At 43.5% G+C, this 91,729-nt stretch carries 93 protein-coding genes, 1 other RNA gene and 1 pseudogene; 58 read left to right on the top strand and 37 right to left on the bottom strand.

From position 1 onward, the window contains the following. The first annotated feature begins 153 nt into the window (after nucleotides 1-153). On the top strand, nucleotides 154-462 hold the full coding sequence (locus ACTD55_RS14720; RefSeq protein WP_438865093.1) for a hypothetical protein: 309 nt from the start codon (nucleotides 154-156) through the stop codon (nucleotides 460-462). Between the two features lie 487 nt (nucleotides 463-949). On the opposite strand, the gene ssrA is transcribed toward ACTD55_RS14720, so the two are convergent. From ssrA to ACTD55_RS14705, 3 genes are all read right to left on the bottom strand, one after another. Beyond that, nucleotides 950-1,312: a transfer-messenger RNA gene (ssrA, locus tag ACTD55_RS14715) on the bottom strand. Between the two features lie 172 nt (nucleotides 1,313-1,484). Continuing rightward, a complete protein-coding gene (gene smpB, locus ACTD55_RS14710; RefSeq protein WP_438865092.1) occupies nucleotides 1,485-1,961 on the bottom strand; it encodes an SsrA-binding protein SmpB in 477 nt (158 codons plus the stop codon). Between the two features lie 142 nt (nucleotides 1,962-2,103). Continuing rightward, the gene (locus ACTD55_RS14705) at nucleotides 2,104-2,340 is read right to left on the bottom strand and encodes a fasciclin domain-containing protein (protein ID WP_438865098.1); all 237 of its coding nucleotides are present in this window, start codon (nucleotides 2,338-2,340) and stop codon (nucleotides 2,104-2,106) included. A gap of 292 nt (nucleotides 2,341-2,632) precedes the next feature. Between ACTD55_RS14705 and ACTD55_RS14700 the strand changes: the two genes are divergently transcribed. Both ACTD55_RS14700 and ACTD55_RS14695 read left to right on the top strand, forming a co-directional pair. Continuing rightward, nucleotides 2,633-3,067, top strand: coding sequence for a type II toxin-antitoxin system RatA family toxin (locus ACTD55_RS14700; protein WP_438865091.1), 435 nt, complete (start codon nucleotides 2,633-2,635; stop codon nucleotides 3,065-3,067). Further along, entirely contained in the window at nucleotides 3,060-3,407 is a 348-nt protein-coding gene (locus ACTD55_RS14695) for an RnfH family protein (RefSeq protein ID WP_438865090.1), read from the top strand. The genes ACTD55_RS14700 and ACTD55_RS14695 overlap by 8 nt, the downstream gene beginning before the upstream one ends. A gap of 57 nt (nucleotides 3,408-3,464) precedes the next feature. Here the strand turns inward: ACTD55_RS14695 and ACTD55_RS14690 are convergent, their stop codons facing one another. The 3 genes from ACTD55_RS14690 to nadK form a co-directional block, all read right to left on the bottom strand. Then, entirely contained in the window at nucleotides 3,465-3,818 is a 354-nt protein-coding gene (locus tag ACTD55_RS14690) for an outer membrane protein assembly factor BamE (RefSeq protein WP_438865089.1), read from the bottom strand. A gap of 87 nt (nucleotides 3,819-3,905) precedes the next feature. Continuing rightward, on the bottom strand, nucleotides 3,906-5,579 hold the full coding sequence (recN, locus tag ACTD55_RS14685) for a DNA repair protein RecN (RefSeq protein WP_438865088.1): 1,674 nt from the start codon (nucleotides 5,577-5,579) through the stop codon (nucleotides 3,906-3,908). Nucleotides 5,580-5,672: 93 nt separating this feature from the next. Next, nucleotides 5,673-6,551, bottom strand: coding sequence for an NAD(+) kinase (gene nadK, locus ACTD55_RS14680; protein ID WP_438865087.1), 879 nt, complete (start codon nucleotides 6,549-6,551; stop codon nucleotides 5,673-5,675). A 210-nt stretch (nucleotides 6,552-6,761) separates the two neighbouring features. Between nadK and grpE the strand changes: the two genes are divergently transcribed. From grpE to ACTD55_RS14660, 4 genes are all read left to right on the top strand, one after another. Then, entirely contained in the window at nucleotides 6,762-7,385 is a 624-nt protein-coding gene (gene grpE / locus ACTD55_RS14675; protein WP_438865086.1) for a nucleotide exchange factor GrpE, read from the top strand. Between the two features lie 105 nt (nucleotides 7,386-7,490). Further along, nucleotides 7,491-9,422 carry a molecular chaperone DnaK gene (gene dnaK, locus ACTD55_RS14670; RefSeq protein WP_438865085.1) on the top strand — a complete coding sequence of 644 codons (1,932 nt, stop codon included), beginning with the start codon at nucleotides 7,491-7,493 and terminating at the stop codon, nucleotides 9,420-9,422. An 83-nt stretch (nucleotides 9,423-9,505) separates the two neighbouring features. Then, entirely contained in the window at nucleotides 9,506-10,636 is a 1,131-nt protein-coding gene (gene dnaJ, locus ACTD55_RS14665; RefSeq protein ID WP_438865084.1) for a molecular chaperone DnaJ, read from the top strand. Nucleotides 10,637-10,938: 302 nt separating this feature from the next. After that, nucleotides 10,939-11,619, top strand: a complete 681-nt coding sequence (locus ACTD55_RS14660) for a PEP-CTERM sorting domain-containing protein (RefSeq protein ID WP_438865083.1) — start codon at nucleotides 10,939-10,941, stop codon at nucleotides 11,617-11,619. Nucleotides 11,620-11,728: 109 nt separating this feature from the next. On the opposite strand, the pseudogene ACTD55_RS14655 reads toward ACTD55_RS14660, so the two are convergent. The 3 genes and pseudogenes from ACTD55_RS14655 to ACTD55_RS14645 all read right to left on the bottom strand — a co-directional run. Continuing rightward, nucleotides 11,729-12,253: pseudogene (locus ACTD55_RS14655) on the bottom strand (peroxiredoxin); the annotation flags it as partial. A gap of 84 nt (nucleotides 12,254-12,337) precedes the next feature. Next, nucleotides 12,338-12,979, bottom strand: coding sequence for a ChrR family anti-sigma-E factor (locus tag ACTD55_RS14650; RefSeq protein WP_438865082.1), 642 nt, complete (start codon nucleotides 12,977-12,979; stop codon nucleotides 12,338-12,340). Continuing rightward, complete coding sequence (locus tag ACTD55_RS14645; RefSeq protein WP_438865081.1) at nucleotides 12,946-13,542, bottom strand: sigma-70 family RNA polymerase sigma factor; 597 nt, start codon at nucleotides 13,540-13,542, stop codon at nucleotides 12,946-12,948. The genes ACTD55_RS14650 and ACTD55_RS14645 overlap by 34 nt, the downstream gene beginning before the upstream one ends. 191 nt (nucleotides 13,543-13,733) lie before the next feature. Between ACTD55_RS14645 and ACTD55_RS14640 the strand changes: the two genes are divergently transcribed. The 9 genes from ACTD55_RS14640 to ACTD55_RS14600 all read left to right on the top strand — a co-directional run bounded on the left by ACTD55_RS14640 (nucleotide 13,734) and on the right by ACTD55_RS14600 (nucleotide 22,196). Beyond that, on the top strand, nucleotides 13,734-14,699 hold the full coding sequence (locus ACTD55_RS14640) for a YbgA family protein (RefSeq protein WP_438865080.1): 966 nt from the start codon (nucleotides 13,734-13,736) through the stop codon (nucleotides 14,697-14,699). A 28-nt stretch (nucleotides 14,700-14,727) separates the two neighbouring features. Then, nucleotides 14,728-16,173 (top strand): deoxyribodipyrimidine photo-lyase, encoded by a 1,446-nt coding sequence (gene phrB, locus ACTD55_RS14635; protein WP_438865079.1) that lies wholly within the window; start codon nucleotides 14,728-14,730, stop codon nucleotides 16,171-16,173. Continuing rightward, nucleotides 16,163-16,612, top strand: coding sequence for a nuclear transport factor 2 family protein (locus ACTD55_RS14630; RefSeq protein ID WP_438865078.1), 450 nt, complete (start codon nucleotides 16,163-16,165; stop codon nucleotides 16,610-16,612). The genes phrB and ACTD55_RS14630 overlap by 11 nt, the downstream gene beginning before the upstream one ends. Before the next feature lie 13 nt (nucleotides 16,613-16,625). After that, nucleotides 16,626-17,417 (top strand): SDR family NAD(P)-dependent oxidoreductase, encoded by a 792-nt coding sequence (locus ACTD55_RS14625; protein ID WP_438865077.1) that lies wholly within the window; start codon nucleotides 16,626-16,628, stop codon nucleotides 17,415-17,417. Nucleotides 17,418-17,422: 5 nt separating this feature from the next. Further along, nucleotides 17,423-18,694, top strand: coding sequence for an NAD(P)/FAD-dependent oxidoreductase (locus tag ACTD55_RS14620; protein ID WP_438865076.1), 1,272 nt, complete (start codon nucleotides 17,423-17,425; stop codon nucleotides 18,692-18,694). Next, nucleotides 18,691-19,524: a DUF1365 domain-containing protein gene (locus tag ACTD55_RS14615; protein ID WP_438865075.1), complete on the top strand. Its 834-nt coding sequence runs from the start codon at nucleotides 18,691-18,693 to the stop codon at nucleotides 19,522-19,524. Before ACTD55_RS14620 ends, ACTD55_RS14615 begins: the two co-directional genes overlap by 4 nt. A 101-nt stretch (nucleotides 19,525-19,625) precedes the next feature. Beyond that, nucleotides 19,626-20,888, top strand: a complete 1,263-nt coding sequence (locus tag ACTD55_RS14610; protein ID WP_438865074.1) for a class I SAM-dependent methyltransferase — start codon at nucleotides 19,626-19,628, stop codon at nucleotides 20,886-20,888. Then, the gene (locus ACTD55_RS14605; RefSeq protein ID WP_438865073.1) at nucleotides 20,888-21,460 is read left to right on the top strand and encodes a DUF2878 domain-containing protein; all 573 of its coding nucleotides are present in this window, start codon (nucleotides 20,888-20,890) and stop codon (nucleotides 21,458-21,460) included. The genes ACTD55_RS14610 and ACTD55_RS14605 overlap by 1 nt, the downstream gene beginning before the upstream one ends. Nucleotides 21,461-21,500: 40 nt before the next feature. Further along, nucleotides 21,501-22,196 carry a hypothetical protein gene (locus ACTD55_RS14600; protein ID WP_438865072.1) on the top strand — a complete coding sequence of 232 codons (696 nt, stop codon included), beginning with the start codon at nucleotides 21,501-21,503 and terminating at the stop codon, nucleotides 22,194-22,196. Nucleotides 22,197-22,212: 16 nt separating this feature from the next. On the opposite strand, the gene ACTD55_RS14595 is transcribed toward ACTD55_RS14600, so the two are convergent. Next, nucleotides 22,213-23,589, bottom strand: a complete 1,377-nt coding sequence (locus ACTD55_RS14595) for a class II fumarate hydratase (RefSeq protein WP_438865071.1) — start codon at nucleotides 23,587-23,589, stop codon at nucleotides 22,213-22,215. A 99-nt stretch (nucleotides 23,590-23,688) separates the two neighbouring features. Here ACTD55_RS14595 and acnA point away from each other — a divergent pair, with 99 nt between their 5' ends. Continuing rightward, nucleotides 23,689-26,430 carry an aconitate hydratase AcnA gene (gene acnA / locus ACTD55_RS14590; protein ID WP_438865070.1) on the top strand — a complete coding sequence of 914 codons (2,742 nt, stop codon included), beginning with the start codon at nucleotides 23,689-23,691 and terminating at the stop codon, nucleotides 26,428-26,430. A gap of 49 nt (nucleotides 26,431-26,479) precedes the next feature. On the opposite strand, the gene ACTD55_RS14585 is transcribed toward acnA, so the two are convergent. Both ACTD55_RS14585 and yciH read right to left on the bottom strand, forming a co-directional pair. Next, entirely contained in the window at nucleotides 26,480-27,283 is an 804-nt protein-coding gene (locus tag ACTD55_RS14585) for a response regulator (protein WP_438865069.1), read from the bottom strand. Nucleotides 27,284-27,305: 22 nt separating this feature from the next. Beyond that, complete coding sequence (gene yciH / locus ACTD55_RS14580) at nucleotides 27,306-27,632, bottom strand: stress response translation initiation inhibitor YciH (protein WP_438865068.1); 327 nt, start codon at nucleotides 27,630-27,632, stop codon at nucleotides 27,306-27,308. Nucleotides 27,633-27,822: 190 nt separating this feature from the next. Here yciH and ACTD55_RS14575 point away from each other — a divergent pair, with 190 nt between their 5' ends. The 11 genes from ACTD55_RS14575 (at nucleotide 27,823) to ruvB (ending at nucleotide 37,919) form a co-directional block, all read left to right on the top strand. Then, nucleotides 27,823-28,266 carry a GNAT family N-acetyltransferase gene (locus ACTD55_RS14575; protein ID WP_438865097.1) on the top strand — a complete coding sequence of 148 codons (444 nt, stop codon included), beginning with the start codon at nucleotides 27,823-27,825 and terminating at the stop codon, nucleotides 28,264-28,266. 17 nt (nucleotides 28,267-28,283) lie between these two features. Further along, the gene (locus tag ACTD55_RS14570; protein ID WP_438865067.1) at nucleotides 28,284-29,051 is read left to right on the top strand and encodes a S1/P1 nuclease; all 768 of its coding nucleotides are present in this window, start codon (nucleotides 28,284-28,286) and stop codon (nucleotides 29,049-29,051) included. A 54-nt stretch (nucleotides 29,052-29,105) separates the two neighbouring features. Further along, nucleotides 29,106-29,552, top strand: a complete 447-nt coding sequence (locus ACTD55_RS14565; protein ID WP_438865066.1) for a TerB family tellurite resistance protein — start codon at nucleotides 29,106-29,108, stop codon at nucleotides 29,550-29,552. A gap of 311 nt (nucleotides 29,553-29,863) precedes the next feature. Continuing rightward, complete coding sequence (locus tag ACTD55_RS14560) at nucleotides 29,864-30,154, top strand: hypothetical protein (protein WP_438865065.1); 291 nt, start codon at nucleotides 29,864-29,866, stop codon at nucleotides 30,152-30,154. Nucleotides 30,155-30,323: 169 nt separating this feature from the next. Continuing rightward, nucleotides 30,324-31,730: a sensor histidine kinase gene (locus ACTD55_RS14555; protein ID WP_438865064.1), complete on the top strand. Its 1,407-nt coding sequence runs from the start codon at nucleotides 30,324-30,326 to the stop codon at nucleotides 31,728-31,730. Then, nucleotides 31,727-32,296: a hypothetical protein gene (locus ACTD55_RS14550; protein WP_438865063.1), complete on the top strand. Its 570-nt coding sequence runs from the start codon at nucleotides 31,727-31,729 to the stop codon at nucleotides 32,294-32,296. Before ACTD55_RS14555 ends, ACTD55_RS14550 begins: the two co-directional genes overlap by 4 nt. Next, nucleotides 32,289-33,632 (top strand): sigma 54-interacting transcriptional regulator, encoded by a 1,344-nt coding sequence (locus ACTD55_RS14545; RefSeq protein WP_438865062.1) that lies wholly within the window; start codon nucleotides 32,289-32,291, stop codon nucleotides 33,630-33,632. The genes ACTD55_RS14550 and ACTD55_RS14545 overlap by 8 nt, the downstream gene beginning before the upstream one ends. Before the next feature lie 174 nt (nucleotides 33,633-33,806). After that, nucleotides 33,807-35,582, top strand: a complete 1,776-nt coding sequence (gene aspS / locus ACTD55_RS14540; RefSeq protein WP_438865061.1) for an aspartate--tRNA ligase — start codon at nucleotides 33,807-33,809, stop codon at nucleotides 35,580-35,582. A gap of 34 nt (nucleotides 35,583-35,616) precedes the next feature. After that, the gene (gene ruvC, locus ACTD55_RS14535) at nucleotides 35,617-36,141 is read left to right on the top strand and encodes a crossover junction endodeoxyribonuclease RuvC (protein ID WP_438865060.1); all 525 of its coding nucleotides are present in this window, start codon (nucleotides 35,617-35,619) and stop codon (nucleotides 36,139-36,141) included. Nucleotides 36,142-36,284: 143 nt separating this feature from the next. Further along, nucleotides 36,285-36,905, top strand: coding sequence for a Holliday junction branch migration protein RuvA (ruvA, locus tag ACTD55_RS14530; protein ID WP_438865059.1), 621 nt, complete (start codon nucleotides 36,285-36,287; stop codon nucleotides 36,903-36,905). Beyond that, complete coding sequence (gene ruvB, locus ACTD55_RS14525) at nucleotides 36,906-37,919, top strand: Holliday junction branch migration DNA helicase RuvB (protein WP_438865058.1); 1,014 nt, start codon at nucleotides 36,906-36,908, stop codon at nucleotides 37,917-37,919. It begins immediately after the preceding gene. A gap of 48 nt (nucleotides 37,920-37,967) precedes the next feature. Here ruvB and ACTD55_RS14520 read toward each other — a convergent pair whose 3' ends face one another. Next, nucleotides 37,968-38,930 carry a glutathione S-transferase family protein gene (locus ACTD55_RS14520; protein WP_438865057.1) on the bottom strand — a complete coding sequence of 321 codons (963 nt, stop codon included), beginning with the start codon at nucleotides 38,928-38,930 and terminating at the stop codon, nucleotides 37,968-37,970. A 178-nt stretch (nucleotides 38,931-39,108) separates the two neighbouring features. On the opposite strand from ACTD55_RS14520, the gene ACTD55_RS14515 reads away from it, so the two are divergent. Continuing rightward, on the top strand, nucleotides 39,109-39,750 hold the full coding sequence (locus tag ACTD55_RS14515) for a rhomboid family intramembrane serine protease (RefSeq protein WP_438865056.1): 642 nt from the start codon (nucleotides 39,109-39,111) through the stop codon (nucleotides 39,748-39,750). 67 nt (nucleotides 39,751-39,817) lie between these two features. On the opposite strand, the gene ACTD55_RS14510 is transcribed toward ACTD55_RS14515, so the two are convergent. The 3 genes from ACTD55_RS14510 to ACTD55_RS14500 form a co-directional block, all read right to left on the bottom strand. Next, nucleotides 39,818-40,189, bottom strand: coding sequence for a hypothetical protein (locus ACTD55_RS14510; protein WP_438865055.1), 372 nt, complete (start codon nucleotides 40,187-40,189; stop codon nucleotides 39,818-39,820). A 303-nt stretch (nucleotides 40,190-40,492) separates the two neighbouring features. Next, nucleotides 40,493-42,013: a DUF3413 domain-containing protein gene (locus tag ACTD55_RS14505; protein ID WP_438865054.1), complete on the bottom strand. Its 1,521-nt coding sequence runs from the start codon at nucleotides 42,011-42,013 to the stop codon at nucleotides 40,493-40,495. A gap of 25 nt (nucleotides 42,014-42,038) precedes the next feature. Next, complete coding sequence (locus ACTD55_RS14500; RefSeq protein ID WP_438865053.1) at nucleotides 42,039-42,260, bottom strand: DUF1414 domain-containing protein; 222 nt, start codon at nucleotides 42,258-42,260, stop codon at nucleotides 42,039-42,041. 130 nt (nucleotides 42,261-42,390) lie between these two features. On the opposite strand from ACTD55_RS14500, the gene yejK reads away from it, so the two are divergent. The 7 genes from yejK to feoB all read left to right on the top strand — a co-directional run bounded on the left by yejK (nucleotide 42,391) and on the right by feoB (nucleotide 48,852). Next, nucleotides 42,391-43,392, top strand: a complete 1,002-nt coding sequence (gene yejK, locus ACTD55_RS14495) for a nucleoid-associated protein YejK (RefSeq protein WP_438865052.1) — start codon at nucleotides 42,391-42,393, stop codon at nucleotides 43,390-43,392. A gap of 20 nt (nucleotides 43,393-43,412) precedes the next feature. Beyond that, complete coding sequence (locus ACTD55_RS14490; protein WP_438865051.1) at nucleotides 43,413-44,288, top strand: 6-pyruvoyl trahydropterin synthase family protein; 876 nt, start codon at nucleotides 43,413-43,415, stop codon at nucleotides 44,286-44,288. After that, the gene (locus ACTD55_RS14485; protein WP_438865050.1) at nucleotides 44,281-45,075 is read left to right on the top strand and encodes a M23 family metallopeptidase; all 795 of its coding nucleotides are present in this window, start codon (nucleotides 44,281-44,283) and stop codon (nucleotides 45,073-45,075) included. Before ACTD55_RS14490 ends, ACTD55_RS14485 begins: the two co-directional genes overlap by 8 nt. 83 nt (nucleotides 45,076-45,158) lie before the next feature. After that, nucleotides 45,159-45,611, top strand: a complete 453-nt coding sequence (locus ACTD55_RS14480; RefSeq protein WP_438865049.1) for a GNAT family N-acetyltransferase — start codon at nucleotides 45,159-45,161, stop codon at nucleotides 45,609-45,611. Between the two features lie 124 nt (nucleotides 45,612-45,735). Beyond that, nucleotides 45,736-46,587, top strand: coding sequence for an AraC family transcriptional regulator (locus ACTD55_RS14475; protein ID WP_438865048.1), 852 nt, complete (start codon nucleotides 45,736-45,738; stop codon nucleotides 46,585-46,587). 160 nt (nucleotides 46,588-46,747) lie between these two features. Further along, a complete protein-coding gene (locus tag ACTD55_RS14470; protein ID WP_438865047.1) occupies nucleotides 46,748-46,981 on the top strand; it encodes a FeoA family protein in 234 nt (77 codons plus the stop codon). A 56-nt stretch (nucleotides 46,982-47,037) separates the two neighbouring features. Further along, a complete protein-coding gene (gene feoB / locus ACTD55_RS14465) occupies nucleotides 47,038-48,852 on the top strand; it encodes a ferrous iron transporter B (RefSeq protein WP_438865046.1) in 1,815 nt (604 codons plus the stop codon). A gap of 82 nt (nucleotides 48,853-48,934) precedes the next feature. On the opposite strand, the gene ACTD55_RS14460 is transcribed toward feoB, so the two are convergent. Further along, nucleotides 48,935-50,731, bottom strand: a complete 1,797-nt coding sequence (locus tag ACTD55_RS14460; protein ID WP_438865045.1) for a M61 family metallopeptidase — start codon at nucleotides 50,729-50,731, stop codon at nucleotides 48,935-48,937. 194 nt (nucleotides 50,732-50,925) lie between these two features. Between ACTD55_RS14460 and ACTD55_RS14455 the strand changes: the two genes are divergently transcribed. The 7 genes from ACTD55_RS14455 to ACTD55_RS14425 all read left to right on the top strand — a co-directional run bounded on the left by ACTD55_RS14455 (nucleotide 50,926) and on the right by ACTD55_RS14425 (nucleotide 57,076). Then, the gene (locus ACTD55_RS14455; RefSeq protein ID WP_438865044.1) at nucleotides 50,926-51,609 is read left to right on the top strand and encodes a flagellar brake domain-containing protein; all 684 of its coding nucleotides are present in this window, start codon (nucleotides 50,926-50,928) and stop codon (nucleotides 51,607-51,609) included. An 80-nt stretch (nucleotides 51,610-51,689) separates the two neighbouring features. Continuing rightward, nucleotides 51,690-52,151, top strand: a complete 462-nt coding sequence (locus tag ACTD55_RS14450) for a DUF962 domain-containing protein (RefSeq protein WP_438865043.1) — start codon at nucleotides 51,690-51,692, stop codon at nucleotides 52,149-52,151. A 379-nt stretch (nucleotides 52,152-52,530) separates the two neighbouring features. After that, nucleotides 52,531-53,616, top strand: a complete 1,086-nt coding sequence (locus ACTD55_RS14445; protein ID WP_438865042.1) for a sensor histidine kinase — start codon at nucleotides 52,531-52,533, stop codon at nucleotides 53,614-53,616. After that, the gene (locus tag ACTD55_RS14440) at nucleotides 53,600-54,424 is read left to right on the top strand and encodes a LytR/AlgR family response regulator transcription factor (RefSeq protein ID WP_438865041.1); all 825 of its coding nucleotides are present in this window, start codon (nucleotides 53,600-53,602) and stop codon (nucleotides 54,422-54,424) included. The genes ACTD55_RS14445 and ACTD55_RS14440 overlap by 17 nt, the downstream gene beginning before the upstream one ends. A gap of 64 nt (nucleotides 54,425-54,488) precedes the next feature. After that, nucleotides 54,489-55,964: an N-acyl-D-amino-acid deacylase family protein gene (locus ACTD55_RS14435; RefSeq protein WP_438865040.1), complete on the top strand. Its 1,476-nt coding sequence runs from the start codon at nucleotides 54,489-54,491 to the stop codon at nucleotides 55,962-55,964. A 9-nt stretch (nucleotides 55,965-55,973) separates the two neighbouring features. After that, on the top strand, nucleotides 55,974-56,663 hold the full coding sequence (locus ACTD55_RS14430; RefSeq protein WP_438865039.1) for a M15 family metallopeptidase: 690 nt from the start codon (nucleotides 55,974-55,976) through the stop codon (nucleotides 56,661-56,663). Nucleotides 56,664-56,677: 14 nt separating this feature from the next. Next, nucleotides 56,678-57,076 (top strand): ACT domain-containing protein, encoded by a 399-nt coding sequence (locus tag ACTD55_RS14425; RefSeq protein ID WP_438865038.1) that lies wholly within the window; start codon nucleotides 56,678-56,680, stop codon nucleotides 57,074-57,076. 3 nt (nucleotides 57,077-57,079) lie between these two features. On the opposite strand, the gene ACTD55_RS14420 is transcribed toward ACTD55_RS14425, so the two are convergent. After that, the gene (locus ACTD55_RS14420; RefSeq protein WP_438865037.1) at nucleotides 57,080-57,418 is read right to left on the bottom strand and encodes a PBPRA1643 family SWIM/SEC-C metal-binding motif protein; all 339 of its coding nucleotides are present in this window, start codon (nucleotides 57,416-57,418) and stop codon (nucleotides 57,080-57,082) included. Nucleotides 57,419-57,595: 177 nt separating this feature from the next. Next, entirely contained in the window at nucleotides 57,596-58,600 is a 1,005-nt protein-coding gene (locus ACTD55_RS14415) for an ATP-dependent 6-phosphofructokinase (protein ID WP_438865036.1), read from the bottom strand. A gap of 242 nt (nucleotides 58,601-58,842) precedes the next feature. Between ACTD55_RS14415 and ACTD55_RS14410 the strand changes: the two genes are divergently transcribed. The 3 genes from ACTD55_RS14410 (at nucleotide 58,843) to ACTD55_RS14400 (ending at nucleotide 61,113) form a co-directional block, all read left to right on the top strand. Next, nucleotides 58,843-59,691 (top strand): DUF6279 family lipoprotein, encoded by an 849-nt coding sequence (locus tag ACTD55_RS14410; protein ID WP_438865035.1) that lies wholly within the window; start codon nucleotides 58,843-58,845, stop codon nucleotides 59,689-59,691. A 69-nt stretch (nucleotides 59,692-59,760) separates the two neighbouring features. After that, nucleotides 59,761-60,696 carry a DMT family transporter gene (locus tag ACTD55_RS14405; protein WP_438865034.1) on the top strand — a complete coding sequence of 312 codons (936 nt, stop codon included), beginning with the start codon at nucleotides 59,761-59,763 and terminating at the stop codon, nucleotides 60,694-60,696. Nucleotides 60,697-60,699: 3 nt separating this feature from the next. Further along, the gene (locus ACTD55_RS14400) at nucleotides 60,700-61,113 is read left to right on the top strand and encodes a hypothetical protein (protein WP_438865033.1); all 414 of its coding nucleotides are present in this window, start codon (nucleotides 60,700-60,702) and stop codon (nucleotides 61,111-61,113) included. On the opposite strand, the gene ACTD55_RS14395 is transcribed toward ACTD55_RS14400, so the two are convergent. Further along, nucleotides 61,076-62,254, bottom strand: a complete 1,179-nt coding sequence (locus ACTD55_RS14395; protein ID WP_438865032.1) for a PQQ-dependent sugar dehydrogenase — start codon at nucleotides 62,252-62,254, stop codon at nucleotides 61,076-61,078. The two genes, ACTD55_RS14400 and ACTD55_RS14395, sit on opposite strands and share 38 nt — an antisense overlap. A gap of 123 nt (nucleotides 62,255-62,377) precedes the next feature. On the opposite strand from ACTD55_RS14395, the gene ACTD55_RS14390 reads away from it, so the two are divergent. After that, nucleotides 62,378-62,890: a hypothetical protein gene (locus ACTD55_RS14390; RefSeq protein WP_438865031.1), complete on the top strand. Its 513-nt coding sequence runs from the start codon at nucleotides 62,378-62,380 to the stop codon at nucleotides 62,888-62,890. On the opposite strand, the gene pyk is transcribed toward ACTD55_RS14390, so the two are convergent. Next, complete coding sequence (gene pyk, locus ACTD55_RS14385) at nucleotides 62,887-64,320, bottom strand: pyruvate kinase (protein WP_438865096.1); 1,434 nt, start codon at nucleotides 64,318-64,320, stop codon at nucleotides 62,887-62,889. The two genes, ACTD55_RS14390 and pyk, sit on opposite strands and share 4 nt — an antisense overlap. A 274-nt stretch (nucleotides 64,321-64,594) precedes the next feature. Then, complete coding sequence (locus tag ACTD55_RS14380) at nucleotides 64,595-65,437, bottom strand: MurR/RpiR family transcriptional regulator (protein WP_438865030.1); 843 nt, start codon at nucleotides 65,435-65,437, stop codon at nucleotides 64,595-64,597. 238 nt (nucleotides 65,438-65,675) lie between these two features. Between ACTD55_RS14380 and zwf the strand changes: the two genes are divergently transcribed. The 7 genes from zwf (at nucleotide 65,676) to ACTD55_RS14345 (ending at nucleotide 73,748) form a co-directional block, all read left to right on the top strand. After that, nucleotides 65,676-67,166 (top strand): glucose-6-phosphate dehydrogenase, encoded by a 1,491-nt coding sequence (zwf, locus tag ACTD55_RS14375; protein ID WP_438865029.1) that lies wholly within the window; start codon nucleotides 65,676-65,678, stop codon nucleotides 67,164-67,166. After that, the gene (gene pgl / locus ACTD55_RS14370) at nucleotides 67,163-67,849 is read left to right on the top strand and encodes a 6-phosphogluconolactonase (protein WP_438865028.1); all 687 of its coding nucleotides are present in this window, start codon (nucleotides 67,163-67,165) and stop codon (nucleotides 67,847-67,849) included. Before zwf ends, pgl begins: the two co-directional genes overlap by 4 nt. A gap of 8 nt (nucleotides 67,850-67,857) precedes the next feature. Next, nucleotides 67,858-69,687, top strand: coding sequence for a phosphogluconate dehydratase (gene edd / locus ACTD55_RS14365; protein ID WP_438865027.1), 1,830 nt, complete (start codon nucleotides 67,858-67,860; stop codon nucleotides 69,685-69,687). After that, nucleotides 69,684-70,646, top strand: a complete 963-nt coding sequence (locus ACTD55_RS14360) for a glucokinase (protein WP_438865026.1) — start codon at nucleotides 69,684-69,686, stop codon at nucleotides 70,644-70,646. Before edd ends, ACTD55_RS14360 begins: the two co-directional genes overlap by 4 nt. Continuing rightward, nucleotides 70,643-71,299, top strand: coding sequence for a bifunctional 4-hydroxy-2-oxoglutarate aldolase/2-dehydro-3-deoxy-phosphogluconate aldolase (locus ACTD55_RS14355; RefSeq protein WP_438865025.1), 657 nt, complete (start codon nucleotides 70,643-70,645; stop codon nucleotides 71,297-71,299). The genes ACTD55_RS14360 and ACTD55_RS14355 overlap by 4 nt, the downstream gene beginning before the upstream one ends. Before the next feature lie 191 nt (nucleotides 71,300-71,490). After that, a complete protein-coding gene (gene nlpI / locus ACTD55_RS14350; RefSeq protein WP_438865095.1) occupies nucleotides 71,491-72,396 on the top strand; it encodes a lipoprotein NlpI in 906 nt (301 codons plus the stop codon). A gap of 26 nt (nucleotides 72,397-72,422) precedes the next feature. Continuing rightward, nucleotides 72,423-73,748 (top strand): sel1 repeat family protein, encoded by a 1,326-nt coding sequence (locus tag ACTD55_RS14345; RefSeq protein ID WP_438865024.1) that lies wholly within the window; start codon nucleotides 72,423-72,425, stop codon nucleotides 73,746-73,748. On the opposite strand, the gene ACTD55_RS14340 is transcribed toward ACTD55_RS14345, so the two are convergent. The 15 genes from ACTD55_RS14340 to leuS all read right to left on the bottom strand — a co-directional run bounded on the left by ACTD55_RS14340 (nucleotide 73,731) and on the right by leuS (nucleotide 88,141). After that, nucleotides 73,731-74,219 carry a SprT family zinc-dependent metalloprotease gene (locus tag ACTD55_RS14340; RefSeq protein WP_438865023.1) on the bottom strand — a complete coding sequence of 163 codons (489 nt, stop codon included), beginning with the start codon at nucleotides 74,217-74,219 and terminating at the stop codon, nucleotides 73,731-73,733. The two genes, ACTD55_RS14345 and ACTD55_RS14340, sit on opposite strands and share 18 nt — an antisense overlap. A 15-nt stretch (nucleotides 74,220-74,234) precedes the next feature. Next, the gene (lipA, locus tag ACTD55_RS14335; protein ID WP_438865022.1) at nucleotides 74,235-75,197 is read right to left on the bottom strand and encodes a lipoyl synthase; all 963 of its coding nucleotides are present in this window, start codon (nucleotides 75,195-75,197) and stop codon (nucleotides 74,235-74,237) included. Then, a complete protein-coding gene (gene lipB, locus ACTD55_RS14330; protein ID WP_438865094.1) occupies nucleotides 75,190-75,774 on the bottom strand; it encodes a lipoyl(octanoyl) transferase LipB in 585 nt (194 codons plus the stop codon). The genes lipA and lipB overlap by 8 nt, the downstream gene beginning before the upstream one ends. A 91-nt stretch (nucleotides 75,775-75,865) precedes the next feature. Continuing rightward, nucleotides 75,866-76,129, bottom strand: coding sequence for a DUF493 family protein YbeD (gene ybeD, locus ACTD55_RS14325; protein ID WP_438865021.1), 264 nt, complete (start codon nucleotides 76,127-76,129; stop codon nucleotides 75,866-75,868). A 209-nt stretch (nucleotides 76,130-76,338) separates the two neighbouring features. Then, nucleotides 76,339-77,508, bottom strand: coding sequence for a serine hydrolase (locus tag ACTD55_RS14320; RefSeq protein WP_438865020.1), 1,170 nt, complete (start codon nucleotides 77,506-77,508; stop codon nucleotides 76,339-76,341). Between the two features lie 142 nt (nucleotides 77,509-77,650). Further along, entirely contained in the window at nucleotides 77,651-78,460 is an 810-nt protein-coding gene (locus tag ACTD55_RS14315; protein WP_438865019.1) for a septal ring lytic transglycosylase RlpA family protein, read from the bottom strand. Next, nucleotides 78,457-79,458: a lytic murein transglycosylase B gene (gene mltB, locus ACTD55_RS14310; protein ID WP_438865018.1), complete on the bottom strand. Its 1,002-nt coding sequence runs from the start codon at nucleotides 79,456-79,458 to the stop codon at nucleotides 78,457-78,459. Before mltB ends, ACTD55_RS14315 begins: the two co-directional genes overlap by 4 nt. Before the next feature lie 19 nt (nucleotides 79,459-79,477). After that, on the bottom strand, nucleotides 79,478-80,596 hold the full coding sequence (gene rodA / locus ACTD55_RS14305; RefSeq protein ID WP_438865017.1) for a rod shape-determining protein RodA: 1,119 nt from the start codon (nucleotides 80,594-80,596) through the stop codon (nucleotides 79,478-79,480). Then, complete coding sequence (gene mrdA / locus ACTD55_RS14300; protein WP_438865016.1) at nucleotides 80,568-82,463, bottom strand: penicillin-binding protein 2; 1,896 nt, start codon at nucleotides 82,461-82,463, stop codon at nucleotides 80,568-80,570. Before mrdA ends, rodA begins: the two co-directional genes overlap by 29 nt. A 10-nt stretch (nucleotides 82,464-82,473) precedes the next feature. After that, entirely contained in the window at nucleotides 82,474-82,944 is a 471-nt protein-coding gene (gene rlmH, locus ACTD55_RS14295; protein WP_438865015.1) for a 23S rRNA (pseudouridine(1915)-N(3))-methyltransferase RlmH, read from the bottom strand. A 23-nt stretch (nucleotides 82,945-82,967) separates the two neighbouring features. Beyond that, nucleotides 82,968-83,285, bottom strand: a complete 318-nt coding sequence (gene rsfS / locus ACTD55_RS14290; protein WP_438865014.1) for a ribosome silencing factor — start codon at nucleotides 83,283-83,285, stop codon at nucleotides 82,968-82,970. A 63-nt stretch (nucleotides 83,286-83,348) separates the two neighbouring features. After that, nucleotides 83,349-83,984: a nicotinate-nucleotide adenylyltransferase gene (nadD, locus tag ACTD55_RS14285; RefSeq protein ID WP_438865013.1), complete on the bottom strand. Its 636-nt coding sequence runs from the start codon at nucleotides 83,982-83,984 to the stop codon at nucleotides 83,349-83,351. 36 nt (nucleotides 83,985-84,020) lie between these two features. Continuing rightward, entirely contained in the window at nucleotides 84,021-85,052 is a 1,032-nt protein-coding gene (holA, locus tag ACTD55_RS14280) for a DNA polymerase III subunit delta (protein ID WP_438865012.1), read from the bottom strand. Continuing rightward, nucleotides 85,052-85,555, bottom strand: a complete 504-nt coding sequence (locus ACTD55_RS14275; protein ID WP_438865011.1) for an LPS-assembly lipoprotein LptE — start codon at nucleotides 85,553-85,555, stop codon at nucleotides 85,052-85,054. The genes holA and ACTD55_RS14275 overlap by 1 nt, the downstream gene beginning before the upstream one ends. Beyond that, nucleotides 85,556-88,141: a leucine--tRNA ligase gene (gene leuS / locus ACTD55_RS14270; RefSeq protein WP_438865010.1), complete on the bottom strand. Its 2,586-nt coding sequence runs from the start codon at nucleotides 88,139-88,141 to the stop codon at nucleotides 85,556-85,558. It abuts the gene before it with no gap. Between the two features lie 517 nt (nucleotides 88,142-88,658). Between leuS and ACTD55_RS14265 the strand changes: the two genes are divergently transcribed. The 4 genes from ACTD55_RS14265 to ACTD55_RS14250 all read left to right on the top strand — a co-directional run bounded on the left by ACTD55_RS14265 (nucleotide 88,659) and on the right by ACTD55_RS14250 (nucleotide 91,445). Further along, nucleotides 88,659-89,246, top strand: a complete 588-nt coding sequence (locus tag ACTD55_RS14265) for a PEP-CTERM sorting domain-containing protein (protein ID WP_438865009.1) — start codon at nucleotides 88,659-88,661, stop codon at nucleotides 89,244-89,246. A 303-nt stretch (nucleotides 89,247-89,549) separates the two neighbouring features. Continuing rightward, the gene (locus ACTD55_RS14260) at nucleotides 89,550-89,747 is read left to right on the top strand and encodes a transposase (RefSeq protein ID WP_438865008.1); all 198 of its coding nucleotides are present in this window, start codon (nucleotides 89,550-89,552) and stop codon (nucleotides 89,745-89,747) included. 108 nt (nucleotides 89,748-89,855) lie between these two features. Continuing rightward, complete coding sequence (locus tag ACTD55_RS14255; protein ID WP_438865007.1) at nucleotides 89,856-90,191, top strand: transposase; 336 nt, start codon at nucleotides 89,856-89,858, stop codon at nucleotides 90,189-90,191. Nucleotides 90,192-90,482: 291 nt separating this feature from the next. After that, complete coding sequence (locus tag ACTD55_RS14250) at nucleotides 90,483-91,445, top strand: hypothetical protein (RefSeq protein WP_438865006.1); 963 nt, start codon at nucleotides 90,483-90,485, stop codon at nucleotides 91,443-91,445. Nucleotides 91,446-91,729 lie beyond the last annotated feature (284 nt).

Below are 91,729 nucleotides of genomic sequence, written 5' to 3'. Positions count from 1 at the left end.
AATTATTGTCATTTTTGTAATACATATCTCACTGTCAGATCTGACAGTTTTAATGCGTGTCTTTTCGGTTAAATATTATCAAGGAATTTTTATAAAGTATAAAAATATCTGATTTATCAGGTTCTTAATTGATATTATAACAAAGGGAAGGTCATGTTTTTAATAGTCTTAGTATTACTCATTCTTGCCGGAATTGGTGCTGCGATAGCATCAGGTAAAGGTCGAAATCCGTGGGGCTGGTTTGCGTTATGTTTTTTATTTTTTTTACCGGCTTTTATCGTCTTGTTATTTTTGCCTAACATCAAAAAACAAGAGTTAGAAAACTCTAAACAATGTCCGGAGTGTGCTGAAAGGGTTCTAAAAGAAGCCATGACTTGTAAGCATTGTTCTTACAAATTTTCTGGGAATGAAAAAATCGCCAGTTCAGCGGATAAATCAGTTAATGAGTCATTAGGGATTTAGGGATGAAAATAATAACAATATTATGCGCAGTTATTTGGTCGTTAGCGGCACTTCATTTAGGATATAGTACTTTTCAAAGTTACACTGCCTATGGGTTTGATGAGAATATGGCACCCAGTTTGTTATACCTGATAACAAATATCCTTACTGCCGTATTTTTTTATGTTTTATGGAGTAAACAAAAGTAATAAAAAGGGTCAGATCCAAATTAAATAAAAAGCAAATTGCAGGTTAATGTGATTGGCGGGATTATCCTCAAGGCCGTCCATGGTCTTGACCCTTCGGGCGCCTGCGGCGGTACACCATAATTTGTTTGGAACAAATTAGAACAGCTTTAGCTGGCCTGCGAAGCAGGTGAGTTACAGGGATGTAACGAATAAAATGTTCCTGACATTTTGTGAACCCGAGGGGGTTCATTCACTCACCAGGCCGCCAGCTCCACCAAATAATAAAGGCCCGCCTAAACTACAGGCGAGCCTTTATTATTTGGTGGAGCTGGCGGGATTTGAACCCGCGTCCGTTATACCTACATCCTCAGTACTACATGCTTAGTCTAGTCTTTTAATTGACTACGTTGAACTCCGACAGACAGGATTTCAGGTAGCTAGCTCGATTAAGTTTAACGCTTCAACTCCGAGCGAAGTATCCACGCGATCCTGCGAGTATGACCTTCCGAACCTCTGCCAGCAGGCAAGACAAGAGTGGAAGGACTCCAAACCGGTTATTAAGCGGCTAGAGCGAAGTTATCGTCGTTTGCGATTACTTTAAAGTGCAGTTTTTTTACGAGGCCAACTGCTTCCTCGGCATGCACCTTGGGTTTCGTGTACCCCGTCGAATCCTAATCAGCCCCGATTAGTCTTGTTGGAATATTGAATCTCAAGTCGCTATAGCCTGTTTATTTTTCACATCGATGAAAGATAAACAAGCTGCAAGTATTCTAACATAGTGACAGCGTGTTAAGCGTCATGTTTTTATTATTATTTATTTGCTCGCTTGTTTATTGAACAAAAATAATAATGTGGTTAAGCGCTATGTTTCATCATGCGTTCTTTATCGCGCGCCCAATCCCGATCTTTGATGGAATCGCGTTTGTCGTGTTCATGCTTACCTTTGGCCAGATAAATTTCGACTTTCACCCAGCACTTTTTCCAGTACATGGCGGTGGCCACAATTGACATCCCTTGACGGTCACGGCTGCCCATTAATTTGTCCAGCTCACGATGCTTGAGCAACAATTTTTTAGGACGATCGGGATCGCACACCACATGTGAAGATGCCTGATTTAAAGGCTGTATCTGACAGTCCTGCAAATAGGCTTCACCTTTGGTAAATACTACATAAGCATCGGTCAGGTTTACCTTACCGGCGCGAATACTTTTAACTTCCCAGCCCTGCAATTCAACGCCTGCTTCAAACTTATCCGACAGAATATAGTTATGGCGCGCTTTTTTATTCAGAGCGATGGTATTACTGGTTGATTTGGCTTTTTTCTTGTTCATGGACGCGCATTATACTGATTGGATTGCTTTTGTCTTTAGTTGTTTGCGGTGTGGCAGGGGATAATGACAAGAAGTGTCCAAAATTAAAAAAGCTTAAGACCGCCATTGCGACAGTCTTAAGCAAAGCACTAATGGGAAAGTGCTATTCAAGGGATTCGGTGATGACCGTATCAATGAGATGAATGACACCGTTGGTGGTGTAAATGTCTTTGCTGATGATATTTGAACCTTGTATTTGCAGTGAAACTTGGTCCTGGCTCACTTTCCACCACTTATTATTAACACCGTGACCATTCATATCTCCAGCGACGTTATCGCCGGAATAAAAATACAGCGGGCGTCCCTGATAAGCGGCTTGAAGGTCACCGTCTTCTCGCATTGCTGTCACTATTTTCAAACTTGGTAAAATTGACTAACGCGACAGTTACATCTAACACATGCTTGGAGCACCAAACAAAGTAAACTGAGTAAAAAAATATGAACGTGTTTTCTCATTTCCTTATCCTCAAGTTGTATAGTTTTTGAACGTTTGCAACCAGATATACGTAGTGTTTTTTTTATTGGATCTCTTTGTGATTAAAAAAAATTCAATAATTTGTTCACATAAGGACGAATAAATCTCAGCGTGTTAATATGTTTTACAGTTAAATCAATGGGTATCAGGAGCTTATATGCCCCAAGTGGTTCGCAGTGCGCTGGTGCATCACAGTGCAGAGGCGATGTATCAATTAGTCAATGATGTTAAGCACTATCCAGAATTTTTACCGGGATGTGCCGAAACCAAAATAATCAGTGAATCGGAGCAGCAAATGCGGGCATCGGTGCTAATTGCCAAAAGCGGCATTAGTCAATGGTTTACGACTGATAATACGCTAGAAGCGGGTAAGTCCATCGACATGCAATTGGTCGATGGCCCTTTTAGTCAGTTGACTGGTGGATGGACTTTTACTGCGTTAGCTGACGACGCTTGCAAAGTTGAATTGAATTTACAATTTGAATTTTCCAGTCGAATAGTCGAAATGGCGTTTGGTAAAGTGTTTAGTGCCATCGCCAGTAAAATGGTTGATGCCTTTGTGCAACGTGCTGGAGAGGTTTATTGTGACTGATCAACAAATTTCGCTTGAAGTCGCTTATGCATTGCCAGATAGGCAAGCATTATTGCAAGTCGTGGTAGAAAAAGGCGCGACTGTTGAACAGGTGATTAATGCTTCGGGGATTTTAAAACGTTTTGATAATATTGACTTACAAACCAGTAAAGTCGGGATCTGGAACCGAGCCTGTAAATTAGATGACCAGCCTCGCGATGGTGATCGGATTGAAATATATCGCCCATTAATTGCTGATCCGAAAGAAGTCCGTCGCCGACGGGCGGAAAAAGCCAAAGATGAGGGCAGGGCGGATAAAGTCACTGGTGGCAGACCTAATCCGCAAAAGAAACAAGATTAAACTGACAACGACCCATAAAAAACGCCTCATTAAGAGGCGTTTTTTATGGGAATAAATTTATTGTTCCAACGGCGTATTAAAATCTTCAGACAATTCCATATCACCGGTGACTTTGGCGACTTTATTATCCTCAAAAATAATGTCCATCTCTTTGCGGAAACTATCACCAGACATCCCGCGTTTCATGGAATACACATAATACCAAGTATCATGATTAAATGAGTCTTTAACAACGGGGCGACCCAAAACATAAATAACTTGTTCTTTGGTCATGCCAATGCGTAATTTATCGACATCTTTTTGTTCCAGATAGTTACCTTGAGGAATATCAATACGGTAAATAAATCCTGAACAAGCCTGCAAACCCAGTATGGTTAGTGCGGCACATAGTAATTTTTGGTACTTCTTCATTCTAATAGCTTCTCCTGCGAGCACGCATCCTAACTCAGATACGCTACTTAGCTCAATCAATTATTTAATTGATTATGAAAGGACAAGTTAGTTCAAGCTTAATAACTCTTTTGCATTGGCAATCGCAGAGTCGGTTAAGCTGTCACCGGCCAACAGTCGGGCAAGTTCGTTAACTCGCTCATCGGAATTAAGTTCCAACATGTTGGTTTCAGTGGTTTGATTATCCGTAAATTTAGTCACAAAAAGTTGATTATTGGCACGTGCTGCAACTTGCGGTAAATGAGTAACACAGATAACTTGGGTCGTTTCACCTAACTTGCGTAATAAATTCCCCACCACAGACGCTGTCGGGCCACTAATACCAGAGTCCACTTCATCAAAGATCATGCTTGGAATAGCCTGACTGGCTGAACTGATAACCTGAACCGCTAAACCGATACGGGACAACTCACCACCAGAGGCGACTTTTTCAAGATTGTCCAATGGTAACCCCGGATTGGTGGCAACTTTAAATTGAATCGCATCCAGTCCATTCGCTTGTGGTTCTGCCGACTCATTAAAGTTAACTGCTATATCGAAACGCGCCTGTGACATATTCATTTTATGGATTTGTTGTTCAACCTGTTGAGCTAACTCTTGGGCTTTTTGTTGACGCAATTGGCTTAATTCAAAGGCCGACTGGCGGTATGTCGCATTGGCCTGTTCCAGTTCTAAGTGAATATTTTCCAGCAAATCGTCATCTTGTTGCAGCGCGTTAAATTCAGTCAGTAACTGTTGATGTAATTGATACAAATCTTCAGGTTTAACCTGATGCTTTCGTGCCAAGTCCATGCACAAGTCATAACGTTGTTCTGTCTCCAGCATTTGTTGCGGGTCGGTTTCCAGTTCATCCAGATAGTTACGCAATTCATTGGCTGCCTCACTGATTTGAATGGAAGATTCGGTTAATAGCTCAGTGATCGGTGCCAGACGTGGATCACTATCTTGCAAGTCATTCAGTCTATCAATGCTATTTTGTATTAAAGACAGCGCATTGACGTCTTCATCGGCATATAGTTGATGAAAACTAAGCTGACTTTGTTCGAGTAAGCTTTGCGAATTACTTAAGCGTTTATATTCCAATTCCAATTCTGCAAATTCATGTTCTTGCAAGGCAAATTCGTCTAACTCCGTTACTTGATATTCCAACAGTTGTCGGCGGGCTTGACGCTGTGACTGACTTGCTTCCAGTTCACGATATCGTTTACTCAATTCACCCAATTGACGAAAATCGGCTTTAACCTGCTGAAGCGGTTTTTCCAATTGGCCGAAGTTATCTAGCAATTGCCGTTGAAAATCACTTTTAAGTAACAGTTGATGAGCATGTTGGCCATGGATGCTGACTAAATACTGGCCGAGTGATTTGAGTAATTGTAGTGGGGCAGGAGATCCATTGATAAACGCTCTGGAACGGCCTTCATTGGAGATCACCCGACGAATAATGCACTCATGTTCATCTTCGGAGAGCAATTCATGTTGTTCAAGCCACTGACGTGCAGCGGCTAAATGGCGAATCGAAAAAATAGCGGTGACTTCGGCTTTTTCAGCACCTGGACGCACCATTGCCGCTTCTGCTCGCTCACCTAAACATAATCCTAAAGCATCAATGGCGATGGATTTACCGGCACCCGTTTCACCGGTAATGGCGGTCATGCCGTTACGCAGTTCAATATCCAGGCTTTTTACAATCGCGAAGTGTCTAACGGATAAGTGAGTTAACATGAATTTGAGCCCTGTGTATCTGTACAGTAACTGTAAATATACACATGGATTTTAATTTTGACAAAGCTATTTTTTCAAATGCCAGTAATATTTTTAATACAGCTTGCTTCCCCAGCCTAATTTATTTCGTAATACCTTGAAATAATTGTAGTTCTCAGGGTGGATCAAGGATAGCTTGTCAGGGCTTTTGTGCAGCCTAACCTCATCACCAGGTAAGACCGACAGGGTAACGTGGCCGTCACAGCTAATTTGTAATGTTTCGGTATTGTTGTCGGAAATTTTCAGGCAAATAGTGCTATTGGCATCAACCACGATTGGACGACAACTGAGGGTGTGAGGAAACATGGGAACCATCACTAAGGCATCGAGATTGGGGGTAAGAATGGGGCCACCACCCGATAATGAATAAGCCGTCGAACCGGTTGGGGTGGCAATAATTAAGCCATCGGAACGTTGGCTAAAGACAAAGTTATCATCAATATAAACTTCAAACTCTATCATGCGCGCCACTTTACCAGGGTGCAATACGGCTTCGTTTACTGCTGAATTATGGCTGTTAATTTTTCCGCCGCGATAGACTTCGGTTTCGACTAAAAAGCGCTGTTCGGTTTTACATTTACCGGCAAATATATTATCCAGCTGCGGAGCAAAATCCTCGGGATCCAGATCAGTTAAAAAACCTAAGTTGCCGCGGTTAACACCGACAACAGCCACATTAAAGCGGGCTAATACTCGGGCTGCGCCAAGCATACTGCCATCTCCACCGACCACAATAGCCAAATCAGCCTGTTCACCAATGGTAAGCACATCGGCAACGTCATAGCCATTGCCTTGCAGTTGGCGAGCGGTTGCTTGTTCAACAATGACTCGGCAACCTCGTTGCTGCAAATACGCCAATATTGAACGTAAACAGGTATTTGAGTTTGGGTCATCAGGTTTACCGATAACACCTATTGTATTGAAATTACTCATATTTATAGTCTGTATAACCGCGATTAAATCGGTTGTGTCGAGCCGATTGTCGAATATAACACGGAAGTATAAGCAAATATCAACCAGTCAAATGCGAAAATCTATTTAATAAAAATAACAAAATGGCTTGAATGCCAAAAAATTAGCCTTATATACAGCTCAATCTGAAAAATAGTTATTGTTAACTCATAACGCAGAGTGGAGTAATGCATGAGTAATGAACAACAGCCGCAAGATCCTCAGCAACAGGATCAAGCGCCCAATGAGTCAGCCGAGTCGGTTGAACAGCAAGCAGATGCGTCACAAGAGCAATCAGTCGTATCGGCTGAGCAGCAGCGTATTGAAGAACTGGAGCAAGCGTTGGCTGCCTCGGAAGCCAAATTGGCAGAGCAAAAAGATTCAGTCTTGCGTGCGATTGCTAATGCCGAAAACACCAGTCGTCGTGCTGAAGGTGAAATCGATAAGGCTCGCAAGTTTGCGCTAGAGCGCTTTGCTTCTGAATTGTTGCCAGTGGTGGATAATTTAGAACGCGCTTTGCAAGTGGGTGATGCAGAAAATGAATTAGTTAAGCCCATGCTTGAAGGTGTGGATTTAACCCTTAAGTCATTCCTGTCGACGATTGAAAAGTTTGGTATCAAGCTAATCGATCCACAGGGACAAGCTTTTAATCCGGAACAGCATCAGGCGATGAGTATGCAAGAAAGTGCCGAGCATCCCGTTAATACGGTTTTAGCCGTGATGCAGAAGGGTTATGAATTAAATGGTCGTTTGTTGCGCCCCGCGATGGTGGTGGTATCCAGAGCGGCGGAAAGTGGGATCGATACCGAAGCTTGAGATTTCGGTAAATGAACAATTATTTTCAGGCTAGCAGTTGAAAATGTTCAGAATAACCCCACTAAAACAACAAGTATTTTTAAAGTTTAATTTGGAGAATAACTGATGGGTAAGATCATTGGTATAGATTTAGGTACAACCAACTCATGTGTGGCAGTACTAGATGGTGGCAAAGCGAAAGTCATTGAGAACGCAGAGGGTGATCGCACCACTCCGTCCATTATTGCTTATGCCCAAGATGGTGAAACACTGGTTGGTCAGCCTGCCAAGCGTCAGGCTGTGACTAACCCGAATAACACCTTATTTGCTATCAAGCGTTTAATTGGTCGTCGCTTCGAAGATAAAGAAGTTCAGCGCGACATTGACATTATGCCGTTCAAAATTATTAAAGCGGATAATGGCGATGCCTGGGTTGAAGCGAAAGGCGACAAAATGGCACCACCGCAGATTTCTGCTGAAGTGCTGAAAAAAATGAAGAAAACCGCCGAAGATTACTTGGGCGAGAAAGTGACTGAAGCGGTAATTACCGTTCCGGCTTACTTTAACGACTCTCAGCGTCAGGCAACTAAAGATGCCGGCCGTATCGCTGGTTTAGATGTAAAACGTATTATTAACGAGCCGACTGCGGCAGCGTTAGCATACGGTATGGACAAGAAAACCGGTGACCGTGTGGTTGCGGTTTACGACTTGGGTGGTGGTACGTTCGATATTTCCATCATCGAAATTGATGATGTAGAAGGCGAGCACACTTTTGAAGTATTAGCCACCAATGGTGACACTCACTTAGGTGGTGAAGACTTTGATAACCGTCTAATCACTTATCTGGTTGATGAATTCAAGAAAGATTCCGGTATGGATTTGCGTAAAGATCCATTAGCCATGCAACGTCTGAAAGAGTCAGGTGAGAAGGCCAAGATCGAATTATCTTCAGCACAACAAACTGAAGTTAACTTGCCTTACATTACTGCTGATGCGTCCGGTCCTAAGCATTTAACCATTAAAGTGACTCGCGCCAAATTGGAGTCATTGGTTGAAGATATGGTGAAAGCCACTTTGGAGCCGCTTAAGCAAGCTCTGAAAGATGCGGATCTGTCGGTCTCTGATGTACAGGATATTATTTTGGTGGGCGGTCAGACCCGTATGCCACTGGTGCAAAAGTACGTGACCGAGTTCTTTGGTAAAGAGCCTCGTAAAGATGTAAACCCTGATGAAGCAGTTGCTGTTGGTGCGGCGATTCAAGGTGGTGTATTAGCTGGTGATGTAAAAGATGTGTTGTTGCTGGATGTAACTCCGTTGTCTCTGGGTATTGAGACCATGGGTGGCGTGATGACCAATCTGATCGAGAAAAACACCACGATCCCGACCAAGAAATCACAAACCTTCTCAACCGCGGAAGATAACCAGTCTGCAGTAACAGTACACGTGCTGCAAGGTGAGCGTAAACAGGCTTCGGGTAACAAGTCACTGGGTCAGTTTAATCTTGAAGGTATTCGTGCAGCGATGCGTGGTCAGCCACAAATCGAAGTGACTTTCGATATTGATGCTGATGGTATTTTACATGTATCAGCGAAAGATAAAGATACCGGTAAAGAGCAGAAAATTACCATTCAGGCGTCTTCCGGTCTGGACGAAAATGAAATCGAAAAAATGGTTCGCGATGCAGAAATGAATGCAGAAGCGGATAAGAAATTCGAAGAGTTAGTTCAGGTACGTAACCAGGCTGACGGTATTATTCACGGTACTCGCAAGCAGGTTGAAGAAGCTGGAGATGCACTGCCCGCTGAAGATAAAGAAAAAATCGAAGCCGCAGTGAGCGATTTGGAATCCGTGTATAAGTCTGACGACAAAGCGGATATTGAAGCCAAAATCCAAGTGGTGATTGAAGCGTCAGCCAAGCTGATGGAAATTGCGCAACAGCAAGCCGCAGCTCAACAGGCAACTGATGGTGCAGAAGCACAACAAGAGTCTTCTTCATCACAAGATGACGATGTGGTTGATGCCGAGTTTGAAGAAGTAAAAGACGACGACAAGAAGTAATTTCTGTCACAGTCATAAGTGGATAGAAATGGGGAGTCGTTTACGCACTCCCCATTTATCTATATTGGAGACACAGAATTAATATGTCGAAACGTGATTATTACGAAGTACTTGGCATAGCCAAAGATGCCTCAGATCGGGACATTAAAAAGGCCTATAAACGTCTGGCGATGAAGTATCACCCGGATCGTACTTCTGGCGACAAAGGTCTGGAAGAAAAATTCAAAGAAGTACAGGAAGCCTATGAAATCCTGATCGACGATCAGAAACGAGCTGCCTACGACCAATATGGCCATGCCGGTGTTGATCCTAACCGCGGCGGCGGTGGTGGCGGTGCCGATTTTGGTGATATTTTCGGTGACGTCTTCGGTGATATTTTTGGTGGTGGACGCCGTGGCGGCGGACAACGTGTGCGCCGTGGTGCTGATTTACGCTATAACCTGGAATTGAGTCTCGAAGAAGCCGTTCGTGGTAAAGAAGTAGAGATCCGAGTCCCTACGTTGACCGGCTGTGACGAATGTGACGGTTCCGGTGCGAAAAAAGGCAGTAAGCCAACTACCTGTCCTACCTGTCATGGTCAGGGACAAGTTCAGATGCGCCAAGGCTTTTTTGCGGTGCAGCAAAGTTGCCCAACCTGTTCTGGAAAAGGCAAAATAATTAGTGATCCGTGTCGTAAATGTCATGGTCAGGGGCGGGTTGAGAAAACCAAAACCTTATCGGTTAAAGTCCCGGCAGGCGTTGATAGCGGTGATCGCATTCGTCTTAGTGGCGAAGGCGAAGCGGGTGAGCAGGGCGCACCAGCTGGAGATTTATATGTGCAGGTGCACATCCGCGATCACGATATTTTTGTCCGTGATGGCAATAACCTGTACTGCGAAGTGCCATTAAGCTTTACACGTGCGGCATTGGGGGGAGATATCGAAGTTCCAACCCTGGACGGTAAAGTGAAACTGAAAATTACCCCTGAAACGCAAACCGGACGCATGTTCCGTTTACGTGGTAAAGGGGTTAAATCGGTGCGCACCGGCGCAGTGGGCGACTTAATGTGTAAAGTTGTCATTGAAACGCCAGTGAATCTTAGTGCTAAGCAAAAAGAACTGTTGGAAGAATTGGATAAATCGATGGGTAGTGGTAAAGATACCGCTAAGCATCGTCCCAAGGAAACCGGTTTTTTTGATGGTGTGAAAAAGTTTTTCGATGATTTAGCTAAATAATATTTAGCTACAATTTGACTGCATTTAAAAGCCGCTAATGGAAGTTAGCGGCTTTTTTGTGTAACACCAAAATTGTTTACGATTGGTTTTTTATTGTTCAATTGACTGTCGAAATTTTTTACATTCCAATGCCGTATAAAAACAATAATTTTCTTTATTGCTATTTTTATTTTAAATAAAAACAATAGCTTATAAAAAATTTTGAAGCTTACTTAGTACGTTGGTTCGATATTTGCCTTTTTGACTACGAATTGCCAATATCCGCAACGATATTGGTGTCGTAATTTAACAAGGATAGCAGTATGAAAAATCTAATTAGCAAGTTTGCCGCAGTAACCGCTCTTACTGTAGTCACTTCTTTATCACATGCCGCACTGATTGGCTCAATTAGTCATGATTATGGTGATCAGTACACGCCAACCAGCCTGAATTCGTCTAATAGTTGCGATACGTTAGGAGCTGATTCGGTCAATATCACTGATACGTCTAATGGTTGTGGTCGTTTTTATGATTACTTTGATTTTTCTAGTATTGCCTTCGATGATATTGAAAAATTTGAGCTAAGTCTGACATTTAGTAATGCTTTCGATCTGGAAAGTAATTCAGTTGAAATTAACTTGGGATTTTTTTCTTTCACTATGGACGTTCCGGATTCTGAATTTTGGAGTGTAAGACCGGGCGCTTCTGCATCAACTGGTAATGGTTATGATGAGGATCATGATCAATTTTTAGTCAGTCACATATTTACCGGTATATTTACATTTGATGATAATAATACTGCTAACAGCATCTTTCAAAATATGCTCAATAATAAAAATTTCTCACTAATGTTTGCTGAAAATTCGGCAAATAGTGATAACTTTACTTTATATGACGCTAAGCTAGATATTTATGGCACTGCAACAGTACCTGAGCCAGCGCCTTTAACTTTGTTGGCGTTAGGTTTGATCGCATTAGGTTGGATCAGACAGCGTAAAATATAAATTGTCTTCTACGGACAAGAAAAAGCCGCTAAAAGTTAGCGGCTTTTTTTATGCTTTCATCTACGGGCTAATAGTGTGTTATTGCCTCTATAATGAATCAACGATTCTTGAGGAAATTTAGCATCGTATCGGCATCCGATACTTCAAACGGATCCGTTGGACATAAATCTCCAAAATCTGCTTCACTAAAGGCTTGTATAATTTCGCCATTTTCAACATACATTGAATAGCGCCAGCTACGCATACCAAAGCCAAGGTTACTTTTATCCACTAACATACCCATTTTACGCGTAAATTCGCCATTTCCGTCTGGTAACAAGAAAACATTCTTGGCATTTTGGCTTTTGCCCCATTGATACATAACAAACGCATCATTGACGGAGATACAGACTATTTTATCCACCCCTAACTGTTTGAATTCATCAAATAATTCTTCGTAGCGAGGCAGATGACTGGTGGAGCAGGTCGGGGTGAATGCACCGGGCAATGAAAACAAGACGACATTTTGTTTAGCAAAAATATCGTCGGTGGTTAAATCTTTCCATTCAAATGGATTAGGTCCACCTAGTGCATCATTGCGTACGCGAGTTTTAAAGGTCACTTTAGGTACTTTATTAATCATGTCTAACTCCATAGTTTGTTAACAGCGGGATATTGTGTCCCCCCGATTTAGGGACGCTAAATGTAAACAGCTAAAATAACATTGCCGAGCATAGCACTATAAAAACGGATTTAGCCAGCGTCCGAAGAAGCCGGTCATTTTTAACGAATCATCCAACACGGCAAAACAGATACAGTCTTGATCTTCTGACGCTTTAGGCTGATGGACGGTATTACTATCGGCTTGGATAAAATCACCTCGGCGGTAATATCCCGCTTTATCAGAAAAACTGCCCTGCATCACAAGAGTAAACTCGTTACCACAATGGGTATGTTCGGGTAATTCTTTTCCGGCCGCTATCTTGTATAACTTGGCCGTATATTGTTTATCTGAAAACGGTAAGGTAATTTCCTTAATACTGCGTGTCATTCCTGACCATTTTAATTGCGCATAATCAGGCTGAATAAAACGCTGTAACGGTCTGGGGATAATAGATTGACTGGTATGGGGGATCTCTTCGTCCACCGCGACAGAGGGAGTATCCAGTTTGTTTAACACATTGGCCAATAATGTATCGCTCACAGGCTGGTCGGCGCTTTGTTGCAATAACTCACCGCCTACTTGTTCGAACAGGCGACTGCGCGATTGGCAGCGTGGACATTCTTCCAGATGGCAGGCAATCATAAGGCCTAATGCATCCGGCATTTTCCCAGCACTAAATTGGATTAAAAATTCGTCAGTAGGATGATAATCAGCCATGTCATATTTTCTTTTGCTAGTGTGTCCAATTTTTTCATTGCAAGTCGCAATCTCGATTTAATCGTACCTAGAGGTATATTCATTAGCTCGGCAATTTCACTATGAGATTTACCTTCAAAATATACATTAAAAATAATTTGTCGCTGCTCTTCGGGCAGAGAGTTAACTAATGTACGGGTGAAATCCCGATTTAGATCACTATCAAGGTTATTTTCTAGTGAGTCGCCCGCCATATCGGGAAAAATATCATAGGATTGAATTTGATCGGGTCGTTGTTTGCGTAAAAAGTCGATGCGTTTATTTCGCACAATACGGTACAGCCAGGTAGTCGCAGCCGCCGCATCCGGACGGTATAAATGCGCTTTGTTCCAGACGGTGATAAAGCATTCTTGTACAATTTCTTCTGCATCACTGTCATTGGCACCACAACTCAATGCATAGGCTTTCAATTTGGCAGAAATCGCATTAAACAGTTCAATAAAGGCATTGCGATCCTGATGTTGTGCAATGGCTACCAATAATTGCTCTAGTGATTGTTCAGATGGGGTATTGTCATCAATCAAAAATCGATCTCTTGGTTTGTTTGATATTAAGTCGTTGATCGATAACCGTCTATCGAGCACCTCTTATTCTAGGCATAGCTAAATTGGCAGTGCAACGAATAACATAATTTAATCAAAAATAGTTGCTCAAAGTGATCCAATAAATTTTCACCGACGTATATCTGACATAACGTTATAGCTAAGGTAACCACATGCAGCCAGTTAGCCACGATTCAATAAACACCAAACCCCTTGTCGGTATCAGTGCTTGTTTAACCGGTTCACCGGTAAGGTTTAATGGGGGACACAAGCAATCCCGCTATTGTACAGAGGTGTTATCCAAATACTTTGACTTTAAATCTTTATGCCCTGAAGTGGCTATCGGCTTAAGTACGCCACGGCCGGCGATTCGAATGGTTGAATCCGAACCCCAAGCTAAAGTGGTATATAGTAAAGGCGAGAGTCAGGATTACGCTCCCGCTTTAAGGGAATATGCACAAAAAATATCACCGGCGTTACACAGTTTGAGTGGTTTTATTTTTATGCAAAAATCACCAAGCTGTGGCTTGGGGAGTACCACCCTCTATACCGAAAAGGGATTCCCTAAGTCCAGTACCAACGGGGCCTTTAGCCAAGAACTCATGTTGAACCTGCCTAACTTGCCGGTGACCGAGGCCGGAAGGTTGAATGATAGTCGCTGCCGAGAAAACTTTATGCTGCAAGTATATGCCTATCATGAATGGCAACATAACGTCATGCCCAACCTCTGTGCTGCGCGTTTGCAAGCTTTCCATCATCGCTATAAGCTGATTTTGCGCGCGCATTGCGAGGTGCGAAATCAACAGCTAGGGCAGTTGCTGGCAAATATGAAAGGGGCCGATATACACCAAGTGGCAAACCAGTATATTCATGTTTTTATGCAGGCAATGCAGCGTTTACCTAAGCAGAAACACCATGCTTCGTTGCTGATGCGTATCTATAAAATCCTTAAACAGCATCTGTCATCAACGGAAAGACAGCAATCCATGCAGATTATCGAACATTATCGACAGGGAATTGTGCCGTTGATTGTACCGATGACCATGTTGAAATTTTTGGTACACAAATATCAGGCACGAAGTGATTCTGCGGTTTGGGATGCATATCCGTTTGAGTTAGGTTTACAGAATGCAATTTAATGTCACTGTCGAATAGGGTTAAGGGAGTATGATGATTAACTTGATGTGGTTCCGTAATGATTTACGTGTTCGAGATAATCCCGCGTTATATACCGCGATGCAGCAAGGTCCAACCATGGCGGTTTATTTTATTACGCCTGAACAATGGGCTGCGCATGACTACTCACCGTCGCGAATTTCCTTGCTTAAAGGCCAGATAAAAAAACTGGCAGAACAACTGGCGAATTTAAATGTGCCATTGCAGATTATCCATTGTGCTGATTTTAGTCATATTCCCCAACATATAACCCAACTGGTTGATAATCATAATATTACCCATTTATTTTATAACCATGAATATGAATGGAATGAAATGCAGTGCAGTCGTCAAGTCGTGCGCACAATGCGCAGCAAACAGGTTAACACCACAGGCATGCACGACCAATGCATTGTGACTCCGGGACAAATCAAAAATGGTCAAGGCGAATGTTATAAAGTTTACAGTGCGTTCAAACGGGCTTTTATGGCCAGTTTTTATGATTTAAGTCGAAAGTGCTATCCCGAGGCGGATCCGCAAGAAGAACTGCCGATTAAATCCGATCTCAGTGCTTTGGAACAACTCGACGTGGACTGGAGTTGGCAATTATTGTGGCCCGCCGGAGAGAGTGAAGCCCATCATCGTTTAGAATTATTCATCCAGGATGCTATTGATCATTATCACCATGCTCGTGATATTCCCTCGCTGAATGGCACCAGTGCATTATCGCCTTATTTGGCGGTTGGAGCCATTTCAACCCGTCAATGTATGCATGCGGCCTTGCAATTAAATCAGGGGGAGCTGGATTCGGGGCGCAAAGGTATATCCACATGGATAAACGAACTTATTTGGCGAGAGTTTTATCGCCACCTTTTGGTGGCTTATCCTGATTTGGCTCGGCATAAACCCTTTAAATCCGATACTGACAGATTGCCATGGAGTGACAATAAACAATTATTTTCTGCGTGGTGTGAAGGGCGAACCGGTTTCCCCATTGTTGATGCCGCCATGCGTCAGTTACTCAGTACTGGTTGGATGCATAACCGCCTAAGGATGATAACGGCAATGTTTCTTACCAAGCATTTGTTTATAGATTGGCGACTCGGTGAACGTTTCTTTATGCAGCATTTAGTTGATGGTGATTTGGCATCTAATAATGGAGGATGGCAATGGAGCGCCTCAACGGGGGTTGATGCGGTGCCGTACTTCCGTATCTTTAATCCGACTCGGCAATCTCAACGCTTTGATCCCGAAGGGAGTTTTATTCGACAATATGTGCCAGAACTGGCGCATTTAGATAATAAATCCATTCATCATCCCACTGTGGCACAAGCCATTTCGGCTAATTATCCATTACCTATTGTTGAGCACAGTTCAGCGGTTGCCGAGACAAAAGCCCGTTTTAAGCAATTAAGTGAACAACCTCACTATCCACCGGAGTTGAATTTTGAATACTGATCTGGAAACAAGTAAAAAGCTCATCTTGGCGGTACAAAACTTGTTTGAAAAAATGGATAAACCCGAGTTTGATTCGGCCATGTTTAATGCGGTTTATGCCGACAATATAAGGTTTGAAGACAGTTTTCATCAGTTGCAAGGACTCGAAAACTTTAAGCAATATTGCGCCAGTCTCTATGAAAATCTGGATTATTGCCGCTTCACTTTTCATTCTCATTTAATCGAACCGGGGCAAGGAATGACTCGTTGGACAATGGACTACGCCCATCCCCGTTTAAATGGCGGTCATAACATTCAAGTTGAAGGATGTAGTTTCTTGCAGTTTGGCGACAAGGTGGTGTCCCATCGAGATTATTTTGATGGCGGACAACTTTTGTATGAGCACGTGCCAATTCTTGGGCGAGTCATAAAAGCGCTAAAGCATCGAATGCTGAAATAAAAAAGGATAGGAGATGCAAATCGAACAAATAAAAAATATCTGGATCATCGGGGCATCAAAGGGCATAGGCAAGGCGTTAGTTAGCGAACTGGATCAAGCCGGTCGACAGTTATTTATCTCGGCACGGGATCAACAGGCATTAACTGATGTTGCGGCTCAAATCCAATGTGATTGTACTGCTGTGCAAATGGATATGACCGATGATGTTTCGTTGGAAAACGCCAGTTTACAAATAGCTCGAATGGTACCTTGTCTGGATATGGTGATTGTGAATGCCGGTACGTGTGAGTATTTAGATGCCGCGTCATTAGATGTGGAGTTAGTTCGACGCGTGATGGAAACTAATTTTTTTGCCATCTTAAAGGTGATAAAACAGGCCTTGCCTTTATTAAAAAACTCACAGGTTTTTCATGCGGATAGCACTCCTCAATTGGTGTTAATGTCGAGTAGTATTACTTATCAGGCGTTGCCCAGAGCCGGTGCTTATGGGGCTTCCAAATCGGCATTACGTTTTTTTGCCGAATGTTTGCAGGCTGATTTACAACATCAAAATGTTGCTGTCCGGGTAGTGAGTCCCGGGTTTGTAAAAACACCATTAACCGATAAAAATGATTTTCCGATGCCATTTATTATGAGCGCCAGTCAAGCCGCTAAACGGATCGTGAAAGGACTGAAGTCCAATCGATTCGATATTCATTTTCCTCGTCGGTTAACCCTAATACTAAAAGCCATTTCTTTATTGCCAGATGGACTCAGACTAAAGCTGATTGGCCGGTTGTCCCGCCAACAGAAAAATCCAGGATAGTTGTAATGAATCACCTTCAATCGCAAAAAATAGCCATTATTGGCTCGGGGATCTCCGGTCTGACTGCCGGGTATATATTAAGTCGTCAGCACCACGTTACCTTGTTTGAGGCCAATGATTATTTAGGTGGACACACGCATACACAAGACGTGCAACTAAATGGTAAAAATTATCCGGTTAATACGGGTTTTATTGTATTTAATGACTGGACCTATCCTAATTTTATTAAGTTAATGGACCAGCTTGGGGTGCATAGCGAGCCGTCGAATATGAGTTTTAGCGTACGTTGTGAAAATACGGGGCTGGAATATAACGGTAATAATCTGGACACGTTATTTTCCCAGCGGCGCAATTTATTGCGTCCGCGCTTTTGGCGCATGATCCGCGATATCCTGCGCTTTAATAAACAAAGTATTCAGGCATTACAAGATAATGCCGTGGATGACGGTGAAACCGTGGGCGCGTTTTTTCAGCGCCACGGTTATTCTGATGATTTTGTTAACCTGTACATTATACCGATGGGAGCGGCTATCTGGTCGGCTTCTTTTGATGTCATGCGGGAATTTCCATTACGCTTTTTTCTGAGCTTTTTCAAAAACCATGGCTTATTAAGTGTGGATAATCGCCCGCAATGGCGAGTTTTAACTGGCGGTTCTCGTGCTTATATTGAACCACTAAGTCGTCCATTTGCCGACAATATCCATCTCAACTGTCCTATCGTTTCGGTTCAGCGGACTGACGATAACGTTATTTTAACCACACAAGCCGGTGACCAGCATCAATTTGATCAGGTGATATTTGCCTGTCATAGCGATCAGGCGTTACGTATGTTGGCCCAACCAAGCGCTTCCGAAAATGCGGTTTTGGGGGCTATCCCTTATCAAATGAACGATGTGGTATTACATACGGACAGTCAATTAATGCCACAGCGCAAAAAAGCGTGGGCGAGTTGGAATTATCATCTGCCACAACGCACCAGTAATTGCGCTATGCTGACTTACAATATGAATATGCTACAAAACTTTGATGATGCACCCGTGCCGTTATTGGTGACCATGAACCGTAATTCTGAAATTAATCCGGATAAAATTATTCAGCGGTTTCGATATAGTCATCCGGTATTTAGTCTTGACGGCATTGCGGCTCAACAACGTCATCACGAAATCAGTGGTCATCAGCGTACTCATTATTGTGGAGCATATTGGTTTAATGGCTTCCACGAGGATGGCGTTAATAGTGCGTTACGGGTTGTTAAGCAGTTCGGGTTGACGTTATGAGTGTGACGGGGGATCCGCAACAGCCAATGAATAGTGCCGTGTATAGCGGGTCTATTCAGCATCAGCGTTTTACTCCCACCCAGCATCAATTTCGTTATCCGTTATTTATGCTGTATCTGGATTTGGATGAGCTCAACCATCTTGCCCGGCAAAAATGGTATTTTTCCATGGAGCGCTTTAATTTACTAAGTTTTCGCCGCCAAGATTATTTTCAACCGCAGCAAGCCAGTCTAAAACAGGCGGTGATTGACAAAGTACAGCAGTATTTTGCGCAAAACAGCTTGGATAACCCCGCTATTACTCAGGTTAACATGCTTGCTCATGTGCGTTATCTAGGCTTTGTGTTTAATCCGATTACGCTTTACTACTGTTATGACTTCAAGCAACAACTGATCGCTATTTTGGCTGATGTAGCGAATACGCCGTGGGGGGAAAGTCATGCCTATGTCTTGCCAATCAATGACTCAACGGAACAGCTTGAATATCAGGCAAAGGGCCAGCAACGTCATAGCTTTAAATTTGCTAAAACCTTTCATGTTTCGCCATTTAATCCAATGAACATGCAATATCATTGGTTAATTAATGAACCCGCCAAACAATTGCGGGTTTATATTGAAAATCGACAAACTCAATCAGCGGCGGCGAAATCGGAAAAACACTTTAGCGCCTTGTTAGATCTGCATCGGCAAAGTATTACCAATGAATTGGGGCGAGCTACCATCCGCTATCCATTTATGACTATTCAGGTGGTGGTCGGAATTTATTGGCAAGCACTAAAATTATGGCTAAAACGTACTCCTTTTTATCCTCATCCGGATTCCAATTCTTGAGAGTCATGCCGTTAAAAATTGTCTTTACCGATGATCCAAATTCTTCATATTGACGTAAAACAATTCAAACACCGATAAAAAAGCGAAAAATGGAGTGATGAATGAGCAGTACAACAGCAGTATCGACAATAAGTAAATCTAGACAGAATTGGTTTACCCAACTGTCAAAAAAGCTGGTCATAAACCAGCTCAAACAGATAAAACTGGGTTGTATTGTGATTAAGCAAGGCAGTCAAACAGAGCACTTTGGTCAGCGACTGGACAGCCATGATCCTCTTTATGCTGAATTACATATTCACGATCCGGGGTGCTTTGTGGATATTCTTACTGGTGGCAGTATCGGTGCGGCAGAAGCCTATATGAGTGGTGACTGGCACTCCCCGGATTTGACCAGATTGGTTGAGGTGATGGTTGCCAACATGGATGTACTGGACAATCTGGAAGGCGGAATCGCCATGTTATCTCGGCCATTGCTTAAATTAACTCATCGCTTGCGCAATAACAGTGAAAAAGGTTCAAAGCGTAATATTGCGGCTCACTATGATTTGGGTAATGACTTTTTCTCGCTTTTTCTTGACCCTACCATGATGTACTCAGCTGGTATTTTTGACGACCCGCAGGCGAGTATGCATCAAGCATCACTGAACAAACTGGATATTATTTGTCAAAAACTTCAATTGAACCCTGACGATCATTTACTTGAAATAGGTACGGGGTGGGGGGGATTAGCCATTCATGCTGCCCAGCATTATGGCTGTCGGGTCACCACGACGACGATTTCCGAACAACAATATGAGTTAGCCCGGCAAAAAGTGCGTGAGGCCGGACTGGAAAAGCAGGTGACTTTGCTCAAACAGGATTATCGACAATTAACAGGACAGTTCGATAAGTTGGTTTCGGTTGAGATGGTTGAAGCGGTGGGTTGGAAATATTTGAATCAGTTTTTGGCTCAATGTTCCGCTTTGTTAAAGCCCCAAGGGATGATGTTGATCCAATCCATTACCATTGCTGAACAACGCTATGAGTTGGCTAAAAAGAATGTGGATTTTATTCAGAAATATATATTTCCCGGTGGCTTTTTGCCTTCAGTTCAGGCGTTACTGACCAGTATGTCTGAAGCAACCGATATGCGTTTATTACAACAGCAAGATTATGCTGACCATTATGCTCGTACGCTGCGCTGCTGGGCAGATTCATTCCATCAACATCAAAATGAGATTAAAGCGTTAGGCTATAACAACGAATTTATGCGCATGTGGGAATACTACTTATGTTATTGCGAAGGAGGATTTAAACAGCGTGCTATTGGTGTTTCTCATTTGTTATTGGCTAAACCACATTGTCGGGTGGACGACATTAGTTGATGATAGCGCGTCGTAAGGTTGGTAAACCTGTTTGGTCATGGCGTGATTTGGCCATCAATGCGTTATTGTTTCAATTGATCTGGTTTATCGCTATTTTCGCTCAATGGTATTGGCTAATCGTGCCTTTTTTGTTCCTGTTGTGTCATTACGTTAGCACTAGCCAGCATAAACTGGCCGACAGTTTTATTTGTTTTTTGGTGAGTTTGTACGGCATTAGTGTTGATTCGCTGATGAGCTGGGGGGGATTATTGCAGTATCCCAATCATCCACCGCTGGTGCTGGACAATGGCATTCCATTATTTTTAGCCATTCTTTGGGTGGCGTTTACCATGACGGTTAATCGCTCGCTGATGCGGCTGGTGGATAAAGGCATGATGTTTATTCCCTTATGTGCGCTGGTAGGCACGTTATCGTATTTGGCTGCCAGAAGTGCCCTGGCCGTTGAGTTTAGCAATCAAACTGTCACCTTGATTGCATTAGAATGGTTAGGCGTCGGTTTGCTGTGTGTGGGCGTAAACCGATTTTGCGATAGCCGGTGTTACACTACTGAGGTACAACAGCGTGATCATTAAAAACAGGCTTGTTCTGTCATGTTTGATGGTATGCCTAACATTGTTAGCCATTTCCACTTCCGATGCCCAGCAATGGTCCATATCCGGAACGGCCTATGATATTGATTCTAAAAAAATTATTTACACCGAACATTATCAGTTGGAGGTTGGCGAGCAAGGATTACCGACAAAAGCGCAAGTGCAGTATCGGGATCCGGATGGTCAAGAGTTTGCCAGCAAGACTATCGATTACCACCATAACTCGGTAGCACCGGATATTGATTTTTTTGATCAGCGCAATCAAACGAGTATTGTGGTATCGCACCAGCCACAAACTATCGAAATCCGCTCTCGTCATGATAATCAAGTAGAAATCCAGAAGGTTGACTATCAACCCGATGAGAATGTGGTGATTGATGCCGGCTTTAACCGCTTTGTATTGCAACATTGGGATGCGTTGTTGGCGGGTAAAAAAATACTGTTTTCTTTTCTATCGATAGATCGGGCCAAATTAATTGATTTTAGTCTGGAAAAAATATCCCAAAACCAGCAACAGCTGGTGTTAGCGATTAAACCGGATAGTTTTTTTGTCGGCTTAATGGTCGATCCAATTTACCTAACTTACTCAATTGAATCAAAAAAATTGGTTATTTATCAGGGGTTAACCAATTTGCAACGTTCAAAAGATGGTACGTTGCAAAATGGTAATTTTGTCGCACGGATTGAATATGTGTACCATCAGCAGAGTTCTCCCTAAGCCACTGGTGAGATGGTTATCGATAAGGTTTAGCCAAATGCAGGGGATCGAGGATGGCTTTGAGTGTTTTTTCATCCATATCGGTTTCTTGCAGCGCTATTTCTAACACTGTTTTCCCTTCTTTGTCTGCACGTTTGGCTATTTTGGCCGCATTTTCATAACCAATCGCCCCATTTAATGCCGTGGCTAAAATGGGATTCATATTCAGTCGCTGACTGATATGCTGCCGGTTAATACTAAATTGGTTAAATACCTTGTCGGTTAGACCGTTACAGGCGTTGGATAACAGCTCAATGCTACTGACTAACTTATCGGCAATTAACGGCAGCATGACATTGAGTTGAAAGTTGCCTGCCTGGGCAGCAATAGTCACACTGCTTTCATTACCGATAATATCAGCGGCTATCATCGCTACTGCTTCGGCAATAACCGGGTTGACCTTACCGGGCATAATCGATGAACCGGGTTGTAACGCAGTTAACTGAATCTCTTGTAATCCGGCCACCGGACCGGAGTTCATCCAGCGTAAATCGTTGGCTATTTTTAGTAATGCCACAGCGGCAGATTTAAGAGCAGACATCAGATTTAACAGATGTTCCTGAGCACTCATGTATAACGCGGGAGTTGGGGCTGCTTGCCAGCCAATCGGGTCCATTTTCCCCAAAAGTTCACAACAAATGGGCGCAAATTGCTGATCGGTATTGATGCCACTGCCTACGGCTGTGCCTCCCAAGGGGAGATGATGCAAATTTTGCTCAGCCTGTTCAATTCGGATTTTGGCACTCACTAATTGTTGCTGCCAGCAATGAATCTCTTGGCCGAAAGTAATTGGCATGGCATCCATTAAATGGGTGCGGCCGGTTTTGACTTCATCGGTGTATTGTTCCGCCAACGTGGCTAAACGCTGGATAAGCGCAGTAAGCGCTGGATAGAGCTGTTGATGCAGTAACCTGACCGCACTGATTTGAATCGCGGCCGGGATCACATCGTTACTGCTTTGCCCCATATTGACGTGATCATTGGGATGCACTTTTTTACCCAGTTTGTCGCTGGCCAAGGTCGAAATGACTTCATTAACGTTCATATTCGTACTGGTGCCCGAGCCGGTCTGAAATACATCTAGCGGAAAATGCAGGCTAAAATCGAGGCTTTTGCTATCCTCGGCAGCCTGTTGAATGGCCTCGGCAATATTGGTCTCAAGCAGTCCAAGTTGCTTATTGGACTGTGCTGCTACTGATTTAATATCAATGACTGCTTGAATCGTTGGCGTAGGGAAAGTGCGCTTTGAAAATTGAAAATTATCCCGTGCTCGCTGGGTTTGCGCCTGATAATACACCTCTGACGGAACTTGCACTTCACCCATGCTGTCACGTTCGGTCTTGAATTGACTCATTGTGCCTCCATTAAATTTTAAGCTGAGTATGTTAGTGTGGTCCTGTGTTTACTAAGCTTAGCATGAAGGCTCAATAACTTTTAAAGGGAGATATTGTCAATGACCGATTCGATACAGCAATTAAAGCAAATTGAAATTAATGGTGAAAATTGTCACTACTATAGTTTCGATGGCTTAGCAGATAAATATGATCTTTCTCGTTTACCTTTTGCCGCCAAAATTTTGTTAGAAAACCTGTTACGCCACGCCGACAGTGAGTTTGTGCAGCGGGAAGATATTGAAACGCTGGCTAAATGGGACGTGAATGACTGGCAAGATACCGAAATCGCTTTTGTGCCTTCCCGGGTGATATTACAGGATTTTACCGGTGTTCCTGCGGTGGTGGATTTAGCCGCAATGCGGGATGCGATGGTGAAACTGGGGGCGGATGTGAATTTGATTAATCCGCTTAATCCAGTGGAGTTGGTCATCGACCATTCGGTGATGGTGGATGTATTCGGTCAGGCCGATGCCATGCAGCAAAACACAGCGATTGAAATTAAACGTAATCGTGAACGTTATCAGTTTTTACGTTGGGGGCAGCAAGCCTTTGATAATTTTAAAGTAGTACCGCCTGGTCGAGGTATTGTCCATCAGGTTAATTTAGAATATTTAGCTCGGGTGGTGTTTGCCAAAGCTGAAGAAAATAATTTGTTATATCCCGATACGCTAGTGGGTACCGATTCTCACACCACCATGATTAATGGCTTGGGTGTACTAGGTTGGGGTGTGGGTGGCATAGAGGCAGAAGCCGCGATGTTAGGCCAGCCTGTCACTATGTTATTACCCGAGATTGTCGGATTTGAATTAACGGGCAATTTACCCGCTGGTGCTACCGCGACTGATTTGGTTCTAACCGTGACCGAAAAATTGCGTGCGGCCGGGGTGGTGGGCAAATTTGTTGAGTTTTTTGGGAAGGGCGTTAATCAGTTAACGTTGGCTGATAGAGCAACGATTGCCAATATGGCACCCGAGTACGGGGCAACCTGCGGCATATTTCCTATTGATCAACAAACGGTCGATTACTTGCAGTTAACTGGCCGTGAGAGTAAGCATATCGAGCGCATTAAAACCTACTTAAAAGCGATGAACATGTGGGGAACGGAATCGCAACAGAATGCGGTTTACCACAGTACATTATCGTTGCAACTGGATGACGTTGTGCCTTCTATTGCCGGGCCTAAACGTCCACAGGATCGGATCTCTCTGGATCAAGCCGGATCGGCCTATCGGGATTGGCTGGATTTACAGAATGACGTTAAACAGATTGATGCTGATAAAGAACAAAGTGGTTTTGAAAGTGAAGGAGGACATCCTTCGGCACAACTGCCTGCCAGTGATGGCGATAGTGGTGTACCTTGCCAGTATGATGGACAAGACTTTGTACTGAAACATGGGTCAGTGGTGATTGCAGCAATTACCAGTTGTACCAATACTTCTAATCCGTCAGTGTTAATTGCCGCTGGTTTGCTAGCCAGAAACGCCAGACAGCGAGGATTAAATGTTAAGCCGTGGGTAAAAACCAGTTTTGCTCCCGGTTCGCAAGTGGTAACGGACTATTTGCTTAAATCAGGATTGAATGAGGATCTTAATGCGCTGGGATTTCAATTGGTGGGGTATGGCTGTACGACTTGTATTGGTAATTCGGGACCGCTGCCCACCGAAATCAGCGATGCCATTCATCAGGGAAGTTTGTCCGTAACCTCAGTGTTATCCGGTAATCGCAATTTTGAAGGACGTATTCATCCTGAAGTTCAAGCTAACTATTTAGCCTCACCACCACTGGTAGTCGCTTATGCGTTGGCCGGAAATATGAAAGCGGATATCACCACCGAGCCGTTAGGTGAAGATGCTGAGGGACAACCGGTTTATTTACGCGATATTTGGCCGGATAGTCAGGAAATTAAGCAAATTATTGAAAAGGTTATCGACAGTTCGATGTTTGTGTCCCGTTATGCCGACGTGTATAGCGGTAATCAGGACTGGCAAGAATTGGACGTGGTGGAAAGCCAAAAGTATGATTGGCCAGATTCCACCTATGTTAAGTTGCCGCCGTTCTTTGACGGAATTAGCGCTGATGTGCCAGAGATTACAGACATTAAAAATGCCCGTTGCTTATTGAAGCTGGGCGACAGTGTTACTACCGATCATATCTCGCCAGCGGGTTCGATTGCGTTAGATAGTCCAGCCGCGGAATATTTGCAAGGAGAGGGCGTATCTCCTAAAGATTTCAACTCTTATGGCTCCAGACGAGGGAATCATGAGGTGATGATGCGTGGGACCTTTGCTAATGTGCGTTTACGTAATTTATTGGCCCCAGGGACAGAAGGTTGCTGGACACGCAAGATGCCTTCTGGTGAGAAAATGAGTGTGTTTGATGCGGCGATGCAATATCAGCAAGACAATATTCCGTCGATTGTACTGGCCGGTAAAGAATATGGTACCGGCAGTTCTCGGGATTGGGCTGCCAAGGGACCGGCTTTATTAGGGGTGAAAGCGGTTATTGCACAAAGCTATGAGCGGATCCATCGATCCAATTTAGTGGGAATGGGGATTTTGCCTCTTCAGTTTATGGGGGATGACAGTGTTGAGTCGTTAAACCTCACTGGCGAAGAACAATTTAGTATTTCAGCAGTCAGCAAAGGGCAAAAAACGGTCACCGTGTTCGCCAAGGACGATCAGGGTAAAGAAATCTCTTTTGAGGCAAAAGTACGCATTGATACGCCGAATGAATTCAGTTATTACCAACACGGCGGTATTTTGCATTATGTGCTAAGAAATTTAGCGGCTAATAAAAACTAATCCAATGATGATGGGCGACAGGCCTTATTTAAAGGCCTGTCGCGTGGTGTTATTCATTTAAAATTTGAACGAGCATTTTACGCACTTCCGCCGGTTCAAACGGTTTATCACATAACGCATTAATACCGGTTTGATGGATATTACTCATATGTGCTGAGTTCGCCTCGGAGGTGACCATGATGATGGGGATGTGTGAGGTCGCCTGATTAAAACGAATAAATTCGGACAGCTCGCGACCATCCATTTCGGGCATATTATAATCGGTTACGACCAAATCAAAGGCTTCATCTTTAAGTTTTGTTACCGCAAAAGCTCCATTCTCAGCCTCTTCAATGTGTTTTAATCCCATTCCTTCCAACACACGGCGAATATAGTTACGGGCTAATTTACTGTCGTCCACTAACAGAACCCGGACATCGTGAATATCAAATAAATCAAGATCCACTTCTTCGGTATTAATTAGATCGAGAGTGGCATGTAAGGCTCGGGTTAAGTGAATAGGTTCAAAGGGTTTAGGTAAGATCGCAACCACGCCGGACTGTTTAAATTCTTCCAGTTTAGTGGGGCGGAATTCGCTGGAAATTAGCATAAAAGGGATCGAATTCGTTTGTTGCTGAGATTTCATGTTTTGCAGCAACTCAATACCGGTACCATCACCAAAATACATAGCGCTGACTACCAAATCGACACTATGTTTTTGTAATTCTTCGGTGGCCTCGGCAATGGAACCCACCGCTTCAATTTGGCCTACATTTTCGTTGACTAGCATCGTAGTGATAATTTTACGCTGCGTGTCAGAAGGTTCGACGAGTAAAATACTTAACTCAGGTAGGGAAATATTATGATGATCCATTCAGGATTCCTTAAAAAAACAATCAGCCTCCGGCAAGTTTAACCGTAAAACCGCGTTGTTGTAGAATTTGCATGATTTTTTCTCGATTATCACCTTGAATTTCAATCATTCCTTGTTTGATTGCACCACCAGTACCACATTTTTTCTTAAGTTCGGTACATAACAGTTTTAATTCTTTCTCAGCCAGTTCCAAACCACTGATGGTACAGACACCTTTGCCTTTACGGCCTTTGGTTTCACGTCTAATACGCACAATTCCGTCGCCTTTAGGAATAGGGTCACTAGCTTGTTGTGGCTTTATTTTTCCGCCATCGGTGCTGTATACCAGCTGACTATTAGTGTCTCGCATTATGTGGGGCGTCCTTCAGGTCATTCATCCGTTGATTCTATAAAAATTCGTCATGTATTCATATGCATCCGTTAAATAAAAACCGTTTAGCTGAGTGAATTAGACGTTAAGTGGGGTAGAGATGACAGCGGTTCTCAGGCAAGATCAAGCCATTATTCGTTGTTACTTGCAGGAAAAGTCAATGTCAGAGATTTTGATCAGAAAAGCCACCTTGGATGATGTACAAAAGTTAGTCGAATTTAATCAAGCCATGGCACAAGAAACCGAAGGCAAAAGTCTTGATCGGGAAACCTTAACAGCCGGGGTTGAAACCTTAATTAAACGTCCTGAGTATGGTTTTTATATGGTCGCGGAGCAAAACAATACTATCGCGGCGGGTCTACTGATTACTTATGAATGGAGTGATTGGCGCAATAAATTATTTTGGTGGATTCAAAGTGTTTATGTGACCCCGCAATTTCGTCGTCAAGGCTTATATTCCGCTTTATACCGTCAGGTACAAGAGATGGCGGAAAGCGCTGGCAACGTGTGCGGGTTTAGATTGTATGTGGAAAAAGAAAATATCAATGCACAGCAAACCTATCAAGCATTAGGGATGTCGGAGTGTGAATATTTTATGTATCAGAATAAATAAAAACCGGAAGCGATAAGATGAAAAAATTAATCACTATTTTGTTGTTAGTGTTACCCCTGCAGTGTTTGGCGTGGGGTTATAAAGGCCATGCAACTGTGGCTGATATTGCGTGGCATTACTTGACTCCCGAGGCGCAGCAGCAAGTTACCGCGTTGTTAAAAGCCAACGGTTTTGAATCCCTGACTGATGCAGCAAACTGGCCGGATCGTATTCGTAAAGATGATGAATTTAAACATACCGGAAATTGGCATTACATTAATCTACCCCATGGTGCAGAGCACTATTCATCAGCACGGGATTGTCAGCAGGGGTGTGTGGTTAGTGCCTTGAATATGATGCTTAAGCAGCTTGCTGAGAATAGCGATGTGAAAAAACGAGCTCAAGCCTTGGCGTTTGTAGTGCATTTTGTAGGAGATATTCACCAGCCTTTGCATGTGAGCTATGCGGATGATAAAGGCGGCAACACTTATTCACTAGTGTTTGAAGATCAGCCCGTCAATTTACATTACTACTGGGATACATTGGTGCTTAAGGCTGATCCTGATGATACTGAATTGGCGGCACAACTGATTAGCCAGTTAACGGCTAAGCAAATTGATACGTGGCAACAGGCACCGGTCGTTGACTGGGTAGAAGAATCTCATCGGATAACTGAACAGGTTTACGCGTCCGCCCCCAAGAAGGTGACCACGCAGATGTTACAAGAGGATCGTAAAATTATTCATCAGCGCCTGCAGCAAGCCGGCGTGCGGTTAGCGTACCAGTTGAACCAATTATTAAAATAACACTCAATTGGCATAGTTTATTAACACTAAGTGTAACTATCTCAGGAGATTAATTTGTTAAATAAATTACTGCTCTGGTTTGAGCAAAACCTTAATCATCCTCAACAAAACGGTTCCGAACACACGTTGAAACTAGCCACTGCGGTGATGTTCTATGAATTGATCCGGGCTGATAATCAGATTGAAGAAACAGAGTTGTCCCTGTTAAGGCAGTTGCTTGAACAGCAGTTCCAGTTATCTACAGATGAACTCGATAATTTGATGGAGTCGGCTAACCAACATGCCGAAGAGTCGGTTGATTTGGTGCAATATACACGGGTACTCAATGAGCAATGCGACTTAGAACAAAAACAACAGCTTGTGAAAGCCCTATGGCAACTGGCTTACGCGGATCAGCGATTGGACGGCCATGAAGAATACCTTATCCGTAAAGTCTCTGATTTAATTTACGTGAGTCATAGTGACTTTATTAAAGCTAAATTAAGTGTAGTAGGCGATTAAAAAATGCACTTAGACGCAGTTTTCATACAGGTTAACTATATGATTTATATTACTTTTATGTTGTCTTATGCACGAGTGGCGCTAATTCGCAACAAGCGCCACGTTCAAATTACTCAATAATCTTACTCGTTGTGTTTAACTATTTGATATTTATATAAAAAGTCATGTTGGCATTAAATTTGATTATGCCTAATTGCAGTATCTAAAACCCTCATACAGAGACTGCAATAAATTCGTGTTATTACCACTAGAGAATTAATGATTAGCCGGTTTGGCTGATGAATATCAACAGATAAAAACGGAGTAAGATAATGAGAAAAGTAATTATTACTACAGGACTGCTGTTAGCGGCCACTGCAGCTTTGGCAGTGACTGATAAGGTCGATACCCAATTGGTCGCTAAAAAATCTGATGTCATTGAAAAAGTTGATACCATCTCCAGACTAGATCAGGACAAAGACGGCAAGTTGACTATTAAGGAGGCCATGTCCGATCCCGTTCTGTTAGCCGCATTTGGTAAAATCGATACCAATGGTGACGGTCAAATCAGCCAGCGTGAATTAGATGCTGCCAAACTGACCGATCAACAGCAAGGTTCTTAGTCTCTGTTGGTTGTTTACCCTTAATCCGAAAATAGCCTAGTCCTAATAGGCGTCACTTATCTTAAGTTAGGCTAAAATATCAGTTGAAGGCCGGAACCCCGGCCTTTTCATTGTTTAGTCATACCTGTATGTTATCAGGTTAACTTTAGTTACTAGATGAGTAATCAGCTTGCCGTTTGGTTCCCTTAGACAAATTACACTATTTAGTTTTATTTTTGCCATGTTGCCCTTGGGGGTTTTGCTTTGGCAAAATCAAAAAACCTTGACTGAATTGGGGAATATCGCCGTGAGTCAGGCAAGACAAGCGGTGGATCTGACACGTTCGGTAGAATCAATGCAAGGTACGGCAGTCGATATCGAGCGTTTAATTAGACAATATAGTGTGCTGGAAAATGAAGAGCTGCTGCCATTAATTAAAAATTATACCCATAATTTTAGAATGTCATTTGAATCCAGTTGCCAGCAATCCGAGTTACCACAGCTATGTATCGAGATTGAATCGCAATTAAATCGGGTTGTAGCGCTACCTAGAGGGATCGAATCCGAGCAGTTAGATGAAGATATGACCCGTTTTCGTCAGCTATTGCAGGATTTTGCATTAGCCTCAGCGGCTCAGTTGGATGCGAGTCTGGATGAACAACGTAATCATGTTCAACAAGTTCAACAAAAAATTACGTGGCAAACGCTGGTGCTGGTGATTATTACGCTAATGTTGGTGTGGGCAGCCAGCCAAGTGGTAATTAAACCGGTACATATGCTAGAGAAACTGATCAAGGCCATTGGCAATCAAAATAGCCAATTACCGCAAACCGAATTTAGTTACCCGCGGGAAATGGTTGAATTGGATAGTCGATTGCGTTGGTTAGCCAAGCGTTTAGCTCATCTGGAGTCTATTCGTCACGCGATGTTACGTCATGCATCACACGAACTAAAAACGCCTTTGGCCAGCATTCGAGAAGGTTGTTCCCTGCTGTCAGATCAAGTAGTGGGTGAGCTTAATAGCCAACAACAAGAAGTCGTCACCTTACTGGATATTGGAGCGAAACGGTTAACCCAATTAGTGGAACAGTTACTCGACTATAACCGATTGTTGCAAGAAGCGTCATCCAACCCTGGCTGGATTGATATTCGTGAGTTGCTCAATCGGATTTGTGAACAACATCAGTTAGCGATTGGCCAAAATGGCCAATATTTTGAATTAGAGGTTAGCCTCGTCAAAATGTTTGCAGATGAAAAATTATTACAGCGAATTTTGGATAATTTGATCAATAATGCCATTGCTTACGGTAAACAGGATAGTGCAGTCATTATTCAGATAAATGAACAGCCATCTGATTATTTAATTACCGTCTGTAATAGTTGTGAAGAAGTAAAAATATTAGACAGTATGCAACTGTTTCAACCATTTCAGAGGGGGGAACAGGTGCGTAATGATGGATTGTCCGGTTCAGGATTAGGTTTATCGATAGTTGCTGATTGCGCCAGAATGATGGATGGCAGTGCAGAAATCATTAATGAGCAGGCAAACGTGTTTTGTGTGCAAGTCAGATTACCCCAACCCCAGGATAAAGTATGAGAATTAGTTGCGTTATTACAGGTATTTTATTACTTGGTGGCTGTCAGACCCTGACAATGCAACACGACTCCTCCAGCCAATATGAATGTGCAGGCATTGAGGCCAAACTAACCATTTCAGATGAGCCATGCGATATATTACGCTGGTTTGATTATCGCTTTTCAACCGATCATTTAAGTTGGCCGGAACGCAAACAATTGCTTGCTGAACTGGGTGACAATAAGGTCGATAGCTTTAAAAAAGTGATCCTTAGTCAAAGTATGGATACACCCTATCAAGCCAGACTGCGGGCACAAAATCTGTTGAATGAGCTAATGCCGTCATTACCGGATGAATTAACCAAGTTGGCGGGTATTTTACTTCAACAACCGGCACAAAAATTACTTGAGTATGAGTCAGCCTTGGTCACCGTCGGTAAAATTAATTCCCGTCAGTCACAAACCATTGAAGAGCAACGAATGAGGGTGGAAGAGCTGGAGAAAAAAGTGAAAGAGCAACATAGCCAGATTGAACAATTAATGAAAATAGAAACCACGCTAAGCAATAAGGACAGACAAAATGACTAATAAAAATGCACGTATATTGCTGGTTGATGATGATCCAAGTTTATTGCGTTTACTTAGCTTGCGCCTCGAAGGGGAAGGGTATCAGGTCTCCACCGCGGTAGATGGGGAACAGGCATTACGCAGTTTAAATGATAATGTGTTTGATCTGGTATTAAGTGATTTGCGCATGCCAGGTATGGATGGTATGGCATTATTTGATGAAGTGGTGCGTAAACATGCCGGTGTTCCGGTTATTATTATGACTGCTCACGGCTCTATTGCTGAAGCGGTAACCGCTACCCAAAGCGGAGTGCACGGTTTTTTGACTAAGCCTATTGATCATGATGAATTACGTAAAACCATCGATGCAGCATTGAAAGTCAGCCATATCGCTAATAGCGATAGCTGGCGTGAAAAAATTATTACTCGTAGCCAGGTCATGGAAAATGTGCTTGAGCAGGCTTATCGGGTCGCACAGCGTGATGTGAGTATCTTGCTTACCGGAGCCAGCGGAACCGGTAAAGAATTGATGGCAAGAGCAATTCATAATGCGAGCCCCAGAAAAGATCATCCTTTTATTGCGGTAAACTGTGGCGCAATTCCAGAAAATTTACTCGAATCCGAACTCTTTGGTCATGCTAAAGGCGCCTTCACAGGCGCTATTCAGGACCATCAAGGCTTGTTCCAACAGGCGGATAAAGGCACTTTATTGTTAGATGAAATTGGTGATATGCCTTTGCATCTTCAAGTGAAATTATTACGTGCTTTGCAGGAACAGCAAATTCGTCCGGTAGGTAGCAGTAAGCATATTGCCATTGATGTACGAATTATTTCTGCCACTCATCGTGATATTGATGCGGCAATGAAAGAAGGCCAGTTTCGTGAAGACCTTTATTATCGTCTTAATGTGGTTAACCTTCATCTACCTGGCTTGCATGAACGAGCCGAAGATATTCCGGTATTAGCCAGACATTTATTACAAACCAGTGCTAAACGTCACGGTGTTAAAGTAAGCCGTTTTTCTGACGATGCGATGCAAATGCTCACCACCGCACCTTGGCCGGGTAATGTACGTCAATTGGTTAACGTGGTTGAACAATGTGTGGCATTGACACAAAGCCCGATGATTGGTCTGCATATGGTTGAACAGGCATTATCTGAATCGAGTTGTATTTGGCCAACCTTAAGTGACGCGCGAGACGCATTTGAGCGCCAGTATTTACTTAAAGTGCTAAAAATGGCCGATGGTAATGTGACTCGTGCGGCTGACTTGGCCGGACGCAATCGGACTGATCTGCATAAACTGATGAAAAAGCATCATCTCAACACCGCCGATATAAAAGCCCAGAGCGAATAACTTTTCCCGTTCAGCCGTGTATTTTTGCCTTATCTTGAGGTTATAATACGCGGCTTTATTTTGACTCAAATTTAAGGGTTATTTTCTTTCGTTGTCTGTTACGCAGATGAAATAGGTAAGAAAATCGACTCTAATATTTTCTCACGGCAACATGCCGGATTATAGGACGATTTCATGCGCACAGATTATTGCGGCAATATTAATGCTTCTTTTATTGGTCAAACCGTTACGCTTTGTGGTTGGGTTAACCGTCGCCGCGACCTTGGCGGGGTGATCTTTCTCGATTTACGTGATCGTGAGGGGATCGTTCAGGTTGTTTACGATCCTGATTTAGCTGAGGTGTTTGATACCGCCAATAAAGTACGCAACGAATTTTGTGTTCAATTAACCGGTTTGGTGCGAGCCCGTCCTGAAGGGCAAGTGAACAAGGATATGTCCACCGGGGAAATCGAAATATTGGGTAAAGCGCTAACCATCCTAAATAAATCGGCACCCTTACCTCTAGACAGCAATCAGGAAAACTCCGAAGAGCAACGCCTGAAATACCGTTATCTGGACTTACGTCGTCCTGTAATGACTGAACGCCTTAAGTTTCGCGCCAAAGTGACAGGTGCCGTGCGTCGTTATCTCGAAGAGCAAGGCTTTTTGGACATTGAAACACCAATGTTAACCAAAGCCACGCCAGAAGGTGCGCGGGATTACTTGGTGCCAAGTCGTACGCACAAGGGCCAGTTTTTTGCGTTACCCCAGTCTCCACAATTGTTTAAACAGTTGCTGATGATGTCTGGCATGGATCGCTATTATCAAATCGTAAAGTGCTTCCGTGACGAAGATTTGCGGGCTGATCGTCAACCCGAATTTACCCAAATCGATATTGAAACCACCTTTTTGGACGCCGAAGGTGTGATGGCCATCACCGAAAAAATGATCCGTGGTTTGTTTAACGATTTACTTAACGTTGATTTGGGTGATTTTCCCCGAATGACTTATGCCGATGCAATGCGCTTATACGGCAGTGACAAACCGGACTTACGTAACCCGATGGTATTTACCGATGTGGCCGAATTGGTTAAAAACGTAGATTTTAAAGTGTTTTCTGGTCCGGCAAATGATCCCAAAGGACGTGTTGTCGCCATCTGCGTGCCCGGCGGTGCTGAATTATCTCGCAAGCAGATTGACGATTACGGCAAGTATGTAGGCATTTATGGTGCTAAAGGGTTGGCATGGATGAAGGTTAACGACATCGATGCGGGTCTGGACGGACTACAATCGCCCATTCTTAAATTCCTGGATGCGCCGACTGCACAAGCCATTTTGCAAGCGACTAAGGCCAACAATGGCGATATTTTGTTATTTGGTGCCGATAACGAAACGGTTGTGACCGAGAGCATGGGCGCGTTACGCCTGAAATTGGGTGAAGATCTGAACTTGCTTGAAGGTGACTGGAAACCGTTGTGGGTGGTAGATTTCCCCATGTTTGAAGAAGTCGATGGTCAGTTCTACGCATTACACCATCCTTTTACCGCACCACGAGATATGACGCCAGAACAACTGGCTGCTGATCCGGGCAGTGCCATTTCCAATGCTTACGATATGGTTTTGAACGGCTGTGAATTGGGTGGTGGTTCGGTGCGTATTCACCATCAGGAAATGCAATCCAAAGTGTTTGATATTTTGGGGATTGATGAACAGGAAGCGCGTAGCAAATTTGGCTTCTTACTCGATGCGTTGCAATACGGAACGCCACCTCATGCGGGACTGGCTTTTGGTTTGGATCGTATGGTGATGCTAATGACTGGCGCAACCTCTATACGTGATGTGATGGCATTCCCGAAAACCACCACCGCGGCATGCCCATTAACCGATGCACCGGGATATGCCAACCCTGAGCAGTTGCAGGAACTGGCGATCCAAACGGTAGTGAAAGCGGAAGATAAGGCCGGTGAATAAAGCCGGATAATAACGAGTCGGGCGGGGATTAGTTATGCCTATTATTTTGGGAATTGATCCCGGCTCACGGCTGACTGGTTATGGTGTCATTCGTCAGCAGGGGAGTAAATTCGAATACTTGGGCAGTGGCTGTATTCGCTTAGGTACCGATGAACTTCCCAATCGATTGCAAAAAATATTTGCCGGTGTGAGCCAAATTATAGAGCAGTTCAAACCGGATATGTTTGCCATCGAACAAGTCTTTATGGCGCGTAATCCGGATTCTGCACTTAAGCTCGGCCAATCTCGCGGGGCGGCAATCGTGGCAGCGACGCGACATGATATTCCTGTAGCAGAATATTCCGCTAGGCAAATTAAGCAAGCCGTGGTGGGCAAAGGTGCGGCTGATAAAAGTCAGGTCCAGCATATGGTCACCTATTTATTAAAACTTCCCGGTACCCCACAAGCGGATGCGGCCGATGCTCTGGCGGTGGCGCTGTGTCACGGCCACAGTTACCAAAGCTTGATAAAATTGTCGGGCCAAGCAAGTAAGACCGTTAGGGGACGATTGCGCAAATAATCCACTTCGCCGTTAATCTGCTTGCGTCTATTATTTGTATATTGACAATGTGTTTTTATACAGTAGTCTATGTTCTAATATCGTTGTTACTAACGGGGAATTTTCATCCAGGTTAGTTCAATAGAAAGCATAAAGGATGTCATGTGATAGGCCGAATTCGCGGTACTCTAATCGAAAAACAAGCCCCCGATGTATTAATTGAAGCCGGTGGAGTGGGATACGATATTCAAATTCCCATGACCAGCTTTTATCAATTGCCTGAGGTGGGACAAGAAGCCATTGTTTACACTCATTTTGTGGTCCGTGAAGATGCACAATTACTGTTTGGTTTTGTGAATCAGTCGGAGCGTTCCTTGTTTCGAGAGCTTATCAAAGCGAATGGGGTTGGGCCTAAAATGGCGTTGACCATTATGTCGGGGATGTCCGTCGAGCAATTTATTCAGTGCGTTAACTTCGATGATGTGTCCAGTTTGGTTAAATTACCGGGGGTGGGTAAAAAAACCGCCGAACGGTTAGTGGTTGAAATGCGCGATCGACTTAAAAATATTGCCCTGACAGCCTCTGAAAATGTTGCTTTGCCTGCTGGCCAGTCAAATACAGAATCTACCTTCGTACAATTGAATGATAGTAAACAAGAGGCTCTAAGTGCCTTACTGGCTCTTGGCTATAAAAATGCTCAGGCGATGCAGGTGATAAAAGCAGTTTATCAGGATGACATGAGTAGCGAACAATTGATCCGTGAAGCGTTAAGAGCGATGGCGTAAATGATAGAAGCAGATAGATTGATTCAGCCCAAAGCGGATAAAGAAGACGAAGCACTGGATCGCGCCATTCGACCCAAGCTACTGGCCGATTATACCGGACAGGATCATGTTTGTGCTCAAATGGAAATTTTTATCGAGGCAGCACGGCAACGCAAGGATCCTCTCGATCACCTGCTGATCTTTGGCCCACCGGGACTGGGTAAAACCACGTTGGCCTATATTGTCGCTAATGAGATGGGCGTGAATATTAAAACCACATCGGGCCCGGTGTTAGAAAAAGCCGGTGATTTGGCGGCTCTACTGACTAATCTGGAAGAAAACGATGTGTTATTTATCGATGAAATACATCGGTTAAGCCCGGTAGTGGAAGAAATACTCTATCCGGCAATGGAAGATTATCAGTTGGATATTATGATTGGCGAGGGGCCTGCTGCTCGTTCGATTAAGCTGGAATTACCGCCTTTTACGCTGGTGGGGGCGACAACGCGGGCAGGGTCATTGACCTCACCATTGCGTGATCGTTTTGGTATTGTGCAACGGCTTGAGTTTTACAATATTAAAGACTTAACCCAAATTATTTTGCGTTCGGCCAGTTATCTGGATCAACAATTGGGCAATGAAGGTGCGATTGAAATTGCTCGCCGCTCGCGGGGGACTCCTCGTATTGCCAACCGATTATTGCGTCGGGTGCGGGATTTTGCTCAGATTAAGTCCAATGGTGTGATTGACGACAAAGTGGCGGCCAGTGCGCTGGATATGCTCGATGTAGACAGCGAAGGATTTGATTATATGGATCGTAAACTGCTTAATTGTATTATTGAAAAGTTTCATGGTGGTCCAGTGGGGCTGGATAATCTCGCTGCCGCTATTGGTGAAGAAAAAGATACGATTGAAGATGTTATTGAGCCTTATTTGATTCAGCAGGGCTTTTTACAGCGCACTCCCCGAGGTCGGATTGCGTCACAACGGGCGTTTTTGCATTTCGGTTTTGATTATAGCCCAGTGACGGAATAAGTCGGAGGCCGGTCCTATTGATTATTATCCGCCCCCGATGTTAACCCGTTAGCCAATTTTCTCCCGTTGGTGCGCTTCATTCCAGTTTTGCTGATGTCCCAGTGGAATGATTTTATTGGGGTTAATGGATTCATGACTGGTGTAATAATGACGTTTGATATGGTTCATATTGACCGTCTGGGCAATGCCGGGTTGTTGGTATAGGTCCAGCATAAAGTAATAAAGATGTTCAAAGTCCTTCAGCAGTTTTAAATTGCACTTGAAATGAGTGTGATATACCGCGTCAAATCTGACTAATGTTGTCCACAATCGCCAGTCCGCTTCGGTAATTCGTGGCCCGGTCAAATAACGCTGGTTGGCCAGAATACTGTCTAGTTGTTGCAATACCGAAAACAGTTTATTGGCATTTTCATCATAGGCGTCTTGTGTGGTGGCGAAACCGGTTTTGTATACGCCATTGTTAACGTTGTGGTATACCAGATTATTAATTTCGTCGATATGTGACTGTAAATCAGATGGATAAAAGTCTAGCTGGTTACCGGTAATATGATCAAAGGCAGAATTGAACATGCGGATGATATCGGCAGATTCGTTGTTGACGATGACATGTTGCTTGTGGTCCCACAGCAGCGGTACAGTGATATTTCCCTGATAGTCCGGCGAAAATTGATAGTATAAATCCGATAAATATTCACTCCCGTATAGAGTATCACCGGTGGTCGCATATAACCGGCTGGATTTGGCAGTATGCTTAAAACGCCATCCTTTCTCATGCATATCAGGATGAACCACACTGACCGCAATCAAATCTTGTAACCCTTTTAACCAACGAAATACCAGCGCTCGATGTGCCCAGGGACACGCTAATGAAACATACAGGTGATACCTGTCTGGTTCCGCCTTGAAGCCGGAGTCACCATCAGCTGTAATCCAGCTCCTGAATTGCGAATCTTTGCGGTGGTATTCACCATTGTCGATACTACTTTTCCAGCTTGAATTAACCTTGCTCATTAATGTCTCCGTTTTTCTCCATTGTTGAATGTTGTCGATAAATACTAATATAGCTGTAAATACACATGAATTTAATGCTAGTGAATAGAAAGTTTGCAATGAAAATAGGCATAATTAACGGTTTTAATTTATTGAACAGCCCCAATCTAGTTGCTATTAGCAACAATTGAGTTGAAAAATGGCGTCCGATAATAGATTTAAAAACAGCTTCCTGTTGTCCTTATTATTTGTCTGTCTATTGTGGTGGGTAAAACTGGGAGAGATATTTTTTGATTGGGATTTGTCAGTATTTGGTGTATTGCCACTGCATGTGCAAGGATTAATCGGTATTGTCGCGGCACCGTTAATTCACGGCTCTATTAATCATATTTTCAGTAATACCTTGCCGACGTTAATATTAGGCACACTCTTGTTATATGGATACCCGAAGTCACGCTGGTGGGTGTTGGGGATTGTATGGCTTGGTTCAGGGCTGGGGGTATGGTGTTTTGCCCGTGAAGCGACACATATTGGTGCCAGTGGCTTGTCGCACGGGATTTTTTTCTTTTTATTGGTAGCCAGTATCTTACGTCGTGATAAACGTTCAGTCGCCATTATGATGATCGTATTTTTATTATACGGCAGTATGACGATGACGATATTCCCGCGAGAAGCGCATATATCCTTTGAGTATCATTTCTTTGGCGCGGTAACGGGGTCGTTGTGTGCATTAATATTCGGGCGTCGCGATCCCAAACCGGTTGAGAAAAAATACACTTGGGAAGGTAAAGACGACGACGATCCGATTATCGGTGATGAGTGGCAAAATAAAACCGATTAACCCAATTCTTTTTGGTCACGACCGAATATCAGCCATCGGGTGATATTCGGTTGTGAATTTGCACATTTTAGCCGCCATGTACCAGCACAATTTTATCTTCACTATCATTTTGCTTGTCTGTCAACGCATAGTCTTTGATTAGTGCATGACCTTTAACTCGCTGAAATTTGGCAAGGTGATTGGCATTAAGGGTGTTGCCTGCTTGGTTAGCAAAATCACCGATTAGTAAATTATTACAGGTAATACTATTGGCAATATAGTGCAGTCCCTTACCTGACTTTTTGTAGGTAATATAAAATCCAATCCGACTATCCATAGCCGCACTAACACACAACTTTGATTCTCTGGAATTATCTGCTGCAACATAAGTCGTCGCGGCATTCGCCAAAAGTGGAAGGCTAACTGCAGCGATAATAAAACTGGTTTTTAAATTCAACATATTTCTATCCTCATTTAATTGAAAAGGCTCAATGCCTGAGGTTAGTGTCGATAGGAGCGCTGAAAAAAGCTGTAATTGTTTATGCGTAAATGTAACACAACATGTAATTGAAATATTTAATATAAAATATTGATAAATAAAGATTAAATGTGTTTTTTGGTTTTCTTGTTGATGGTTATTAGGGGGAGAAGGAGGGGAATGGATGGTGAACCGGAATGCCGGTTAGTCCTTTGAAACAATTAGACCATAAATGAGAGGGGAGAGCCGTGCGGGACAGCTATTATCGCTATCCCGCAGAGGCGTTTAATTTTTAGCGATAAAACGGCTTAAGTGTTTGATGCCCTGACTCAACATACTGGTATTGAGTTCAGTTGATATTTCTTCACCGGTTAAGCGATCATAGGTTTTATGGTTGCCGTTGCTGTCCACTTCAATCCGATGGGATTGGTTCAGCATAATGATTTTGTCACCTAAACTGGTGACTAGCCATTCCCGTCGTGGTTTTAGTAAATTCTGGCCAGTACTGTACACATCAGAATCAGTACTGCATCCCATCAGATTCAGTAACGTGGGGGCCAAATCTTGATGACCGCTAACCACGGCCGATTGCAAATTATTAATATTCGAAAAAGTGGACACAGCGGAATTGCTCTGTAACTGGGTGATGAGTAATTGTCCCTGAGTGTAATCGAATTGATTTAATAGCTGTTTAGCCTGTTCCGGACTAACAAAACCGATCGCCAGATGAGGAACTATGTCGATGAAACGGGATGCAAACGCTTCCCAGCTGCTATTACCAAATTTAAATCCAGGCGCGTACACATAAGTCGACAATCCCAACTTACTGGGTAAATCGAGGAGCACCGGCGGAATATCATGCATCGCATTTTGATACAGTTCCGGTAGGCCATAAATAATGTTGAACTGGCCAGATATGGCATTGGATGACATATCGTAGTAGTCGTGTAACTGGGTTAAATTATGTTGTTTGGCCATCGGATCAATATCACCATGACTAACCACTAGCAGGTTGATATTGGTTTGTTGATTGATAGCGCAATACATCGGAGAGGTCGGATAATTAACTTGTTGAATCCGGCGATCTAATTGTAATTCTTTACGCTGTTGATAGCTTTCCCGGTCCAACATGTTGTACTTGGCCATTAATGTCTTGGCAGTCGCGGGATAAGACAGCGGAAACATGTCATCCTGTTGCACTATAGGTTGATATAAATGGGCATCTGCCCATATATGACTGGCATGACTACAGACAAAACAGGCAATAAAGAACACCGCCGCCGGTTGGCCAATTTTCTTTACTCGAAATCGGTCAATCCGTTGCCATAAGGCATTGGCTAAAATAAGTTGAAAAGACAACCAAACCACAAATAACAGGATTAAAAATCCCCATTGCTGCCAGTTAAAATTCGCGATGACGTTGTTGGTTTCGTAACGTAATAACTCAGCCGAATTAAAACTCACATGTAAACCGTATTTGTTGTATAGCAAGGCATCAAAAGCCAATAATGCCAAACCCACTGCGGCTATGACCGAGGCAGTGGTTTTAACCACTTTGACATTGGGCACGAGATAACACAGTGGCAGGATTAAAATCACAAAACCGATAAACGTCAGGAAGCTGATGTGTCCAAACCAGTTAGTTAATAAATACAAAGCGCCAAAAGCGGTATCGGGCAGGCGTGAATTAAAGATATAAATGGACGCGATAATGATTGCGATAAAAATATTGAAAAATGCAAACCAATGACCCCATCCAACCAGTTTGGTTACACGCTGTCGTCGTGGTGTTTCTGTTAATATCATAGTGTTTGTCTAATTCTTTATGTTTTTAATGACTGGAGTTAACACTTTTTAATAAAACTTGGGTAAACTGCTCGGCCATTTGCACACGGTCAGCGGGTTTTACCTGATGGTGAAATATATTGGTGATGATATTGCCCAATACCATAATGGATAAATCGCGACTGGCCTGATGTTTTTCCAGTGCTTCAATTATGTCATTGGTGAGTAATTCGAATTGCTGATCGGAATATTTAGACTGTTGTGGCATGAGGAAAGTGTCTCATTCATATAATATGCGACATAGTAGCAATTAATTTCAGCCAGCTCCATATTAACTGCACTGCATGAGTGCAGTTGCGGAAACTGGGCTGTATAAATCTAAGAGGTAAATTCGCCCTATGAGCGCGATCATTCATCATTTTGTGGTACATCAGTTAGCGATTAATGAAGCACAAGAACTGGTCATGGTTCCCCGTAGTCAGTGTTTCGAGGTTACCCCTCAAATCGAAACCTTAGCAGAACAACTCAATCATGTTTATGCCGGTAAGCCGGGCAAAGGTGTGGGGGGATTAGCTCCTGCCGAAGAGGGTAATTTTACCTCGTTATTGCAAGCGTTAGGTGAAGATCAACACAGCTTTTACCAGTTCAGTTTGGCCACCACCGAGATGCTGAAAAAAACACTACTTGAGTTTGGTAAAATTGAGACTGGATTTTTAGTCTTTTGCCAATATCAATTTTTAGCCACTGATTATATTTTTATTGGTTTACTCAATACCAAGCAGCATGTGGAGATCGATCGTAGTCTGGAGCTGAATTACAGTGACCATCTAGATTTGGCCAAAATGCAACTGGCGACCAGAATTGATTTAACCGAGCGTCGAATTAACCCTGATGCTAATCGTTATGTCAGCTTCATCAAGGGCATGGCAGGGCGCAAAGTATCGGATTTCTTTTTAGCCTTTTTGGGCTGTGAGGAACTCGTCGATGTTAAACAACAAAATAAGCAGTTAGTGAATGTAGTGGATGAGTATTTTCAATCTGAACAACTCGCACCAGAAGAAAAACATCAGGGCCGTCAACAGATGGTCAGCTATTACAAAGAAAAAATAGAACAGGGTGAAGATGTTAATATTAGCGAGCTGGCGGAAAAGTTGCCGCAGGGCAGCGCCAGTTTTGTTGATTTTGCCCGGGCAGGTGAACAGGTTATTGAAGAAACCTTTCAGGCTGATCCCGCAGTAATTAAAAGCCTCAATAAATTTAGTGGTGCTGGCGGTGGATTAACCATTAGTTTTGAGCGCAAATTATTGGGTGAGCGGGTACAATATGATCCGCATAGTGATACCTTATTGATCAAAGGCATACCGCCTAACTTAAAAGATCAATTATTAAAATCGTCTTAATTTGGAGAGCGTGACTACTCATGCAATTGTTTGTAAATGATCTGACCGTAATGGATTTCTCTTATCTGTGTCCAGAGCGGGGAATGGTTGGGGAAAGCTGGATTGTCGATGTAATCCTCGATGGCGATCTGAATGAAGAGAGCATGGTACTGGATTTTTCCAAGGTTAAAAAACGCCTTAAAGCCTTAATTGATGAATACGTTGATCACAAATTACTGATCCCGGCCGAACATGCCTATACCCAGATTCAACGTAATGAAATCACAGATATGGTCCAGGTGGATTTTAATCGACCCGACGATCAATCTATCCATTTAAACTGCCCGGCTGAAGCCTATGCCTTTGTTTATAGTGCTGAGGTCAATATGGCATCGGTAAGCCAATATCTGAAAGATATTATTGCCACTCATTTACCTGAAAATGTGGCAGGTTTGGAATTGACCCTGCGTACCGAGGTCATTACGAGCGCTTATTACCATTATACCCATGGCTTAAAAAAGCATGATGGAAATTGCCAACGTATTGCCCATGGTCATCGTTCCAAGGTGCTGGTGTATCAAGATGATGAACAAAGCGAGCAGTGGCAACAATATTGGGCCGACCGTTGGCAAGATATTTATATTGGCACTGATGAAGATATCGTGCCGTCTGAGACCTTGTTATTACAATTACCTGAAGTGTCATTGGCTCAACACTATTGTTTTGCCTATGAGTCGTCACAAGGCCGTTTTGAGTTAATTATGCCTAAAAACGAGTGCGATTTGGTCACGACCGATTCGACGGTTGAATGTTTGGCGCAATTTATGGCTGATGAGCAGAAAAAGCTGGCAGGGCAGCATAATTTTAAAGTATTGGCCTTTGAAGGAGTTGGCAAAGGAGCAATTGCGCATGCATAAATTGCTGATTTTATTGTTATTGGTTGGTTTTAATCTTGCAGCAATGGAATTGCGTGGCGAAATGACCCAAGGCAGTATGATTGTTGGTAAAACGGTGGCAGACACGTCAGTTTGGTTGGATGGCGATGCGTTAAAGGTTTCTCCGCAAGGGGATTTCGTGTTTGGTTTTAGCCGTGAGGCAAAGCTTACCCATCAATTGGAGTGGGCGCAGCCCGGGCAAACAAAACAGCATAAAACACTCACTTTAACTAAACGTGAGTACAAAATAGAACGGATTAAAGGCCTGCCGCCGAAAATGGTGACGCCTGATCCTGACGTGTTGGAACGGATCCGTGCAGAAGGACGGCGCATTGCTAAAGCACGACGCATCGATGATGATCGGATTGATTTTACCCAACCTTTTATCTGGCCAGCGAAAGGACGAATCAGTGGCTTTTATGGCAGTCAGCGTATTCTTAACGGTAAACCTAAAACGCCTCATTATGGTGTGGATGTGGCGGCTAAAACTGGTTCACCGGTGGTGGCACCTGCCGATGGTGTGGTGACATTCTGGCAGCCGGATATGTATTATTCTGGCGGTACTATGTTGATCGATCATGGCCATGGTATCAGTTCGGCATTTTTACACCTTAGCGCCGCTCATGTAAAAGTAGGGCAGACGGTTAAACAAGGTGAACTGGTAGCGGAAGTCGGGCAAACAGGTCGTGCTACTGGCCCGCATTTAGACTGGCGTATTAACTGGTTTAATGTCCGCCTTGATCCTGCCTTGTTAGTGCCAGCGCAATAAATGTCTTTTTTAGTGCGCTTGGTTGTATAAGCGTATCTGGCACTTTATGCTGGCGTTTATATAAACATGCTGGAGCCTGAATAATGCAGTTAATCCAACTTAAGCCTGAACAATCAAAAGACGAAATCACCGATTATATAACCAAGTTATTTACTGAACTGTCCGGCCCGGACAGGGTGCCTGACGAAGCTGCTTTTGCGCATATGTTTGAGCAATGGAGTGGTGATTTGCGTCATTGGGTTTACAAACTAATGGAAGGTGATGAAGTGGTGGGCTTTTTTACCCTGGCTGAATCTTTTTCGTTTTTTGCAGATGGACGCTATGGAATTATTAATGAAGTGTGGGTGGAGCCTAAATTTCGCTCTCAAGGTGCAGGTAGAACCATTTTGGGACATATAAAAGAATTCGCCAGAATGAAAGGGTGGAAACGCTTGGATGTGACGGCTCCCGCAGAAGAAAAGTGGTTACGAACCTATGCTTTTTATCAACAAAATGGCTTTAAATTAACCGGCAAGAAATTAAAGTTTTTATTATAACCATCCACTGTAAATAATGTGTGCGGTGCTAAATCAACTCAAAAAGCAATTTGGGCTAAGTATCTGAATCATAAATTCAACATAATGGCGGGGTTCCTATGTTGGAACTGACGCTGAGGACGCCATGCCACACCCTTACATAGCCCGATTCATTAGGGTTTGTGATTATATTGAACAACATTTAGATGAACCGCTGTCGTTACAACGATTAAGTCAGCAGGCGCATTTTTCTCGCTATCATTTTCATCGGCAGTTTTCTGAATTGACCGGGATCACCGTTAATCGATTTATTCAACATTTACGCCTTAAAAGAGCGGCTTATCAATTGGTTTATCGACAGGATAAAGTGATTGATATTGCGGTTAAAGCAGGTTTTGAAGACGCCGGATCGTTTTCACGGGCGTTTAAAAAGGCCTGCTGTCAAACTCCCTCTGAATTCAGAAAATCACCGGTATGGCAGCCTTGGCAGCAAACAATCTCATTTGAATTTTTGAAGGAGGGCCAACCCATGTCAGTCGAAATTATTAATTTCCCACAAACCCGTCTTGCAGTTTATGAACATAAAGGACCTGTTGAGAAGGTTTATCAGTCTATTCAGCAGTTTATTCAGTGGCGTAAAGCCAACAAGCAGGGACCGGATAAAACCAGAACGTACAATATTTTTTATCATGATCCAGCCTCAGTCTTACCAGCAGACTATCGAATGGATATTGGAGCAGCGACGGACATCGCTATTCAACCTAATCCTCAACAGGTTAAGGCTAAAGTGATTCCTGCCACTCGTTGTGCTTATTTACGTCATACAGGATCATGGGACTTATTGGACAATTCCATCCGTTATTTGTATGCCCAGTGGTTACCAAACAGCAACGAGGAGCCGGGAGAGTTTCCCTGCTTTGTTGAGCGGGTCAATTTATATCCAGAAGTGCCACCCAGTGAGTTGATTACCGATATATATTTACCGGTAAAATCATAAATGACGACAGGTATTCATCGAATATGCTAGTGGCCTCGTCAATCAGCCTAAAATAGCCATTTTTAGGCTGATTTTTACCGGCTTTTATGCATCTGGCTATTGTTCCCAAGATGAAAATGGTTAATAATAATTATTATCATTTAAGTATTGGGGAAGATTCATGACGTTGTGGGATATTAAAGCTAAACATAATGCCCTGATTGATGCTATTAGTTCGACCTTAAGCCCTGCGGTTGCTGGTCGGTTAAGTGAAATGGGTTTTAATCCCGGTCAACCCATATTTTGTATCCGTCGTTCTCCCATGCAAGGCCCTTTAGTGGTTCAGTTAGGTGACTGTGTTTATTCTCTTGAACGCGATGTCGCTAATCAAATCAGTTTAAGTCAGGCAAGTTAGTCCTCTTTGCATATCGCTAGTTGCCCGCCCTGTTGTTCTAAATCTTAGGTAGTTGAATGAAGCGAATAATTTTAGTTGGCAAGCCCAACTGTGGTAAAAGTCTGTTATTTAATCAGCTTACCGGATTACGTCAGAAAGTAGCCAATTTCCCCGGTGTCACCGTTGAGTTAAAAACCGGCCAGTTCGATCAATTTCAGGTTGTTGACTTTCCTGGTACCTACTCGTTGCACACGTTATCTAAAGACGAAGAAATCGCTATCAGTAAATTGAATGAAGCGGTGCATGATGATCAAACTGCGGTCGTTGTTTGTGTGCTTGATGCGACTCGTCTGGAACGCAGTTTGGTGTTTGCCCTGCAAGTGCAGTTACTGGCAAAGCAGCACAATAAATCGGTGGTGTTTGTTCTCAATATGATTGATGAAGTACATCGGTTTGGTTTGAATATTGATACCCAGCGTTTGTCGCAAGAATTGGGTAGTCCGGTTTTTGCCCTATCAGCCAAATCGCTAACGGGCTTGGCTGAGTTCCAAAAAGCGCTACCCAAAATTGCGGCAGAACCAGAGCAATATTTGGTGCAAAACGACGGAGTTAACAAAGACAAGTTACTCGCCAGAGCCCGTGAAATCAGCAGCGAGCATGGCATTAATGTTGATATGGTATTGAAAAAACAAAATCGTATCGATAATTTTTTATTAAATAATGTATTAGGTGGCGTGGCATTTTTAGCCATCATGTTTTTCTTGTTCCAGAGTATTTTTACGTGGGCAACACCGTTAATGGATGGAGTGGAGTACGTTGTCGCTGAGTTGGCATTGTGGGTGACTAGTTTCACAGGTGAGGGGATGGTCACTGATTTCCTATCCGATGCAATTTTTGGTGGAGTGGGCTCATTTTTGGTGTTTGTGCCGCAAATTATGGTACTGACATTGATTATCGGTTTGTTAGAAGACAGTGGGTATTTGGCTCGTGCGGCACTGATTTGTCATAAACCCTTAAGTTATTTTGGTTTATCGGGACGCAGTTTTATTCCGTATTTATCTGGTCATGCTTGTGCCATTCCGGCCATTATGGCGGCCAGAACCATTGAATCACCACGAAAACGTCTGATTACCATGATGACCATACCACTGATGTCCTGCTCGGCCCGATTGCCGGTATATGCGTTATTAGTGGCCGTATTGATCCCGGAAGACAGTTATGTTTTGGGGCTATTTAATTTACAAGGCGTCGCGTTTTTTGGGTTATATCTATTTGGTATTGTGATGGCGTTGATCGTTAGTTTAGTGCTCAAATATGCAATGCCACATGACGATGATTCCGATATGCCATTTATTTTAGAGTTACCCACCTATCGTTTACCGCACTGGAAACCATTGTTTCATCGGGTACTCAACAGTGGTAAGCAATTTATACGTCGAGCCGCGCCGGTAATTTTCTTTGTCTCATTAGGCATTTGGGTGTTGGGGTATTTTCCACAACATGGTGGTTTGCAAGACTCGTGGCTAGGACAGATAGGTCATGTGATTGAACCCGTATTTGAACCTTTGGGGCTTGACTGGCGCTATGGCGTGGCGATTTTAATGTCATTTCTGGCTCGTGAAGTTTTTGTCGGCGCATTAGGTACCATGTTTGGTATTGATGGGGCTGATGAAAATATTGGTGGTCTGGCGGCAAATATACAAGCCGATGGTTTAACCCTTGGCGCAGGAATTGGCTTGTTACTGTTTTATGTGGTGGCATTGCAATGTGTTGCCACTGTGGCCGTGTTAAAGGCCGAAACCGGTAAGAGTCGGATTGCCTGGGGACTCTTTGTTGCGTACGGATTGCTCGCCTACTGTATCGCGTTGATTGCGGCTAATTTGATTGGTTAACAACGCAAAATCTATACAGCAATAAGCCGCTTTTTAGCGGCTTATTTATTGTTGAGTCGTCAGTTATTTATGCTGATGGGGGTTATATACTGGTCCATTTATCGAACAGTGATTGGTCGATAATCTCTAGGTAGATACTATCCCGCTGTGCGTCTGCAATAGGTAAGCTAAGCTGCAGTAACTTTCCTCGGCGAAACACCAGTAATTCTGCTTGTGTGCCAGTTTGCTGATCGAGCAGGGATTGCAGATTGTCAGTCGTAATTTGCCAACCATTCAGTGCAATCAATATGTCTCCCTTAGCTAAACCTGCCTGGCTGGCTGGACTGTGATGATTCACGCTGGTGATCTTTAGGTTATTCCCATCAATGCAATAGTTAGCACCAAACTGATATTTTATTGCGCTAGTGTGTTTTTTACCGCCTTTATCCTGCATATTATTGCGCGGCTGATAGCAGACCTTTAAACCTTGGTTAGCAAGTAGGGACTCAATCGGCAGTTCTTCGGTGCTGTAGAGTGCCTGTTGCAGGAAATGTTGGCAATCAATACCCATTTCAGCAGTGATCTTCTCAATTACATCTTCTTTGGTACCTATTCCGGTTAAACCATATTGACGCCATAAACGTTGTATAACGTGATTTAAGCTTTGTCGCTGTTGGGTTTGTTGGCGGATCAACAAATCCAGACAAATGGCAATCAATGCGCCTTTGGCGTAATAACTTACAATGGCGTTATTAGCATTTTCATCCTGCTGATAAAAGCGGGTCCATGCATCGAAACTTGATTCGGTCACCGTTTGTAGTTGACGTCCCGAATTGCGATGAATTCGAGTGAGCAGTTGTCCCAGCAACTCCAGATAACTGGTTTGGTCAATAACCTGACTGCGAGGTAAGGTCATATCATCGTAAAACGAGGTAAAGCCCTCATAGATCCAAAGTTGTCGGGTATAGGCTTCAGCGCATAACTGGGGATCGATATGTTCCGCAGGTCGAATTCGTTTAACCAGCCAGGTATGAAAAAATTCATGACTACACAGACTTAAAAAGGTCCGATAACCATCGGTTATTTCGCTACTGCTTGCGAAAGCGGGTAAATCATTGCGACCACAGATTAAAGCAGTTGAGGCTCGATGTTCTAAGCCACCAAAACCGGCATCACACACCAGGGTCATGAAGACATAACGATGAATAGGTAAATCATTGCCAAACAAATCTAAATGATGCGCGCATATCCGGCTTAGATCTTGTTCAATTCGCTGTTTGTCGAGAGCTTGAGCTCCAACAAACACCATATCAAAATCGACACTATTGACGTTGAAACTAATCAAATCAAAATCAGCAATTAGCACGGGATGATCGATAAGTTCCTGATAGTTGTCAGCCTGATATTCGCCATATTCATAAAGGCCAGTATTACTGGATGCATGCAATGAAGTGGCGACACGCCAATGCTCGCATGCACTTTGATTGGAACCTTTGATTTGTAGCGTGACCGGTTGGTCAGTTTGACCATCGACCGCCAAAAACACACTAGTACCGTTAAAAAATGCCAATTCTTGATCCAAATAACTGCCACGCACAGAATAGTCGAATGCATAAACCCGATAGTAAATGGTGACAGGCCCGTCACAAGGACTGAATTGCCAACTTTGTTTGTCTGTTTTATGGACGCTTACGGAATGCCCATGCTGATCTTCTGCACGCAGTGACACGATGTGCTTGGCGAAGTCCCTTATCATGTAACTGCCCGGGATCCAGGCTGGTAAGGTGAGTAATTGTCCTTGTGGATTAGGGGATTCAATAATGAGTTTGAGACTGAAAATATGCTCATGCATCGATTCATGATCGATAACATAGTGAATAGGGGCAGATTTTTGTGTCATATCGCTTTATTTCCTACAAAAAACGCTGATTTATCAGATAGTTTATAATACATTAATCCTATCGTGGGTTTATGCTTATAAATTATCGAATGAGGTAATTTTTGCTTTGATTTGGGCTTTAATCTGTAACAAAATTCGTTACTAATTAACAACATTGTGCAATTTAAACAAAATCTAGGTGGCAACAGTATCAAATGGCAATCCTGAAACAAACACAGCGTTTAACCATTGAAGATGTTAAAAAATTACATGCAATGCATCCGGGAATGTCGGTTGATTTACAAATAAAAACCGCGACCACCACCAAACGGATCCGTTCCGAGTTTATTGGACGGGATGGGGGCAGAGCGCTAATGATTAAGTTTCCCGATGAAACCAAGTGGGGCAACTTGCGGGATGTCATTTTTGCTGATTCGGAGCTGGTCGTTCGCTATATCTTGGAAGAAGATACCGGTGAGATTGTTGCTTTTCAAAGTAAGGTCATTTTTGTTCTGACCAAGCCGGTGCATATGATATTTATTTCGTTTCCACAGGCGATTCAATTACATGGTTTACGCTCGACCAAGCGGGCTAATACCAGTATTCCGGCTAAATTGTTCGATGAAAATAATGACCACTATTTGCGTGAAGGGATTATCGTGGATATTTCTCATACGGGCTGTCGATTAGCGATAAAAAAACAGGCCAGTAATGAGCAAAAGCTAGAAAATAAAGATGTATTTATCCATATCGAAAGTACTAAAAAGGAACCCTATACGATTAAGGCAACTATTATGAACAGCCGTACTGATGGATTGAATTATTTTTATGGGATTAAGTTTGAACAAACAGCAGATAAGGTATCTGAGGTGCTTAGCGAGTTAATTATTGCACTATAATTCAACCTTAACCGAAGTCTGCAAAGTTGATATGCCGTTATAAAACAACAATAGGTCGATAGACCAATCGGGAGAATAAAATGCGTAATATAGATAGGTTAATGGGTGAGTATTCAGAGAGTCATCAGAATCCCACCAATAAAATGATCCACAATATTGCTGTTCCAGCAATTTACTTTGTCACATTTGGTTTGCTTTATGCTATTCCGGTGCCTGAGATCATGGTCAAATTTGATGTTACCTTTGCCCATGTGGCCATCATTCCCGTATTGTTTTATTACTTTAAATTGTCAGGTCCGGTGGGAGCAGCAATGACAGTAATGTCTATTCTGGTTTTTTTCGGGATTAAAATACTCGAACGTCAAGGGATCTCTATTTGGCAATTTAGTCTGGCGTTGTTTGTAGTGATGTGGATTTTTCAATTTATCGGCCACAAAATTGAAGGTAAAAAGCCATCCTTTTTCAAGGATCTGCAATTTTTACTAGTGGGACCAGTATGGGTTGTGGCGCCACTACTTAAAAAAATGAATATCTCTTATTAGGAGCTGTTGATTTTGGGTGTGTGTTTTTGCCGCAGTTTGTAGCGTATTTATACAAGGCAGAATGAGTGTGGTGTAGTTATTCTGCATAAACGAGCGATAACGCTGTAGAAATGGGCTACAAACACTACCCGGAGGGTTCAACCCAACACCGTCTGCTCTTTGTTGCCGGATTTTGACTTAGATCCACCAGGTCTGTAACCCGGCGTCGCGATCAGAAGGCGTTGGACTTGAACAAAATTCATACACTAAAGTTCAACAGCCCCTGGGTTCTTAATCACTTTATCTTGCGACCAAGATACCGCTGCCTAAGTTGAATAGCCGTGCCTTGCTAAACCGAGGCGCTTTATAATATACCAATGGTAATTAATTAGGGTCGAGTGTGAGCCAAATAGACAAATGGTTTGAAGATAAAGAGCGTTTCTTTTGGATCTTGCACAGTGGTGGCTGGGCTGGATTCGTATTGGTTTATTACCTTGGCTCATTTTTGCATGACATGCGTTCGGTATTTATCCTGGTCATTATTTTAAACGGTTTGGCCGGATGGTTGTTAACGCTTCCATTGCGTTATTTATACCGTCGGATATGGGATTTACAGCCTCTAGTCCTTGTGGTTACAACGCTTATTAGTTCTTATTTAATCGCTTTAGTCTGGACAGTAATTAAAAACATTCACTATTGGGAAATATATAAGTTTGGTTACGAGCCGGACGACTGGATTTATTATTTTACTAATAGTTTGGCCTCTTTTTATATTATTTTCAGTTGGAGTGGTTTGTATTTTGGGATCAAGTATTACCAAATGCTGCAAACCGAAAAGCGCAATGTGTTGCAAGCCTCAAGTATGGCTCATCAGGCTCACTTAAAAATGTTGCGTTATCAACTTAACCCGCATTTCTTATTCAATACCCTTAATGCAATTTCAACCTTGATATTGGTTAAGGAAAATAAAACCGCTAATCAGATGGTCAGTCGGCTGAGTGACTTTTTGCGTTACTCACTGGATAATGATCCAATTAAAAAAGTGACCTTAAAACAAGAAATACAAGTTGAAAAATTGTATTTGGAAATTGAAAAGGTGCGTTTTGATGATCGACTTACGGTACATTGGTTAATCGCCGATGAAGTTGAAAATGTACTCGTGCCGAGTATGCTGTTACAGCCGTTGATTGAGAATTCGATTAAATATGCCATAGCGACCTCAGAGCGCGGTGGTGTGATTAGTATCAGTGCAAAAGCATTTGGTCGAGATGTATTAATCGAAGTGGCGGATGACGGTTGTGGAGTGGATTTTGATAATACACAATTGTATCGTAGTAAAGGTGTAGGCTTACCAAATATTAAAGAACGTTTAAGCGCACTGTATGGCAGTAATTATTCATTTGATATCGCCAATAATCAGCCCACCGGCGTGAAGGTGAGTATCCGTATCCCTTATCAGGAAAGTATTGATGGACAGGAAGATTAAAACGCTAATTGTCGATGATGAACCTTTAGCTCGCAGAGGCCTGTCGGTACGTTTAGCTAACTTTCCACAGATAGAATTGCTGGGTGAATGTCATAACGGCAGTGAAGCCGCGGTTAAAATAATCGAACTAAAGCCGGATTTGGTTTTTCTTGATATTCAGATGCCGGGGATGAATGGCTTCCAGGTGATTAATTATCTCACCGAACGTCAGCATCCGTTACCATTGATTATTTTTGTTACCGCTTTTGATTCTTACGCCATTAAGGCCTTTGAAGTACATGCTTTGGATTATGTATTAAAACCTGTCGATGATCAGCGTTTACAAATGGCGGTAGATAAAGTCACAGACTATTTTCAGTTACAGTCCCAAAGCCAGCAAAAATACACGCTTGCCAGTTTGGTTGCAGATTTTACCGGCGATGATTGCGAAGATATTTTGCGCAATCTGGCTGAAGGTAAACCTATTAATATGAGTCAGTATCCTGACGTGTTAGCGGTAAAAGACGGCTCAGAAGTGACGCGTATTAGCATGGCTAATATTAAATGGATTGATGCCGCGGGTGATTATATGTGTGTGCATACGGTAGACGGAACACACATTATGCGCAGCACCATGAAAGAGTTGGAAGAGGCACTCGATCCCCGTTTATTTGTGCGCGTTCATCGCTCTGCCATCGTTAATATTAAATATGTGGCAAAAATGGTCAGTCATATTAGTGGTGAATACCATCTTATTCTAAGTTGCGATACAGAATTGAAGGTCAGTCGTAGTAATAGGGATAAAGTTAAATCGATGATTGGTTTGTAAGGAATACATATGCATTATAAATTCGATGCGAGTTAACTTATTCGCATGTTTGTGGGGAGTTATATTGAGTTGCTATTGCTCGATTGTGACTGCCCAGCAAATCGATTTTTTATTTCGCCACGCCAACATTGTTGATGGTAGTGGTCGACCCGCTTATTTGGCTGATCTAGCCGTCAAAGAGGGTAAAATTGTCTTTATTGGCGATGCCCAAACGCAACATTTTACCGCTCAACACGATATTAATGCCCAAGGTAAAATTCTCGCTCCCGGATTTATTGACTTACATGCTCATGGGAACCCGATTAAAGATGGTGAATTTAGTAATTTCTTAGCCATGGGGGTGACTAGCATTATATTGGGACAGGATGGTTTTAGTCCTGCGATTGCTGGTATCGATCAATGGCAACAACAGTGGGATAGTCGGGGAGTAGGCGTCAACATTGCCCTGTTAATCGGTCACGGCTCCTTACGTCGTTATGTCGGTGTGGGCAATGTCGCTACTGTGTCGGAAAAACAGATTAGTACCATGCAATCCGTGTTGTCTAAGGCACTTGAGCGGCGTTTTGGATTCTCCACGGGGTTGGAATATGTGCCGGCTATTCATGCGTCTGAGCAAGAGTTGATTGCGCTGGCTAAAATTGTCGGTCAGAAAAAACGCTTGATTATGAGTCATATGCGTAACGAAGATGACGACAAACTCTTTGACTCTATTCATGAGTTGGCTCGTCAAGGTCGCTACAGCAAAGTGCATATTTCTCACATCAAGTCAGTCTATGGTAAAGGCAAAGAACGGGGCAAAGATATTCTCGCTTTGCTCAGCCAATTGCGCAAAGAACGGGTGCCGATCAGCGCGGATATTTATCCTTATAATGCCAGTTATACTGGCGTTGCCATTTTGTTTCCTGATTGGGCAAAAACCAACGGACTGTTTCACCTTGCCATGCCAGCACGTGCTCAAGAGCTGCAAGATTATCTTTATCAGCGTGTTATGTCCCGGGGAGGACCAGAAAAAACCTTACTGGGGTCAGGGGTTTATACGGGCCTTACCTTGCAACAAGTGGCAGAGAAACTGGATAAGCCTTTTGCTCGTGTCTTAATTGAAGATATAGGTCCACAAGGAGCTTCCGCAGCCTATTTTATTATGGATGATGCACTTCAAACTGAGTTATTGACCAGTAACCTAATCGGGCTAGGTTCGGATGGGAGTCCGACCATGCACCATCCTCGAGGTTATGGAACGTTTGCCAAATTAATTGAAGAGTATGTTATTAAGCGTCAGGTTTTATCCATTGAACAAGCGGTGTATAAAGCCACTGGTTTAGCGGCTGATATATTGGCGATAAAGGATCGCGGGCGATTAAAACCTGATATGCAAGCCGATATCATTTTATTTGATCCTGCCAAGGTTAGAGCTCACGCCAATTATGCTGAGCCTCACCAGCTTTCCACTGGTTTTGAGCTTGTCCTGGTAAATGGTCATATAGCGTGGCAACACAATCAGCCGGGTGAAAAACGCCATGGCATCTTACTCACACCATAAGGGGGACATATGCGCCAAATTTTTATTAGCCTATTGAGTTTATCTGCACTAACAACCAGCGCGATGGCGTCAGAAGGGATCCCCGCTGATTTTGTGGATGTTGCGGATGTGATTCCACAGGCGGTATTTGATTTGCGTTACGCCTCAGCGCATAACTTTGTGGGTGAACCGGTAGACGGATATCAACGAGCCGCCTGTATCTTGAAGAAAGACGCTGCCGACGCATTGCTTCGAGTATATCAATCAGCCCAAAAACAGGGACTTAATTTGTATATTTTTGATTGCTACCGTCCACAGCGGGCTGTGGATCATTTTGTGCGTTGGGTGAATGATGCTGATGATACTCGTACTAAAATGGAGTTTTATCCCGAACTGGGCAAAGATCAGCTGTTAGGCGGCTATATTGCGGCTAAATCGGGTCATAGTCGTGGTTATACCATTGATATGACCATCGCCGCCATAGATGCGAACGGACAGTGGCAGCCCATTGATATGGGAGGAAGTTTTGACTTTTTTGATCCTATTTCCAATACCGATGATCCCCGAGTTACCGACGTTCAACATCACAACAGATACCGGTTAAAAAGCTTAATGGAAGCTCAGGACTTTATTCCTTACGATATGGAATGGTGGCATTTTACCTATGTTGCAGATACTCGGCAGAGGGATAAAGTTTATTATGACTTTCCTATTCAATAAGGCGTTGTTTAAGCATGCCAGGTGAAACCAACTTAACCTGTTTGCTTGCTAATATGTCGCCTTTATTGCTTGAGCCTGACTATGTTTTTTGTCATTTTAGTCAGGGGCAATTCGACGATTACATCCACCTGAATCCGTTAGCCTATTTTGTTGAAGCAGAAGGAATCAGCGTGATTCTTGAGCGAGTTGTGGCAGAAAATCAGAATATTGCCTTTAGCGCGGTGTTTAAATGTATCACCTTGCAGGTCCATTCCAGCTTGGAAGCAGTAGGGCTCACAGCAGCAGTAGCGAGCAAACTTGCCGACTACGATATTAGTGCCAATGTCGTAGCGGCTTATTATCATGATTATGTGTTTGTTCCTGCGTTAAAAGCGGAGCAGACTATCACATTACTCCGTGCTTTTAGTGAATAATGGTCACAAGGCAGCGCAACATTTTTTATATTTTTTACCACTACCACAATGACAGGGATCATTGCGCTTGGGTGTTTTTTCAAACGTGGTGGTTTTAGGCCGTTGCAACATAACATCCAGCTCGTGTAAGTCTTCTGTTGCTTGGTGATCAATAACGATATTGGCGAACAATAACTGTTCTTTCAATATCGCTTCTACTTCGGTTTTGCGTTCTTCACTGCTTACCGTCAAATTTAAGGGAGATTGTTCTGAACCGGGTTTTACATTGCGATTAGGCTGATAACCAAAACGCTGATATTGCTCTCTGGCATCAATACGACCTTTAAAGAAAAATTTAGACATACAACCATTTCCAAGCCTGAACAAAAAGGGCGGCGATATTAACAGAAATTGTTCATTTGCCGAGGATTATATTAGCTTCGCCGATCTATTTACCGTCGTCCCCGCGTTTTTTGGCGGGGAGCCGGTGTCATTTAGTTTAGCTCGTCGCTCGAAGCTCGGTACTCGCAGCGATATTATTTAAGTTGGATGTTTGACCAAATCAAAGAAGTCTTGTTGAATTTCAACTAAATAAGGATCGAGTGGCTTTTTGGTTGCACGGGTATCCGGTAATGGCACTTCTACGACTTTATAATTTTTTTCACCGATCATGATTAAGCTTTTGCCATCTCTGGCCGCTTCTACTGCGTAAGCACCTAATTTGGTGGCGAGCAGCCTATCCATGCTGACTGGTGAGCCGCCGCGTTGAATATGGCCTAATATCACGGGGCGACATTCCACATCCATATCTGTAGTGAGCTTTTGTGCTAAGGCGGTGGCGCCACCGGGATACAGGTTTTCAGTGATAACAATGATATAACTGCACATCCCCCTTTTTTGACGGGTGATTTTCACATGGCGTTTAATTTGCTCTAAATCCACGCCTTTTTCCGGATCGATTAATTCCGGCAATAACACCTGTTCGGCTCCGGAACCTATTGCCGCACTTAACCCGATAAAGCCAGCGTGACGGCCCATCACTTCGATCAAAAAAATACGTTCAAAGGCATCAGCTGTGTCTCTGACTTTATCAATAGCTTCCAAGGCGGTATCGATTGCCGTGTAATAACCAATCGTCCCATCTGTGCCATTAATATCGTTGTCGATGGTACCGGGCAGAGTAATAATTTGACCTTGCCAGTACTGGGACAAGTGTTCTGCCCCCATAAAAGAGCCATTACCACCGATAACCAATAAGGCATCAATATGCATACTGTTCAGGTTTTGTGCGGCACGTTCGGCCGCTTCCGGTTCAACAAATTCAGGACAGCGAGCACTGCGCAAAATAGTGCCACCCCGTTGGATAATATTGACGACGTCACCGGGATGCAGTGGTTGATATTCTCTTTTTAGTAGTCCGTTATAGCCATGTCGAAAGCCTATAACTTCAATCTGGTTACGATGAGCGGTGAGGACAATGGCGCGAATACAGGCGTTCATACCGGGGGCATCACCGCCAGAGGTTAATACTGCAATACGTTTCATTGAAATGGGGCCTCCTGTTTCAACAATCATCTCTGACTACTGAATTAATTGTTGTCTATTAAATAGTTAACCGATTATGTGGATAAAAAAGGGATGTGTCACCAGTAAATGAATAAAAACGTAAATGTATTGTGAATGTAATGGATTGACGCATATGGAAACAATTTTGTTCTAGTTGCAACTCATTAGAAATATCAATATAGGTATCATATTATTTTGGTCACATGCTATTTGGTAGAAACATGGTAAGAAAAATCCCGTTATGGATAATTGGTTTGATGTTATTGCTTGGCGGATGCAGCTCCAAATTTGCCTATAACAATCTGGATTGGTTGGCTTATTGGTATATCGATGATTACATCGATTTGGATCGAGGCCAAAAACGCTTGTTGGATAATAAATTAACCACCTGGTTAGAATGGCATCGTGGCGAAGAGCTGGTTAAATACCGGCAGCAACTAACAACGCTGCTTGCACAGCATCAACAGGGACCATTAAGCACACAACAGTGGCTGGAGCATTTTGAACAAGGAAGACAACATTGGTATCGGCTTAGGGATAAATTGGTGCCTGACTTGGTTGAATTGGCTCCGATGCTGACTGATCAACAAGTTAACCACATGTTTGAGCAACTTGAACAAGAAAATAGTGAGCAGGAACAGGACCGTCTTGAAAAAACCGCACAACAGTTACAGGCTCAGAGGTTTGACGATATAAGTGAAAATATCACTGAATTTGTCGGGCGGTTGTCGGAACAGCAAAAGCACATTATCAAGCAAGCCTTGCCTGAATTTGAGTCAGCATTCGATGATTGGATTGCGTACCGCCGGGCTTGGCAACAAGCTGCCAGAGATATGTTAAATAAACGAAATGAAAGTCCTGATTTTAATACCTCGTTTTTACATCTGATGAGTCATCCGGAAGAATTTCAAGCACAACGCTTTATAACGCTGGTGGAGCATAACCGGATGGTGTACGCTCGCCTCGTTGCGGATATTGATCAAACATTAACAGCTAAACAACGTGCTAAAATGGCTGGCGAGTTGACGGATCTTATTGAAGATTTAGATGATTTAATCGACACCGATTAAGTTATCTTCAAACCTTGCCGGTTAAGCCAATATTCGAACAATGTCATTGTCCTTATATAGAAGCTTCTTATGCAAAATAATCCAGAAATTCGTCATTGGTACGGATTTTTTTTGGCACTAACCACTGCCGTTATGTGGGGCGTTTTACCGGTTTTTCTCAAACTCTCTTTGCAGAAAATGGATCCGGTTACCATCACTTGGTATCGCTTTGCGGTCGCGGCGCTGTTTGTCTTGCTTGTGCTGTGGCGTAAACGGGCTTTAGCCGGTGTTTTTCGCTTGGGTAAAAAAAATAATCTGCTGTTGGCTGTGGCCTCCATCGGTTTGATCATCAATTATGTATTTTACTTGCAAGGACTGGATTACCTTAATCCGGAAACCGCTCAGGTATTGATTCAGTTGGCTCCCTTTCTGGTGATGATCGGGGGGATATATCTGTACAAAGAAAAATTTAGCCGCTTGGAGTGGGTTGGGGCGGTTTTACTGTTTGCCGGCATGCTACTGTTTTTCAATAATCGTCTGGATGAGCTGTTAAGTTCATTAAACCAGTATAGTCTTGGAGTGATAATGATTTTGTTAGCCGCTATCACCTGGGCTGTGTATGGGTTACTGCAAAAACGTTTATTAAGGGTGACAGGGGCGAAACAGATTACCTTGGTGATGTATTTGGCTGGGGTATTGGCGTTATTGCCTTTTTCAAGTCTGGGCACTGTTATGGAGCTTAGTCGTTTGCAATTATGGTCATTGGCCTTTTGTTGCGCCAATACCATTGTGGGTTATGGTGCATTTACCGAGGCCATGTCGGTTTGGCATGCCTCTAAAGTCAGTGCGGTAATCGCCTTGGCGCCCATTGTGACTATTTTAAGTATGGCGTTAGCGGTCAGAATCTGGCCCGAGTATTTTGCGGTTAGTGATATCAATTGGCTAGCCTATGTTGGGGCTGGGTTGGTGGTGTGTGGTTCGATAATGGCATCCATGGGCAAGTCTCGACCTGGAGTTAAAGGATAAAAAATGCAGGAATTAGCCACAGAATGGCGCTGCTTACAACAGCAATATGAAGACTATGAAAAAATGGCATTGTGGATCAAATTACTCAATGTGCTGATCACCTTGGTTTTGTTGATCTTTCCTCATGCTTTGGCAATTTGGTTAGTCGCGGTGCTATATGTGCAGGATGCAGTGGTGAAAACCATGCAATCCCGATTGGGAAATCGCTTGTTAGTGGTTGAACAGGCGATTAACACCAGCCTTGAGCCGGTTGTTAACAATACCGAGCGACATGCCTATCAGTTGCATAGTCAATGGCGAGCAAACCGGACGGGTGTGGTTGGTTTGCTCGCTGAATATATGCGACATTGCCTCAAACCTACCGTGGCTTTTCCCCATGTTATATTGCTGGCTCTGTTGTTTCTTCAGGCGTTGTAGGCCCGTTACGGGGAATGATTTTTATTAACTTGGCATTGTCGCCATCCGTTAATATGTAAATCGCCCCCTGAACATCAACTTTTATATCGCGCAGCCGATCGTTTAAATAACGCAGTACACTTTTCTGTTTTACCACTTTATTCCCTCGCATTTTTAGCCAACGTAACTCACGGGTTTTTAATGTGATGACGAGTATATCTCCGTCGAGTTCGCTGAACATCGCACCGCGATAGACCAGCATGGATGAAGGAGCAATCGATGGTGTCCAGTCAACAAAGGGTTGCTGCATGCCCGGATAGGTTTTATACGGAGAAATCATGGCTCCCGAATAATCTTTGCCGTTAGTGATGACCGGCCAGCCATAATTTTGTCCGGCTTTTATGATGTTGATTTCGTCACCACCTGCCGGTCCATGTTCATTTTCGAACAATAACTGCCGTTGGCTATCATAAAACAGGCCTTGTGGATTACGATGCCCATAGGACCAGATATAAGGATCCTTATCTTTTTGGCCAACAAAAGGATTATCATCTGGAAGGCTACCATCATCATTGATCCGGATAATTTTACCTAACTGACTATCCAGTTTTTGTGCATCCTCACGGTAATCAAATCCATCACCGACGCTAAACACTAATGTGTTATCGGCTAAAAATGCCATTCTGGCGCCATAATGGACAGGCGTATCCTTGAGTGGACTGGCCGTAAACAGTATTTGTTGATCAACCAATTCAAAATTTTTTAACCGGCCACGGATAATCCGGGTCGCATTTAGGCCGTCTTGTTCATAGGCATAGCTGAGGTAAATCCAGCCATTGTTTTTGTAATCAGGATGCAGAGCAATGTCCATCAATCCGCCCTGGCCTTTATTTAGCACCGTTGGAATACCCTTTATCCAGCTTTGTATTTGTCCTTTTTGTACCAGCAATAATTGACCGGGTTGCGTGGTAATTAAGAATTCATCTTGTCCGATAATTTCCATCGCCCACGGATGTTCAAGGTGGTTGATAACGGCCTCAAGTTCAAAACGCGGGAAGCTAAGGGTAAGGGGAGCGACTTTAGCGGATAAAGTGGGGCTGAGAAAAAGCATTATTAAACTAAACAGAGCCAAGCGGTGGTGGTATGTAGTTCGAGCCAGCATAATGCGTTCCATTGCTATTTGAGTTAAATAAGTTACTTTGTAGTGTTGAATAAATATGTAATTATTTCAATATGCTATTAGGGCGTGTTGATTTATTAACATGGGATATGATGGATCTTTGCTATGAATAAAATGCTTCGTCGGGCTATCAGTTTTTGGCTGGCCTCGTTAATAGCGTTTGTGATTGCCAGTGTTGCTCACACCCAGTTTGTTTTAGCCGGTTTGCAAGACATAGGTGTAGTAATTACGATGCCGATTAGAATTAAGGCAACGTTATCCGATTTAGTGGATTTAGCGCCGGGCTACGGTTCTGTTTTGGCGTTAGGATTATTGCTGGCGTTTGTGGCGATGTCAGGTCTTCGTCACCGTTATGCTGCACGGGGTCACCGGATAAGTTATTGGGTCTATCCTCTTAGCGGATTGCTGGCTGTGATCGTTATTCACTTTGCGATGAATCGCATTTTTGATATTACGCTGATTGCCGGTGCACGTTCATTTGCCGGTTATGTATGCCAATGCATGGCTGGATTTATTGGTGGACTGGTTTATGCTGCCAGTATCAAGTTCTTACGCCGATTCCGAAAACCGCGCACCAGACGTCGTCCAGTGCGCGAACAACGGTTACAACAAGGTTAGACGGTAATAATCTTGCAACTATTGGTTGCCCCTACGGTTTCCATATTGTCACCGTAAGTCATAATTAATTGATCACCGGGCTGAACCAAACCTTTTTCCAATAATCTGGATTTCACATCAAACGTCAGACGCCCTGGCTGACAGTGTTTGGAGTCAAAATAGACAGGTTTTACTCCGCGATATAACGCCATAACATTTAATGACTCTTGATGACGAGACATGGCAAATATCGGCAAAAAGGAGGTGATGCGTGACATCAGTCGAGCGGTATCACCGGTTTCCGTCAGTGCCACAATCGCCTTGATAGTCGACAAGTGGTTAGCGGCATACACTGCAGAAAGGGCAGTGGTCTCACTGATTGAACTAAAGTTTTCGTCAATTCGATGTTTGGATATTTTGACACTAGGGTGCGTTTCAGCACCTTCACAGACACGCGCCATGGCCAATACCGTTTCCACAGGGTAGTTACCTGCCGCAGTTTCTGCTGATAGCATGACTGCATCTGTACCATCTAACACCGCGTTAGCCACGTCCATGACTTCAGCCCGAGTTGGCATAGGACTGTCGATCATCGATTCCATCATTTGGGTCGCGGTAATCACCAGTTTATTCAACTGGCGTGAGCGAGCGATCAATTTCTTTTGGATACCGACTAGTTCAGCATCACCAATTTCTACACCCAGATCACCACGAGCCACCATAACCGCATCGGATGCCTCGATAATATCATCCATCGCCTCATCGGTGGCCACCGCTTCGGCGCGTTCTACTTTGGCACACATACGAGCATTGCAGCCTGCTTCTACTGCAAGTTGGCGGGCATAGCGCATATCTGCACCATTACGCGGGAACGATACGGCCAAGTAATCGACCTTCATAATCGCGGCGGTTTTAATATCTTCTTTATCTTTAGCCGTTAGGGCTTCTGCAGACAAGCCCCCACCCAAGCGGTTAATCCCTTTATTATTGGATAATTTTCCGCCGACAGTAACGGTGGTCATTACTTTGTTGCCTTCGACGGAATCGACTTTTAACTGAATTCTGCCGTCATCTAATAACAATAAGTCGTCTGTTTTGACATCTTTAGGCAAGGCTTTGTAATCAATACCAACGGCTTGCTGGTTACCGGCATTCGTGTCCATATCGGCATCGAGGATAAACTTGTCACCGATGGCTAACTTGATACTGCCTTCAACAAAGCGGGAAACTCGAATTTTAGGTCCCTGAAGATCACCTAATATGGCCACATATTTACCTAGCTCTTCAGCTGCTTCGCGGACGCGAGCGGCACGGTCAATATGATCTTGTGCGGTACCGTGTGAGAAGTTCATTCTCAATACATTGGCACCTGCTTCGAGGATAGCCTTGATTTGTTCTTTACTGTCCGTAGCTGGACCTAATGTAGCGACAATTTTCGTTCTTCTGAGCATCATAATATCGAGTAGCCTGTTGATAACTGCGTTTGTTGTAATTTAATTACAAAATAGTAAAGCACTATGGCATAAAAGTGAAGCTAATCAAACCGCAATCCAGTGTGATAATTTGGTTTTTGCATTGTTTTGTTTAATATAGTCTTAAATCGTCTAAAAAGAATTTTTAAATGAATTTCAGGGTATAAAAAGGGAGCGTCTCGCTCCCTGATAGAGATATTCCAAATGGGCTTATGCCATCCAGATTTAATGATTTTTTAATCAGTTGTTGGCGTTATTTGTCATAGCGTGAACCACGCAAGGTATCTTTTACCTTTTTCAGATTTTCTCTGAATTTAGGACCGCGACGCAAGGTAAAACCGGTCGCCAGAATATCAATTAATACCAGCTGCGCGATACGGGATGCCATGGGCATATACATATCGGTATCTTCCGGTACTTTTAGTGAAATAACCAAATTACACTCATTGGCTAAAGGGCTACCTTCACTGGTTAAACCTACTACTGTGGCATCATTGGAACGCGCTATTTGTGCGACATCCACTAAGCTTTTGGTACGGCCGGTATGGGAAATGAGCACCACCACGTCGCCTTCCGCGCAGTTCATGCAACTCATTCTTTGCATTAATACGTCTTCAAAATAAGACACGGGAACATTAAAACGGAAAAATTTATTTAACGCATCGTGTGCTACCGATGCAGATGCCCCTAAACCAAAAAAGGATATTTTTTTAGCTTGGGTCAGTAAATCCACCACCCGGTTGATGGTATTGATATCGACAGATTGTCTGGCTACTTCCAGTGATGCCATGGTGGATTCAAAAATCTTGCGGGTATATTCTTCGGGGGAGTCATGCTCTTCAACATGGCGGTTTACATAGGGCGTACCGTTTGCCAGGCTTTGGGCAAGATGTAACTTAAAATCGGGAAATCCTTTCGTATCAAGACGTCGACAAAAACGGTTGACGGTGGGCTCACTAACATTAGAAAGCTTTGCCAATGTGGCAATACTATAGTGAATAGTCGACTTCGGATCCGCTAAAATGGCTTCCGCTACCTTACGCTCAGATTTGCTGAACTGCCCGTGATTCAAGGTGATTTTTTCGATTATATTCATATTTCCTGACACTGTATTGATACCTGTCAAAAGCTGAAAGTCGTCCGTAACTTTTTGACAAAAGGCCGAGTTATAACTGCTCGATAGGCTACACTAAAGCGCATTAAGGTCAAAACAAATTCTAAAATGTTGTAAAATTACTACAATTAAGTTTAACATACTCTTATCAAAGCAAGCATATCTTAACTTCATATAGTAAGATTGTTGCTAAGTTTAATCATATACTTCAGGTAATTACATGGTATTGGACAATAATCTCGAACCTTGCGACTTTGTATTATACGGAACCGGCGGGGATCTCGCTCGTCGTAAACTTCTCCCTTCTTTATACCAGCTTGAAAAGGCCAACCTTTTGCATACCGATACGACGGTTGTTGGGGTTGCCCGTCAGGAAATGTCAAAAGAAGATTATTTGCAAATGGTAGAAGAAAATATCAGAAAATTTAATTCCGATACCATCTGTGAAAAAAGCCTGGAGCGTTTATTGGCGCGGATTAGTTATCTGAAAGTTGATTTCAAAAATATGGATGACTACAAGGCGCTTAAAGGCATATCAGCACCAACGCGCAATATGGTGTGTTATTTTGCAACACCACCTTCCATATTTGGTGACATTTGTAATGGTATGCATCAGGCCGATGTAATTGATGATAGCGTGCGAGTCGTACTAGAGAAGCCTATTGGTCATGATTTAGCGTCGTCTAAGGTGATTAACGATCAAGTCGCGGCATTTTTCAGTGAAAAACAAATTTACCGAATCGATCATTATTTGGGTAAAGAAACCGTTCTGAATTTGATCGCGTTGCGTTTTGCCAATTCGTTATTTACCAATAACTGGGATCATAACTGTATTGATCATGTACAAATCAGCGTAGCGGAATCAGTCGGGATTGAAGGCCGCTGGGGTTACTTCGATGAAGCTGGCCAAATGCGGGATATGGTACAAAACCATTTATTGCAAATTCTTACTCTGGTTGCGATGGAGCCGCCTCCAACACTGGAAGCTGACAGTATTCGTAACGAAAAAGTAAAAGTACTTAAAGCGTTACGTCCAATTGATAGCAGCAATGTCGATCAGAAAACCGTGCGTGGTCAGTACACCAATGGGTTTATCAACGGTAAAGAAGTCCCGGGATATTTAGACGAACCGGACGCCAATACGACCAGTAAAACTGAAACCTTTGTGGCATTGAAAGTGGAAATCGATAACTGGCGCTGGGCGGGCGTGCCATTCTACCTGCGCACCGGTAAACGCTTACCGTCTAAAGTGAGTGAAGTGGTTATTTATTTCAAGAAGCAACCACACAATTTGTTTAAAGACAGTTTCCCCAGTTTGCCACCCAATAAATTAACTATTCGTTTGCAACCGGATGAAGGGGTTGAAGTCACGGTAATGAATAAATTACCTGGCTTAACCGGCACTCATTCGATGGATCTGCAAAAAACCAAGCTTAATTTGAGCTTTTCTGAAACCTTCAAAGATGAGCGAATTGCTGATGCCTATGAAAAATTACTGCTTGAAGTGATGTTGGGCAATCAGGCGTTGTTTGTGCATCGTGATGAAGTTGAACAGGCCTGGACCTGGGTTGATGGAATTATGGATGCATGGCGCCACAGTAGCGAACCACCTGCACCCTATCAAGCGGGTACATGGGGACCAGTATCGTCGATTGCCTTATTAGCTCGTGAAGATAAAGCATGGTACGAAGGGCGGGTAACTAAAAAATGAAACAGTCACTATTTCAATCAACAGAGCAATTAAATCAACAATTTAGCCAACGCATCGTTGCATTGCTGGAGCAGGGAATTAACGCCAAAGGTCGCGCTAGTTTGCTGGTATCTGGCGGGAGAACCCCACTGGGCTTGTTTGCTGAATTATCAAATAGTCAGCTGGATTGGAGCAAAGTGGATGTTAGTTTGGCTGATGAACGTTGGGTTGACGCTGATGATGACGCCAGCAACGAAAAACTGGTGCGCGATAATTTGTTAAAAAATAACGCGGCAGCGGCCAATTTTGTGTCACTTAAAACCGAACACGCTAACGCTGCCGATGCAGTTGACGAACTGACGTCGCGATTGGACAGTATGGCTCAACCATTTGATGTGCTGATTTTGGGCATGGGTGAAGACGGCCATACCGCGTCTTTGTTTCCCTGTTCGGCACAAATTGCCGATGGTTTGGCCATGGATTCACAGCAAAAACTGATTGCCGTGACTCCCGGTAACGCCCCACATCAGCGTATGTCATTGACCTTACCTGCGTTACTAACCAGTCAGAATATTTTCCTTCACCTTACCGGCGACAGCAAAATGCAAGTTTTGCAACAAGCGCTGGATGGTAAAGATGAACTCGCAATGCCCATTCGAGCAGTGCTTAATCGCGCTGATGTCGAGCTTATTTGGGCCGCATAGGAGCCAAAATGAATAAGACCATTAATGCAGTGACCGACAGGATCATTGCCCGTAGTAAAAAGAGTCGCCAAGACTATTTAGATAAGATTGAAAAAGCCCGTCGTCAGGGGCCACATCGTGGCGTGTTGTCCTGTGGTAATCTGGCTCACGGTTTTGCTGCATGTAATCCAAGCGATAAAGCTGATTTACGCAGTATGACCAAGGCTAATATTGCAATTACCTCGGCTTATAACGATATGTTGTCTGCTCATCAGCCTTATGAAACTTATCCGCAAATTATTAAACAAGCCATTGCTGAAGTCGGTGGAGTAGCGCAGTTTGCTGGTGGGGTTCCGGCGATGTGTGACGGGGTAACGCAAGGCAATCCGGGTATGGATTTAAGCTTGATGAGCCGTGATGTAATTGCTATGTCTACCGCGATCGGCCTGTCCCACAATATGTTTGATGGTAGCTTGGCATTAGGTATTTGTGACAAGATCGTACCAGGATTGTTGATTGGTTCATTGGCCTTTGGGCATCTTCCTACTGTGTTTGTTCCTGCCGGCCCGATGCCATCAGGTATTCCCAACAAAGAAAAAGCCCGTGTTCGTCAAGCCTATGTTGAAGGCAAAGCGACGCGTGAAGAATTACTCGAAGCCGAATCCAGTTCTTATCATGCGGCAGGCACTTGTACCTTTTATGGTACTGCCAACAGTAATCAGTTGGTAGTTGAAGTCATGGGGTTACATCTACCCGGCTCCTCTTTTGTTAATCCCGGTACGCCATTGCGGGAAGCGTTAACCAAAGCCGCGGCCAAACAAGTTACCCGTTTGACTGATTTGGGCGGTAACTACATGCCAATCGGGCATATTGTTGATGCCAAAGCTATCGTTAATGGTTTGGTGGCGTTGCTCGCTACCGGCGGGTCAACCAACCATACAATGCATTTAGTGGCGGTAGCCAAAGCAGCCGGTTACACCATCAACTGGGATGATTTTTCTGAAATATCCAAAGTGGTGCCGTTGTTAACGCATATTTATCCAAATGGTTCGGCCGATATTAACCATTTTGTTGCCGCCGGTGGTATGGCGTTGCTGTTTAAAGAGTTGTTAGGTGCCGGATTATTACATAATGATGTTAATACCATCTGTGGTAAAGGCTTAGAGCAATATACCAAAGAGCCGGTATTAGTTGACGGTGAACTGCAATGGCGCGATGGCGCTGAAAAATCTCTTGATCCAGAGGTTATCGCTACGTGTGCCGCACCATTTAAGCCAGATGGCGGATTAGCCTTGTTACAAGGTAATTTAGGTCGCGCGGTAATGAAAACCTCAGCTTTGCGCGCTAATAAAACTAAAATTGTTGCCCCAGCGGTGGTGTTTGAAGATCAATTTGATTTAGATAAAGCATTTAATGCTGGTGAGTTGAATAAAGATTGTATCGTCGTGGTGCGCTTTCAGGGGCCTAAAGCCATTGGTATGCCTGAACTACATCGATTAACGCCGCCACTTGGCGTGTTACAGGATCGTGGATTTAATGTCGCACTAGTGACTGATGGCCGTATGTCTGGTGCATCAGGTAAAGTGCCAGCAGCGATCCATGTCACCCCCGAAGCCTATAATGGTGGGTTGTTAGCCAAAGTTAAGGATGGCGACATGATTGAGCTGGATGCCGCTAATGGCACGCTGCAATTATTAGTCGATGAAGAAGAATTAACTCAACGTGAAAACGTGTTGGCGTCTATCGACCATCATTTAGTTGGCATGGGACGTGAAATGTTTGCCGGTATGCGCAGTGAATTGACGGGTGCCGAGCAAGGAGCCTGCTCATTGTTTGGGACTCAGGAGCAAGTGGGATGACGGCAAGATTTGTTGCGGATGTAGGCGGAACTAACATTCGTCTTGCTCGTGAAGTAAAAGGGCAGTTAGCGGATATAAAAAAGTATCTGTGCAATGATTTTGCCACGATTGCCGATGTGATCAAACTCTATTGCGATTCACTACCTGAGCATGATTTTGTTGCCGGTTGTATCGCCATTGCTTGTCCAGTAAGTGGTGATAAAGTCAAAATGACTAACCATTATTGGGAGTTTTCTATTGAGCAAACCCGACAGAATTTGGGGTTGCAGAACCTTATGGTTATCAATGATTACACAGCGATCTCGATGTCATTACCGGTTCTGAGTGAACAACAAAAAGTCAAAATTGGCGGTGGTGAACCTGTCGAAAACGGCACCATGGCGGTTTTTGGTGCCGGTACAGGTTTGGGAGTAGGGCACCTGATTCCTATTACCGAAGGCTGGAAAGCCATGCCGGGCGAAGGGGGCCATGTTGATTTTGCCCCTATCGATGATAACGATTTATATATATGGCAATTTTTACGTAAACACCATGGCCATGTGTCAGCAGAACAGCTGATTTCAGGGCCCGGTTTACTGCAGATTTATCAAGCATTAGCTGAGAAAAATGCCGTCGTACCAGACGCTTGCAGTTCGCCCGCGGAAGTGACCAATCGGGCACTTGATGGTAGTTGCGCTGTGTGTGTTGAAGCCTTGCAGCAATTTTGCCGGGTGATGGGCAGTTTTGCCGGCAACTTGGCGCTGAATATGGGCACTTTCGGTGGGGTTTATATTGCCGGTGGTATCGCCCAGCGTTTTGTGGATTTCGTGTGTCACAGTGAATTTAGACAGCGTTTTGAAGATAAAGGCCGTCTTAAACATTATGTACAGAATATACCCGTTTATCTCATTGTTGAGCCAGATCATGGCTTGATGGGCGCAGCTGCGTACCTTGAGCAGAATATGAAGGAAGTATCATGACGAAAAATTGGACCCTATCCGTGGCAGATTTGTTTGCCAAAGGACCGGTAGTACCGGTCATAGTGATCCGTGAATTAGAACACGCAGTACCCCTGGCTAAAGCGTTAATTGCCGGTGGAATTTCTGTTTTAGAGGTGACCTTACGCACTCCGGTGGCACTTGAAGCGATTCGTAAAATTGCCGATGAAGTACCCGATGCCATTATTGGTGCCGGCACGGTTACCAACAAAAAACAGCTTCAGCAAGTTATCGATGCCGGAGCGATGTTTGCCATTAGTCCCGGGTTGACTAGCGAGCTGTTGGATGCGGGGAATGAATCGCCAATTGCGTTAATTCCCGGGGTATCTTCGATTTCAGAATTAATGAACGGGCTTGATAAAGGCTACGATCATTTTAAATTCTTTCCGGCTGAAGCATCAGGTGGATTAAAAGCCATTCAGTCTATTGGCGGTCCTTTCCCGGATGTGACTTTCTGCCCAACCGGTGGTATCGGTCCAAAAAATTATCTGGATTATTTGGCTCAGCCTAATATTCGTTGTGTCGGTGGCTCATGGTTAGCCCCGGACGACGCGGTACAAAATGGTGAATGGCAGCGAATTACCGATTTGGCTGCTCAGGCCATACAAGGAGCAAATAGTATTAAAGGCGCGTAAAGCGCCTTTTTTGTGCATCAATATTTTCCATTCATCAGGTTTAATTGCAGCTCCAAACTATCCCGTTTATTAAATAAATGTTAGTTATCTGTGTAATTCTGTCGTCTTTAAGTGATCCGCGTTAAATGATTGGTTATAGTAGCGCTCTGGTCTTTTTCGATTGACATTTTTTCTGGGTATATTGGTTAATGATAATGCGTAATTTATTGCTAGTTTTGAGTTTAGTGGTCGGCATTCAGGGCTGCTCATCAATGATGCACGGACAAGCTAAACAACAGGAATCGGGGCAAATGGGAAATCTGGTTCTGGCCGAGCCCGCTCCGGTTAATCTGCGCAGTCAAATGGCCTTGGCTCGTCTGACAGATATTCTGGAACAGGTTAAAGTGCCGGACAACCAAAAGGCTGAATTTTTATATCAGCGTGGCGTGTTATATGACAGTGTTGGGCTGTCAGGCATGGCTCAGTATGATTTTAATCGGGCATTGAGTCTTAACCCGAATATGGCCGAAGCGCATAATTTCCTGGGCATTCATTACACCCAGCAGATGGAGTTTATACAGGCTTATGATGAATTTGATGCCACTTTGGATATTGATCCCGATCATGATTATGCCTTTTTAAATCGTGGCATTGCGCTGTATTACGGTGGGCGTCCCGAATTGGCAGTACAGGATCTGGATAACTTTTTCAGTAAAGATAAAACCGATCCTTACCGTGCATTGTGGACCTATATTGCTGAAAAAGAGTTGAATGCCGACAGTGCCATGCAACATCTGCGTGCGAGCCGAGAGCGGTTAGACGAACAGAATTGGGCAACCATGTTGGTTGATTTCTATCTCGGCGATATTAATGAATCACAATTATTATCGACGTTAATGCTAGGGGTAACCAACCAGAAGCAACTAACCGATAAACTGTGTGAGGCATATTTTTATCTGGGTAAGTATCATATGGGCAAAGGACAAAATGGTATTGCCTCCAACTATTTTAAATTGGCCTTAAGTACCAATGTCTATGATTTTGTTGAACATCGTTATGCGCGTCTTGAGCTTAATTTAATGCGTGAACGAACCTATGATGATGTAACAACAGATTAGTGGTTAATCCCGTGAGGGAATTGTCCATGGCTCACCTTTGGCTGCTGCTGACACTATTTTTTGTAACAGGCTTACAATACGACAGCAGTCGTGAGCCAAGGATATTGTTACACAATGCGCAACAACAGCCAGAACGCTATACGAGCTGGGCATTATTGCTCCCCGTTGGTACGCAACAGCAGACCCGGCTAGCTCTATCGGCATTATCTCAATCCAATTCTGTTTACTGGTTAACTATCGCGGCTAAAGCGAACGATGCGAATGCACAATATCTATTGGCCCAGTTGCAAACGGATCCTGATGCTAGTCAATTCTGGTTAGTTGAAGCGGCTAATAATGGATTATCAATTGCTCAACAGGCGTTGTATCAACAATTGCATCAATCGGATCCCCAGCAAGCATTAGCCTGGTTAACTAAGGCTGCACAGAGCAATGCTGATAGCGCCTTGTTATTGGCCGAGCAAAAATGGCAGCAGGGGGATCAACCGCAATTCAAATTTTATCTTCTTCAAGCGAAGCGTCTGGGATCGGTTAAAGCAGATGCTTATTTAAACGCGTTCCAACAGCGTAACGTGATGTATTCTCAAACAACTAATAGCAATCACTGTCAGCAGGATATTATGTTGATAGCTACATCACTGGATAGTTTGCTTCAAGCGCACAAATTTAAGCAAAAATATCATCAAGATAGTCATTTTAACGCGCTACCGATTTGTTTGGGCAAGATTAAGATGTTTACCAATAAGCAGCTTGATTGCGCGGATAACTGGTTAGGAACCCAGCGGTTAGGGTGTGATGAAAACCAGTTAGCTGTGCGCTTACAGGGGGAAAGGTTTAGTCATTTAGTCATTTTTGCCCGTCAGGGAAAAGCCAATGTAAAAAATGGCATCATGTATCTGGACAGGCAAGACAGTTATCAAGTCTTTATCCACGAACTGGCACATTTCGCCGGTTTTGTGGATGAATACCCCTTATCCCGTCACTTGGCAAAGCAATTTTGTGCGATGGGTAAAACCATTCCAAATTTATTAATAGAGAAAAACAGCCAGCCTTTAACGTTGCCAAAGCGCTGGGGCGATATGGATAAATCACAACTAGCGCTGGCCAGAACCTGTGATAATAGTGAGTATCAAGCGTATAAACCGATTGAAGATTTTACCTTTATGGAGTTTTACGATCAGGGAGTGATACCTCCTCTTTACTTAACATTGTGGCAGCAGCAGTTAGCTGAACCCAGCCAGATGTTACCCGCTTATATTAATTTGGCTAACGCAGCACAAAGTAATGGTGATAAAGCCTTGCAGCAATATTGGTGGCAGCGTTATCAGGATTTTTCAAATAACCTGTTGTGATAATGGCTGTCCACAGCGACGACATTGATATTGTATTCCTGCTAATACTTTATTGTGGCGCCTTATCGACAACTGGTGTTGCTGGCACTGGCAGCGGTAGTTGAATACTTTGCCCTGTACTTTACTCACATCCATATTATGGCGTGTTTTAGGGGCTAACCGGTAAATGTTGCGCATTAATCCTTGCCACTGTTCACCATGGGGACGCACTTTGCCGTACAGATGATATGCCAACAGGTGGCAAATTTCGTGGGGGATGACGTGGTGGATAAAATGGGGGGTGTTATCCGCTAAAAGTACCGGATTAAACCGCAACTCATTTAATTGTAGTCGTGCAGAGCCAGCGATTTTTCCGCGCTGATTAAAACGCACAACCGGACGAGGAAATGATTGGCCAAGTTGTTGTTCGGCCTGTAAATAGCACTCTTCAACTTGCCGGATAACCTGTTGTTGGATTGAATTATCCGGCATAGAGACGATCTCGATTTATTTTACTTCTTCGCCAGCGGCTTGTTTATCAGCATGATAGCTGGAGCGGACTAACGGACCACAGGCGGCGTGAGTAAAGCCTAATTGTTCAGCTTGTACTCTAAGTTCATCAAACTCGTCAGGATGAACATAACGTTTTACCGGATAATGATGGCGGCTAGGTTGTAGATATTGGCCTAAGGTCAACATATCCACGTCGTGCTCGCGTAAGTCTTTTAATACTTGCAACATTTCTTCCTTGTTTTCACCCATACCCATCATTAAGCCTGATTTGGTGGGAATGTCGGGATGTTGCTGCTTGAATTTTTGCAGTAATTCCAATGACCACTTGTAGTTCGCGCCGGGACGACATTCACGGTACAAACTCGGGATCGTTTCCAGATTATGGTTAAACACATCCGGCACACCCTGCTTGAAGATTTCTAATGCTCTGTCCATTCGACCGCGAAAATCAGGCACTAATACTTCAATTTTAGTCGCTGGACTATGCTCACGAATAGCATTGATACAATCCACAAAGTGTTGTGCGCCACCGTCGCGCAGATCATCCCGATCCACAGAGGTTATAACCACATATTTAAGACGCATTTCTGCAATGGTTTTGGCCAGCTTCTCTGGTTCTTCTGCACTGGGGGGAAGAGGTTTCCCGTGGGCGACATCACAAAATGGGCAACGTCGGGTACAGATATCACCAAGAATCATAAAGGTCGCGGTGCCATGGTTGAAACATTCAGCCAGATTAGGGCAGGAGGCTTCTTCACAAACCGAATGCAGTTTGTTTTTACGTAACGTAGCCTTGATATGATCGATGCGCTCTGTTTGTGCCGGCAATTTGATTTTTATCCATTCCGGTTTGCGCAGCATCTGCTCTCGTTCAGTGGGAACGATAGTGACAGGTATATGCTCTACTTTTCGTTCATCACGAAGTTTTTCACCGGCTTGTACACGTACTTTACTCATCAAATCCTTCCCGAAAATCAATTTGCGTAATGGATAACTGCTGACAGAATTGTTGAACCAGTTTATCCGATGCTTCTTGCATCGTTTGTGGTCCACCTTGGGTGCGGCAGTCTGTCATACTTAATCCCGCATATCCACAAGGGTTGATCCGTAAAAATGGGCTTAGATCCATATTAACATTCAGAGCTAATCCATGAAATGAGCAGCCTTTGCGGATCCTGAGTCCAATCGAACAGATTTTCTGCTCACCGACATAAACACCAGGCGCATCCGCTTTGGGATAAGCCTCTATTTGATAGGGATGGAGTAAATTCACGATACTATTTTCCAACTCGGTAACGAGTTGACGCACCCCTAATTTTCGGCGTTTTATATTTAATAATACATACAGCATTTGCTGACCATGGCCGTGGTAGGTCACCTGACCGCCACGATCCACTTTAACCACCGGAATATCTCCCGGTGCTAACAGATGCTCTTCCTTACCCGCCTGACCCTGAGTAAATACGGGATGATGCTCTACTAACCAGATTTCATCCGGGCTGGATTCATCACGCTGATCGGTAAAGCGTTGCATGGCCTGCCAGATAGGTAAATAGTCTTGCTGGCCTAACTGGCGAACAATAATGTGCTGGTTTATCGATTGAGTAGTCAAAAGCGTTTATTGATCACAGTACAACCCGAACCAACTCAAGGCCGGCCAGCTCAGTATAAATCAGTTCCATATGCTCTTTACTGGTGACTCGTACACTAACGGATACAGAGTGGTAGTTGCCCTTGGGACTGGGTTTTATGGTCGGATTATAGTCGCCAGGCGCATGAGTTTGTAAGCAACCAATGACATCATCGGGCAACCTTTCATGGGCAACGCCCATCACTTTGAATGTCTGGAAGCAAGGGAATTCCAATAGTTGGTCAAAATGGGTATCCAATTGCAATTCTCCATCAGTTAAATTCAGGCGCGGATTATAACTGGTAATTTAGCTAAATTGTATGCTTAAACGAGTTTAGCTGAATGACAGCTGTAAGGCTGGAATAGCAGCATATAACGAACTTTTAACAAGTGCCCTGATACAGGGGCTAAAACAATAAAAGAGCCAATTGGCTCTTTTATTGTTTAATGACGAGTGGCGTAAATGGGTTATTCACCCAAGCCAAGCTGGAGTTTTATGTAATCCATGATACGTGAGAAGAAACCGCCTTCCTGAACTTCTTGCAATGCTACCAGCGGATATTCGGCAATTTCTTCACCTTCCAGTTGTAAATGCAATGTACCCACCACTTCACCTTTAGCAATTGGTGCTTCAAGTTTTTTATCCAGTTTGAAGTTGGCTTTCAGGTTTTTGCGCTGACCACGAGGAATGGTAATCGGTGTATCGTTCATAATACCCAAATCGACGATATCTTTATCACCCATGTAGATACGTTGTGATACAAAGCTTTCACCTGCGGCATAAGGCACAATGGTTTCGTAGTAACGGAAGCCGTATTTTAGCAACTTTTTATTTTCAATCTTACGTGCCCGTTCACTTTCGGTGCCCATAACGACTGCAATTAAACGCATATCACCTTGAGAGGCTGATGACACCAGACTGTAGCCTGCACCAGACGTATGGCCGGTTTTGATACCGTCTACATTCAGACTTTTATCCCATAACAGGCTATTGCGGTTATATTGCTTAATGTCGTTGTAGGTAAATTCTTTCTCGCTATAAATTTTATATTCGTTTGGTAAGTCTGCGACTAAATGACGGGCTAATGTGGACATATCGCGCGGCGTTGTATAGTGATCAGGATCATCCAGGCCATGGCTGTTGACAAAATGACTCGCTGACATGCCTAGTTTTTCGGCATACGCATTCATCATATCGGCAAATGCACTTTCACTGCCTGCAATGTGCTCGGCCATCGCCACACAAGCATCATTACCTGATTGCACAATAATGCCTTGATTAAGCATGTTAACCGGTATTTTTGAGCCTACCTCAATAAACATTTTTGATGAATCGGGGAAGTTTTTTGCCCAGGCATTTTCAGATATGGTGACTAAATCAGTGCCTTTGATGCGGCCGTTTTTAATTTCGTCACCAATGATATAGCTAGTCATCATCTTGGTTAAGCTGGCAGGAGCTAACTGAATATCAGCATTTTGTTCTGCAATTACGGTACCCGTAGTTGCATCAAGTAAAATATAACCCTTTGCGTTAATAGTAGGAGAAGGCGGAATAATCACTGCTTGTGAGTGAATACTGGTAACAAGCAAAATCGCTGGCACAATGAATTTAGCGAGAAGAGGTTTTATTTTGAGCATTATTCTTCCATATGTGAATTGGTGAATGAGATAGTTTGAACGCGCCACAATATATCATTTTTAACTATAAATATGAGGCTTAGTGAGCGATTTTTTTCAATAAGACTACTGCTTTGGCAAAAAGTTTGGTTTTAATGTGGATTTATTCCGGAGCGTACAACGTAAATGCGTTTGGATAGCCTTCTTTTTTCAAACGTTGGAGCAAATCATTGGCTGATTTTTCATCAGTTAATGGGCCAAGACGCAATCGAAATAAACCATTTTCTGTCGGGGTTTGTGCTGCCACTTGATACAATTGGGTCAGCCCTTTGGCAATTTGATTAATTCGTTTACTGTCTTGTAGCGCCGCAACCTGAATATATAAGGCTTTATCATTTTTATTAGTGGTTTTAGAGGCAAGCGGTTTACCTGCCACCAGCATATTACCCTGTTGATCGACAGTGATAACATCTAGCCGAATATCCGCTACGCCATGCTTGAGCATATCCAGTTTCTTAGCCGCCGCATAGGACATATCAAGCAAGCGGTGACCGTGAAAGGGGCCTCTGTCATTAATGCGTACAATGACTTGTTTGTTATTGGCTAAATTCGTGATCCGCGCATAGCTGGGTAATGGCAAAGTTTTATGTGCTGCAGACATTTGATACATATCATAAGTTTCACCATTGGCGGTTAAATGGCCGTGAAACTTTTGCCCGTACCATGAGGCTTGTCCAGTGGCAGAATAGCGCTTGGCTTGCTCACTATTCATTGGGGTATAGGTTTTACCTAAAACACTGTATTGACGCAAACTGGCTGGATAATGCGCCTCGTAGCGAGGAACCGCATCAGACAGGGAAATGTTATCCGGCAGTGAATGAGGCGCAGAATCATTACGCTGATAATAGCGACCGTAATTACTGGCACAGCCAGCCATAATGGTTACCAATAACAGTAGCAGGCCTAATTTCATATCTGCTTTTGTCTCTGTTGTTTAATTTGCTGACTTAATTGATAAACAGCCATGGCGTAAAGTGGGCTGTGATTATAGCGGGTAATGGTATAAAAGTTGTTGAGTCCCACCCAATATTCATGGCCTTTATCCAACTCAAATTCCAGCAGCTTTACCTTGCTATCTGGCGCTAAATCTTGCTCGACACTAATACCTTGTTGACGTAATTGTTGCCATTGGTGCTTGGGTTTTAACGAGTTTGATAATAAAGCGCCAATATCATTGTTCGCCAAGTTGGCTTTAAAAGCTACTGGTTGATTGCGCTGCCAGCCATTTTTGCGAAAGTAATTAGCCACGCTTCCAATCGCATCGGCAGGGTTATTGAATAAATCACGAATATTGTCCTGATCAAAATCCAGCGCGTAATGGCGGTAACTGGATGCAATAAATTGTCCCCAACCCATGGCGCCCGCATAGGAGCCTTTAATTTGTGTGGGGTCAAATTTTTCTTCGCGGCATAACAATAAAAACTGTTCTAGTTCAGAGCGAAAAAAGCGGCTTCGAGCCGGATAATAAAATCCCAAGGTGTATAGTGAGTCCAGCACCGAATATTGACCTAAATGGGTACCAAAATTGGTTTCTACGCCAATGATAGCCACTATGATTTCGGCGGGGACGCCAGTTTGTTGTTCAGCCTGTTGCAAGATACTGGCATGTTTTTGCCAGAATTCGACACCCGCATCACGTCGTTTATCGGTTAAAAATAACGGTGCATATTGATACCAGGGTTTGGCTTCCCAGGGGCGTTTTATCTTATCAATAATACCTTGTTGTTTGTTGGCCCGTTGCAATAAGGAGGCGAGTTTGTCGGCATCAAATTGATGCGAGGTAACCATCTTGGTGATAAACGCCTGTTGTTCAGACGTGGCTGTTTTTTCTGCCGGGGTTGGATTAGCTAATGATTGCGCTGCGGTGAACAATAGCAAGCCAATAAACCCATATTTTAATGCTGGTTGCATAGTGTAATTGTGATCCTGTTTACTCTCTGGATAGTAAGCGTTTTTGCGTGCCAATCGCCATTAAAATACCAAAACCGGCCAACAAGGTTACCATCGATGTTCCACCATAACTGACTAGCGGCAGCGGAACACCCACTACGGGTAAAATCCCGGATACCATGCCCATATTAACGAACACATAGACAAAAAAGGTCAAGGTGATACTACCGGCCAATAACTTGCTGTAAGCGTCCTGGGCGCGCATGGCGATAATCATGCCACGCACAATAATAAATAAGTAAATGGTCAGTAGCAGCATAATACCGACTAATCCGAATTCTTCACTGAATACCGAAAAAATAAAGTCGGTGTGACGTTCGGGTAAAAACTCAAGCTGTGATTGGGTGCCGTGCAGCCAGCCTTTGCCTTGCAATCCACCAGAACCAATCGCAATTTGTGATTGAATAATATGGTAGCCGGTATTGAGTGGATCACTTTCAGGATGCAGGAAGGTCAGTACCCGCTGTTTCTGATAATCCTGCATCAGGAAAAACCACATGATGGGCGCAAATGCTGAACCCATTGCAACTAACGTGGCGATAATTTTCCAGCTCATGCCGGCTAAAAAAATCACAAAAATACCGGAACTGGCAATCAGTAATGAGGTGCCCAAGTCAGGCTGTTTAGCAATTAACAGAGTAGGAATAGTCACCAGTACAAAAGCGATAAATACATGTCGCAGTTTAGGCGGGAGGTTATAACGGCTAATATACCAGGCCACCATCATTGGCACGGCAAGTTTCATTATTTCAGATGGTTGAAAACGCATAAAGCCTAAATCCAGCCAGCGTTGTGCGCCTTTACCAATGGTACCAATCACCAATACTGCTACCAACATGGCAATACCGATCAGATAAAAATAAATGGATACCCGTCGATAGGCCATGGGCGGAATTTGTGCCAAGGCAAACATGACCAACAAGGCAAAGCCAAGGCGAATAAGTTGACGATAGATAAGCTCGATATCTTGTCCACCGGCCGAATAAATCACGAATAACCCGACGGTCATTAAAATTACCAGGCCAGTTAATAACAGACCGTCAATATGCAGCCGTCCTAGCGTAGAGCGCTTATCTGGATTGAGAGTGTTGCGTAGCATTATCCGTCTCGTCTTCTGGTTTGGGGAAATAATAATCCATTACCGCACGGGCTACCGGTGCCGCTTGTGAACCACCATGACCGGCATTTTCCACCACAATGGTCAGGGCTAATTCGGGATTCTGATAGGGGGCAAAACCAATATACATGGCGTTATCACGTAAATGGGCTGCGATTTTCTCAGCATCGTATTTTTCATCTTCTGCGATGCCAATCAACTGGGCGGTACCGGTTTTACCGGCAGAAACATAATGGGTTTTGGCAAAGGCCTTGTAGCCAGTTCCACCCACCCGATTCACTACGCCATACATGGCATCGAGTACGGTGTCCCAGTATTTATCATCTTTAACCAGAAATGGCATATTTTCTTTAGGGGGGTACATCGCATCATCGTCATCATTTTTATAGCCCCGAATGATCTGTGGGACATAGGAGTGACCATGATCGACCATGGTTGTCACCGAGAGCGTCAATTGCAGTGGCGTTGCAGTCCAGTAACCCTGACCAATTCCCACCGGGATAGTATCACCGATATACCAAGGCTTATTATAACGTGCCCGTTTCCAGCCTCGGCTTGGCATATTCGCATCGGATTCTTCGTATAAATCGATGCCAGTATATTCACCAAAACCAAATTTATTCATCGCTTCACTAATCCGGTCTATGCCCAGTTTGTACGCCAGATCGTAAAAAAACGTATCGCAAGAGACTTCAATCGCCTTGGTCACATTGACCCAGCCATGTCCCCAAGGCAGCCAGTCACGCCAGGTACGGGGACCATTTTTTAGCTGATAACTGCCCGGATCATAAACCCGACTGGTATCGGTAATCACGCCTTCATTTAATCCGGCTAAGGCTAACATGGGTTTTACTGTTGAAGCGGGCGGGTATTGACCTTGTGTGGCGCGATTTATTAAAGGCCGATTAGGATCATTAAGCAGGCGGTTATAATCTTTACTGCTGATTCCATGTACAAACAGGTTAGGGTCGTAACTGGGATTACTGTATAGCGCTAATACACCGCCATCACGGGGATCAATCACGACCACTGAACCACTATTTTCTCCCAACGCTTGTTGGGCGACTTGCTGCATTTTTACATCGATATTCAGAATAATATCGGTACCGGGAACGGGCGGCTGGAATTTCAAGGTGCGAATAATTCGTCCCTGACTGTTAACTTCTACTTCCTGATAACCCACTTCACCATGTAACAGGGTTTCATGAAATTTTTCAACGCCTTGCTTACCAATATCATAAGTCGCCGCATAGTTGGCATCCTGACCGGATTCAGCGAGTTTTTGTAAGTCTCGTTTATTAATTTTGGCCACATAACCTAATGCGTGAGTCAGCGTATCACCATAGGGATAGTAACGCTTCAAACGTGCTTCGACACTGATACCCGGATATTTAAACTGGTTGACGGAAAATAATGCGACTTGCTCTTGTGTCATATTATTAATCAAGGCGACAGGCTTAAAGCGTCGTTGTCCTTTCAGATCTTTTTGAAAGCTTTCGATATCATCATCGTCAATATTTAATAAGGTGGTTAATTCACTGACTACCTTTTGCAGATCGGCACTTTGCTCAGGGACGACTTCAAGACGAAACACGGGTTTGTTATCGGCCAGCAGTTCACCGTTACGGTCATAGATCAAACCGCGATTGGGCGCCACCGGAAGGACTTTAATACGGTTACCGTTTGAACGGGTTTGGTAATCTTCAAAGCGGGTAACTTGCAGATAATATAAATTACTGATTAATACGCCTAAGGCAATAAAGATAATCAGTAATGCGATGACGGAACGCCGGGCAAATAAATTCGCTTCTGCGGTGTGGTCTCTTATTGTTATTCTTTTTGACGCCACCAATGACAACCTATTCTCTGTGATAGGGGTGATTATTATTTAATGACCAACCCCGATACAAACTTTCTGCCAGCACAATTCTGACTAGTGGATGTGGAAGGGTTAGAGCCGACAATGACCACTTTTGTTCCGCGATAGCGATACATTCCGGGGCTAGGCCTTCCGGGCCACCAATTAACAGGCTGACATCCCGGCCATCCATTAACCAATCGGCCATATTTTTAGCTAATGTGGGAGTGGTCCACGGTTTGCCGGTCACTTCCAGGGTGACGACACGGTTCCCTTTGGGGATTGCCGCCAGCATTTGCTGTCCTTCTTTATGCAATATACGGGTGATGTCAGCGTTTTTACCTCGTTTTCCGGCAGGAATTTCGGTTAGTTGCAACACAACATCGGCATTCAGGCGACGAGCGTATTCCTGATAGCCTTGTTCAACCCAACTGGGCATTTTACTGCCCACTGCAATGATTTGAATACGCATGATGTTAAGTTAAACAGGGGCGATTAGCCCCATAGTTTTTCAAGTTGGTAGAAATCGCGGGTGTCATCTTGCATGACATGCAGTACCACATTTCCCATATCCACTAAAACCCATTCGCCGGTATCTTGACCTTCTACGCCAAGCGGGGCTTCACCAGCCTGTTTGGCCTCGGTAATAACATTTTCTGCGATGGAAACAACATGACGCTTAGAGTTACCGGAGCAAACAATCATACAATCGGTAACGGTCGATTTGTTGGTGACATCGAGTTGTACGATGTCGCGTGCTTTTAGATCTTCAATTTTTTCTATGACAAACTGGGTCAGTTGTGCGTTATCCAACAGATTTATCCTTTAGACAGGTTTAATAAACAATACAGAGGTAAGTTTATCACGATCTGGTAATTACACACCATGACTGTATAACCCTTGTTGGCGGATATATTCAGCTACATTGTCATACAACATGTGGTTGGCTGATTGGCCTAAATAAAGTTGTTGGCGAATTTCGGTGGCTGATATATCGATAAGCGCTACCTTGGCAAAATAAATCACACCGCTAGGACGGCGATGTAACGCATCCACATCCTGATTGCCATGCTGCGTAACCAGTGCATCCAGATTTGAGTTAAGTTGCATTTTATAGCCGGGACGCTGACAAACAATTAAGTGACTCAAACCAACAATATCCTGCCACCGATGCCAGCTATCGAAATGATTAAAAGCATCCATCCCCATAATAAAACCCAACGGCTGCTGGGGATATTGTTGACGAAATTCAGTCAAGGTATCAAACGAGTAAGAAGGCGTCGTCCGATTTAATTCCCGATCATCGGCAATAAACTGGGGATATTGCTGGCAAGCCAGCTGAACCATGCGTAGGCGATGTGCCGCATTCACCGCAGGTGTTTGACGATGGGGAGGAATATGACAAGGCAGAACATGCACTTGTTGCATGGCGAGTTGTCGAGCAGCCTGTTCTACCGGCTGCAAATGACCTTTGTGAATGGGATCAAAAGTACCGCCAAATATGCCAATCATTGGTAGTCAACTTGCATTATTGCCTGTCCAACATGGTTAATAATCCAGCTGAATTTGGGCTAATGGCATGGGCATAAATAGCAGGCATAAATGACTCAGTTCGACAAACGGGCGGGCAATGGCACTTTGTTTTAAACCTTGATCCAGTGCCGCCAATTTGGGTTGCATTAACTCTATATCTGATAACGATAAACGCTGTAATGCTGCGGAATAAAGTGATTGGCGACTTTGCCAAATGCGCATGGTTTTGTATAACTGGGAAAGACTCTGTCCTTGCTGTTGGGCAAATTTAAGCTCATACAAGGTTTGCCATTCACGGGTTAGCGCCCATAGGACCACGACCGGCTCAATGCCTTCACTTTCCAGGCGATACAGCATTTTGATGGTTTTGTTAATATCACCGGATAACAACACATCAACCAACTGAAACACATTGAAACGGGCGTGATCGCCAATAGCCTGTTGTAGTTGTTTAAAGTCGATTTGTCCGTCCGGAAACAGTAACGGTAACTTATCTATTTCCTGCTGGGCGGCGAGTAAATTACCTTCACAATGCTCGGCTAGCAGGGCGATGGCTTCGGCACTGGTATGGATTTGCCGCAGACGCAATCGATTGGCTATCCATTGTTGTAACTGGCGTCCTTCAACCGGATAACAAGGAACATAAACCCCTTGTTTATCCAAGGTTTTAAACCATTTACTGTTTTGCACATCACGGCCAATTTTATCGCCATGCAATACTATTATCGTATCGGGATTGGTATGTTCAGCCACCGTGACCAGGGTTTTGCTGCCTTCAGTACCGGGTTTGCCGCTAGGCAATTCCAGTTCAATCATTTGGCGGCTGGAAAACAGCGACATGGATTGACTGGCTTCAATCAGGCTATGCCATTGAAACTGACTATCGACTTGCAGTGATTGACGTTCATCAAAGCCTTGCTGACGTGCAGCGTGACGTAATTGTTCAATCGCTTCGATTTTTTGTTGCGGTTCATCGCCAAAAATTAGGTAAAAAGGCTTTAGCTGCCCATTTAGGTGTTCTGCAAAACGGTTGGGATAAACTTGCATTAACCAGCCGTATTTTGCAGGCTGCGATTGGCTAACTGACGTAATATTTTGTCCGCTGCCTGTTGGCGCATTTCATTTAACACCAGTTCAAGCTCTCTGGATTTAGCCAGTACCGCATTGGGATCGTCTTGATATTCCCTGACAATATCGAACTCGATTAATTCACCTTGTTCGGCATCGGGCAATAGCAACATATAAGTGACGGTATAAACCAATTCGTACTCAGCAACCTGACCGGTCGCAAACAAAGACAATAATCGACGTTCCAGATTATCTTTAACCAATTTAATAATCGGCAAGCTCGGGTCTTGTGGATCGGTGACCTTGACTTGATGATTTTCCAATTGTGTTTTAACCGCCCGATATAAAGGATCGTATTGACTGCTCGACTGTAATTGAATGGTATGTAAACCGGCAGGCAACGTATTAGTACCGCGTAGCTTAAAGCCACACCCGCTAAGGGTGAGGCAAACGGCGAGCAACAAAACACGAAAGTCAGTCATTTAATTGGCCACAATATTAACCAGTTTACCCGGTACGTAGATAACTTTACGGATGGTTTTACCGTCGGTAAATTGCTGTACATTTTCTTCAGCCAAGGCTTGTTGTTGTACGGCCTCCGCTGAGGCATCGGCAGCGACGGTAATCTTAGCACGCAATTTTCCGTTAACTTGCACCACTACCAATTTTTCATCTTCTACTAATGCAGCGGGGTCGGCTTCCGGCCATCCGGACAATTCCACATCGGTGTTGTGGCCCAAGTCCTGCCACAATACATGACAAACATGGGGGGTAACGGGGGTCAGCAATTGAACAAGCGCGGTGACAGCTTCACGCATTAAGGCTTTATCTTGTTCGTTTTCCTGTGGGGCCTTTTGTAAATGGTTTAATAATTCCATCACCGCTGCTATTGCCGTATTAAAGGTTTGGCGACGACCAATATCATCACTGACTTTGGCGATGGTTTTATGTACTTCGCGACGGACGGCCTTTTGATCGGCAGAAAGTGCATTAACGTCCAGTGGTTGAGTCTCGCCTAAGGCAATATGGCCCTGAACTAATTTCCAGAAACGCTTGATAAAGCGATTAGCTCCTTCAACTCCTGAATCAATCCATTCCAGCGTTTGTTCTGGTGGCGCGGCAAACATGGTAAACAAGCGGATCGTGTCGGCACCATACTGATCGATTACTTTTTGTGGATCGATACCGTTGTTCTTCGATTTAGACATTTTGGTCATGCCGCCATGGGTCACTTCCAAACCATCAGTGGTTAAAATCGCTTTGGTAACACGGCCTTTATCATCTTTTTCTACTGCTACATCAGCAGGGGAATACCAAGTGGTCTTGCCCGACTCGTCAGTGCGATAGTAAGAATCGGCTAACACCATGCCTTGACACAACAGGCGTTTAAATGGCTCGTTGCTGCTAACCAGTCCTTCATCACGTAATAACTTGTGGAAGAAACGGGAATAGAGCAGGTGCAAAATAGCGTGTTCAATCCCGCCCACATACTGATCAACCGGCAACCAGTAATTGGCTTGCGCCGGATCAAGCATGGCCTGATCATTTTGCGCTGAGCAATAACGGGCGTAATACCAGCTTGATTCCATAAAGGTGTCAAAGGTATCCGTTTCGCGCAGGGCAGGTTGACCGTTAAAAGTGGTTTTGGCCCATTCAGGATCCGCTTTAATAGGAGAAATAACCCCGTCCATTACCACATCTTCGGGTAATTCTACCGGGAGTTGCTCAGCAGGAACCGGCACCGATTCACCATTGTCCAGATTCAACATGGGAATAGGGGAGCCCCAGTAACGCTGGCGCGAAACACCCCAGTCGCGCAATCGATAATTTACCGATTTTTTGCCTTTTCCTTCAGCCATCAACTTGGCGCAGATAGCGTTAAATGCTGCGTCGAATTCCAGTCCGTCAAATTCGTCCGAGTTAATTAACTGACCTTTTTCGGTGTAAGCTGCCTGAGTCAGATCGCATTCACCGCCATCAGTTGGGGCAATCACCTGTTTAATCTCAAGGCCATATTTAGTCGCAAATTCCCAGTCGCGTTGATCATGTCCTGGCACCGCCATTACGGCACCAGAGCCATAATTCATCAGTACAAAGTTCGCGACCCACACCGGTACGGTTTCACCGGTTAAAGGATGGATGGCGGTCAAACCGGTGGCACAACCTTTTTTCTCCATGGTAGCCAGTTCTGCTTCGGCGACCTTGGTGTTTTTACATTCATCAATAAAGGCGGCCAGCTCAGGATTATTTTTAGCCGCTTGCAAAGCCAACGGATGCTGTGCCGCTAACGCCACATAAGTGACGCCCATTAACGTGTCCGGGCGGGTAGTATAAATATCAAACGTCTGGTCACTGTTGGCCAAACTAAAGGTCATATCGACCCCTTCGGAGCGGCCAATCCAGTTTTTCTGCATGGCCACGACTTGTTCAGGCCATTCTTGCAGGTTATCTAATTCGGATAGCAGTTCTTCTGCGTAGTCGGTAATTTTAATAAACCATTGGGGAATTTCTTTTTGCTCCACCAATGCACCTGAACGCCAACCACGGCCATCGATAACCTGTTCATTGGCCAATACGGTGTGATCGACGGGATCCCAGTTGACGGTGGAATTCTTTTTATATACCAGTCCTTTTTCAAACAGACGGGTGAAAAACCATTGCTCCCAACGGTAGTAATCTTTCTTGCAGGTAGTAACTTCGCGATCCCAGTCATAACCAAAACCCAGCGATTTCAACTGGTTTTTCATGTAGTCAATATTGGAATAAGTCCAATTAGCTGGCGCGGTATGATTGGCAATGGCGGCATTTTCAGCGGGTAGGCCAAACGCATCCCAACCCATGGGCTGCATAACATTTTTGCCCTGCATACGCTGGTAACGACTGATCACATCACCAATGGTGTAATTACGCACGTGCCCCATGTGCAAGCGGCCACTGGGATACGGAAACATCGACAGACAGTAGTATTTTTCTTTACTGGCATCTTCAACGGCTTTGAAAACCTTATTTTGTTCCCAGTGTTGCTGAACGGCTTTTTCGATTTGCTGGGGGCTGTACTGTTTTTCCATCTTAATTAGGTTTCCAAAACGGTCGGATTAAAGAATAAATAATAATCCCTAAGAATACCCTAGCGCCCTAGTAAGTCACAATAGTGTAAGGCACTTATCCTGCGTTATTGGTTAATCAATGAGCAGATTAGCCACGATTGGGGTGAATTGGCGGGAAATAGACAGTTGGGTTACCAAAATCATCTCGTTGACAGCGAGCGACTTAAACGATGGGTCAAAATTGGGCTGGAATGTGCCAAAAGCGGCCTTACTATCCTGCTAGGGTGAACAGCATAAATGAGCGATTACTATTAATTTTGAGCTGACTCCAGATTTTATTAACTTGTCAGTTTTTTTTACACTTTTTAATTTAAATATTACTTAATAATATAGTAACGTATTGATAAATAATAACTTATTATCATTGGCTTGATAGTTGCTCTCTTTGTCGTTGATAGGAGGTAATTAAACAGATTAATTTGAGCTGAATATTTATCGCCTTTATTAATATCTGTTACCAACCTATGGAATTCTCGTCATGAAGTTAAATTTAAGAAAAGTCCGAAACTTATTTTCGTTAGTCATACTATTAAGTGTCATTTCTCCTCTAACAATTGCTACTCCAATCATTTGGTATCTTCAAGAAGCAAATTTCAACTCCGGAGGAAGTGCAAGTGGTTCTTTTATGTATGACGCCGATTTAAATCTCTATTCGAATATCAATCTGATCACCACACCAGATGCAATCAGAGAAGGGAATACATTTAATTTTGTGAACACGACATCTCCAGGTGACGCAACCACTTTAATATCCCTCACTGGTGACGCCATTACAGGCTCTATTGAGTTAGCATTAGGATTTGCGGCTCCACTAACTAATGCGGGAGGCACTATAGACATCGCACCTTACCCAACTGGCTTTACGGTTGAAGGCATCTGCAATAATGACTGTAGCGGAATAAATGCACCTTTCCGCTTTTTGAATTCAGGCTTTGTATCTACAACGCTGTTTGACAATACTGACGCAAACGTTGTTCCAGAGCCGTCAGCTGTAACATTATTTGGCATCGGATGTATTGTTATTGCTCTATATCGACGCAGAAAACACATATCAGTAAATATCTGAATATCTGGAGTCAGAGAAACATCTGGGGTCAGAGTAAACTTTTGAACTAAAGAAACATCTGGGGTCAGAGTCTGAAGTATCCCCACAAATAATATAGGTAAATCATAAAGATAGTTAAAAATTGCGGAACATTCATGGCATTTGATGATCAGATCAATCGCCAAACATCACTGATGAACCTACGCCATGAATGTAAACATCTGGGGTCAGAGTAAACTTTTGAACTAAAGTATAGTTTGTGAATGTAGAGTTTAAAAGGTTATGTAAATAGCCCGTCTTCCACGAGTTAATCCTATTGGTGTGGTGCAACATATCATCCAAAGAGGCAATAATCGCCAAGTCTGCTTTGGTAGCGAGCAAGATTTTGCTCGCTATGTGAATTGGTTAAAAGACTATGCTCAGAAATCCCAAGTAGACATTCATGCTTGGGTGTTGATGACGAACCATGTTCATTTACTGTGCACCTCACGTAGTGAAAATGGCATAGGTAAAATGATGTAATCCCTCGGCAGGCAGTATGTAAGGTATTTTAATTACCAATACAAACGTACTGGTACGTTGTGGCAGGGGCGATATAAATCTTGTTTAGTTCAAGCTGAAGATCACCTATTGCACTTGTATCGTTATATTGGATTAAATCCGGTAAGGGCGGGCATGGTAAATGACCCAGCGGAATATAAGTGGTCAAGTTATCAAATCAATGGGTTGGGTAAAGAGTCTGCACTGTGTAAGCCTCATGAACAGTACAACCGATTAGCTAAAAGTAAAAGTGTAAGACTAGAAAGTTATCGGACGTTGTTTAAGTCACACGTTGAAGGAGCACAGCTAAAAGATATACGTCAAGCGACTAACAAAGGAATGGCCATTGGTACCGATATATTTAAACAGCAGATTGAAGAATTAACAGGCCGAAGAATTAAGTCTGCAAAAATGGGGGCGGCTTAAAATAAAACAACACAATGGTTAAAGTTTACTCTGACCCCAGATTTTACAATGGTTAAAGTTTACTCTGACCCCAGATTTTACCAGATTTTATTCAGATTTTAAGTTTACTCTGACCCCAGATTTTCTGACCCCAGATTTTCTTGAGACTTTCGAACATCTCTCGTAAAACTTCAACAGCCTGACAACCGATAACACCTTTTACTAAGTCTACGTGAGGTATATCCATTTAATATCTTTCATCTTTTAAACTAAAATTAACACTTTGGGGCTTTCAGTAGACCACAAGCTGACGTGGTTGCTCAACTGGTTCAAGCCCAAAGCGGACTAAATAAATCAATAACTCAAGCGCGGATTAACTTGCCCACTGTCCTTAAGCTTGGTAAAAAAGCTACCGCTTTGTTGCATGCCCTAAAGGGCATTAAGGAAATCAATACTATGTGTGAAAAAATATGGAACCTAATCATGTCATATACAACTAGTGACATGAGAAACATAGCGACTGTTATATTTTACACTGGAGTCTTGTTTGCTACTTACAAAACATACTGCCAAGCAAAGTTGAGCATTTTTAGCAGTGAAAGAAATGAAGTATTCAAGGTTAAGTTAGAAGAGATTCTGAAAATATACAGAGAGGTATCAGGAGTTAGTAATAATGACTTGATCAGTAAATTAAACTACTTCGAGATAATCAACAGCAACATTCGAAGAGACCAAGCCCTAATATGCCTTGATATACTCAATAAAAGAGGAACAGAAAACAATAATGTAAAAGAGGCACTTAAAGGAATCATTCGCGGTGAAAACAATAGACTAGGATTGCCAATGTCCCCCCATTTTCCTGATAACACTGACATGGAATATACGTCTTACAAAAAAATGGCATTACAAAATGGTTTGTTAAACGAATGGGTTTCAGAGTTTGTCTTTGGATCCACATACCATCAAAAAGTATATGGACTCCAACAAATGCGAAATTCAATGCTGTTACCAGATGAAGTTAAAAGCTCTTTTGATAATTTACTCAAAACTATTATGGCTGCCAACCTTGATGTATGTATTGCGCTGCGCAATATGTCCGATAATCATAAAATACTGGAGGGAAAAAGCGATGAAGAATTATTAGATTTCGCCTACTCCTCGGGCTTGTTAAAGTTTGCAGCATGCATAAATGCAGCAGAGCCAATAAAAGAAGCGGCTGGCAAAGTCGCAGAGGAACTAAAGAAACATCTAGAAGACAAAGGGTTGATTTTATAAATAAGTCAGTAACCCATCAACGACACATCCCTGATAGACTCCCGCAGTTTCCTCCTTTGGATATTATCCGCTAGCTGCCCCTACCTAGCAGGGTGAATAGTCATTTAGTGTGGCCAACAGTGAACTGATAATCTAAACAATAGCAGGCGTAGCGACTAAAAATTGTTAGTCTACAAAACTACGCAACAATAGTCCGGCTTAGCAACATGATACTCATTGAGCCTCCTCCCTCAGCCCAGTCATTTTGACTAAGCTGAAGGTGCTCAAACCCAAAAGGAGAAGAC

The sequence above is a fragment of the Neptunicella sp. genome (assembly GCF_048268085.1).
GTDB lineage: Bacteria > Pseudomonadota > Gammaproteobacteria > Enterobacterales > Alteromonadaceae > Neptunicella.
This window is presented reverse-complemented; position numbering and strand designations above follow the sequence as displayed.

Coding starts and splice junctions, on each gene's coding strand:
- ACTD55_RS14500 (WP_438865053.1), bottom strand. CDS start 42,260: ATGCCACAACAGTCTAAATATTCCGATCAGCAATTCGAATTACTCACC.
- pyk (WP_438865096.1), bottom strand. CDS start 64,320: ATGCTCAGAAGAACGAAAATTGTCGCTACATTAGGTCCAGCTACGGAC.
- ACTD55_RS14450 (WP_438865043.1), top strand. CDS start 51,690: ATGCGTAATATAGATAGGTTAATGGGTGAGTATTCAGAGAGTCATCAG.
- ACTD55_RS14705 (WP_438865098.1), bottom strand. CDS start 2,340: ATGCGAGAAGACGGTGACCTTCAAGCCGCTTATCAGGGACGCCCGCTG.
- ACTD55_RS14615 (WP_438865075.1), top strand. CDS start 18,691: ATGAGTGTGACGGGGGATCCGCAACAGCCAATGAATAGTGCCGTGTAT.
- lipA (WP_438865022.1), bottom strand. CDS start 75,197: ATGAGTAAAGTACGTGTACAAGCCGGTGAAAAACTTCGTGATGAACGA.
- ACTD55_RS14610 (WP_438865074.1), top strand. CDS start 19,626: ATGAGCAGTACAACAGCAGTATCGACAATAAGTAAATCTAGACAGAAT.
- ACTD55_RS14605 (WP_438865073.1), top strand. CDS start 20,888: ATGATAGCGCGTCGTAAGGTTGGTAAACCTGTTTGGTCATGGCGTGAT.
- ACTD55_RS14690 (WP_438865089.1), bottom strand. CDS start 3,818: ATGAAGAAGTACCAAAAATTACTATGTGCCGCACTAACCATACTGGGT.
- ACTD55_RS14720 (WP_438865093.1), top strand. CDS start 154: ATGTTTTTAATAGTCTTAGTATTACTCATTCTTGCCGGAATTGGTGCT.
- ACTD55_RS14485 (WP_438865050.1), top strand. CDS start 44,281: ATGCATAAATTGCTGATTTTATTGTTATTGGTTGGTTTTAATCTTGCA.
- ACTD55_RS14700 (WP_438865091.1), top strand. CDS start 2,633: ATGCCCCAAGTGGTTCGCAGTGCGCTGGTGCATCACAGTGCAGAGGCG.
- dnaK (WP_438865085.1), top strand. CDS start 7,491: ATGGGTAAGATCATTGGTATAGATTTAGGTACAACCAACTCATGTGTG.
- ACTD55_RS14320 (WP_438865020.1), bottom strand. CDS start 77,508: ATGCTCAAAATAAAACCTCTTCTCGCTAAATTCATTGTGCCAGCGATT.
- ACTD55_RS14405 (WP_438865034.1), top strand. CDS start 59,761: ATGCAAAATAATCCAGAAATTCGTCATTGGTACGGATTTTTTTTGGCA.
- ACTD55_RS14355 (WP_438865025.1), top strand. CDS start 70,643: ATGACGAAAAATTGGACCCTATCCGTGGCAGATTTGTTTGCCAAAGGA.
- ACTD55_RS14520 (WP_438865057.1), bottom strand. CDS start 38,930: ATGAGCAAGGTTAATTCAAGCTGGAAAAGTAGTATCGACAATGGTGAA.
- ACTD55_RS14490 (WP_438865051.1), top strand. CDS start 43,413: ATGCAATTGTTTGTAAATGATCTGACCGTAATGGATTTCTCTTATCTG.
- yciH (WP_438865068.1), bottom strand. CDS start 27,632: ATGCGAGACACTAATAGTCAGCTGGTATACAGCACCGATGGCGGAAAA.
- nadK (WP_438865087.1), bottom strand. CDS start 6,551: ATGAGTAATTTCAATACAATAGGTGTTATCGGTAAACCTGATGACCCA.
- leuS (WP_438865010.1), bottom strand. CDS start 88,141: ATGGAAAAACAGTACAGCCCCCAGCAAATCGAAAAAGCCGTTCAGCAA.
- ACTD55_RS14415 (WP_438865036.1), bottom strand. CDS start 58,600: ATGAAACGTATTGCAGTATTAACCTCTGGCGGTGATGCCCCCGGTATG.
- ACTD55_RS14395 (WP_438865032.1), bottom strand. CDS start 62,254: ATGCTGGCTCGAACTACATACCACCACCGCTTGGCTCTGTTTAGTTTA.
- ACTD55_RS14620 (WP_438865076.1), top strand. CDS start 17,423: ATGAATCACCTTCAATCGCAAAAAATAGCCATTATTGGCTCGGGGATC.
- ACTD55_RS14505 (WP_438865054.1), bottom strand. CDS start 42,013: ATGATATTAACAGAAACACCACGACGACAGCGTGTAACCAAACTGGTT.
- ACTD55_RS14570 (WP_438865067.1), top strand. CDS start 28,284: ATGAAAAAATTAATCACTATTTTGTTGTTAGTGTTACCCCTGCAGTGT.
- ACTD55_RS14265 (WP_438865009.1), top strand. CDS start 88,659: ATGAAGTTAAATTTAAGAAAAGTCCGAAACTTATTTTCGTTAGTCATA.
- ACTD55_RS14650 (WP_438865082.1), bottom strand. CDS start 12,979: ATGGCTGATTATCATCCTACTGACGAATTTTTAATCCAATTTAGTGCT.
- ACTD55_RS14550 (WP_438865063.1), top strand. CDS start 31,727: ATGAGAATTAGTTGCGTTATTACAGGTATTTTATTACTTGGTGGCTGT.
- phrB (WP_438865079.1), top strand. CDS start 14,728: ATGATGATTAACTTGATGTGGTTCCGTAATGATTTACGTGTTCGAGAT.
- feoB (WP_438865046.1), top strand. CDS start 47,038: ATGAAGCGAATAATTTTAGTTGGCAAGCCCAACTGTGGTAAAAGTCTG.
- ACTD55_RS14345 (WP_438865024.1), top strand. CDS start 72,423: ATGGCTCACCTTTGGCTGCTGCTGACACTATTTTTTGTAACAGGCTTA.
- ACTD55_RS14315 (WP_438865019.1), bottom strand. CDS start 78,460: ATGAAATTAGGCCTGCTACTGTTATTGGTAACCATTATGGCTGGCTGT.
- ruvC (WP_438865060.1), top strand. CDS start 35,617: ATGCCTATTATTTTGGGAATTGATCCCGGCTCACGGCTGACTGGTTAT.
- aspS (WP_438865061.1), top strand. CDS start 33,807: ATGCGCACAGATTATTGCGGCAATATTAATGCTTCTTTTATTGGTCAA.
- ACTD55_RS14360 (WP_438865026.1), top strand. CDS start 69,684: ATGACGGCAAGATTTGTTGCGGATGTAGGCGGAACTAACATTCGTCTT.
- ACTD55_RS14475 (WP_438865048.1), top strand. CDS start 45,736: ATGCCACACCCTTACATAGCCCGATTCATTAGGGTTTGTGATTATATT.
- ACTD55_RS14470 (WP_438865047.1), top strand. CDS start 46,748: ATGACGTTGTGGGATATTAAAGCTAAACATAATGCCCTGATTGATGCT.
- edd (WP_438865027.1), top strand. CDS start 67,858: ATGAATAAGACCATTAATGCAGTGACCGACAGGATCATTGCCCGTAGT.
- recN (WP_438865088.1), bottom strand. CDS start 5,579: ATGTTAACTCACTTATCCGTTAGACACTTCGCGATTGTAAAAAGCCTG.
- zwf (WP_438865029.1), top strand. CDS start 65,676: ATGGTATTGGACAATAATCTCGAACCTTGCGACTTTGTATTATACGGA.
- ACTD55_RS14455 (WP_438865044.1), top strand. CDS start 50,926: ATGGCAATCCTGAAACAAACACAGCGTTTAACCATTGAAGATGTTAAA.
- grpE (WP_438865086.1), top strand. CDS start 6,762: ATGAGTAATGAACAACAGCCGCAAGATCCTCAGCAACAGGATCAAGCG.
- pgl (WP_438865028.1), top strand. CDS start 67,163: ATGAAACAGTCACTATTTCAATCAACAGAGCAATTAAATCAACAATTT.
- ACTD55_RS14545 (WP_438865062.1), top strand. CDS start 32,289: ATGACTAATAAAAATGCACGTATATTGCTGGTTGATGATGATCCAAGT.
- ACTD55_RS14275 (WP_438865011.1), bottom strand. CDS start 85,555: ATGACTGACTTTCGTGTTTTGTTGCTCGCCGTTTGCCTCACCCTTAGC.
- ACTD55_RS14440 (WP_438865041.1), top strand. CDS start 53,600: ATGGACAGGAAGATTAAAACGCTAATTGTCGATGATGAACCTTTAGCT.
- ACTD55_RS14480 (WP_438865049.1), top strand. CDS start 45,159: ATGCAGTTAATCCAACTTAAGCCTGAACAATCAAAAGACGAAATCACC.
- ACTD55_RS14510 (WP_438865055.1), bottom strand. CDS start 40,189: ATGTTGAATTTAAAAACCAGTTTTATTATCGCTGCAGTTAGCCTTCCA.
- ACTD55_RS14420 (WP_438865037.1), bottom strand. CDS start 57,418: ATGTCTAAATTTTTCTTTAAAGGTCGTATTGATGCCAGAGAGCAATAT.
- smpB (WP_438865092.1), bottom strand. CDS start 1,961: ATGAACAAGAAAAAAGCCAAATCAACCAGTAATACCATCGCTCTGAAT.
- lipB (WP_438865094.1), bottom strand. CDS start 75,774: ATGCAACGCTTTACCGATCAGCGTGATGAATCCAGCCCGGATGAAATC.
- ACTD55_RS14640 (WP_438865080.1), top strand. CDS start 13,734: ATGCAGCCAGTTAGCCACGATTCAATAAACACCAAACCCCTTGTCGGT.
- ruvB (WP_438865058.1), top strand. CDS start 36,906: ATGATAGAAGCAGATAGATTGATTCAGCCCAAAGCGGATAAAGAAGAC.
- holA (WP_438865012.1), bottom strand. CDS start 85,052: ATGCAAGTTTATCCCAACCGTTTTGCAGAACACCTAAATGGGCAGCTA.
- mltB (WP_438865018.1), bottom strand. CDS start 79,458: ATGCAACCAGCATTAAAATATGGGTTTATTGGCTTGCTATTGTTCACC.
- rodA (WP_438865017.1), bottom strand. CDS start 80,596: ATGCTACGCAACACTCTCAATCCAGATAAGCGCTCTACGCTAGGACGG.
- nadD (WP_438865013.1), bottom strand. CDS start 83,984: ATGATTGGCATATTTGGCGGTACTTTTGATCCCATTCACAAAGGTCAT.
- ACTD55_RS14390 (WP_438865031.1), top strand. CDS start 62,378: ATGAATAAAATGCTTCGTCGGGCTATCAGTTTTTGGCTGGCCTCGTTA.
- ACTD55_RS14560 (WP_438865065.1), top strand. CDS start 29,864: ATGAGAAAAGTAATTATTACTACAGGACTGCTGTTAGCGGCCACTGCA.
- rlmH (WP_438865015.1), bottom strand. CDS start 82,944: ATGCGTATTCAAATCATTGCAGTGGGCAGTAAAATGCCCAGTTGGGTT.
- ACTD55_RS14425 (WP_438865038.1), top strand. CDS start 56,678: ATGCCAGGTGAAACCAACTTAACCTGTTTGCTTGCTAATATGTCGCCT.
- ACTD55_RS14460 (WP_438865045.1), bottom strand. CDS start 50,731: ATGACACAAAAATCTGCCCCTATTCACTATGTTATCGATCATGAATCG.
- ACTD55_RS14380 (WP_438865030.1), bottom strand. CDS start 65,437: ATGAATATAATCGAAAAAATCACCTTGAATCACGGGCAGTTCAGCAAA.
- dnaJ (WP_438865084.1), top strand. CDS start 9,506: ATGTCGAAACGTGATTATTACGAAGTACTTGGCATAGCCAAAGATGCC.
- ACTD55_RS14515 (WP_438865056.1), top strand. CDS start 39,109: ATGGCGTCCGATAATAGATTTAAAAACAGCTTCCTGTTGTCCTTATTA.
- ACTD55_RS14340 (WP_438865023.1), bottom strand. CDS start 74,219: ATGCCGGATAATTCAATCCAACAACAGGTTATCCGGCAAGTTGAAGAG.
- ACTD55_RS14660 (WP_438865083.1), top strand. CDS start 10,939: ATGAAAAATCTAATTAGCAAGTTTGCCGCAGTAACCGCTCTTACTGTA.
- yejK (WP_438865052.1), top strand. CDS start 42,391: ATGAGCGCGATCATTCATCATTTTGTGGTACATCAGTTAGCGATTAAT.
- ACTD55_RS14585 (WP_438865069.1), bottom strand. CDS start 27,283: ATGGATCATCATAATATTTCCCTACCTGAGTTAAGTATTTTACTCGTC.
- ACTD55_RS14410 (WP_438865035.1), top strand. CDS start 58,843: ATGGTAAGAAAAATCCCGTTATGGATAATTGGTTTGATGTTATTGCTT.
- ACTD55_RS14430 (WP_438865039.1), top strand. CDS start 55,974: ATGCGCCAAATTTTTATTAGCCTATTGAGTTTATCTGCACTAACAACC.
- ACTD55_RS14400 (WP_438865033.1), top strand. CDS start 60,700: ATGCAGGAATTAGCCACAGAATGGCGCTGCTTACAACAGCAATATGAA.
- ACTD55_RS14625 (WP_438865077.1), top strand. CDS start 16,626: ATGCAAATCGAACAAATAAAAAATATCTGGATCATCGGGGCATCAAAG.
- acnA (WP_438865070.1), top strand. CDS start 23,689: ATGACCGATTCGATACAGCAATTAAAGCAAATTGAAATTAATGGTGAA.
- ACTD55_RS14595 (WP_438865071.1), bottom strand. CDS start 23,589: ATGAGTCAATTCAAGACCGAACGTGACAGCATGGGTGAAGTGCAAGTT.